The sequence below is a fragment of the Thermococcus alcaliphilus genome, from assembly GCF_024054535.1.
GTDB lineage: Archaea > Methanobacteriota_B > Thermococci > Thermococcales > Thermococcaceae > Thermococcus_A > Thermococcus_A alcaliphilus.
This window is the reverse complement of sequence record NZ_JAMXLV010000014.1, coordinates 1-88,721: the sequence shown is the minus strand read 5'-3', so window position 1 is coordinate 88,721 and position 88,721 is coordinate 1. Positions and strand designations below refer to the sequence as shown.

Here is an 88,721-nt window from a genome sequence, read left to right as displayed (position 1 = left end):
CAAAGGCTCATCCATCAAAAACACCTGCGGCTTCCTAACAATCGCCCTACCCAACGCAACACGCTGCCTCTGCCCGCCCGAAAGCTCCCTCGGCTTCCTATTCAAAAGCTCAGTCAAACCGAGTAATTCAGCAACCTCCCTAACACGCTGGTCAATTTCTTGCTTCGGAACCTTCCTGAGCTTTAACGGAAAAGCAATATTATCATAAACAGTCATATGCGGGTACAACGCATAACTCTGAAAAACCATCGCAATATCCCTATCCTTCGGCGGCACGAAAATTCCCTTTTCCGGGTCTGCGACAAGCTTATCGCCAATATAAATCTGCCCCCTACTCGGCTCCTCCAGCCCAGCAATCATCCTGAGCGTTGTTGTTTTCCCACAACCACTCGGGCCCAAAAGAATCATAAACTCCCCATCCTTAACCTCCAAACTCATCTCCCTAACAGCAGTAACCTCCCCAAACACCTTCCAAACATCCACAAGCCTAACACCAGCCATAAAAATCACCCCCATGATTTCAATTTTTATTATCTTTTAAATGATGAAGAGATTATAAAGAGAAAAAGGAAAGCTCACCTCCTCTTTCTTCTTAGGAGTAGTGGGATTAGTGCTAGTCCTACGAGTGCTGCTGGTCCGCAGATTCCTCCGGTTGCCGTTGGGCTCGGAGAGCTTGTTGGGCTTGGTGAAGAAGTCGGACTTGGAGAGCTTGTTGAACTTGGAGATACAGTTGAAGAAGTCTCGCTTGGTGTTGGACTTTCAGTCTCAGTGGGGGTCTCGGTTTCACTTGGCTTTTCTTCAACTCCGAACAGAGGTATCATCTTTACTATTGCTCTCTTTCCGTTCTCTGCATCATAACTGCTTAATTGCTCTTCTTGTGTTGGCTTAAAGCCCTCTGGGACTAAAAGATCATAGACCCTTGGCGCTACACCGGCTATAACAGCGTCAGCTGGAGCTCCTCCACCCTTCCATTCTTCTGCATCAACTGCAACAGGCCTCCACTTATCAGGCCCATAACCATCTTGGGAGCCCACTAATATCGCTCCATATAGCCCATAGTCTTTGCTAATCTCAAGATACTTCTTTGGAACCTCTACTACAATTGCATTCTTAACAGGATCCGCTGAGATTTTCATTTCACCTTGATAGCTCGTCCCGTCTGGGAGAACAATGATGTTTCCATAGTCCCAACCTGCTATTCTAAGGGCTACATCCCATGGATGTTCTGGATCAAGATCTACATTGCTTCCAGGACCATCTGGGAACATTTTAATCGCTGAACTGTTGCCCCCTTCCTTGAAGTCAAAATAGGCTTCAATTATCTGCAAGCTGAAGCCATTAGGACCGTTCCAAGGATTATCCCCAAGATCTGCAAAGTAGAATTCCAGAGTGTAAGTCTCTCCGCTGTCGAGCATCCTGAACTTAAGTAAGTCTAGGTGTCCGGGAACAAAGACCTTGTTGGTGGCATAGGTATAAGTTCCAGGACCATGATCATCTCCTTGTATGTCGTTAACCTCCACTATTACGTTAGTGGCCGTTGTTACTGGTACCATCTTTACTATTGCCCTTTTTCCGTTCTCTGCATCATAACTGCTTAATTGCTCTTCTTGAGTGGGTTTAAAGCCCTCTGGAACTAGGAGATCATAAACTCTCGGTGCAACTCCAGCAATAACTGCATTAACGTCAGCTCCGCCACCCTTCCACTCTTCTGCATCAACTGCAACAGGCCTCCACTTATCAGGCCCATAACCATCCTGAGAACCAACAAGTACAGCCATGTATTCCGGTACTTTTGGAAGGTATTTCTTCGGAACTTCTACTACAATGGCGTTTCTAGCTGGGTCAGCTGAGATCTTCATTTCTCCCTGATAACTTGTTCCATCAGGGAGAACAATGATGTTTCCATAGTCCCATCCGGCAACTCTAATTGCCAAATCCCACGGGTGTTCCGGATCAAGGTCTACGTTGCTTCCAGGCCCATCAGGGAACATTTTGATTGCTGATGTATTTCCTCCCTCTTTGAAATCAAAGTATGCCTCAATTATCTGCAAACTGAACCCATTTGGCCCATTCCATGGGTTATCCCCAAGATCCTTGAAGTAGTACTCAAAGACGTATGAACTTGGCTTTTCGAGGATTCTCACCTTAAGCAAGTCTAGGTGTCCAGGAACGAAAACCTTGTTAGTGGCATAGGTGTAAGTTCCAGGACCATGATCATCCCCTTCAACGTCCTTGATCTCTGCAACTACAATCCCCTCAACCTGCTTTGGAAGTTTTACTTCTATCGGGGTCGTTATTATTTCAAGCTCTCCTTGATCATTGACCGTAGAGACAGCGAAGTAGAAGTCAGAGGGACTGTCCAGGTAGTCAAACGGAACGATAACCTCAACTCCTCCGTCGGTTTCTTTTACATCTACTTCTCCAGCTTTTTCGCTGTTTTCATAGTCTGTTGCCTTGTAAACCTCTGTTTTGCCTCCTTTCACAACTATATGTTTGGTTATCATAAGACCAACACTATCTTTGCTGAATGGGAAGATATCGTATCTTAGTTCACTTGGTTTGGTCTGAAGAAGAGTAAATGTGTTACCCATGACCTTTCCGGGCTCAAAGATGCTTATTTCGAACTCTTTTGTAGTTTTAACAACAAAATGTAATCCCTGCTCATCAAAGTAGAGCTCTACTCCATCAGCAAGAGGTGATAAGCTCGACCAGCTCTTTTTCTCCCCTTCTGGTAATCCTGTGAGCTCTCTTATTGCATATGGCTCTCCGTTGGGGAAATAATTTCCGAAGAGATAGCTCGGAATTTCCAGTCCAGCGAACCTATACATCTCATAGAGGTACGTCTTAAGATAGCGATCAAATGTATAGTCCTGCCCGCTGTCTTGATCACTTCCGTACCACCAGAACCAATCACTTGCCTCTGCTCTCAAGAGGTATTCGTATGCAGTGTCCCAGTCGGCAACTTTATCCTTATTCTCAAATAATGCTTTTCTTCCCAAGTAGAGCCAGTACCATCCCAAGTTCTCTTGGGGCTCACCAATCCATGTCGAAAGTGTTCCATCAACCCAACTGGATTCTGGCCATTGCATATTCTCTTCAACACCAGCCATGTCATAAAGCTCGCCGAGGCTTTGAGCTTTTAATAGGGCATTAACTCTCTCTTCTGTTGTGAAATCAAGCCTCTTCATAAGCTTTGGAGTGAGTTTGTTTGCCTTGTCTCCATACATCTGGATGTATTCACTCGGGGTTACCGTCCTTATTAAGCCCTGCTTTTGAAGTTCAGTAAGCTTCTTGTACAGCTCCTCAAGGAATATCTTGCCATCAAACGGGTAGTGTTCCCATGGGTTCTCCCCATCAAGGGTTACAACATAAACAAGGCTTCCATCGTAGTTCTCTTTTTGTACCTTGAGAAGCTCATTAACGAAGTCTTCAACCGCCTGGTACTGGTTCATTCCCGAATACCTAAACCCTACCCTATCGCTTAAGTCATGGTTTCTTGGGAAGAGATAGATTTTCTTGCCGTTAAATTCAGCTACCCAAGGCTTGTAATAATTCTCAACCGTGTTGGGGATTCCAAGAATGTCAAGAACCATCTGATCAGTCATTACCCACTTCCATCCATTGTTAGCTAATATCTCAAGGGTCTTGTCATTTAATGCACTTTCTGCAGCCCATCCTCCTTGAGGTTCAACCCTATTATCTCCAAGATACTTCTTATAGAGCTCGTGGGCTTTCTTTACATGGGCATCAAAATCCTCGTACCATCCAAAGTCGTTGAGCAGTGGACCAATTGGATGAGCATATGGCACTACAGTAACTTCAACATTTCCGTTTCCAAGGAGGTAGTTTATCTTCTCATGTTCTTCAAACGTGTGATTGAGAAGCCACATCTGGTGTTTTAGGACAGTTGCTACATCTTCCCTGGTGTACCCGCCTACATCAACTTTGTCGTAAAGTGCCTTAAGCTCTGGAGTGTTGATTATGTAGTTATAGTCAATCCAAGCCAAGTTGAACAAGACAGCTAAATCAATGTAATCCTGCTCTGTGAATTCAGCCGTTATTTTCACCTTCTGCTCATTTAAAGGTAAGTTTGCATACTTTTTAAACGCATTATTTCTTTTGTCCTTGAGCTCTGTATATCTCTCCCATTGTTTCCTGTAAGGGTTGCCGTTTTCATCCGCAACAGGTTCTCCATTCCAAGGTATAGTATGATCAAAAAAGCCTCCCGGAGCTTGAAGCATGAACCATTTGTCTTCAAGTGTTAGTGGTTCCCCATTTGCTATTTTCTCCGTGACTATCTGATAGGTATCTTTTTTACCGTTCATGTAGTCGGCAAGCTGGGCAATTAAAGAACCTGACAAATCTATAGCAACATGCACATCTGGGTATTTGCTGAGATAGTTTGCCATCTTCCAGTAATTATTGGCTGCATGCAGCCTAACCCAAGGTCTGGTATAGATATCTTGGACTGGATCGTAGTAGTACGGTTGGTGCTGATGCCACACAATAATAACGTTCAATGGCTTTGGCTCCTCTGCCTTCACTCCTACTTCAGCAATGCTCAAGGCAACTAAAAATATGAAAAACATTGCCAAACCTTTTTTCATTTCTATCACCTCATTCCTTTAATCCTCCAAGAGTAAGCCCACTTCTCACATAGTTTTGGGCCAAGAGGAACATTATAAACACGGGTAACGCAAATATCAACGCAGCCGCGGCAAATTGGTTCCATGAGATAGACCTCAAATTCGCTAGCATTGTGTATAACCATACAGTTAGAGGATAGTTCTCTTGGTTAAGGAGCAAGTTAGCGAGTATAAGCTCTGTCCAACCTCCAATGAATGCGAATATCGCCACTGTTGCCAATCCGGGGAGAGCCATTGGAATAAGCACGTGTCTTATAATCTGCAGGTATCCCGCACCATCAACCAATGCTGCTTCGTCAAAATCCGGAGGAATTGAATCCAAGTAGGACTTTAAGAGCCATGTGTTAAACGGCACTCCACCAGCGGCGTAGATTACTGGCAAAACAAAGATGTTATTGGTCAAGTGGAGCTTCACTAACATACCGTACAGTGCAACCAATCCTGCTATCCCTAGTCCTCCTGCGACCTGAGTGAACATCAAGTAAAAATATAGGACGTGCTCTCTCCCAAAGAACTTAAGTCTTGAAAATGCATATGCAGAGGGTATCACAAATAAGAGCGTCAAGATAACGGTGAGACTGGCTATTAGTAGACTTCTCTTCATGTAATCTGGGACTTCTCCACCTACTTTTGCTAAGCGAATAAATGCAAAGTTAGTCGCGGTGAATGTTGCCTCCTCAGCTGTTATTATTCCCCCGTCTTTTATCTCCATTTCCACGTTCTGGGCTTCATAGGTGTTTTCATCAATTTTGGTGAACTTTGAGAGATCTAAAGGCACTTCATTGGGAGAACTGACAGTTATTATCACCTTTTGTGCAGATACTTTAAGGTTTTTAACACCGCCGGTACTTTCAATCTGATTGGCATTTAGTTTTATCGATTCACCTCTGACAATAATTTGAGTCCCATCGGGTTCTTGTCTCTCCTCTCCACCTTTTCTTTCGAGTATTTCTGTATCTATCAAGGTGAACCTACTCGAATAACTTCCTACAATCCTAGCTTCATGAAGTTCTATCTCATATCTGTTTAGGGAATCCTTTATAGTTCCTTTTTTAGCATTTATTTCAAAGTTTGTTGTTTTTATCAGCCCTTCTGTATGACCAAAAAGTAGATCGCGGTAATTGGAGAAAGTCACTTTATCTGGAATTAGATCAATTTCAGTAGTAGCAAGGGCTCCTGAGGGTTTAACAGAGAGCATTGCCATGTAGTACACTGGGAAGAGCAGAATTGCCAAAACAAAAAGAGCCAATAGAGTAAGCGCAAATGACTTTAATAACTCATCTTTTCGCTTGGGCAGTTCAATTTTAAGTTTCATCCCTTAACTCCCTCCTGCAGTCTTGTTATTCTCATGTTGACGAACATGTAAACTGCGAGGACTATTGTTGCTATGAGCAAAATAGCCGCTGCCCTTCCGTAGTGAGGAACCGAACTGCCGAAAGCTTTTCTATATCCATAAAGGAGCAGAAATCTGTCTTCAAAAAGACCTGCGTTGTAAATGAAGGGGACAAGGAAGTACTGAAAGCTTGCCGCGGAAGTTAGAATTGTGGCAAAAGCAATTGGCTTACTGACAATTGGAATAATCACCTTTGTCAATCTCTGCCAATAGCTTGCTCCATCAATAATCGCTGCTTCAATGAGTGTGTCCGGAACACTTTGGAGAGCTGAAGTTATTACCGTCATCATAAAAGGATAGGCAAGCCACACTTCAATTATGTTTAAAGCAACAAAACCCCAAGTTACACTCGTCATCCAGTCTGGCGGGTTTGATATTCCTAGATTCCTTAATATTATATTAATCGGACCAACAACAGGATCAAACATAAAGCGCCATACCATCACGGAAAAAAGCAGAGGCAGTGCCCACGGAATTATCAAAAGGGCTCTATAGAAAAACTTGCCCTTTACGTATTTGTTATTATACAGAACACTCAAAAGAATCCCAATAACGACTTTTAAAGTCACACTAGTTGCCACAAAAACCCAAGTCCACACAAAAGCAGATCTAAACTTTGGATCACTTAACGCCCATCTAAAGTTTTCCAACCCGACAAACCTTAACGGTTCGGCAGTAGGAGCCTGTATTGGGAAATTACCTAGTTTGGCATTTGTGAACGCAATATAAATAGAGTACAAGATTGGATAGATGTTAAAAAACAAGAACGCTATCATGCCGGGCAATATTAAAGCGAGAGCGGCAATTGTTTTTTTGTCCATTTACTAACACCTCCGAGAATTAGAGAGTATAGAAAGAAAAAGAAAAAACACTAACCACCACTAAGGGCATCGAGTATTTCTTTCTGTGCGTCTTGAAGTGCTTGCTCGATTGTTTTCTTCCCAGCGATTATGTCCGTGATTGCAGTTCCAACCGGACCCCAAACGGCACCCATCTCTGGGCTCTTTGGCATTGGAATTGCGTATTGGACTGCTTGACCAAAGCCGTAAAGAACTGGGTCATTTTGAATCTCTGGGTCGTTAAGGACTTCGGTAAGTACTGGGATGTAACCGTTTTGGAGGGAGAGAGTCTTTATAACGTCTGGGTTTGTTGTGAACCACTTGAGGAACGTCCATATGGCATCTTTCTTGCTTGGGTCGCTGAGCTTTGCAACGTAAATAAGCCTAACACCACCGTATGGGTGAGGCCTGTGCTTATCATCAATAGGTGGAAGTGGAACTATGCCAAAGTTGATTCCAGCGTTTCTAACGTCTGGAATGCTCCATGGACCGTTAATCATCATTGGAGCCTTTCCATCGTGGAAGAGGCTAACCTGGGCGTTGTAGTCTTGGGTCTTGGCAACATAGGGGAATATTTGCTCAAAGAAGAACTTGAAGCCTTGAAGTGTTTCAGGCTTATCAAGGCCAGGCGTCTTTGTCTTGTCGTCAAAGTAGTAGCCACCGAAGGCATGAACCCACCCTGAAAGGAAGTATGGGTCCATTGGAGTTGCGAGACCGTAAGTACCTTCAGCTTCATTGTAGTACTTTTCCATAATTGCCTTCATTTCGTCAAAGGTCTTTGGTGGGTTTGGAACCATGTCCTTGTTGTAAATTAAAGCTACAGTCTCAGCAGCATAAGGCATCGCATAATAATGCCCACCGTACTCAATAGCATTTTGAGCCATTGGACTGAACTTGTTTAGAATTTCGGGGGTTATGTACTCGTCAATCGGCTCAAGAAGACCTGCCTCAGCAAACTTTCCAATCCAATCATGAGCCCACATGAAAAGGTCGGGCCCTTGTCCAGCGGGAATTGCAGCCTTGAGGGAAGTCTCCAAATCAGCCTTTTGTTCAAGTTGAATATCGATGTTTGGATACTCAATCTCAAACTCGGCAATCAAATCTTCAAAGGCCTTGAGCTCATTCGGACCAATTGCATGCCATATAACGATTGTTACTTTCTTCTCTTCTGTTGTTGTGGTTGTTGTCTGAGTAGGAGAGCTTGTGGTTGTTTGGGTTGGGGAACTTGTGGTTGTGGTTTGTGTTGTTTGTGTGGGGCTTGAAGTAGTCCCCCCACCACCAATACACCCACTTGCAACAACCCCGATTGCCAGCACTCCAATCAACAATAAAGCAAATAGTGCCTTCTTCATGCATATTCACCTCAGTTGAATATTTCAAATTTAGTATCATCCTCAGTGATATATATACCTTACGCTTTGATGCCCATACAATGACAGGTGTTCTGAATGAGACACCAATGAAAAAATTTGGAATTCTCAAGAGAGACGACCAACAAAAAATGAAAATGGTTTTAGGACAGAGTCCTCTAAGTCTCCCAATAACAGTTCATCAGGCGGTTTTTTAATAGGAACAGTGTTTTCTGAATAGTTTATTCCGATTAAAAGCCTCTCTTCTCCATGTATTCGTTCATAAAGTAACAGCCCTTCCCGAAATTCTATAGGTTTAAATGCCCCAACCTGTAGTGCCTTACTGCCCTTTCTCAACTGTATAAGCTTTTTCATGAGGGATAATACTTCCCAGTCCCATTTTTCCTTGTTCCATTCCATAGGTACCCTTGAACGCTCCATAAAGGGGGCCTCTATATTTCTCATCCCAATTTCATCACCATAGTAAATAGACGGAACCCCCTTGTACGTGAAAAGAAAAACCAAGGCGCAGAGATATTTTCTCTTGTCTCCGAGCAGGCTAAGCATTCTATCCACATCATGGTTATCTAAGAAATTGTACATCACGTACTCGGCAGGGCCGTAGTAAAAGCTTAAAAGCTCAAGCCAGTTCAAGAACTGCTCTGCGTTTATTTCCCTTGTCACAAAAAATCTCAAAATTGCCTCATACAATGGATAGTTCATGGTTCCATGGAACTTGTTGAATATCCACAACCTAGCATCGTCCATCACTTCTCCAACTAGATACACATTATTGGGCAACTTTTCTTTAATTTCTTCCCATACTTCAGGTGGAACTCCATGAGCAACATCCAACCTCCAGCCATCGGCGCCTTTCTTGATCCAGTACTCCACTATATTCCTAATGAATTCTCTTACTCCTTTGCTGTCGTGGTTTAAACGAGGCATTAGCCATACAGAATAAAAGCTCTCGTAGTTCCATTTAAGGGATTTAAGCCGCCTATATTTTTCATCCCATGGGAGTTTCGAGTTTAAAATCTCGAAAAACTCCTCTGGAACAACTGGAAAACTGATTATACGATAAAAATCTTTGTACTTACTGTTTTTCCCATTTTTCACTACATCTTGAAAGTAGGGATGAAAAAAGCTAGTATGATGAAAAACTCCATCTAAAATAAGCTTTATATCCCGTTTCTTCAGCTTTTGCACTAATTTTTCAAAAGCTTCATCTCCCCCGAATTTCCGAGCAACATGATAGTAGTCCACTATGTCATACCCGTGATATGTCATTGACTCGAAGATCGGGGTTAGGTAAAGTGCATTAACACCGAGTTCCTCAATGTAGTTAAGTTTCTCTATAATGCCCTCAAGATCACCGCCGTGGTGAGTGGTAGTTTTAAACTCTATACAATTATGCGAGTCATTCTCTGGATTCCCATTAGCAAAGCGATCGGGCATTATTTGATAAAAGACTCTCTCAAAGATCCATGCAGGTGGCTTAAACCTTTCCTTCTGCTCGTTAAAATCTACCTTAAAGTCTCCATAATCAATAATTTCATCTGCTTCATGAATCTCAAAATAATACTCAAGTCCTTCTTTTCTGGGTAGAACTGCTTCAAAATACTCAAAGAGTTCATCTTGTGCTTTTTTTCTCATTTCATATTTTTGGTCTGAAATTAAAAACACTCTTTTAGCCACTCCCTTCATGGCTCTAAAGCGAATGTATGTTGAGTCTCCCAAAGAATAAGCATAGACCAAAGAGGGATAATGGTAAAATTTCTCTCCCGAGAAGATTTTAGCAACATTAACAGTTTTTTCAAATTTATATGAAAGCCTTCTATACACAGTTTTTTCATTATTTTCAAAATCTAATGTTAAATTCCCATCAACCGAAAATGCATAATACCAAACTCCCTCAGGAAGCTCTACCTTTATATACCATCTATCTCCCTTTTCTTTCATTCTAAAGCTTCCTTCATTAAATGCATTGAAATTTCCTAAAAGGTAAGCATAGGATCCGCGTTTGGGTATGGAGAACTCTGTGATTCCAACCTTTCCAAGGTAGTCATTGTCTTTAAATCCGAAAATTTTATACATGTTAAACACCTCTAATGATTATGTATCACCTTTGATGTTTAAATTGTCGAAAGTGAATATTAAAAATCTTTAGGAGGAGAAAAAATGAGAGAAGAGGAGATAATTAAAATGCTTCAAAAGCTCGGTTTAACAAAATACGAAAGCTTGGCATATATAACTCTTCTAAAACTTGGAACCAGCAAAGCTACAGACCTTACAAAGGAAAGCGGAATCCCTCACACGAGGATATACGACGTGTTGAGCTCTCTTCATAGAAAGGGATTCGTGGACATCATGCACGGAACCCCGAGGATGTACAAGCCCGTGAATCCGGAAATAGTTTTCGAAAGACTCAAAGAAGAGCTTCTAAGCGATATAGAAGCCGTAAAAAATGCCCTCCTTGAACTCTATAAATCCGTACATGGAGAGGACATACCAGAGATATGGACAATCCATGGGTTCGAAAACACTTTGGAGAGGGCGGAGTACATAATAAGAAGCGCAAGAAGGGAAGTATTGATAAACACCCCTTTTGAGTTTTTACGATTGCTCAAAGATGAAATTAAAAAGAGAAAGGATGTCATATTTGTAATTGTAAGCAACTTTGAAGAAATTCCTGAGTGGCTTAACAAGGAGAACGTGATTTTAGCTAAAAGTGGGGGGGCTCCGTGGCTAATGGCAACCTGGATTATAGGAGATGTAGACTACGCGCTCTTTTTTGGAGCCCTCCCAAAGGATAGGAGAAGAGAAAAATTCTATTCCTTCTGGGGCAAATCTCCAAAGTTAATCCAGAACTATATGCACTGGTTCTACACAATGTACTTTGACAACAGTGAAGTCATAAAGCCTGTTGAATATGAAAAACTCAAGAAGCCCTTTGAAATTGCTAATATAAGAACACTCATAACGATTCTCAAACAAGCAGGGCTACCAAGAAAGATAGAAGTCATAGGACATTTTGTTGATACCAGAGAGGAAGCAACGATAAAAGGGCAGGTTGTTGAATATGAGTACACATCTCTCACGGCCAATATAACTATCAGAGATGAAAAAGGAAAAGAGTGGAAAGTTGGAGGACTAGGAAGCTACTTTGAAGACGTTGAAGGAGAGAAGTTCATTTTGTTAGAATAAAAGGAATGGGGGAATCAATGTGAAAATACTAATGCTTGGATTTGAGTACTTGCCAGTAAAAGTTGGGGGGCTTGCGGAAGCTATCACGAGCATTGCAGAAACTTTAGCAAAGCTTAACAACGAAGTCTGGGTCTTTACGCCTTCTCACGGTCATATCGAGGGGAAAAAACTCCTCGAATTTGATATCAATGTCTATGGTGGCAAAGAAAAGGTAACCATATACGAAAGGGTTCAAAACGGCGTTAGAGTATTCGCTCTAAGCAGCAACTTGCTTGACAACAAAGACGTCTATGGACCCGGATGGGAGGGAATGCTTGGCAAAGCCGTGCAGTTTGGAAAGGCAAGTGTTGGTTTGCTGAACTATTTGATAGAGAATGAAGGAAAACCAGATGTATTGCATTTCCATGACTGGCATACAGTCTTTGCTGGAGCTTTAATTAAAAAGTACTTCCAGATTCCAGCAGTCTTTACAATTCACAGGCTCAACAAATCCAAGGTTCCGGCTCATTACTTCCACGAAGCCCATCTCGGTGAGTTAGCCCCTTACCCCGATATAGACCCAGAGTACGTGGGTGCTTATATAGCCGATGTAGTGACGACCGTAAGCAAAAGCTATCTCTGGGAAGAGTGGGGCTTTTACAAGAACTTTGAAGGAAAGGCCACTTATGTATACAATGGGATAGCATGCGACTTCTGGAACGAGGAATTACTGGAAAACAAAGAGCTGCCGAGAGAAGAGAGGAGAAGAAAGATCCTTGAGGGCTTAGGACTGAGCGATGGAATTGCCTTCATGTTCATTGGTAGATTCGACAGAGGACAGAAGGGTGTTGACACACTTTTAAGAGCCATTGAACTTATTGCTCAAAGTTATCCTTCTGAGTTTTCGAAAATGCGCTTCCTAATCATTGGGAAAGGAGATCCCGAGCTTGAAAGCTGGGCTCATTCATTAGGAGCAAAATATCCAGAAAACGTTAAAGTACTTACTCAAATGCTGAAAAGAGAGTTCACAAGGGAGCTCTACGGCAGTGTTGATTTTGTTATAGTGCCTTCCTACTTTGAGCCCTTTGGCTTAGTTCAGATGGAGGCCATGTGCCTAGGAGCAATTCCCATTGGATCAGCTGTTGGTGGAATAAAGGACACTATAATAAGCTTGGATGAAGACGAAGAAAACGCTACCGGATTACTTGTTCCTCCAAGAGATCCAAATGCCCTTGCCCAGGCAATTCTCAGGATGGCTAAGCTCAGAGAAGAGAGTCCCCAGATAATTGAAAAAATGCGCCAGAATGGAAAGAAAAGAACCAATGTCTTTACATGGGAAAATGCCTGCAGAAGGTACATGAGGGCATATAAGAATGACATAGACAAAGCAGTCGAGTTCCTGAAGTAGGGCATCAGCACCGAGATTTGTCCTCATCTCTCGGAAGCGGCCAAGCTCATCATCTGCCACAAATTTTTAATTCTTTTTTCCTTATAACGTTGAGGTGAAAATATGGACTGTCCATTCTGCAAGCCACCTGAAGAAGTTTTGCTCTATGAAAACGAGAATATAAGGATTCTCATAGACTCTTTTCCCGCAAATAAGGGACATCTCCTTATAGTTCCAAAAAGGCATATTGAAGACTGGCGGGAACTTAAAGAAGAAGAGAAGCAAGCCATAATGAAAGGAGTGGAGCTGGCAATTGAAAAGCTAAGTGAAGCTCTAAAGCCGGACGGCTTCAACGTTGGGATAAACCTTGGAGAAGCAGCAGGTCAAACGGTGGCTCACATTCATGTCCATGTGATACCGAGGTATAAAGGAGATACCAATTTTCCACGGGGAGGCATAAGAAAGGCAGTTTTGGACGTTGAAGATGAAAATTTAAGCCTAAAGGAAAAATGGGTCAAAAACAGGCTCACGTTTGAAGAAAAAGAAATCCTGAAGAGGTTATTCACTCACATCTAAAACTTCAGCCTTTTGAAATTCCACGATTTTCTTTGGATTCAACTTGCTTAACCTGTCTATTCTTCCTCCTCCGCCGATTACAAATTCCTTCTCAATAACTCTCCTATCCACCACAGTCTTTATAGGGACTCCCACTGGAGGAACTTCACCGATTTTATAGCCAGTTATCTTTTCTACTTCCTTTGGACTTGCCATTCTGACGTTTCCAAAAATCTTTCTCAGCTTCTCCAAGCTTACCTTCGATTTTCCATCGACTATGACCAAAATGGGTTCGCTTTCATTTACAATGAAAACGAGAGACTTGATAATGTTCTCTGGATCTATACCCAAGAGTTTGACAACCTGTTCCACGGTTTTTACTTCTCCTTTCGGCTCTATAATCTCTCCTCCAAGCTCTTTAACAATCTCTTCTACCCTTATTACTTTTGCAGGGTATTTCTCTTCGTTCTTTTTTAGTTTTCTTTCAACCGCTTTATCCAAGTCAATATTGAGCTCATGTGCGAGAAGAGTGAGGTATATTATTATATCGGCAATCTCATCAGCGATTTTCTCTTTCTTCTTTGGGTCTTTAGTGCTTTGAAGTATCTCTTCGTCGGTTTCCCATTGGAAGTGCTCTAAGAGCTCTCCAACTTCAACAACTAGAGAAATTGCAAGATTTTTCGGAGTATGATACTTTTTCCAAAGGCGTTCATCCCTAAATCTCACAGCTTTTTCCTCAATTTCTTTAAAATTCATGAGTCCTCATCTCCCTTAAAAGTGTCAAGTATTCCAACAACTCTTCCAGTTCTTCCTTTGAAAATTTCTTCTCAGCATCTTCATCCGGTTCAAATGAGGATAAGTAATCCTTTATTTTGTTTAATCTATCCAGCTCATCCTCCAGCTCAAGAGACCTCTTGGTGAACTCCCAAGAAGTGTGGGGGCTCTCAAAAATCCTCTGCTTGTTGCTGACTATAGCTATCTTTACATTCGCTATCGCCTCATCGACTAACTCCAACAGTTCTTTTATCTTCATCTTTCACACCGTTGATAATAATCAAGTAAATTATTTAAAGTTGAGTGTTAAGATTAAAATGGGGAAACCCCATGGACTTCGAATTATTCATGGAAAAATATGGATACAAGATCCTTCTCGGAATAATGTTTGGAGTTGCTTTCTTAGTAGCTGGAGCAGTGTTAATTGTACCCGCATTGCCGGATTTATTAAAAGGAAGATTCTCCGAGGCTGCCCAGATACTGCTATTCATAATATTCCTAGGAATATCCATTGGAGGAATTGTGTATAAGACCCGGCCAACTGTAAGTGGAGTTTTTGGCAGATATTGGTACCGGTGGAAGAGGTGAGATAAATGGATTTTGACCTCTTTATGGAAAGATATGGATACAAAATCCTTCTTGGAATAATGGCAGTAGTTATTATCGGCCTTTTTGCAATACCTGCCCTTGGAATTGCAAGATTAATAAAAACGTATGGACTCGAAGTTGGGCTTATGTTCATCATAGTGGCAGCAGCTTATGGCTTTATAGTGTGGAGAAAATCCTCTGAGGCATATGCAAAAGCCCATGGAAAATACTTCTACGATGATAAATGGTATAAAAAAAGGTAGAATCACCTCTTGCTTGGATAAACTATCGCATCGAAGGGACAGAGCTGCTCGCAAAGCCCACAACCAGTGCAGATGAGGGGGTCAATTTTCATCTTTCCTGTTTCACTATCAAATACGAGTGCTGGACAACCAGTTAATAAAGCACACGCTTTACATCCTGTGCACTGTTCCTCAATGGTCACCGGTATTTCTCCAATCTCTCCCCTTCTAAGTACTGGAATGATGCATTCTCTCCTTGCTATTATCACTGCTGGTCCTTTAACTTGCATTGCCTCTTTTATGGCTTCCTTAGTGGCTTTTAAGTCGTATGGGTCAACAGTTCTTACGTATTTTACTCCAAGCGCTTTTACAAGACCTTCAATATCAATCTCGTTGAACTTTCTTCCCGTCTCACTTCCCCCAGTTCCTGGATGCGGTTGATGTCCGGTCATTGCAGTTGTTCTGTTATCAAGTATCATCACCAACACATCTAAGTCTTTGTAAACTGCATCTACAAGAGGTTGCAGTCCATTGTGGAAAAACGTAGAATCTCCTATAGTGGCTATTATTTTCTTACCCATAGCTATGCTCTGACCATTTGCGAGGCTTATGCTAGCACCCATAACGTATTCAGTCCATATGGCCTCCAATGGCGGAAGTAAAGATAAGGCATAACATCCTATATCCCCGTGGATTGGAAGTTCATCTTTTTTGAACTTTAATTCCCTAAGAGCATCAAGTAACGCCCTATAGGATCCCCTATGTGGACAACCGGGGCACATTGTAGGGGGCCTTGATGGAGCCAAGTTTTCAGCTTCCTCAACTTCTATAGGCTTTATGTATTCTTCTCCTTCCTTACCAAGAAGTTTCAAGAGAGCATTTCTAACTAATCTGGGGGTTAGTTCACCCTCTAAAGGTAGGTGACCAGTGCGTTTGCCATATATAGGGACTCTTACCCCCTCTTCGTAGGCTACTATCTTTACCTCCTCCTCCAAAAACGGTGCCCCATCTTCCACAACTATTGCTTTTTTGACCCCTTTCAAGAACTCAACAACAAGTTTTCTCGGCAGGGGATGGGGAGTTGATATCTTAAGAACCTTAAATTTCTCTCCAAGCTTTGAAACAACTTCCTTCACGTAATTATAGGGCGCTCCCTCAGCTATAATTCCAATTTCACCCTCCCCTTCGATCCAGTTAAATCTCAAGTCCTCAAATTCAGCTTCAATTTCCTTTAGCGTTTTGTTCAGCCATTTATGTCTCTCAAGATTGCCCTTCATAGAAGCTCTTACGTATCTTTGAATGTCTTTCTTAAACTTCGGTTCTCTGTTTAGCTTAATGAACTCTCCTACCTCTACATCGGCGGTTGTGTGGTTCACTCTAGTGGTTGTTCTAAAAATAACTGGCACTTTGTACTTCTCACTCAATTCATATGCATACTTTATCAAATCATGAGCCTCTTGAACATCTGCAGGCTCCAAAACGGGTAGTAAGGCAAATTTTCCATAATATCTATCATCCTGTTCCGTTTGAGAGGTATGCGGCCCAGGGTCATCGGCAACTAAAATAACGAGCCCTCCTTCCACCCCGGAATAGGCGAGACTCATTAGAGGGTCAGCGGCAACGTTAAGCCCAACACACTTCATCGTTACAAGTGCTCTAAGACCCGTATAAGCAACTCCCGCGGCTTCTTCAAGTGCTACTTTCTCATTTGGTGCCCATTCAGCGAAGACCTCAGGGTTTAATCTCGCTATTGTTTCAATAACCTCAGTAGACGGCGTTCCAGGATAGCCGGTTGCAAAAGAGATGCCGCTTTCAAGTGCTCCATATGCGATTGCTTCGTTTCCCATAAGGAGTTTCCTATTTGGTGATCTCGGAACAATTGAGGAGCTTGATTTAGCAATTTCCATGCTCACCACCACAATCTCTTCGTTTTAAGCCTATAAAACTTATAGTTCGAAGAAAAACTGAGAAAATCGAAAATCTTTAGATTTTAACCTCAAAAACCATAAATGTTCTCGCTATAGGGTTCGGATAAACTTGCCATTCGAAATCTTCATTTTCTATAGGTATCTCTCCGTAGAGGCCTCCCTCTCTAGGATCAAGGCTCTTTCCCAATATTCTAATTCCGTCTATCTCGACACTCATGTATCTTGGAAGCCCAATCCTCACAAAGCCTTCCCTCATTGCATACTCAATCCCCCACTTCACGGAATAAATCCCGGCATAAAGCTCTGCTATTCTGACAGCAACACTTTCTTTCCCTATAGCTAAGATTTCAACTCCAGTTTCTTCCCAAAATCTCTTTGCTAATGGTTGTAAATCTTTGCTGAGTTCGTGCCATATAGCTTTTCCTCTATCAGAGATCCTCAATGCATCTATAGTTGGATCGTCGAGTTTTCTGACCTCTATTCCCCCGAGGCTGGAGTCTAAATGAATAACATCCGGCTTTACTTCTCTTGCAAGCTTTAATGTCAGAAAAGCCTCATCCCTCAGCGCTTTCCTTCCACTCAAGTCATAGTCAAAGGGATTAGAGTACTTTACGATGCTCAGTGTTGCTGTTCTGTATGGTTTCTCCACCAAAACAGCTGCAGTTGCGATTAGACCAATTGGATTGTAGTTTTCATCCAATACTGCCCCTCCGGTATCTGCAGAGACTATTCTCATCTCTCTCACCTTTTCGGTTCTAAATGAGCTCTCTTGACTATCAACACCCCTGAACCCGTATAAGCATCCCATATTTTTTCAGTTTCATCAAAAACTATTTTTGCTTTGAAAAATGGTGCGTCTCTAACAAAAGTTTCAAATTCTCCTCCCTCACCGGCAATATGGACTTTATACTTTTCGTTAAGAACCTTTAGCTCTTCAAGGGCTTTTTCGTCTATTTTTCTTCCCAGCCACTTCTCATCCAAACCGTAGGCTGAAACCCCTACTATAACTATGTCAAAGTCCTCCAGAATTAAAGTTCTCATGTATTCTTCGGGATCAGCTTTCCAGAAGGGTGCAAAAAGCTTTATTCCAAGCTCCTCAGCTATTCGTTCAACCCTTTCCTTTTGATATTGGCTCGCTAATGCCCCGGCAACGATTCCATCTATTTTTAACCCCTCAAGAACCCTCTTCAAATCTTCAACTTCTCTCTCCTTCTCACCCTTTGTAAAACCCTTGACGATAGGAATTCCAATAGCTCTTGCTTGGAGTTCTGTGAGATGAACATTTGGAACATGGTACATGTAGCTCTCTTCGCTCTCGGAATGCATTGTGACTAGATACCTAACTTCAAGACCTTTCTTTAATGCCCAGTAAAGGGCATATGTAGAGTCCTTTCCTCCAGAAAAAAGTACTGCAACCCTCATTTTTGACCCTCTTTATGTTTTGAAAATAGTTAAACAGAGCTTTTAAAAAATTTTGGAAATCAAAGATATTCCAGAGCTTTTTCTGTTTTTTTGTCAAAGAGAATTATCCTGTCCTCATTTGGCACTATTGTAACCTTCTCCCCAAATCTAAAGTGCTCTCCTTCTGGAGCAAAAACTTTAACAAAAACGTCACTATCCACTGCTACCGTTACTATCTGCTCCCTTCCCAATGGCTCAAAAGAGTAAACCTCTCCTCTAATGCCTTCTCTTTCGCCCCTCACGATCTCAGCATCATGGGGCCTAAAGCCAAAAAGCACTTCTGTTATGTTAAGTTTCTTGATAATCTCTCTATACTGCTTTGGCACAGGGATTCTGCTCTGGTATATCCTAAGCATCTCTCCCTCCACTTCCGCTTCAACAAAGTTCATAGGGGGACTTCCTAAAAATCCTGCCACAAATTTATACATCGGTTTATAATATACCTCATCCGGTTCTCCAACCTGCAAGATCTTTCCTTCTCGTATAATCGCTATTCTATCAGCCATTGCAAGAGCCTCTGCTTGATCATGGGTAACATAAACGGCAGTAATTCCCAATTCCTTCTGCAACCTCTTAAGTTCTGCTCTAACTTCTAACCTTAAGAGAGCATCCAAATTACTCAAAGGCTCATCAAGTAACAAAACATCGGGTTCTTTAACAAGTGCCCTAGCTATGGCAACCCTCTGCTGCTGACCACCACTGAGCTGCCAGGGGTATCTGTCTAGAAGATGATCTATGTGAAGCATTTTCGCAACTTCCCGGACTTTCTTTTCTATCTCTTCTTTAGGAACCTTTTTGAGCTCAAGGGGAAATGCAATATTTTTGAAAACCTTCATATGTGGATAGAGCGCCCAGTTCTGGAAAACCAAGCCAACATTTCTGTCCTTTGGTGGAACTTCGGTAACATCTCTTCCGTCAAAGTATATCCTTCCAGCTGTAGGTTTGTATATTCCCGCTATTGTATAAAGCAGAGTTGACTTGCCACTTCCAGAGGGGCCAAGCAGAGCCATAAATTCTTTGTCTTCTATTTCCAAGGTTATGTTGTCAAGTGCCGTGAAGTTGCCGAACTTTTTGATTATTCTATCCAGGGTTATCTTAACCATCTCTCCTCACCCCTTTATCCCTCCTGAATAACCTTGGAGAAGCAACTGCTGGGCCGTTAGGAAAAACATGATGGTGGGTAAGAGATACAAAGTCCCAGCAGCAGCTATCAACGGCATGTGCGAGTACTCAGCTTCAATATTCGCCTCTATAAATGTTGCAAGTGTCTGATCAATCAGGAAGGTTCTAACGTAGATTAAATCTTGCCAGCCTGCTAAAAACCCAAACAATGCAACTGCAAGTATTCCAGGTTTTATTAAGGGCAACATTATCTGTCGCCATACTTTTATCCTCGACGCACCATCTATTATCCCCGACCATTCGAACTCCCATGGAATCGTATCAAAGAATCCCTTCATAAGCCAAACAGACATCGGTATCTCAAGCGCTGCCCTAGCAAGAACTACATAAAAGAAGGAGTATAGTCTCACAAAGGAAGGCTCTTGGGGAAAGGTCAACCTGTACAGCAAATAAACACCCACAATCAAAGCAACTCCTGGAAAAGCATGGAGCATGAGGAGGAGAAGCATCATTAATTTTCTTCCCCTGAATTTCATTCTAGAAAGAGAGTACCCGGCAAGCGTGCTGATTAGGGTCACTATCCCAGAAACTCCAAGGGCAACTACAAGGGTATTCAGGGTTATTTTTAAGATATTCTGCCTTATTCCTCCAGTTATTGCCAATCTTCCCTGAAAAACGTTTATCCAGTTTTCAATTGTTGGTCTAAAAGAGCTAAGGCTTAAATTGGTGACCATATCCTTGCTAAAGCTTGAAATAATCAGAAGTGCAAATCCCAGTATGAGCGGGAGACTTGCAAAGAGTATTGTAAGGACTATTATCCACTCACCCCTCTTTGGCCTTGTTTCAACATCTCTCATTCTATATCACCCCTGGGCTCGTGAATCATTTTCTCAAACTGGAGCACTTTTAAGGTAACGAATCCCCCGAGAATGCCAATTATGGAAAGCAACACCGCCGCTGCAGCTGCCAAACCTTGATCCTGCTCTCCTCTTCCAAATGCGGTATTATAAACATAGAGAGCAAGTGTTGTACCGTAGTCCCTGCTCACCAGATCCCACTGAACAAGAAGGAACAAGTGGGGATAGGTTGTTAATAAGCTCAAGAACTGCCAAGTTAATACATACAAAAAGTGCCATTTCATCATTGGAACCAAGATCTTTCTGGAAATCTGCCATGCCGACGCTCCATCAACCCTTGCCGCTATAACGAGTTCCTTTGGTATCTGATTTAAAGCAGAGGTGAATACTATCATACCAAAGCTAACCCCCACAAGACCATTAACAAAGATGATTATGCTCCAAGCTCCCCACGGAACGATTTGACCCCACGGAACGGGTTGAGAGATCACACCAAACTTCATAAGGATGGAATTTAAAGTACCAATATTACTCCCATGAAAGAAGTAGTACCATACCAAGCTGTAAACGGCTATGGGAGACATTCTGGGCAACAACCATAGAAGTCTAATGGCTGAAGCTGAGCTTTCATTTATGAAAAATGTTCCTAAAGCCAAAAGAAGACCTCCAAAGACATTTATAATAAGGGTTATCCCAACAAAAACGATAGTAGTTAAGAGCACAGTTCTCATTAACGGATCATGTTGGAACATATGGAAGAGCCTCTGATAATTGTAAAACCCCACAATCTCGGTCAAGTACCTCTCAATATTCCAGTTTCTCATCTTGGTAAAGCTTATGTAGATCGTGAATATTAAGGGAATCAAATAGAATAACCCAACCATTATAATCATGGGAGAAAGAAAAAAGGAAAGGTTTCGAAGCTTTTCTCCCTTCATAGTTCCCACCTCATGGGAATTTCCAGTCCCTTGGAATTTCTCCCACTACTTCCACGTTTTGGGCTAATTCTGGATCTGCATTGATTTTTTGGATAATGTAGTTAACACCTTCTTCCGGTGTCATTTCTCCTCTCAATACCTTATCCACTGCCTCTTTGAAGATATCAGCCAATGCTGGATACTTTGGATGTGCTGGGGCTAGTTTTGTGTACTCGAGCATATAGCTCACATCGGCGAGGAACTTGGCGTTTATTGGGTGCACTGTGGTGGCAACTATATCCTTTATATTATCCTTGACTTGAGGATCGAGATCAAGGTTGAGGTTCTTGAGATCATTGAGCCATTTCTCATCACTGATCAACTTTGCAGCTTCTTTCCTAACTGGTAGATGGGCACTTATCACACTGTGGATTGCGTTTATGTCGGGATCACTTGCCTTTATTATCATTAAGAATGCTAACTTGTGGTAAAGATCTTTGAGCTCATCGTACTTTGGATTTTGCTGGCCAGCTTTGGAGTTTATCATCCAAACAAACGGCTGGCTTAGAGTTACAGGCTTTAGACCCTTCTCTCCGGCTGGGAACAAAGTATAAGCAAACCAAGCTTGAACTTCCTCTGGTTTCAGCGGTCTTGGAGTGCCTTCTTTTCCATAGTATTCCTTGGTCTGCCATTCTGTCCAATACCATGTACCGCCTATGTCGAAGAGAGTTCTTCCTTCAACTATTGCAGGATGAATCTGCTTTGCCCAGTCCCAGCTCATTATGTCTTTGGGGAGCAATCCATCTTGGGCAAACTTCCACTCTACGTAAAGCCACTTGTAAACCGCTGGAACATCAACCACAAGCTTTCCAGAGTCTTCATTGTACAACTTGCCACCAAAGGCAAAGATGAATTGAATTAGGTCCGGATGTGCGGATCCTTTTCTGTGTATCAATCCCCACTCTACTCCGCTTTCCTTTGCTTTTTTAGCCCAGTAGTAAACATCGCTCCATGTGAATTCTCCGTTCTTAACTTTTTCTTCAATTCCCTCCAAGTTAAAGCCGATTTTTGCCGCAACATCTTTTCTTATGTATAGGGGCCTAGCTTCCGTGTCTTGTGGCAAGCCGTAAAGCTTCCCGTTGAATTTTGATGCCTCAATAAGTGAGGGATAGAAGTCCTCTATCACATTTTTGTATGCGTTTGCATATTCGGTTATATCAAGAATGTAACCCTCGTCTGCAAGGGTCGGTAAGAATGCGTAAGAGTTCACAAAGAAATCCCCAGCTTGTCCTAGGGGCTGTTTGCTGAGATATTCTTGATAGGCATCTTGGAAAGAGGCAACATAGTGTGTATCCGTTATTGTTATCCTCACGTTAACCCCATTTTCTTCCCAAACTTTGTTTATCCTTCTCGCTGCCTCTACAATCCCATAAACTCTCATCACGCTGTTGGGGTCTCCAGACCCCCACGCAGAGAATTTTACTTCACTTACTCCGTTGCTTTCAAGTGCCTTCCCTATTGCTAAAACATCCTTTACAAAGTCTCCAGTTAGCTCAACGCTTGTCGTTTTGGTCTCTGAGGTCTCCTGTGAACCAATGCATCCACTGGCGATCACTCCAAAAAGCACCACCATTGCCAGCAATATCCCCACTTTTCCCTTCACAGCCACCACCTCGAAAAAGCTCTGGGATTCAAGATGCCAAAAGTGGCATAAGCTTATTATAATTGAAGATATGGTAGCAAAGCTACCGGTGATATTTTGGGAGTCAAATTTTATAAACTTTATGTAACTTTAGTCGAGTTTTAGCATGTGCATCACCGAAAGTGTTATATATGGTCATAAAAGATTATAAACCAAAAAATATTTAATACGTGTAAAATAACAATACTGGAGGTGAGAGCATGGTTCGTGTTGTAATACTAGGCCAAGGATACGTAGGGAGCATTTTTGCTCTTGGAGTTGAAAGGATAAAAACAGGAGAGCTTGGCTACTATGGAATTCCACTTCAGAACGAACTCCCAATAAAAGTCGAAGACATAGAAATCGTTGGAAGCTATGATGTTGACAAAAACAAAATTGGCAAGTCTCTATATGAGGTTGTGAAGAACTACTGGGACGACAAAATCCCAGAAGCCCTCAAGAACATAATCGTAAGAAAGGGAATTCATCTCAGAAGCTTAAGAAACCTCCCCATAGAGGCTGAGGGCCTTGAGGATGAAACGAGCCTTAAGGAAGCTGTTGAAAAGCTTGTTGAAGAATGGAAAGAACTTGATGTTGATGTAATTGTCAACGTTTGTACTACAGAAGCCTTTGTTCCGTTCGGAAACAAGGAAGAACTTATAAAAGCCATTGAAAACGACGAGAGAGAAAGATTAACTGCAACTCAAGTTTATGCTTATGCTGCCGCTCTGTACGCAAAGGAAAGAGGGGGGGCTGCTTTCGTAAACGCTATTCCCACACTCATAGCAAACGACCCCGCTTTTGTGGAGCTTGCCAAAGAGAGCAACTTAGTTATTTTTGGTGATGATGGAGCCACAGGAGCAACACCGCTAACAGCTGATATCTTGGCTCACCTAGCTCAGAGAAATAGATACGTTAGAGACATAGCCCAATTCAACATCGGTGGTAACACTGATTTTTTGGCTCTGACAGACAAGGAGAGAAATAAAAGCAAAGAATTCACAAAATCAAGTGTAGTTAAAGACCTCCTCGGCTATGAGGCTCCCCATTACATCAAGCCAACCGGGTTCCTCGAGCCGTTAGGAGACAAAAAATTCATTGCCATGCACATCGAATACGTCAGCTTCAACGGAGCAGTTGATGAGCTTGTGATAACCGGAAGAATCAACGATAGTCCAGCCTTGGCAGGGTTGCTGGTTGATTTAGTAAGATTGGGCAAAATGGCAGTAGAAAGGAAAGAATTTGGAACTGTCTATGAGGTTAACGCCTTCTACATGAAGAACCCGGGGCCAAGAGAAAAAGGCAACATCCCAAGGATAATAGCCCACGAAAAGATGAGAATGTGGGCAGGGCTAAAGCCAAAGTGGCTCTAGCTCTTAAGCTTTTCTTTTAATATCCTCCTTGCAACTTCAAGTACTTCCTCGGGAGTTTTCTTAAAGCCCCCACCCTTTGCTAGAATCTCACTTCCACCGCCACCGCCGCCGACTTCTTTGAGAACTTCTCTGAGGAGTTCATTCATGCGAATGCCTCTCGTGTTTTTGTTCTTTGCAAAGATCACGTAATTTTTTCCAACTGCCAAAACTACTGTGTTAGGGTTCTTATCTACAAGATACACAATAAATGCCTGTGCGTCTTTCATGTCCATTGACTCAATGTAGGAGATTACTTTTATTCCGTCACTCTCATCGGCATTGGAAAGCAATGCCTTGCCTTTCCATTCCCAAAGCTCTCTCCTCAGTTCAACTTTTTCTTTTTCGATGTTTTCGAGCTCTTGTTTTAGTTCTTCAACCCTTTCAATCAGGGGCCTATTCTTGTTGGGCATCTTATCTAGGCTTTCCCAGTAATCTTCCAAGAGCTTGTTTAAGTATATGAGAGCCCTATATCCACAGGCAAACTCTATACGCCAGATGTTCTTGGTTTTTCTGTAGAAATTGAGGACTTTTATGAAGCCAACTTCTCCGGTATTTTTTACGTGAGTTCCTCCACAGGGAATTAGATCAACGTCTCCTATTTTCACCACTCGGATTTTTCCTGATATATCCTTAGGTAGGGATTTTCTAAGAGCGGAACTTACCTCTTCGGGAAGCTCCTCATATTCTTTAACCTCTACGGGAATGTTGGCCCAAACGATTTCATTGGCTTCAAGCTCTGCAGCGAGAATGTGTTGCCACGTTAATTCCTCATCAAAATTGATCTCAATCTTGTTGTATTCCGAGAATATCTGAAATCCAGTGGTATCGCTGTTGTACATCCTTTTCAAGATTGCAGAAAGTATGTGCTGGCCAGTGTGTTGCCTCATGTTTTCGTATCTCCATTCCCAGTCAAGCTCAAGCTTCACTTCCTCCCCTTCCTTTGGAATCCTCCCTTTGAGCTTTCCTTCATGCCAGATTTCATCTTTTCCCTCAACTTTTTCAACTTCAATCCTAAAGCCATCCCCCTTTATTACCCCTCTGTCGCTGGGTTGTCCGCCGCCTTCGGGATAAAATATTGTCTTATCAAGCAATACCCTAATTCTATTCCCTCTAACTTCAACATCCTCAATCTTTGCAGAAGCCTCTCTTAGGTAGGGGTCGATATAGAACAACTTGAACGTCATATGTCTCACCAGAAGAGAATCTCAATAAAAAGATAAAAAGCTAACTAAGCCTGAGCTTTAGCTTCGAGAAGAGCCTTAACTCTCTTCAATCTGAAGAAGTTTTCCCTCTCCATCTCATCCAGATGCTGACTTATGTACTTCACAGTTTCTTTCATTCTTGGAATGATGATATATTCTAGGGCATTAACCCTTCTTTTTGTTTTTTCAATCTCTTTAGCAAGCCTCTTTAGTGTTTCCTCCACTTCTGCTAGCCTTATAGCCAGCTCAAGAACTTCTTCAAATTTTTCCGATGCAATATCCACCTTGGAAGAACTTGAAACAAAAGCATAGCCTCTCTCGCTGGGGTCTCTCTTAAATCCCTCCGCCTCAATTAAAGGCACCGGTACTCCCATGATGTTCCTTCTTTTAATATCTATCTCTTTATTTGGCCTTACACTAAGGGCTATCTCGCTAAGCCTGACAATTCCCGTGTCTATCTCAGCTAATCTAAGCTGTTCAAATGCTTCCGCTATTTTCTGATTGAGTTCCCTTCTCAGTGCCAGAGCCTCATCGTATATTGTGAAGAACTCCATAATAAGGGCATCTTGCTTTTCCTTGAGAATTTTGTGCCCCTTTTCAGCCAGCTTTATCCTTCTCTTTAGTCTCAAAAGCTCCATTCTGGTTGGCTTGACTTTCAGTATTTTCGTCATTTAGCTCACCTCAAAATAAAAGAAGTCAAGAGGAGTGTCTGTATTTTGGATGGTACTTCTCTATGTACTTCCTCTCTACTCTCTTGAGCTCTGACTCCGGCAGTATTGATAGGAGATCCCATCCGAGGTCTAGGGTCTCAAAGATTCCCCTGTCTTCATCGTATCCCTGGGCGACAAACTCTCTCTCGAATCTGTCTGCGAATTCAAGGTACTTTCTATCAGTCTCACTTAGGGCTTCTTCACCTACAACCGCCACAAGGTCTCTAAGACTCCTACCTTCCGCATAAGCCGCATAGAGCTGCTGGCTTAGCTGGGAGTGATCTTCTCTTGTTCTTCCTTTTCCTATACCGTCCTTCATCAATCTGCTAAGGCTTGGGAGCACATCAATTGGTGGGTAAATACCTTTTCTATGAAGGTCTCTGCTCAAAACTATCTGCCCCTCGGTGATATATCCTGTAAGATCCGGAATTGGGTGGGTAATGTCATCGTCGGGCATTGTGAGTATTGGCATCTGAGTTATGCTTCCCTTCCTTCCCCTGACTCTACCAGCTCTCTCATAGATAGTTGCAAGGTCAGTGTACATGTAACCTGGATAACCTCTTCTTCCTGGAACTTCTTCTCTTGCTGCTGAAATTTCACGCAAAGCCTCTGCATAGTTGGTCATATCCGTTAAGATAACCAGAACCTGCATGTCATAGTCAAAAGCTAGATATTCAGCAACGGTAAGAGCCATTCTCGGGGTGATGATACGCTCAATTGCTGGATCGTCTGCAAGGTTAAGGAATAGCACTGCCCTCTCAATTGCTCCGGTCTCTTCAAAGCTCTTCTTGAAGAAGTTTGCCTCTTCATATGTGATACCCATTGCGGCAAATACAACAGCGAACTGCTCCTCTTCACCCAAGACCTTTGCTTGTCTCGCAATCTGAGCGGCGAGCATATTGTGAGGTAAACCACTACCGCTGAATATTGGGAGCTTTTGACCCCTAACAAGGGTGTTCATCCCATCTATTGCTGAGATACCGGTTTGAATGAAGTCTCTTGGATATGCTCTTGCCACAGGGTTCAAAGGAGCTCCGTGAACGTCTCTCCTGTCTTCAGGTATTATTTCAGGCCCACCGTCTATTGGTTCACCAATACCGTTGAATACCCTTCCAAGCATGTCCATTGACACCGGAACTTTGAGCGTTTCTCCTGTGAATCTAACCCTCGTCGTTTTGACGTCGAGGTCTCTTGTCCCCTCAAAAACTTGGACGATAGCTAGGTCTTCTCTCGCCTCTAGCACCTGCCCCTTTCTTTTCTCTCCACCTTCGACTTCTATTTCCACAACTTCCCCGTAGGCTACCCCTTTAACGCCTTGAACTATCATCAAAGGACCGTAAATCTTGCTTATTGTGGAGTATTCCATTCCGGGCATCTTTATCACTCCCCGTATTTCTTAAAGAGCTCCTCAAACTGCTCTTCTGTTTTCTTCATTAGTGAAGCTATTTCCTCAACGTTTGGATTGTACTTCATTCTTCCTATCTCCTCTCTAACAGGAAGCTTTGCAATTTCCTCTACCGGAACTCCCATATCTATTGCCCTCATTGTATAGTGGTAGAAGTTGAGTATAACTTTCATCATTGTTATCTGCTTCTTTGGAGGACAGTACGTGTCAACCTCATGGAAGGCGTCTTGCTGGAGGTAATCCTCTCTGATCATCCTTGCTACTAGAAGGATAGCTCTTTCTCTCTCTGGTAATGCATCTGGGCCCACTATTCTAACTATCTCCTCAAGCTCAGATTCCTTCTGCAGGAGTGCCATTGCCTCATCTCTCATCGCCTTCCATTCTGGGTCAACATTTTTGTGCCACCAGTCTTTTATAGAGTCCACATAGAGAGAATAGCTCGTAAGCCAGTTAATTGCCGGGAAATGCCTCCTCCTTGCCAGATCAGCGTCCAAAGCCCAGAAGACCTTAACGACTCTTAGAGTGTTCTGTACGACAGGATCGCTCAAATCACCACCTGGCGGAGAAACAGCTCCAATAACGCTTACGCTTCCAATTCTACCGTCACTTCCTAACGTTCTAACCCTTCCGGCCCTTTCATAGAATTCGGCTATCTTTGAAGCTAGATAAGCTGGGTAACCTTCTTCACCAGGCATTTCCTCAAGTCTTCCTGAGATTTCTCTCAAAGCTTCGGCCCATCTTGAAGTTGAATCTGCCATTAAAGCTACGTTATAACCCATATCTCTGAAATACTCTGCTATTGTAATTCCCGTATAAATAGAGGCTTCTCTAGCAGCAACGGGCATGTTTGAGGTGTTTGCTATGAGAACGGTTCTCTCCATCAATGGCTTGCCTGTTCTCGGGTCTTTCAGCTTGGGGAACTCTTCAAGAACATCCGTCATCTCGTTTCCTCTCTCGCCACAACCAATGTATACTACAACTTCAGCATCACTCCACTTGGCTAATTGGTGCTGTGTTACCGTCTTTCCACTTCCAAATGGTCCCGGAATTGCAGCGGTTCCTCCTTTTGCCTGAGGGAAGAAAGTATCGATGGTTCTCTGACCAGTAATTAGCGGAACCTCTGGAGGGAGCTTCTCTTTGTATGGTCTTTTAACTCTAACAGGCCATCTTTGGTACATCTTAAGCTCCTTTATCTCCCCGTCTGGGGTTTTAACCTTTGCAATGACTTCTTCTATCGTGTAATCTCCCTCTTCAGCAATCTCTACTATCTCGCCTTCAATCCCGGGCGGTACCATTATTTTGTGCTCTATGATGCTCGTTTCGGGAACAACACCAATTATGTCTCCGCCAACGATCTTATCACCAACTTTCACCTTTGGTGTGAAGTGCCACTTCTTGTCCCTAGGCAACGCTGGAGCGGTAAGTCCTCTTCCTATGAAATCTCCGCTTTTCTCTCTCAAGATTTCTAGAGGTCTCTGTATTCCATCGTAGATTGAGGTTAACAACCCTGGACCAAGCTCAACACTCAAAGAGGCTCCCGTCCCGACAACGGGTTCACCGGGCCTAACACCTGCGGTTTCTTCATAAACTTGGATAACAGCTTTGTCTCCTTCCAGTCTAATTATCTCTCCAATAAGCCCAAGTTCTCCAACTCTAACGACCTCATACATTCTCGAGCCTCTCATCTCATCAGCCACAACTAACGGTCCGGTAACTCTAATTATCCTTCCCATGTTTTTCACCTCTTTATCTCTACACCTATGGCTTTTCTAACGATTTCCCTCAATTGTTCCTCACCATAGAGTGATCCATACTTATCAGGAATTTGAAGGATTATCGGGAAAGTCACGTCAGGAATTTCAACTTTTTGTGCCAGTCGTTCTGTTATCAGAATTACACCAACATCTTCCCTTTCTATAAGCTCTTTTAGCTTATTTTTTGCTCTTTCTAACTCATGCATAGTTTCTCCAAATGAGTACGCTTCGTGAACTCCTGCAAGTCTAAAACCGAGTGTAGTGTCCTTATCTCCAAGAACCACTATTTTCATGGCAGTTCACCTATTACTTTCTTTATGGTTTCTGGCTTTACACCGTCCTCTATTAGCTTTGCTACTGCCTTGAGCTTCCGTATTTCACTTTCTTTTTGGAGAATATAGCTTAAGGGCACTGCAATACTCAATGGATAGAATCTCGTCAGCTCCGCCATTCTTTGAAGTATGTACCTATCAAATGCTCTCTCAAATGCTGAAATGTCCTCCAGTATCTCTTCTCTGTGCTCCCTTATTATCCCCGAGTACTCTGTGGAGTCTAACTCTGCCAGAACCATCTCGACATCTTCCATGTTTGCAAGAGCCTCAAGGGTCTTCCTCTTGATCTTGCCTCCAGGTATCAGAGAATTTTTAAGTTTATCAGCCCCTAGCCCATGTGCCTTTCCTCTAAGTATCGTGCTTAGGTTTATCTTGTCGATTTTTAGGCTCACGAACTCCTGCAGAATTGTCTTTTCCTCATCTTTTCTTGTCGCTGCATATTTGGAGAGCTTCAGATAGTGGTTTTTGTAAAGTTCTGTTTCAAACTCCTCTGGTGTTATCTCCTTTAGTAAGAACTTTTGATAAGCCCCCTCATATTCTGTCCCTTCCAGTATAACGAGTATTTCCTCAAAGCTCTTTGCATCAGCAATGGCCTTCACTTTTTCAACCATTGTGCCAATTTCGTTTATGTAATCCCTAGCAACTTCTCCCCTTAGCTTTGCTTTAACAGAAGAAGTTATGTTCCTAACGTCCCATTCTTCAAGGAGAAGTTTGAAGAACTCTCTTGTCCTCTTGGGGAGGATTTTAAAGAAAAGTCCATATGTGTCTGTCAAAGCTTTGTCAAGGGCTCTATCTATACTTTCGGAGTTCAAAGCCGGGAGAGATGTTAAATACGGCTTGTAATCTGTGTCCTCTAGGTTCATGATAAAGTTATTCGGGGTCTTTGATTCCGCTAACTCGTTGAACTTCTGCTCTGTGAAAAGCCTCGCCTCCATTGCCCTGATTCTAGCGTTTGGGTATGAATATGGGGTGTACTTCCACAAAATTTGTCCGGTTTTGTAGGCTACCCATGTAAATATGACCGCCAAACTTGTGTCAAGAATTGCTGTTATGGTGCTAACTTCCACATTCCTCACCTAAACAGGGTTTTTGCTATTATAGAACGAAGATCACTTTGAAATCTCTCCATTCTTGCCTCAAATGTGTTGTCTATTCTTATGCTCCTATCGGAGTTGTATATTACAACTCCCCCGATGGTCTCTATTGGTGTTCCTATGTCTATTTCAACGTCCTTTCCGAGTCTCTCTTTTGCCTCCTTCTTAATGTCTTCCAAGTGTTTTTCCAATAGAGCGAGAGTCTCTTTATTTGAAGCTACTATCACCTTCCCTTCTCCCAGTTCTTCGATTCCCTGAATAATTAACTCTTTGAGGACTTCAAGGTATTCTTCTTCCGATATTGAGGTTAGCCTTTCCTTTAATGCTTTCAAAACCTCATTAATTAACTCCTCTTGAAGTGCAAGCTTCTTCCTTCTAACTTCAAGCTTTGCATTAGCGATTATTCTCTGCTTCTCAAGTTCTGCCTGTGTTTGGGCCTTTCTAATTATCCACTCAGCTTTTGCTTTTGCTCTTTTTTCAGCCTCCTTTCTAAGTTCTTCTGCCTTTTTTTCTGCCTCTTCTAGGATGTACTTTATTTTCAGCTCTGCCTCCCTGTTGATCTCTTCGATAATTAGCTTTGCTCCTTCCATTGAGGATTCCTCCTGGTAATAATAGGGAGAAGGCTCAGAAGCCAACTCCCGTAATTATGAGGATCAAAGCCCCAACGAGACCAAAGATTGCCATTGTCTCGGCCATAGCGGCAAATATAATCGCTTGGGTGAATGTCTTGGGGTTCTTTGAAACTGCTCCAATTCCAGCTGAAGCTATTATACCCTGGGGAATTGCTGAGAGACCGGTTAGTCCAACGGTTAAACCTGCTCCCAAAAGAATGGCTGCTTTAATGAGGTTTTCTGTGGTAGTTTCGGCGAACTTAAATCCTCCTCCAAGTATACCTGACACGAGAGCAATTAGGAACAGGGTTATTAACCCATAAATACTCTGAGTCATTGGGAGACCTTGTAATACCAGTGCATTTCTAAAGTTCTTCTCATCCTCTGCAACTGCTCCTGCTGCCGCAGCTCCAGCAATTCCAACACCAAATGAAGAGGCTGCTCCAGCTATACCTGCCGCAAGTGCGGCACCCAATGCAACGTAAACTATTGGCTCCATTTTCCTTACACCTCCTAAATCTCTAATTCAAGCTCAGATACTTCTCTTTTAGCTTTAAAGGGCTCAAATCTCTTACCTTCACCTGAGTAAAACGTTCCAAAAAATTCAACATAATGCAAACGTAAAGCGTGAACAAATGCTCCGAGAGCGTTTATTGCCGTTGAAAAGATATGTCCTCCAATAAATACCACTAAACCAACTGCTATGCCCAGAGGCACTGGGCCTATTTTAATACCCCAGATCATTGCCACGATTATGTTTACTACCATCGCTATTCCTGCTGTTGCCAATGCTAATGCCATTAACCTAGCGTAGCTCAGCCAGTTGCCAATGAAGCCGAAGAAGTCTGAGATTGTCATCAATAGTCTCATCAGTATTGGCAAGTCACTTCTGATCTCAGCGATTACAAAGAGGACAATGCCTGGCAGTAAAAAGGCCTCTCCTAGTACAATACTCGTGAATCCTGCCATTGAGAATGCAAGGAAAATTACTCCCAAAATTATGAGCATCCACGGAAGTTGTTCTAATACTGCATTGGCCGTTTCTTTGTTCTTTATCTTAACTATGAACCCCAGTGTATAGCCAATAAAGAGATGAAGCAATCCAATTGCCAACGCTAGTCCCAAGACCACTAAAGCTCCCCTCATTGGGTCTAAAAGTGCCGGTACATTGATACCTGCTCTCTGAAAAGCATCTCCAAAATAACTGCCAAAGAGGATTCCCATTACAATGGTGAAAAATGCACTCCACAAGAGGATGTTTGAGAACTTATAAACACCGTCATTGAGCTTTTTGTGTCCCATTGTAAGCAATGTAGCCACTACTGCTATTATCAGCCCGTACATAAAGTCCGTCAACATGAAACCAAAGAAAAACGAATACGTGAACGCCAATATGGGAGTAGGATCCAGTTCGTTGTATTTTGGAACACCAAACATTTCAGTCAGCATTTCAAAAGGTTCAATGAATTTGGGATTCTTTAGCTTTACAGGTATTTCATCGAGTTCCTCCGGTGTTGGTGATCTTACATTTACATAGATTTTGCCGCGGGATATCTTGTTAAGTCCCTCTAGGATTTTGGGAACCTCTTTTCTCGGTAGCCATCCAGTAAGGGCAAAAGTCATGTTCGTTCTCACCAAATTGCTGAGCATGTTCGCTTTTTCCCTTTCATTCTCCATGAGTTCTTGATAGAAGACCAGCTCATCGTGATACTTTTCGGCGAGAACTCTTGCCTCTTTTTCTGCTACTTCTAGTTCCTTGTTGAGACTTGCTATTTCTTTTTGAAGAGCTTTTATAGCATCTCTTGGCTTTCCTTTCACTTCAGGGACTTCAATTCTTTCAAAGGAATATTTTGCAAGAATGGGATTAGCTTTGTCGTAGTCCTTTTTCAACAGGGCAATGACAACAAGAACCTTTCCCTTCAAATCCCTCGAAACATACGCTAATCTATCATTGAGGGCTTTTTTTAGTTCTTCAATCAGGGGCAAAAACTTGTCTTTTTCAACAAAACCCACAACTATTTCCACACTTTTTGTAGGTTTGAGGTATTCCACCTCAATGTCCAATGCTGAAAGTAGTTCCAAGATTTCTATTTCAGTTTTTAATCTTTCTATTTCAGTATTCAAAGAAGTTATCTTGCCTTCAACGCTTTTTATTTCTGGCTCAGCATTTTCAAGAAAGCTTTCGATTTCTTTTATTAGGTTCTCAATTCCCCTGTATTTGTATTTTTTCTTTGGTTTTAATTCTGGAAAAATGAATCCTTTAATGCCACCTGTTTCCTGTTCTTTGTAGGATTTCAAGAAATCTATAAGACGAGAAAGGCTAATGCTGTAAGATGCAGCCTTTCTATAGAACTCATTCGGGGCGTCTTTCTGGGCAAGATCCACATCAATTTCTCGAATCTCTAGAACTCCCTGCTCGTGGAGATAAGTCAAGATATAATCCTTATATCTGTTTAGGCTCAACACCTCTATTTTGGCCATCTCTTCCGGTTTGAACATCTCTCATCTACCTCTAATGAGCTTTATTGCCTCTTCAATTGCTTGTTCAAAGTTTTGTGTGGCCTTAATCCTTATCTCCTCAAGTTCTTTTTCACCCTCTTCAGAAATCTTTTTTGCTTCCTGCTCTCCTTCTGATCTTTTTGCTTCTATAAGGGAGTTCGCCTTTTCTTGGGCTTCTTTTAGAATTTCCTCTTCAATTTTTTTAGCATCTTCTTTTGCACGGTTTATTATTACCTTTGCCTCTTCTTTTGCCTTTTCAATTCTTTCTTCGGCTTTTTTCTCGGCATCCACAATTTCTTTAATGATTGTCTCCATGAGAAGCCCTCCGATGAATTTAATGAAAGTAACCCGTACAAAGGAGTGTTAAGTAAACGCTTTAAATAATTTATGCTCAAAAGTGCACAAAGGAGGACAGAAAAGATGAAAATTTTTGCATAAATGATAAAACAATAAAAGAGATTCAAGGATTAATTTGGATATAATTCAAGTCTGTTCTCCATCGCTTTTCTTCTGTTCAAAAATTTTTTTGATTTCGTTTAGAACTGAATTTTTGGCAAAAACAACCACTTCGCCCTTTTTAGGAAGTTTCGTATCCCCTGAGGGGATTGTTAAGTTCCCCTTTTCATCATATATTGCCACTATAAGGGAGTCCCTTGGCAAGTTGAGGTCTTTTACTGACTTTTCTGAAATTTCACTCTCATCATCCAAACGGAACTTAACGATTTCTGCTCCTTCCCTAGGGAACAAAACCCTATCAAACCCTGGAGTTGTCAAACTCCTGAAGATGTAGTTAGCTGCTATTTCCTCCGGGCTTATAACTACATCAAAGTATTTTTTTAGATCCTCAACCCTTTCAAAGACTTCCTTATTTTTCGGTTTACTTATCCTGAGAACGGTCTTTATCTCAGGATTTAGGTGCTTTGCGAGAATGCACGCTAATATGTTTGCGTCATCTCTCCCAGTTAATGCTGCAAAAGCATCTGCCTGCTTCACATTAGCCTCTTCTAAGGTCTTATGGTCCGTAGCATCTCCCTCAATCACAAGACCATTAATAAGGAAGGAGAGCTCTTTGGCTCTCTCCTTGTCTATGTCAATTATTGTAACATCATGCCCCTCATTTTCCAGCATCTTAGCTACAAGGTATCCAACCCTTCCGGCCCCCATTATCACAATAAACATCTACTCTCACCTCTCTTCACTGAGGAGCACTTTTGCTATTTCAGCATATGCTGGCCTTGTTATCAATATTCCAATGAGCACTCCAAGTATTGTGGTGAAGGCAAAGCCCCTCAAACCTCCTACGAAGAACTTGAATAGAAAGCTCATTGCAACTATTGTGGTGGTTGCTGATGCCCAGATAACGAAGAACGCCCTTCCCATTCTCTTCAGCACTCCACTTCTCTTTGTGATTTTTTCTTTCTTTCTTCCGCCCAAAAGCTCGTCTGTTATGACTATTTGCTGATCAACTCCAGTACCTATAGCCGCTATTATACCAGCTATACTTGGCAAATCGAGATTCCATCTTATCAGTGCAGCAACTCCCAAAATTGCAATAACCTCACTTAAACTTGTAAGCACTACTGGAATAGCTATTCTTGCCTTTCTGTAGTGGAGATAGACTATTAATCCAACCACTAGCAAAGCCACTATCCCAGCTTGTACTACTTGTTTTCTAAACTGCTCTCCCAAGGTTGGGGGGATGTAGTTAACTCCTTCTACAAAAACTTTTACTGGAAGTGATCCACTCCTTAACACCACTGAAACGACCTGAGCCTGTCTCATTGCTGCAATGTCCTCTTTGGACCCCCCAATTGAAATTGCCAATTCAGTGTGGGGTTCTCCAGTAGTGAGTCCTTCTTGAAGTCTATATGGCCCATAAAGACCTAATATTCTCCTAATAAATTCATCTGCCGCCTCTCCAGCCCTTGGTTCTCTCTTTTCAACTTTTATTCCCAAGTTCTTCAAGGTTGATTCTAGCTCTCCATTAACGCCCACGAGGATAACCTTTTCTTTCCCTTGGGCAAGCTTGGCTATTTCCTCAACGCTTTGATTTGTGTAAGGGACTACATCAATGTTGAACGCCTCTTTAAGCCTTTGTGGTAAAGGTTTGGCATCAGGCACAAACTGAAATTCATTTGAGTTCATTAGTGTGTATATCTCTTGTGAAACTATCAAAGTTGAATTTACCGGCGGGTCGAGAAAGATGTCTACGGGATAGCCCACTTTTCCCAGTGCTAACTGTGCAAACTTTTCCGCGGCTTCTTTAGATATTGAAAACGGAACAATCCAAGCTCCCTCTCTGGGCTCGTAGCTTACCTGATCAACCCTCTTTATGTCAGCCCCAGTTGCAAATATGACACCATTGAATTCAGCGTAGAAAACACCCTGACGATTTATGGTGTCTATAATGCTGTTTGCTTCCTCTTCCGTGACATTAGCAACTCTTATTTTTATTATTTGATCTCCCCATGGCTCTAACGTGATATCTTTAACTCCAAGAGTGTTCAATCTATTCTCAAGGGAAATTCTAACCTCTTCCATAGTTGACTGGTCAACAGGTTTTTCAAGCTGTACAGTTATTTCAACACCTCCACTTATGTCCAAACCATAGGTTATCCCCTGAGCAATTATTGTTAAGATCGAGCCCACGATAACAAGTATGAGCAAAAGAACCCTGCCGTTCAAGAGGAGCTTCTTTAGATTCATTTTTTCTCACCCCTTTGTATGTACCATCTTAGCACTCCAGCATTGAGTATCCATGTGTTCATGAAATCAGCCAACAATCCAAAAATCAGTACAGCGGCTATCATATCTATGACTTCTGCTTGGGAGATTGCCCATAGTGAAGCTAAAGCTCCCAACGTGGTTGTGCTCATAGTAAAGCCCGTAGAGACAGCTGAAAAATAAGCCTCCTCAACGGTGTCTTCCTTCCTCCTCAAAAGCTTGGTAGTGAGGAGTATGTTGCTGTCAACGGAATAACCTATAAGCATTAATAGAGCAGCGATTGTTGCTTGAGTTAGCTCCAAACCAAAGATGCTCATTAAGGCAAGGGCTATTGTCATGTCTGAAAGGGCCGAGAATATGACAGTCAACGATGGGACTGGAACCCTAAAGAACAAAAACACAACAACAGCCATCCCTAGAAAGGCTAGAGAAACTGCTTTCAAACTTTGTTCTTGAGCCGTTCTTGATAAACTAGGTCCAAATTGGGTTTGTGAGATTGCTGCATCGGGATATTTTGACTTTATGAGTTCGATTATTCTTTGTACGTTAACATCGGTAGATGCCCTCACTTCCACTCTTGTATCCCCAGTAATACTCTTAATTTCTCTAACCGTTACTTCAAAATTTTCCGCTTTTAATAGGCTTTCAACATCTTTTGCGTCTGCATTTCCTCCATGAATAGTTATAACCACTCCTCCCTTAAGATCTGTTCCAAGGGTTGGAAAATGGATCACCAATATTAAAAGTGCTACGAGAAAAACGATTAATGGGTAAGTTATCATTTTTTTAGGATCTGCAGTTGCGAGTTTTTTGAGGGTATTTTCGAGCATTGTGTTCACCTCTATGGATTTTTAATGTACTGCATTGTCTTTTTAGATACTCCACCGTAGCATTTAAAAATCTATTCAATAGCCACTATAAAGAACAAGTTTTAAAACCTAAGGTGAATAACTGAAGTAGGTGATGCTCATGGACACCATTGGATATCACTACGTGGTTGAAGCCTCAGGATGCGATCCAGAGGTTCTAAAAGATCCAAACAAGATAAGAGAGATTTTCCTAGAGGCAGCAAAAGTAGGAAACATGGAAGTTAAGGCGAGCTACTTTTTTAGGTTCTCACCGACTGGAGTTAGCGGAGTTGTTATTGTTGCCGAGAGCCATATTTCTGTTCATACATGGCCAGAGGAAGGATATGCGGCATTAGATGTTTACACATGCGGCGAGAAGGCAGATCCAGAGAAGGCCGTTGATTACATCCTTGAGAAGTTCAAAGCTCAGTACGCTCACGTCTCAGAAGTCAAAAGAGGTATCAAAGAGGAAGAGGGCACATTCACCCACATGATCCTAACATGGGAAGAAAAATTAGACAGAAGAAACGAGAGATAATCACTCTAGGAGTTTTTCGAGCTCTATCTTTATTTTCTCTATCTTATCTCTGAGGTTCTCAAACCTGATCTTGTACGTCTCAAGCTCCTCAATTCTCTGTTTGAGCTCATTGTTCTCTTTTAAAAGCTCATTGACTTTTCTCTCAAGCTCTTCTTTTTCTTTTCTCCACTCATCGGCAAGCCCCTCAAACTCCTCGACTTTCTTTTCAAGCTCCATCTTTTCACGTGTTATCTCATCGACCAATCTTTCCAGCCTTTTGATTTCCTCTTCCTTTGCCTTAAGCTTTTCTTCAAGCTCTTTAATTTTCGCCTCCTCACTCTTTTTGCTTTGTAGCTCCATAATTTTTACTTTAGCCTCTGCGAGCTCTTTTTCAAGCTCTTTCTTTTCCTTCCTGATTTTTTCGAGTTCTGCTTTCGTTGTTTCGAGTTCTTTCTTGAGTCTCTCTATCTCCTCTCTTGCCTTTTCCAAACTTTCAAGGTCTACAGTTTGCTTCATCTTTTCAAGTTCTTCTCTGACCTTTTCGTATTCAATCTTGAGCTTTTCATACTCCTGCATAAGCTTTTCATATTCTTCTTTAGCAATAACCTCCTTTAAGCCACCCTTTTCAATCATTTCAATAGTTTTGATTAGCTCATCGAGCTTTCCTTGCTTTATCAGCTCGTAGGTTTCTCTAACAAGTTGCCCCGCTTTGCTTTCTCCCTTGAGGTGTTTTCTTATTGTCTGCTCAGTTCTACCAAGTTCCCTCGCAATCTCGCTTGTTGTCATTCCTGCTTTTTCTCTCGCAATTGCTCCCGCTGCAACCGCTAAACTGTCAACCCATGTTAACCTTTCTGCCGGGTCTTTGATTAGCTCAATAACCTCCGGCCTAAAGAGAGTTGCAAAGAGGAGAATGCTTTCTAATTGGTGAATCTCCTGCCTCCCAACAGGGTTCAGTGGAATCTCAACTGTCATTATCCTCACCTCCTCAAATTTCTACAATCCCACCTCTCTTCAGAACTTTATTCGCATAGACTGTTATTCCCTTGTCGGTTATCTCAAATGGATGCCTTCTCATTGAATGACTTGTACCACGCATCTTCCACACTATGAGAGAGCGTTTAAGCTCGCCATCGATCTCGTCAAGATCGAGTCTTATAATACCGTCAACACCGTGCTCTACTCCAGGCCCTCCAAATCCCCTTTCTCCAACGCTGATCTGGCTCACAAATATACTTGTACATCCAGTGCCAGCTAAGACCCTCTTGAGCTGAAGGATTATGCTTCTAGCCATAGCGGGCTTGTTTATATAGAGCGTCGTAACAGAATCGACAACAACCCTTTTGGCATTGATGTCTTTTATAGCTTGCCTCAATACATCTATGAACTCCCTAATATCGGTTAAATCATGGACTATATACTTCTCATACTCTTTAGACTTCCCGATTCCAGCTGTGAAGGCATCCACCATGGCAAACATTCCTTGCTCTTCATATGGCTTGACATCCCATCCAAACTGAGCCATATTTTGCCTAACTTGAACTGGATGCTCTTCAAGAGCTACATAAATCCCGGGTTCACCCATTTGTAGGCCATTCCATAAGAACTGCTGGCTGAATATTGTCTTTCCTGTTCCCGGGCCTCCGCTGAGCAAAACTACGTTTCTCTCCGGAATTCCTCCATGAAGTATCTCATCCATCCCCGGAATACCAGTTTTTACTCTCTTAATCACTTTCTCACCCCCTGTAATGGATCTTTATCTGATTCAAGCGGGTTAGAGAGAATAGTGATTTTAGTTACCAATTGGAATTATATATTGAGGATATTTAAAGTTTACGGTTAAAAACTACAAAAACGCTACTTGTGCCGCCTTATGAACTCCCCAATGTCCGTAATGTTTTTAATGAACTTCTTTTCGCTCTTTGGGTTTATAATGCCGAGTCCGAGGATTAGACCTTCTTCATTTAGGATAACAAGCTTTTTGCTCCCCTGCCAGTTGTACTCCTTGACCCCTTTTTTCGGCACGTCTTTGCCAGTTGTGAAAAGAAATGCAGTTTTTGGCTTTAGAACTACATAGTTCTTCTTAATATCCACAAAATAAAAGAACTCAATGTTTGGATAGAATTTCTCAACAAGGTTTTTGTCAACCTTTATTGTACCCACAAAGGTTCCAAATGCGTAGGGCTTTACCTTTAGGTTTTCTATTTCTCTCCAAACTTCCTCGTTTACCGCATAGACATCCCTAAACTTTCCCTCAACTATTCCAAAGAACTCATGTTTTAACTCCCCAAACTTTTCAGCTTCCTTCATTATCAAATCAAACTCCCAGGAGGAAGCCCTCCTGTATCTAAGTTCCATTGTTTTCACCGTTCAAAAGAGTGTTTAAGCCTTCCAAATCAGTTTTTTCAAATTCTTTATGAAACCTCACACCGAGTTCTGCTACTTCCTCCCTTGTTATAACCTCTTTCCCTTCGCCAATCCCTGGACAGCTCTCATCATAGTAGAGCCACAGCTTTTCTCCATTATATTCAAAGGGCTCCTCACCTTTAATGCCAAGCGGCTTGTGGGACACCATAAACGGATAGATCTGACAAATTAAAGGATTGTAGTCGTGGATTTTACATTTCCCAGTCTCTGGATCGTGGAAAACACACCCAAGATCCCATTCCCTATAGGCCAAAACAAAGCGTATTTTCCCTTCTTCTGCAGTTAAAAGGATAAAATCCTGTGGATCATGCCCCCTTCTCATTATGTTCTTTATGTCATGCAAAGTTAGGTAAATGAACCTCCCTCTACAACAGTCTAAGCAGAATTTGCACTCAAACTTCACATCGCTTTTCAATGGTTTTGGCTTGAATCTCACTTTTTAACCCCTCATAAAAAGCTCTTCCCGAAACTTTTAAATCTCTCGGAATAGAAAACAAATGTATGAAAGCGCGTTCTATCATAGTGATAATCTTGGCAGTTCTCATGGTCATGTGTATTAGCCCTTCTAAGGTAAAACTCAAGGGATTCCAGTTCTCAGAAGTCCCGAATGTTAAACGTCTTTTTGAAAAGTATGAGGAAACTATTGGAAATGAAACTATAACCCTTGAGATAGCTTTTGACGGCTGGAATGCTACAACCAAAGGAGTTCAGGAGATTGAACTTTCTCTAAGCTCTCCGACTACAATACCCCTCCTCTTTGAGAACTCATCAATCTTAAAATTCGAGGTTGAGGAAATTGAAGTTCGCGGCGCAAAGGCCAATATAACAGCATTTTACGACGGAAGATATGGTCTTTTGCTACTGGATATAGAGCCTATTGAGAATACCCAGCAGATTAAAATTTTTTATACCTCAAAATATCAGCCTCTTTTTGATGTTAACATGAGGGATATAATCGATTGGCACATTAAATCAACCAAAAGCTCCTTCTACCTTCCACCCGAGGCTTATATGGGGCTTTCGAAGGTGAAGGGAAATTTAATGGTTAAAGTTTCTTCCCACACATCTAACTACACTCTCGCAGGTCTTTTAAAGCTTCCAAACGATAAATACAAGCCGCTTCTTCCAGAGGGAGATACCTTCCATACAGATAGTGGGAGATTTTACATTCTTTTGGGAAAGTGGAATACATATGAAAAGTCCATTAAAATATATGGCAGAAGTGTAAGGGTTATCGCACTAACAGATGAGGGAGAGTGGGTTGTTGACGAGCTTGCAAAAATTCTGAAAGTGTATTCCTTCTATCTGATCCCATATCCGTACGATGAATTCATTTACATCAGAATCAAAGGGCATAGAAGTGAAATTGAAGGATTCGGGCTCTATGGAGGGGCAGTAGGAACCCAATTTGAAAACCTTATTCCCCATGAAGTTGCCCACAACTGGTTTGGAATATATGCTGAGCTTGGAGTTTTAGATGAGTCTCTCGCAACATACACGTCATTTCTCTACAAACCGACGCTTGAACAAGCGGACTACTGGGAAGGAATATGCCTCAGCTCGAGGGATAGAACACCGATAGTTGATATTAACACCGTCACAAGGAGGCACCAAACCAACCTATACCAACGGGGTGGCTTTATTTTCCGCTCTCTACAGTTTGTTGTTGGAAACGAAACCTTCTTCCAAGGGCTTAGGGAGCTCCTTGAGATTTGCCACGTTAAAGACTGCAGGGAAACTGAGAAAACATTAGATCTGATTAAGGAAATCTATGAAAATCTAACCAAGCAAGATTTAGACTGGTTCTTCAGAGAGTGGTTTTATAGGGCGGACTACCCGAACTTCACGGTTTCAAGCTTAAAAGTCTTTCAAAAGGATTCAAACTACATTTTAAGGCTCAATATAAGTGAAGAGAACGGCTTTGCAATGCCCCTTGAAGTAAAAGTTGTTACGCCAGTGGAGAACATAACGAAGAGGATCTTCGTGAACGGCTCATCTGTTTTAGAAGTTGAGACCAAAGGAAGACCTACAATGATAATTCTCGATCCAGATGACTGGGTACCCAATGTTAACGGCTCCTCCTATAGGATTAACTGGGAAAAGCTCACATTTGAGAGAATCGAGAGAGAAGAGAAGGAAATAGAAGGAGTTAAGATAATTGTGAACTGAAAGCTTTTTCTGCCAAAATTAATGGAAGAACACAAACAAAATTTTGCTATCCGGGCTTCTCAAATGTATGAGCCAGTGTACTAAGGTGTCTATCTTCTCCAGATCATTTCAATATATATACCAATTAGGCCAAGTTCAAATGCCACTAGAAGTAACGTCGATGCGCTGAGGCCTTTGATGCTTTCAACTGCAAAATAAGCCAAGGGGATGCTCAAAAGAATTCCAGCCGTGCTTATGGGCAGGTTTTTCTTAAAATCGCAGGCAATAACACTAAAACGAGCATAAAGTACAATATTACGAAGGGATACCTAGCATAGTCCAGTTAATAATGCCACTCCACCCAAAAGAACTCCAAAAATGGAAACAAGGAATAAGGAACTGTCTGTTTTCATTTTGCACACCTAATGGTCCGATTATTGTACACGTTTCCTCACTAATTTTTCAAAAGTTATAAATGCCAACACTCCAACAATAGCGTTCGACATCTTTAGAATAACAGTTCTAACAACTTGCTCGGATAACGAGCCTGCAAGGAAGTTCACTAGTAGCATCATAATGCCCCATACTACACTCGCTAAAATAATGCCAGGAAATTCCCTCCAGGTTATAAGGAAATACCCCATCACCATGGGGAATGCTATTGTGCCAAAGGCTATAAAAGGCGGTGTATTGTCCAATACCGCCAACCACGTAAAAATTAAAGATAATGCAAGAACCAAATAAAACCTCTTGTTACTTAACTCTCTCATTTTGCACACCTCATGGTCCCGGTGCTAAGTAGTCACAGTAAGTCCCCTCTTCGCCACAGCATCCAGTAGCACACAAAGGACATGAAACTATAACACAATAGAGACATTCTCCACATGCCCATACATTTCCTTTAGCACATGCTCCGCATGGAAATGCACAGTCGCCACAACAACCTACCATACATCCCCAGTTATAGTCACAACAGTACGAGACACAGTCTGCGAAGTAGCCACAGTCTGCGTCACTTGTGCATTCGTGCTTGCAACTGCTTAGTGGTGTCACTTCGCCATTCGTGGTCATTGCTTTTGTTGTTAAGCGTTTTTCAGTATTCGAAACAGAGAACTCCAACAGATACGCCCTCGTTTTAACTCCTTGTACTGGTTTTGAGAATTCATAATAGCCTATTACGTGCTTGCCATCCTTTAATGGAAAAGCCATAGCAAGCATTTCAATCCTCTCGCCGTTATAGTCTACAACGTGCTTTACTATCTTGACATTCTTATAATCAACTTCCCAAGGCTTTGCCAAACTCCTAAGGTCCTTGCTAACGAGGATTTTGGTAAAAACACGCACTGAAGACCAGTTCTCTGGAGCTTTTTCCACAGGCTTGACTTCTCTAAATGGATTCACGCAACCTTTAACTTCTGGGGGCTTGGGCTGGCTTACTGCGTAAGCTGCGTACGCTCCAACCAACAACAAAACCACAAGCAAGCTTAACTTCTTCCTCATTCCCCCCCAAGCGTGAGGAAATTTTCACAAATAGTAAGCACTCAAACTATATAAAATTTACTATTGGAAAAAACGAAAAGATAAAAGTAAAAACAACAAACAACAAAAGAAAGTAAAAATACACAACGTCTAGCTCAGGTGTTCAAATGCGCATCAAACTCTTTGCTTTTCACAAAGTTTGCATAGCCCTTGTCAAGCCTCTTGCTCACATATGGGCCATCCTTTCTGTAGCCGAATTTTCTGTAGTATTCCCTAACGCCGACACCGCTTATAATGAGCATCTTCTTTACGTCGAATTCTTCTCTCGCTATTCTTTCCGCTTCAGCTAAAAGCTCCCTTCCGTAACCCCTGTGCTGCCACTCGTACTTCGGCTTTCCTCCTATTGGAACCAAAGGTCCATAAACGTGAAGCTCCCTAACTATTGCTGATGGACAGCAGTTTATTTCCTTCCTGTGGGCTTTTTCACTTGGGATTCTAAGCCTGATGAAGCCGATTAGAATGTCGTTCTTCACGTCCTCAAAGCTCAGGAATACCTCATGTCCCTCGCTTGCTTTATAATCCTCCCTTAGCAATTTGATGTGCTCAACCTCTGGCTGAACCCCAAACTTCTGCATCTGATGTCCGACTTCTCTGAACCTTATCTCCCTCGGCCTTATGCCCCTCTTTATGAGCTCATTGAACACCAGCTGTCCCAAATTGGAGTGCTTTACTCCAGCTTCAACAAGCTGAACCGGGATGTCTCTCTGAATCCTCATAACTCTAACCCATTTTGGAAGGAGTTTGTACACTTCAACAAGCAGCTCGACAGCTTCTTCAGTCGTGTAAGGCTTATATTTCCCTTCCTTATACCATCTGTAGAGGAGCGTGTCCTTTGTGACCAGAGTGGGGTAAATTTTGAGCATATCAGGCCTGAAGCGCTCATCTTCAAAGATTATTTGGAAGGCCTTTAAGTCCCTCTCAAAGTTGCTTCCCGGCAAACCCGGCATCATGTGGTAGTTTATCTTAAGACCAGCATCTTTGAGGAGCTGTGTAGCTCTCACGGTGTCTTCAACGGTGTGCCCCCTCTTTACCCTCTCATAGATGAAATTGAAGACCGTCTGAACTCCAAGCTCTACTCTCGTTGTGCCGAGCTTGAGCATTCTGTCGATTTGTCTTTCCATAGCCCAATCTGGCCTTGTTTCAATAGTTAATCCCACCATTCTGACCTTTGCCTTCTCGTTCTTTCTCTGCTCTTCCTCAAGATAATAGTACGGCTTCTTGTGAGTCCTTTCCCATGCTTTTTTGAAGAGAGGGTCTTCGTCAATCTCTCCAAAAAGAACTGCCTTTCTAATTTTCTCTTCAAGGTTCTCAATGTCCTTAAAGTAGGGAAAATCGTTCATGGCTTTGAATGCCTCTTTTATGAACCACTCTTGGTAATCCAAATCAACAGCAGGGAAAGTCCCACCCTGTATAATGACCTCAACTTTATCTATATCGTGGCCGATATCATAGAGCTGCTTCAAGCGGTTCATCATTATGAGATAGGGATGATAAGCATTCTGAAGAGCCCTTAAAGCTGATGGCTCCTTTCCAGTGTAGCTTTGGGGAGAACCCTCGCTTGGACCGCCGGGACAATAGATACACCTACCATGCGGGCATGGAAATGGCTTCGTCATCATTGCAACAACGGCAACCCCGCTGATTGTCCTGGTAGGCTTCTTTTTGAGGAAGTCCTTGAACTTCTCCCTATCTTCCCTGCTCATTACTCTAAGCACGTCTGAATTAGTAGGGATCCTTGAGAGATGATATTTAGCAGCGATTTTAACCTTAAACCTATTGAGCTCTCTCCTATCCTTAATCTCGCCCGAAATTACGGCCCTTGCAATCTCCTCACAGGCTTTTCTATATTTTTCTTCCATTCTTATCACGTTCATAAGATAGTATGGGCATTTAAAAGTCTTCACCTGAAAGTGTTTTAAGCATCAAAGAGTAATGACTTTGGTGAACAAAAATGGTGGAAGGGGAGGAAATTATCGCGTTCCTTGATGAGTATTTAAGCATAAACTCTTTTCCCGATAAATCCCGAAACGGACTACAAGTTGAGGGAAGAGAAGAGGTGGAAAAGATCGCTTTTGCAGTTGATGCCTGTATGGACACCTTTGTTAAGGCCAGAGCTTTAGGAGCAGATATGTTAATAGTCCATCACGGCTTAATATGGGGCGGAATAGAGTATGTCAGAGGGCTTGTGCAGAAGAGGCTTAAGTTTCTTCTCGAAAATGAGATGAACCTCTACGCTGCTCATTTGCCTCTTGACGTTCATCCCGAGGTAGGAAACAATGCCCAGCTTTTGAAGCTCTTAGGTTTGGAGCCAAAGGAACCCTTCGGAGAGTACAACGGAATAAGCATTGGATACATTTCGGAATTTGAGGAACCAAAACCTTTACCCTTGGTGGCACAAATACTTGTAGAGAAGCTGAAGACTGAGTATGTAAAAGCCTATGAATTTGGAGTCGAGGAAATAAAAAGCGTTGCAGTAGTCAGCGGCAGGGGAGGATTTGCAATCCCAGAGGCAATAGAAAAAGGTGTTGATCTCTTCATAACGGGAGAGTTTTTACACGACGATTATCACACAGCTAAGGAAGGAAAGTTAACCGTTATAGCGGCAGGACATTATGCCACAGAAACCCTTGGAGTTAAAGCTTTAATGCCCATCCTAAGAGAGAAATTTGGGGTCAAGACTGTGTTTGTTGATAACCCAACGGGATTATAAGGATTCTAAAAATTTCCTAACCCTTTCTTCAATCTCCTCTGGAGAAACTATTTCGAGATTCATTCCGAGCTCTTTGAGATAATTACTAACCCAGCCGTTTCTTAAAGGCTCGTTTCTAAAGGGATAAACCACCCAGAGGTGTTTAAAGCCAGCACGGTGGGCCTTTATTCCATTGTAAAGAATTCTCTGCTTTATCCATTTATAGGAGTTCTCAAACTCAATTGCCAAAATTTTCTCATCCCCTCTCAGAATAGCCAAGTCTATTCTTGCATTATCCTTCGTGGAGAACTCCTTAAGGGCTTTAAAACCTATTTCCTCCGCAGTTTTACTTAATTCTCCAGTGAGTGCTTTTATTTTAATCTCAAACCCTCCAAAAATTTGAAAAAATTAGAGAGCCTTTTTGAGCTCCTCTAGAGCTTCCTTAGCCTTCAGGACGTTCTTTATCTTTCCTTGGGCAAGGTCTTTCTTACCTCCACCGCCTCCGCCTGCAACCTTCGTGATTATCCTTATCAAATCACCGGCTTTGTGTGGTATTTCATCACCAACGCTGACTACAACGGCTTTGCTGTCTTCACTTATCAAAGCAACAACCCTCTTTGGTTTCTTAAGCTTCAGAGCTGCTTCTCTTAAGTGATCTATCTCTCCCTCCACTATAGCTCCAATGAACTCAATCTCTCCTATTTTCTCAACTTTGCTCTCGAGCTCATAGACTAAAAGCTTCGCAAGTTCTTTGTTGAGCTTCTCCACTTCTTTCCTTGCTTGCTTCCATTCTTCAAAGAACCTCTCTGCAGTCTCTGGCAGTTTCTCTGGAGGAACTCTAAATACCTCACTCGTTCTGCTTAATATCTCCCTTTCCTTCTGCCATTCCTTGATAGTTGCCTCGCCACATGTGAATATTATCCTCTCAACTCCATCCTGTATTCTTTCTGTCCTAAGTATCTTTATTGGACCTATTAAGCCCGTTCTAGGTAAGTGGGTACCACCGCATGCCTGCACATCCCAGTCTTTAATGTTCAAAATTCTAATTATCCTACCCGGCACTACTCCTCCCTGATAAAGCCTAAAGCCGTACTTTTGCTCCGCCTCGGTTCTTGGCAGCCATTCCCATTTTACTTCCCTGTCTTCCATTACTACCCTGTTAGCTAAGAGCTCTATCTCCTTGAGCTCCTCTTCGCTGATGCGCTTGTAGTGAGCTATATCTAATCTAGCCCAATCGGTGCTCAATTGAGAACCGGCCTGCCAAACGTGTTTTCCAAGAACCCTAACAAGGGCTCCCATGAGAACGTGAGTACCGGTGTGGTGCCTCATGTGCTGTATTCTCCTCTGCCAGTCAATTTTTCCGCGAACGGTGCCTCCTTCTTTGAAAACCTCAGGCTTCTCCACCTTGTGGAGGATTACTTTGCCAATTTTCTGGACATCGAGTACTTTAATTCCGTTGAGCTCACCCAAATCACACGGCTGACCTCCGCCCTCGGGGTAAAACGCAGTCTGATCCAAAACCACCCAGTCGTCTATTACCCTAAGCACCTTTGCATCAAACTCCTTCATAAACGGATCTTCATAGTAGAGAGTTCTCGTATCTGGCAAGTCTTGAACGAGCTCAAAGTCCACTATTCTCTTCTCCTCTTCTTTTTTGGCAGTTTTTTCAGCCTCTTTGGCAACTAGGCTGTAGAAGTTGTCCGGAACCTTGACTTTCATGCCTTCTTTCTCCGCAATCTCCTTGACGATTTCGGGAGTCAAGCCGTGGCTCTCATAGAAGAGAATAAGCTTCTCAAGGGGGAGTTCGTTAATGCCTTGTTTTTTAAGCTTTTCGATTTCTCTCTTGACTAATCCACTTCCCCTCTTTAGGGTCTCTGCGTATTTCTTTTCTTCAACGTTGACCATATCAAGAACAACATCTTCCATTTCCTTGAACTCTGGGAAAGTCTTGTGTAAAGCCTTTATGTGCATTGCAACTATTTCGCTGAGGGGAATTTCCAAACCGAGCTCCCTGAGGTGTCTTATGCTCTTTCTTATGAGGAGTCTGGCAAGGTAACCAGCTTTAACATTAGAGGGAACAACACCATCGGAAAGCATAAAGGTGAGAGCTTTTGTATGGTCGGCTATTGCGTATATCAGTTCATACGGTCTAACGAGTCTCGTAAGTTCATCTGGATCAATTCCAACCCTCTTTGCAACTGTCTCCCTCAATACTCTCAAATCACCCATGTCTTCAATATCAAACATTCCCGCTAATTTTGAGTTCTCCATGAGGATTCTGTCGTCTATTTTTTCAATTCCAGCCATCTTTTTGAGGGGCTCAATGACATAGTCCAAGACTGCATCATATGCCGTTGGAGTGCCTTGGCTCATCCAGACAAGCCTTTCAAGCCCATAACCAGTATCAACGACCCTCGTATCCATCGGGACATACTTATCTCCCTTAATCTCAACAACCTGAGAGGGATCAGCGTCTGGAGGGGCTAACTTATACTGCATGAACACTAAAGTGGCAACTTCTAAACCGCGGTAGAGAACCTCAAAAGCCGGACCAGCGTTTCCTCCACCAGCCCACGGGTTCTCCTTAAAGGTTATATCTTCTCCTTTCATCCCCAAATCCTTGGTGAAAAACTCGTAGGCATATTCAACGGTCTCATCCATCCAATAAATTGGCTTTCCTGGATAGTTGAAAGCATGGTGTGCCATCATTTCAAATATCGTGAAGTGCCTACCAGTTATTCCAACGTTGTCTATGTCGGTAAACCTTATTGATGGCTGGCTTATCGTGAGTGGATTTGCGGGGGGATCGGCTTCACCACTTATAACCCACGGTTGGAAGTCCATTATGCTCGCTCCAACGAGGAGCACATCGTCTCTCCATCTGGGTAAAACGGGGTAGCGTTTTACTCTTCCGTGTCCCTTTCTCTCAAAAAAGCTCAGGAACTTCTCACGCATCTCGTCGAGAGTGTACTTCTTTGGGATGCCCGGGTTTCCTATGAATTCGTACTCATCACATGGTGGATCCCCACAGGTTTCTCTATCTGGGTCAAGCGTCCAAAAAGGTTTTCCACAGACCTTACAGGTTTTTCTTATCCACCCTTCTTCCTTAAACATCCTTGTACTCATGTCCATGATCATCACCATCCTTGAGTCTAACCTAAAAGTTGCTTTTCATATTAAAAAGTCTTTGTCTGAAGGAGCGTTCACAAATTGTTTTAAAATTATTTGTCGACTTCAACGTCTTCAAACTCATCCTCATTTACGACAACAAAAGGAATTTTCATCTTTTTAAGCATCTCAATGAGCTGTTTATGACTTTTTTCCAGCATTTCTATTTTGTGTCTCAGGCTTTGGTTCTCGATATAGAGACTCGTTGCTTCTTCAGTTTTCATGCTGAGCTGGGTCTTTAACTCAATTATCTGTTCCTCAAGCTCCACAACAGAGCGCTCAAGCCGTTCTATTTCTTCATAGAGGTCTTTGCATAGTATTCTTTTTATCATTGCGGTCAGCCCCGCGAAACTTCCTCACCAATCAGGGGGCTCCAGACTCATCATTCCGTTTTTATGTTTGGACATTTCCTCTTTTAACTTTTTATTTATTTTTTCCTTAAGCAGGTTTACCCCTTCTTGAAGCTCTCCTGGTTTCTCGATTTTCAAATTCTCTAAAACTTCGTTTATCTTCTCCAAAACATCTTTTTCTTCCCTGGGAATAACATCGACAAGGTTGTTGAGCATACCTAATACCTCAATAGAAGTATTTTTATCCATAAGCAGTTCTTTCAACTTTTCCCAGACAATGGCCCATGCCTCTTTATCCCACTTGTAAGAAAAGTAGTATTTGAAAAACCTCATGGCCTTGATTTTTTCTCTTCCTTCCAAAACGAGAAAGTTCAATATGAGGGATAAGTAACTCCTAGAGGAGGAGTATGCTAAAATCTTTGCCAGTATCATGCTCACTTTATCCACTACCCATTCATTGCGGGAAGATGAGAATATCCTAATCAACTCTGGTACAAAGATAAGAAACCCTTCTACATTTTCGGGCGTTATGTTCTTTGAGAGTTCATACAATTCCCATATTCCATCTATAACTTCTGTAGGGTCAGTACTTCTTAATTTCTCCAGAATCTTTGCTCCACCCGGAATTTTTGAGCTCTCATTGACTTTGTCACTTCTCTCAGAAAATCCAATTTCTTTTTCTTCATTTTCTCCACTTATTTTTCTTCTTCTTATTGTGAGTGAGCCTAAACTTGGTATGTACAGTGTCTTCTCTTGCAGATTAAGGGGAAGAGTGGCATATTTTGGCCCTCTTACGATTCTCGGAAGCTCATCAATTACTTCCCTTTTCTTTGAAAGGTTTATCTTTTGAGAGATCCACCTGAGTATGTCATCATTCCCTATTAATCCAGCTATGAAAAGTGCATCCTCGTATTTCTCTTGCTCTACAAGCTCTTCAAGCAATTTTAAGGCCTCGTTTATTCTCTTACTGTAGTAATCTCTCACAACCTCCGATAAATACTGAATTGCATTTTCAAGTTCACTTCTTATCAGCCAGCTTCCCGATTTTTTGAGCTCTTTCATTTCTTTTATCCAAGGGATAACCCTCCGTATAATATTCCCTGAATCCCTGTATTTTGCAACAATTTCCTTAACAAGCTGGAGCGTGACTTCTACCACGGTTTCATCAAGGCTCTCCATCAGAGAAGGTATCTTTGATATTATTTTTTCCAAAATTTCAGCAGCTTGAACCCCCATAACGACGGAATTAAGAAGCCTCCACAATCCCCATACTCCCAGAACCCTTATTCTTTCGTCCTTAGAGAGAGTCATCTCATTAAGGGTGGTTAGTACTGAGGGATGGTATTTGATGAATTTCAGCCGTTTAAAAATTTCCACAAATCCAAGAAACACAAAGTCGTCTTCAAGCAACCGAGGAATGCTTACTGCTTTTAAAATTTCCAATGCCTCTTCAGGAAATAGAGAGACTTCCGTTATTAAAGCCGATAAAACCCTCAAACTCAATTCTTGAACCCTTCTATTTTCATCAAAGAGGTTTTCAAGAAGGGATGATAAGAGAATATCAAGAATCGATCGGCGTTTCTCTGCAGGCAATTTGGGTATAATTTCACTTAGCACTTGTAGTGCCCTTACCTTAACCGAGTACTCTGAAGAGTTCACTAACTTAGTTAACTCCTCCAGAGCCTTTGCATCTTCCAGTGCTCTCTGAATGAGTTCACCGCTATCTATCGACAGGAGCTTGTCTATCATTTCTCCACGCATCACTCTTTTTATAAACCCCAACAAAAATTAAAGTTTTGAAATTACAGAGCATAGTATTCCGGTCTTCTATCCTTGAAGATGTCATTGAACTCGTTAAGCTTTTTGTTCCTCGCCTCTTCGATGTTTATATCAACAACCCCCACTTCCTCCTTATCTTCACTTGCCCTGAGCAGGATTTCAGCCTTTGGTGAGTTTATCTGGCTCATGCCTATGAACCTTAATCCCCTCTCCTCTCCGATTCTGTTTGCTGTTATGCTGAATACCCTGTTTTCAAGGCTCCTTATTGGCATTGCCTTTGGAGCATAGGGAAGAACCAGATTAGCCGGATGTGCAACGATATCAGCTCCCTTAAGGGCGAGTGTTCTCATCGACTCTGGGAAGAACCAGTCAAAGCATATCATAATTCCAACTTTTGCAATACCTATGTTGAAGACGTGAAAGCCAAGGTTTCCAGGCTCAAAGAAAAGCTTCTCCCTGTAGAAAAGGTGAACCTTGCGGTATTTTCCAATGTAGCCCCATCCTATTGGTCCCACAATGACAGCGGAGTTGTAAAGTTTCCCCCTCTCATCTTTCTCAGCGGTTCCAGCCACTATGAACGCTTCATGCTTCCTTGCCTGCTCAACAAGAAATTGAGTGGTCTCCCCATCTGGAATCTGCTGGGCTATCTCCTCCACTTCTTCTTTTGTCTCAAAATTGTAGCCCGTGTCAAAAAGCTCTGGAAGAACAATGAGCTTTGCACCTTGTCTTGCAGCCTCTCCAATTAATTTCTCAGCTTTGCTTAAGTTGGCATTAAGATCCAAAAGCTTTGGCTCCATCTGAACAAATCCAACTTTCATTTCAATCCCTCCTTAATGCTTTAGGGTTTTGACGGTTAATAACTTAACGAACACATTTTTGTCCAAGCCAAGAGCTATAGAAAGAAAAAATTAAAATTACATAATTTTTGAGAGTTTTAAAAAGCCCAAAATCACTGGAATTGCTCTAGAGCCAGAAATTTCCTATTTAAATATCACAATCGCACTAAGAGGCTTTTTATTATCCACTAACGTGATATAGAGGGATTATAACTATTTATAAGACTTCGACAAGAGACAAAGCTCTGCTTGACCAGATTTTCCTTTAATCTCCTTTATTTTGTTCTTTTTGTCTTTGCTATTTTCTGATCCCTTTTGATGGAAAAGCTTAAAAACCAAGCAAGGTGAGCTTAGTCTGGAACGATTATCGGGGTGATGATCATGAAGAGGAGACCAAGGAAATGGAAAAAGAAGGGAAGAATGAGGTGGAAGTGGATTAAAAAGAGGATTAGGAGACTAAAGAGGCAGAGAAAGAAGGAGAGAGGAATAATCTGATTTTTCTTCAATCTTTATATCTCTTTTACGTGATTATCATGGAAAACTTCCCTTACGAGGAGCTTTCCCTTGAACTAAAAACATCTTCTGAAAGAACCCTTGTTCTTGCAGATCCTCACATAGCTTTTGAACTTTCGAGGGGGTTAAGGGTAAGAACAAAATTCGAAAAAAGCCTTGCAGAGTTTATAAAAGATAAAGATCCAGATTTGGTGATTATCCTAGGTGACATAAAAGAACCCCTCGGAATGAGTAGATTTGTCAAAAAGCTCCTTATGGAATTCTTTTCTGAGATTGCAGAATACAGGATTGTCATAACAAAAGGAAACCACGATGGGAAAATAGAAGAAGTCGCAAAGGAATTCAAAAATGTAAATGTAGTCAGTCATTTTCTCCTTGATGATATGCTTTTCCTCCATGGACACCAGAACCTTCCGGAAGTTGAGTTTGAGAAAGCTTTTCTAGGACACATTCACCCTGCAATCAGCTTGAGGATTGGAAGGAACATTAGAAAAGTCAAGTGCTTCTTTAAAGTTGGAGATTTTCTGATTTTGCCCACGGTAAATCCCTACATAGAAGGATTCGACGTGAGAGAGGGTATAAAAATGATCCCATTTTTGAAAGATTCTTCATCAGGAGAGGCTTTTCTTGGAGACGGAACCTATATTGGCAAAGTTGAGCTAAACCGTAAGGCTTAAAATGTATGAAGCTAAATATTCATAGGTGTGAGAGAAAGATGGGGGACGTGTACGATAAGCTTGAGGGACTCTTGAGAACATTGGGATTCAAGAAAAACGAACTTAGAATATACCGCCTGCTCTTGGAAAAGAAAGCCCCTATGAGGATAACTGAAATAAAAGAGGAGCTTGGAATAAGCGAGAGAAGTGTTAGGGAACACGTCCTCAACTTGTACAAAAGGGGAGTTCTCAAGAGAGAGCTCATTCAAAGAGGCTGGCTTGGCTATGTTTATTCCGCAGTCTCACCTTCTGAGCTTCTGGCAAAACTTAAGGAAAATGTTGTCAAAAAGATAAATGAAATTGAGAAAGAACTAAAAAACGATGATATCTAAAGATCTTAATATCTCAACCGCTTTCTCAAGCTTTTCTTTCTCAAACTTCCCGTACTCCTCTTCCAGAGCTTTGAATGCCTCTTCTTTTGGCATTATCTCCCCCAGCATTAATAGCTCATGGAGCAAGACACCCATTTTCCTATCTTCCAATATTTTTCCAAGCTCCTCCCCCTTCTTCTCGTCAATCTGCTTTATAGATCTTGGATAAATAATGCCCTTTTTCTTCCACTTTAGCCAAGGTTCAAAAGTAAACTCGTGTCCCATGTTTAGCCCTAGGAACTTAGAATCCCTCGACAGCCCAAGCATAACCAACTTTTCTGCCACTTCGAGATCCCTTTCAATGCTGAGCTCTCCAAGGTACTTCATTGTAAAACCTCTGGCGAATCTCTCAAGCTCCTCTTTCTTTCCTTTTGCAAGGGCTAATGCAGTTGCCAATACTGCTCTCCCTATTATTTCAAGGCTTTCTTTGCTTATCTTCTCAACACTGTCCTCGCTTGAGTGATAAAACCTGTCAGGCCAGGTTATGGGCATTACGCTTGGAATTCCAAAGAAGTTGAATACATCATGATCGCTTCCAAGCTCATAAGGATAGCTTTTAGCCTTCATTTTTGGCAGAGAACTTCCCCCAAAGCTCTCTCCTTCGGAATTCGCGAGGCCAATGAAATACTCGAGAATTCCGGAAACAATTGAAAATCTTGATAATGGCGTTCTAATTATCATTATCGTTGAGTTAGCTCTGTCTTCACTTCCCCCAACCATGTCAAGGTTTATTGCCACGTAGTAATCATCGAGCTTTGCATATTTCTCTATAAAAGCCTGCGTTCCATAATGCTCTGGAATCCAGAGAAAAGCAAAGCCAAACCGAAATGAATCATCGTAAAGAGTATTAAGTGCTTTAGCCAGCTCAATCAGCGTTGCTGCTCCGCTTGCATTGTCGTTTGCGCCTGGCTTTGGATGGCATATGTGAGCTGTGAACAGAACATACGGTGGCTTTCCCACCTTTGCGTAAACAATTGGAAGAACTTGACTCTCAGAGATTAAAGTGTCAACCTTGATTTTTGCCGTTACCTTTTCACCCTTCTTCAATTTCTGAATAATAGTGTTTGCAATCTCTTCGCTTAAAGCAACTGCGGGAATTTTTGCCCATTTTAAGTCCCTCTTGGTCAAAAATAGTCCGATGTAAGGGAAGGCCTTGCCCATTCCCTTTCTGTAAGCTATAAACGCAAGGGCTCCTTTTTCATTCGCTTTTCTGTAGTTTTCATGCCATTTCTCACTCACAATAACTATCTTGCCCTTTGCATTCTCCCAGTCTTCCTCCCTCTCTATTGCTATGGCTTCCCCCTCGGCTTCTCCCGGTGGCGAGTGCGCCATCACAAGAAGGGGAGTTTTAGAGGTCGTTATTCTCCTTCCAGCGATCTCAACTTCCCCGTAAATTAGATCCCATGCTATTGGAGAGGAAAGGGTTAAGTGCCATTTCTCCCCGTCATAAGAATCCTCAAGCAGTTCTGCTTTTATGCCATTTATTCTTAATTCCTCGGTTATGTATCTGGCAGCTTCAACCAGCTCCTTGGACCCTTGGATTCTATGAAACTTGCTTATCTCGGAGATATATCCCAAAACATTCTCCGGGTTAAAAACTTCGGCTTCTTTCAAGAGCTCTTTCATCGATAACACCAGTAAGAATAGAACAAAATTGCCGATAAAGTTTACTCCTCTTTACCTAGCATCTTAGGAAGAGTTAGCATCTTAGGCTCCTCGAGTGCCTTTATGAGTTCGAGTATTTCTGGGGGCTCCACAATCTTGGGGGTTTTTGAAAATCGGGAAAATTCAATTTCAATTTCTTCCTTCTCCTCAACATTTTCAACCTTTGGCTTTTCTGGCAGGATTTCATCTTCAAGTTTTTCAAGCCCCTGGGCTACTTCCTTCATCCGCCTCTCTTTTCCATCTTGAAGACCTTTCTCATAAGCAATTTTGACTTCTTTATATATCCCCAACTCCTCAGCCTGTCTGTAGATTTCTCTTTTCTTTCCAGCTATCCACGACACCCATTCCGTGTGCCCCTTATAGCCAACAAAATACCCAAAGCGGTATGCCTCTTTTATTAAGTCCTCCTTCTTCACTGCAATCACCATGGGGCTTCATTATACACCTCTATCCCATTTTCGGTGAACTTTATCTTTTTCAAGTTGTTGTCATGTGCGGTTCCCCTCATCTTCAGTATCTGAATCGCCCTGATCATCTGGAACTGCCTCATAAAGTGGTGCATCACTATAACTCCGCTTGCAACGTAATAATCATCCGTGTACTTATCGGACTCCATCATTTCGGTTATTATAAGTGCGGTTATTTCCATAGCAGAAAGGAGTTTTATCAACCTAACTATCTCCCTTCTTTTGTTTTCTGGATCTCGTACCATAAGCTCCAATGGGGTAAAAGAATCTATGACAACTCTTTTTGCATTTTCATGGAGAATGATCCTCTTTATTTCCTCGAGGATTTCTCCCCAACTGGGCTTTGTATTGCCCTTTGTGATGGTAGAACTCAGGTCGTATATCACTATCTTCTTGCTTCTGAGAAAAGAAAGCAGATTAAATTTGTAGTGGAGCATGTCTTGGATTATTGTCTTTGAATCATCAACGAGAGATATGTACACTCCCTTTTCCCCGTTTTTTGCACCTTCCACAAGAAACTGGATCCCCAAAGTTGTTTTACCACTTCCCGGCGGGCCTGTAACAACGTAGACTCTTCCAGGGATTAACCCACCTCCAATAAGGTCGTCGAGCCCTTTCACTCCTGTAGAAATTCGTCTGTAGAATCCGCTTGAAGCGTTTTCCATACAATTCCCCCTATGATTTTACAATGGTGGAATATTTAAACTTTACATTTTTCTCTCTGAAAACCTGCCCTTTAGGGGGGATGCAGTAATTGAAGGGCAACCTTTAAAGAACCGAAACTCTTTTAAACTTTGCAGAGTAATAAGAGCTTGAAAAGGCCAAACTTAGAACCCGATGAGACGAGGAGTTTAAGTGCCCCCTTCAGCTTGAAGGGGAGTGGACGCCGTAAGGCGTCCTTCAAAAAATTGTCCTCTCGGGCAGTCAAAAACTGAAGAAGGTTGTCAAAACGATAACCCCAATCCGCTTTGCGGTAGGGGTAACGGGCACAAGACCGTGCCCTCGGGCCGAACCGAAACCGGCAACGGGAGTAGGGAATGAGTTGCCCGTAAACCTTCCCGCCTTTGGTGAGGATTCGGCTTAACCTCTCGCTAAAGGCAGGAAGGAGGTCATGCCCATGTGATGTTCCGATTGAAGAGAAACCTAACAATGAAAGAGGCTCCTATGCCAAAGAGATTGGCTATTAGGTAATGAACACCCAGATACAAAAGAATTAGATAGAAGCTCCACTGAACTAAAGCTCCTGTAAGTGCGGCAAGATGAAAGTTTAGTAAGCGTATGTGAATCGGCTTTCTCTTTAGATCCCTAAACGTCCAGAGGTCATTCCATATAAAATTGTTCAGTATGGAAAGCTCAGTCGCTGGGATTACCGCTATCCTCTTGTCCCACCCTAAAAATTCCACAAAGCCAAGAAGAGAGCCTTCATTTACAACAATGCCGCTTAAACCAACTATGGAGAATTTAACAAGCCTGTCTATCTCCCCCTCCCATTTCATGAGCCTGTAAAGATGGCGTAGATAGTTCAGTATTTGCTTGTTGCTTAACTTACTTTCTCCCGAACTTCTTAACCCGAATGTAAAGGGAATCTCCACGACTTTTGAATATCTGCCCTTTATAAGTATCTCAAGAAGGATTTTGAAGCCCACTGGATTGAGTTCAACTCCCTCAACAACTTCTCTCTTAAGGGCAAAAAACCCGCTCACAGGATCTCTAATCCCCCTTATCTTTGGCAGAGCAACTCTGCCTATCATTATTGCTCCTTTTGAGATGAGTTTTCTCCACCAGTACCAATTTTCAACTTTTCCTCCTCTCACATATCTGCTCGCTATAGCTATATCGGCCCCACTCTCAATAGCTTTAATCAACTCAGGGATAACTTCTGGGGGGTGTTGCAGGTCAGCATCCATAACCACAAAGATCTCTCCCCTCGCCTCTTCGAAACCCCGAATAACAGCAGAAGAAAGCCCTCTCTCGTCTGTTCTCCTTATAACCTTTACGGGATATTTTTTTGCAAGCTCTTTCGCCTTTTCCCAAGTTCTGTCCGGAGAATCGTCATCCACAATTATTATTTCAAACTCCTTTCCTTCTAAAGCTTTCGCTATCCGTTCAAACAGCTCCTCCAAGTTTTCCCGCTCATTGTATGTAGGGACTATTATTGATATCATTGGCATCCTTCACCACTATGCCGTTTAGAATTTATATCTTTTGCTGGGAGAGTTGGGAAAGATTTATAACCAGATGCTTGAAAGTTAGCGCTGAGGGGCCGTGGGGTAGCTTGGTCTATCCTTCCGGCTTCGGGAGCCGGAGACCCGGGTTCAAATCCCGGCGGCCCCACCATCAAGTTTCTGGGTGAGAAAAATGGTGTATTTAATAATAGAACATCTTGAAAAGCTTGGAGAGTGGGTTCTGCTTGAGTATAAACACGCAAGCGAGTGGTGGGGGGATAAGCTCATCTTCACAAACGTTTTGCCGGAGGAGAGAGAAGAGCTCGCCAAACTCGGCGGAGTTATTTCACAAAGCGTCACCGAGTTTCCGTTTGATCGCTCAAAAATAATAATCCTTGATCCCTTTGCTGAAGAGGAGCTCAAACCAGAGGACATAGAGGAAGACACGATCATAGTTGTGGGAGGAATCCTCGGGGACTTTGAGTTCACAGGAAAGACGAAGAAGTTCATAACCTCAAAGATCGAAGGGGCTAAGGCAAGAAACATTGGAAAAGTCCAGTTCTCGATAGACGGTTCGGCGATAGTTGCAAAACTCATAGCGGAAGGAAAAAGACTGGAGGAAATAGAATATGAAGAGCATCCAACTATAAAGCTTGATGACTTCAGCGAGATAACCCTCCACTACGCGGTGCCAAAGCTGGAAGGAAAGCTTTTGCTTACCCCAGGCTTAATAGAGCTTCAGAAAAAGGAGCTCGGATATGAAGAAGACATAAGCGACGAGGAGCTTATTGAATTCTTCGAGGGGAAAAGGGAGCTCTGAATAGCTGAACAGCAAAAACCCCTTAAACCTTCAACCCTTTCTCCACTTCTCTGCGAGCTCTTCTATCTTCTTCCAGACGAATTCCCTCTGCTTTTTATCTACAACGAGAAAAACCTCCTGCACAGAACCGTCGCTCTTTGCGACGAGCTTTAATCCTGCGTGAGTTTCTCTTGTCACCTTTATCTCAAAGCCTCTTGAGTCGCTGGCATATATTCTCCCCGGAATTACTTTCTTAACCTCTGGAATACTGGCTATCTCCTCAAGCGGCTTCTCAATTCCCTTGAGGAAATGGTGCTCCCTCTTTACTCCTCGCTTGAAATACTTGGGCATAGAACCATCGAGAGTTATGCCTTCTTCCTAACCTTCACCGCAATGCCCCTCTTTGCCTTCACCATTTCCTCTCCACTCAGAATAGCCTTTCCAACGCCAACTACTTTTTCATCCCTTACAACGCCAACAATGTCATCCGGGCGTATTTTGTAATCTGCTTCATTAACCCCCACGGCAAAAACGTCTCCCCTGAGATCGAAGTCAATCTTCACGTAATAGCTCTTCGTTGCATTGTAGATGCGCTGCATGCCGAATGGCGTCACACTTATCACGCCGTCTTGGTAAGTTCCGGTTTGCTCATTGCCTATGAGAATGCGGAGCATCTTGGAACCTATGATTCTCGCATCCTCGGGGAGAACCGCCTCTCCAGCACCCAAGCCAAAGTAGAAGTCAAACACTTTCCTAATGTTCTCGTAGAAGCGGTAAGTTCTATCTTCTTTTCCAGCAGTTAAATCCAAGCCTAGTTCTTTTATCGTCTTCTTTAAGCCCTCCAAGCTTTCCTTACTCGTTGTGCCGTTTTTAACTGGAGTAAAGATTATCTCTCTCCCACTAATCTCGCTGGCTCTTTTAGCAACATCTACATAAGCTTCATCCAAATGAGCTATTATCGGAATCCTCTTGGGGTATTTCTCTAGAACCTTAGCTAAGAGCTCAGCCGCAGAGCTTATCTCTTCTTCACTCCAATGGCCGGTGACTACAATGTCGTATTTGGCTAACCACTCCCACTCTCTCGGCACCACTCCAAAAGGAGAAGTTAAAATGAGCTCGTGTATCCTGTATATCCCACTTCCAAGGGCTTCCTTGAGGGCTTTTCTGTAAAGGGTGTGAGAGCGCGAGTGAGAATAGGGCTTTTTAGCTGAGCATGGGAAGAGAAAGAGCACTTCAGCGTTTTCAGGGGGCTTAAATCTCTCAACTACCCTTTGCCTCCACCTCACTACTTCCGGCCTGTTCTGGGAGGCATCGCTTATGAAGTAAACGGTATCCCTTTGTATTGGGGTGTATTTTTCAAGATAGTCCCAATTTTCTTTATCAGCTATCCTCAATATTCCGGCGTGAGCTTGAGTGTAGAAAAAGTTCTCAACCAGATAGCGGAGCTTCCCTTCCTCAAGAGCCTTTTTAACAAGTTTTATAACCTCCTTAGCAAATTCAAGAGAATTCTCTTTCTCATCCCACAGTATCGGAGAAAATTGGGTAAAGCCCCTCTTGTGGAAATCGTAGAGCTTCAAGGAACGGGTATCGAAGGCGTCAATACCGAGATAAACAGCCAGGGGATAGAAGAAAGGCTCAAGGTCAGTAATGAGGAGTAAATTTGGATCTTTCTCCCGGATAAGCCTAATGGCTTGAACAAACCTCCGGTAGTCCTTTACAAAGATTTTCGCGTTTCCTATATAGAGGGCATCAAATGAGTGCTGAGAAAGGACATTTTCTAGAAACTCATCAATGTATTCGAGGTTCCTCACGACCGGGACATAAAGGGCGTTGAATTTTGAGTAATCAACGTCATACAGCCTGCTCAAAGCTTTTTCTACTATCTCCCTTGGGGTATAAAAGCTGAGGGGGATTGAAGGGGCAAGGTTGAAATCATATTCCCCAAAATCTTTGGGGTAGAAGTAAGAATTGAACGGCGAAAGGGTAAAATCTACTCCAGACAAAGCGGGCGTCTTAAAGGTCTTTTCCTTAATTTTGACTAACCCAAGCCTCCCTGGACCCTCGTGTTTTATAATTTCCATGCTTCACACCAGATTGTATCTCTGGAGCAGCAGGAGCTCATCCAAAGTAAGCTTTTCACCGCGCTTGAACTTTTCAAGAGCTTCAACTGCCTTTTCGAATGTAGCATCTTTCTTTGCCCTCATTCTTGCAACCATCTTATACGCTATAAGCTCTTTGTGCTTCTGATCAAACTCGAATATCTTCTTCTCTACCTCTCTGAGATCCATCCTAACTTCCCTAATCTTTTCCCTGAGCTCAACTACCTTCTGGTGATACTCATCTGCTTCTTTTTTAATCTCATCTGCCTGCTGGTAAGCTTTTAGCATCTGTTCATGGAACTGCTGACTCTGATTTGCGAGCTTCTGTATTTCCATCCCTATTGCCCTTCTTGCTTTCTTCAAACTTTCAATCTTCTTCCTCGTTTCTTGGAGTTTCTTATGGAATCTCTCAGCTTGCTGGAGAATCTCAAGCTCTGTAGCCAAAACCTGTATTTGATCAACTATTTGTTTTTCTCTTTCGGGGGTTATGTTTGGATTGGTCTGCAGTTCCCATTCAAGCTTTTCAATTCTTTCCTCTATCTTTTCTTTTGGCATCTTTAATCTTCTTAGCTGTCTGTATTCATCCCTCTTCGCCCTGTACTCCATGGCTTCCTGATAAAGAAGATCAAGCTTAGCGTTTATTTCTTCTCTGTTCTTTTTGAGCTCTTTAATCTGCTGGTTGATTTCATCCCTTTTTATTTTATATTCTCTTGCTTTCTCCCTTAACTGCCTTACTTCTTTATTCTTCTCATCTCTTTTTTGTATCCAAATATTCAGCTCCTTTTGGAGCTGTTCCAATCTCTCCTGTATCTCTTTTTTCTCTCTTTCTAAAGCCTCTATTTCGGCTTTTATCCTCTTAATTTCCTCTGGGTCTACTTTCACTTGCATGGTCTCTTCCCCTTCCTCCATTTTAGAATAGTTGATCATAATCTCACCCTGATTTAAGCCTAACTAAAGGGATGTAAAAACCAAATAAAAACTTTTTGGCTGAGATGCGAAATTATTCACCAGAACTGGGAACTAGTGTTTAGATTTTCAAAAAGTGATGTAAATAAACAAAAAATTTGCTTAGCTAGTCCTTCCCTTGTTGCTTTACCGGATAAGGCATGAATTCTACAGTTCCTCTTTGCTTTACAGGTTGTTTATAGAGCTCCATTAAGGCATAGACCTCTTCTGGAACGTCTGTTTCAACATGAAGACCGAGTTCCTTTGCGTGCTCAACAGTTATTGGGTAGTCGTGAGTCCATCTTCCCTCGGTTAGTATTTGAGCCAGTTCTCTGGCTTTCTCTTCACCGTATTTGTCCTTCAAGAGATTGTACACAAACTCCTGAACTTGATTTATTGCCTTCTTTGCTACATCAGCAAGTATGAGAGTTTGGTCATCAACTTTCTCTGCACCTTTTTGTTCAACTGCCCTTATTATGCTCGGAGCTGGATACTGGCCGAGCTGAGGATCAACCGGTCCCAAAACCGCATGAGGATCCATTATAATCTTGTCAGCAGCTAATGCTATTAAAGTCCCACCACTCATTGCGTAGTGCGGCACTATCACCCTTGTTTCTGCGGGATGATCCTTCAAAGCCTTTGCTATTTGCGTTGCCGCCAAAACCAATCCTCCCGGCGTGTGGATGATCAGATCAATTGGTTTATCCTTTGGAGCCATCCTTATAGCTCTTAATATCTCTTCGCTATCCTCAATGCTTATGAACTTGTACACGGGAATCCCAAAGAAACCTATACTTTCTTGCCTGTGGATCATTGTTATTACTGTGGAGTTTCTCTTTCTTGCCAATCTTTCCAGCAATTTTGCCCTAGCAATCTGCAATTGGCGATATTGAATCTGAGGCCCCATGAGTAGGTAGAAGAACAGTATCCACCATATCAATGAGCCTATGAATCCACTCAGCGGATCCATGAGTTCACCCCCTGAATATCCCTACAGAATTATTGTAACTTAATATTTTTAAAACTTTTGGTAAATAAAATTGAGATCCCATGCATTGCAAATGTATCGTGAAAGAATAGAGGAAAAAGTCACTTAACAACTTGAGTACCAGTTTTTCCTTCTAAGGCTTCAACGGCCTTATCTAAAGCGGCAATTACTGCTCTCTCTCCACCCCATTCGATGAACCTTATGGCAGCAAGAACCTTTGGCCCCATGCTGCCCTTCTTGAAGTGCCCTTCCTCGTAGTACTTCTTGAGCTCATCAACAGTAACTTTCTCAAGCCACTGCTCGTTCGGCTTGCCGTAGTTAATGGCAGCGCCATTGACGTCGGTAAGTATCATAAAGATGTCGGCATTAACCTCTTCAGCAAGTTTCTCTCCAGCCAAATCTTTGTCAATAACTGCCTCAACGCCCTTAAATTCACCGTTTTCCTCAATAACCGGAATTCCTCCCCCACCGGAGGCTATTACTATGAAGCCCTTCTCAACGAGGTCTTGGATTATTGGAGCTTCAACATGCCCAATCGGATCCGGTGAAGGAACGACTCTCCTCCATCCCCTCCCAGAGTCCTCTATGACAACCCAGCCCTTCTCTCTGGCAAGCTTTTTGGCAGTCTCTTCGTCATAAAACGGTCCCACGGGCTTTGAGGGATTCTGAAATGCCGGGTCGTTCTTGTCAACAATCGTTTGGGTAACTATCGTTGCCACCGGCTTGTTTATGCCCCTCTTCCTAAGCTCGTTAATTACCGCCTGCTGTATCATGTAACCAATCTGTCCCTGACTCATTGCACCGCAAACGTCCATGGGCTGAGCGGGGATGCCATACATATGCTCTCCAGCATCCTGTTGGAGGAGAATAGCTCCAACTTGAGGACCATTGCCATGGGTTATCACGACTTCATAATCGTTATCAAGAATAATATCAACGATTTGCTTTGCAGTTTTTCTCACATTCTCCATTTGCTCTTCATAAGTCCCCTTTTGTCCTCTCTGCAGAATAGCATTCCCGCCTAAAGCTATGACAACCCTCTTCCTCATATTACTCCCTCCAGCACTGGTGTATAAAGTTAGACCTTAGCGAATTAAAAGGGTTTCTTAGTCATAAAATAGTTCTTTTAGAAAAAACTTCGAAAAATAATTGAAAGAGCTTGCAAATTTAAAGATTTCTAAGAACTCTCTTTGCTGTTTTGATTAGAGGTACCACTCGCTAAACCTTCCAATGCCAAGGTTTTCAAGGGTTTTCATAACGCCGAGGGCTATCCCCTCTACCTCTATGCCTCCCTCTCCCTTGTTTGCATCCCCAACTATGTAGACGTTTTCGAGTGGGAAGTCAAGATGGGTTCCAGAGGCTACTCTGTTAACGGGATTTCTGTCTAGGTAAGTTTGAACCATTAGAACCTCACCCTCTTTGTCAAGCTCCGGGAAGAGATAATAAAGATCCTCAATGCCAAGTTTTTGCTCTTTCTTTACATCTTTGCTCCTTAGGGCTTGATGCGTCATTATGAGGGTATAGCCTTCTCTTGCAAGCTCTGGAGTCAAGGCAGAAGGCTCGTTGTAGCCGTTTATCCTTTGAGTATCTAGGGTAAAGACAACGGTGTTGCCTATTCTAGGCTCTCCTTTCAAAGCGACGTTGATTTTAATTCCTTCAGCAGGCTTTAGGGCATCAACTTTTTTCAGGTACTCCCTGTCAAATTTGTCCCTTCCAAAAAGCTCCACCGTTTCCTTTATTCCAATATTTGAGATGAGCACATCGTAGGGGTATTCTTCACCATCTGCCGTTATTACCTTGTTTTCATCGATTTCAACAGCCTTCTTTCTGGTTATTATCTTTCCTCCATTCTCTCTTACAATTCTCGCAAGCTCTTCTGTTACAGCTTTACATCCGCCCTTTATTAGGCCCGGACCTCCCCACTTCAAAGTTGCCTTTATTTCCCTAGCCAACTCTATCGCCGGAACTTCTTCTGGAGCCAAGCTAACCGCCCAGCCAAGAAAGCTCTTTATGAAAAGGTAAACGAACTCATTATCCCCAATCTTCTCCTGAAGCCACTCCCAAGAGCTCATGTTTGCATCTTCGCCACTTGGAAGTCTATTGGCTTTTATCTCTGCAAGGAGCTTCATCGCTTTGGCCTTCTCTTTGAGGGAAAGATACTTCCATCCCTCTCTGTAGTGGTAAAGGCTTCCCTCCAGAAAGAACTTGCCCTTTGGGTTTGAGTTTACTATTTCCACGTTGGCATTCAAAAGCTTTAATAGATGGGCTAAGGGCCCATTTTCTCCGTGAGGAACCATGTGAAGGGCACCAGTAGACAATTGAAAGCCTTTGTAGTTTAAGTTTGTGAACCTACCCCCAACAAAAGGAGCTTTTTCCAGAATTGTTACTTCATGACCTGCCTTGGCTAAAAAAGCACTTGTCAAAAGTCCTCCAAGTCCAGCCCCAATTGTGACCACTCTCATTTTATCACCTCTTTGGGTTCCCGAAAGGATCTATCAAACCAGCCCTTATTAAGGAAGAGCTTATTTTATCTCCAAGCTTGCTTTTGATTAGCTTTATGGTAACAATGTCAAGAGGTTTTAGACCTTTTTCTTTTCTCGCTCTGTTCACCAGGAGGGCACCTTTATATGTTTCCTCACTAACAACTATTGCATCTAAACTCTTTATTCTGTCTGCAAAGCCTATTGCAGTGTGTATTTTTATTATTCGGTAGTTTTTGTATCCATTTATCTCAAAAAACTTTAGCAAATCCCTCAGCCTAATTTCATACGGAAGGATTCTCTCAGCGTAGGGTTTAGTTTTTATCATTTCATCGGAAGTTAAACCAATGTAGACGTACTTGCCCACTTCAAAAGCCTTTCTAAGCAAGGCTTTGTGACCTAAATGAAGCCTATCAAAGGTTCCACCAACCACAACCTTTCTGTACTTCCTCATCATTATCCCTCTTTATCAATGAACCAATAAATTTTTGTATTGCTATTTGAAAAAGTTTTGGAGGTGATAGAAATGAAGAGAGGTGCGTGGATTCTAATTACGGTTATGCTGTTAGCATCGTTTTCTCAGGTTTACGCTTATGAAAATCAACACCTCTTCAACATTGACATCTACATGACCATCTACCCCAGCGGAACGGCTTTGGTTAAGATCAACGCTCAGCTCAAAGATCCATTCTATCTAAACTACTTCGAAAATCTTTCCCAGACGAACCCAGGGAAGGCAGAAAAAGAATTTCACGACTTTGTTTACTCATTAATATACGGCAATTTTAAGAGGGAAGTGGAAAAGCAAACCCAAGAAGCATTGGTAGTGGTGCCTGAGGAAGGCCCCGTAAAACTTGGGAAGAACTGGACTGCCGTTGTAACTTTTAAAATATACAACTACCTTGTGGAGAAAAACCAAACACTGCAGAGCTCAGTTTATGGACCTATGCAATTTTGGTTTAAAAATAGAGTTTTTGAATACAGCTGGAGAAAACTTACAATTGTTCTTCCAAAAGAGGCTTATCTCATAACCCTCGCCCCAAAACCAAAGGAGCTAGTAGAGAATGTTGCATCATGGGAAAACGGCTACTACCTTCCAATAGTCGTGATAACCTTTGATTCCTCCGTCTATGAAGCTATCATGAACAAAACATCAGAAAATACCACCAAGTTCATTCCTTTTGATGAATTTCTGGCAAAGACTATGAAGAGCATCCAACTCTATTATGACCCCCTAAGCGGACTTGTGCAGTTTAATGCAACCTTCGAGGGAGTTAACGCTACTAGCTACCACGAAACAAAAATTAGGGAAGAGTTCAACAAAACCATGGACATTCAAGAGATAAACTCCAAAATTGAAGGCAATAAAGTGATTGTATGGGGTAAAGCGAAGCCAAAGGTAGATTACAAAGAAAGCCTCACCAAGAAAACCTGGAGCGCAAATATAACCTTGCCCTTTAGGTTTGATAAAGTAAGTGTCAAAGCCCCAGCCAGATTAGGAATTAAGGACCAGAAAACAGATGGTAAAAGCGTTATTATCGTTGTAGAGCAGAAAAAAGGTATCTGCGGCCCAGGGTTTGTTTTGTTAATACTCTTACTCCCCCTGTTAGCAAAACGGAGGTGACCTAATGGACTTTTTCTTTTATCCTTCATCGGTAGCGGTATTTGGCTCTTTCAAGAAGAGTGCAATAGCTTACGAAATACTGAAGAATATAGTAGAGGGGGGCTTTAAGGGCGAGATTATTCCCGTGAATCCCAAAGGAGGAGAAGTCGAAATAGCTGGGAGAAAACTCAAGATATCAAAAAAGCTTGAAAAAGATGTTGACGTTGCTATAATAGCGATTCCCGCAAAGCTCGTCCCTTCTCTAATTGAGGAAATTGGGGAAAAGGTTAAGGGAGCAGTGGTTATAAGTGCTGGATTTAGTGAGATAGGCAACGCTGAGCTTGAGAGAGAACTCGTTGAAAAGGCTCGAGAGAAGGGAGTAAGAATCATTGGGCCCAACTGTGCCGGAATTTTTGGAGTTCATGCAGAGTTCTTTGGTTCCTTTGAGGTCAGGGTCAAGAAGGGAGGCTTAGCCCTAATCTCCCAAAGCGGAGCCTTCGGCGGTGCAGCCTTGGCTATGGGAAATGAGGAAGGCATAGGATTCTCTGCCTTTGTTTCTTATGGCAATGCAGCCGATTTAACGGAAAGCGACTTCTTGAGGTACTTTGCCGACGATGAGAACACTAAAGTGATAGCCCTCTACATTGAAGGAGTGAAGGATGGGAAGAAGTTTGTTGAAGCTTTAAAATACGCCACTTCCAAAAAGCCCGTGATAATTCTCAAGGCTGGAAAAAGTAAAAGCGGCAGCAAAGCAGCCCAAAGCCATACCGGAAGCTTAGCAGGAAGTTACGAAATTTACAAAGGTGTTTTTATGCAGTTTGGGGCAATAGAAGTTGAAGAGATGGAGGAGCTCTTTGATGCGGCAAAAATCTTTGAGATGTACGAGAGTGGAGGGAAGAGGATAGGCATAATAACAAATTCCGGAGGTCCAGGGGTTTTAGCTACTGACAAAGCCGAGAAGCTGGGGTTAGAGATTGCAAAGCTTGAAGAAGAGACCATAGAGGAGCTTAAAAAATTCTTGCCTCCCCAGTGCTCAACAAAAAATCCAGTTGACCTAATAGCAGATGCAGACTACGAGAGGTACAAAAAAGCGATAGAGGTGGTTTGTAAAGATAAGAACGTTGACAGCTTACTAGTTATCTGCGTTCCGCCGATATTTATGCCAAGTGAGGAGATAGCAAAAGCCATCATAGATGCCAAGTGTGACAAACCGATTGTGGTTAACTTTATGGCCGGAGAGCTCGTAAAAGAGGGCGTGAAGCTTCTAAATGCCCACGGATTCAAAAACTTTTCAACGCCAGAAAGGGCAGCCAAAGCTCTTTACTGGCTCAGCTTAAGAAGGGCTTTTAAAGAACAAAGGGAATAGAGATAGGGGTGAGAGGGGATGTACCACTTAATTTACCCGATGAGAACCTATTTGATAGTTTCGGGACAGGGGGAGGAAACAAACATCATGGCAGCCGACTGGGTGACCGTTCTTTCTCACAGGCCTACCTTAGTGGGAGTAGCAGTTTCTCCAAAAAGATACACCCACAGGCTGATCTCTAAATACAAGGAGTTTGTCATCAGTGTTCCGAGTTTGGAAATGCTTCGAGATGTCTGGATTGCAGGAACAAAAAGTGGACCCTCTAAGCTTAAAGAGATGAACATAACCCTTATCAACTCTACAAAGATCGGCACACCAAGCATAAAGGAGGCGTTAGCGAACATAGAATGCAAGGTAGTAGATGCTAGGGATTATGGAGATCACACGTGGTTCGTTGGCGAAATTGTAGGCTACACCTACAAAGAAGGAGCATTCAAAAATGGAAAGCCAGATGTTATGGGGGCAAACTTTCTGGCACATGCAGCATGGACAGACTTCGTTACTTTCGAGAAGAAAATCTATAAGACAGAATAATCTTCGAATATCTTTCTATCACGATGTAAACGGATATTTTTAAATTTTTCAACTTTTTCTGTTCGCATTTTGATGTTAAGGCTTCAAGAGGGTTCTGGAAGTCTTTAGTAACTAAAAGTTACTATCAGACGAAGGGTTACAAAATTTTGAGAATTTTGTAACCAAATTTTTTCGGAATTTTGAACTGAGGCTTCTCAGGAATCCTTTGATATTCTCTCCTCGTGAAAATTTAACCTTTTTGGATTTAATGCTTTTTTGTGGTTTTATTTTTGTTTTAGGTTTCTGTTCTCCCTATGGAAGTTTCGTGAACAAGATTGGACATGGAGAAATTTGAAGATTTTCGTTTGCAAAATAAGCCCAAACTCCTAGTTGATCATTGGAATTAAAGGCTTCAAAATGCTGTTTTATTGACCCTTTGTGGAAAGGCTTATAAATTTCAAGCTCTCTAATTACTTTATAGGGTGTTTAGAGGAAAATTCGCCCCTGTTCCAATAAGACTTTAGAAGAATTGAAAGAGAGGTCGTAAGGAAGCCCTTGATTGGATAGAGCACGTTCCAATAAGACTTTAGAAGAATTGAAAGCAAGGCTACCAAGAACTAGCGGAAAGATGTAAGGGGTGTTCCAATAAGACTTTAGAAGAATTGAAAGCTTTGTGAAGGAGTACGAGAGGTGGGAGAATGAGGAAGGTTCCAATAAGACTTTAGAAGAATTGAAAGGCGGTGGGCTTTTATGGTGGTTTGATTAACACGGCTGGTTCCAATAAGACTTTAGAAGAATTGAAAGCATACATCTCAAAGCTGTCGAGGTTGTTGAAGAACTCAAGTTCCAATAAGACTTTAGAAGAATTGAAAGTCTTGTCAATGTCTCCCTCCTCCTCATACTTCTTGAGTTCCAATAAGACTTTAGAAGAATTGAAAGAATGACATCCTTGGGCACATAACTCCTGACGACATAGGGTTCCAATAAGACTTTAGAAGAATTGAAAGCCCCAAGAGTCCGTAAACTGGGTGAGTGAGAATTCTAGTTCCAATAAGACTTTAGAAGAATTGAAAGCGCTGCTGAAGGAATTTTGCACATCTTAAAGAAATTGTTCCAATAAGACTTTAGAAGAATTGAAAGCCTAAATAATGCCTCCCTTTGACGTTGTGAGCTTGCCGCCCGTTCCAATAAGACTTTAGAAGAATTGAAAGAGGATTTGGACATAATTTGAATAAGTATTCTGGATATGTTCCAATAAGACTTTAGAAGAATTGAAAGTTGTGGAAATTGGAGGATTTGGGGGAACTGCAACGAATACCGGTTCCAATAAGACTTTAGAAGAATTGAAAGTAAACGGCTTCTTGAGGCAACTCATGAACTTGAACAAACTACTTGGTTCCAATAAATCCTTATCTCTCTTTAATGAACAACACTTTTAAATCCTCATCGAATACTCCTTTTGATGATAGCGTTAGGGATTGAGGGAACAGCACACACACTTGGTATAGGGATTGTGACGGAAGATAAAGTTCTTGCCAACGTATTTGACACTCTCACAACCGAAAAAGGTGGCATACACCCAAAGGAAGCCGCTGAACACCACGCAAGGCTCTTAAAGCCCCTTTTGAAAAAAGCCCTTAAAGAGGCCAAAATTAGCATAGAAGATGTGGATGTAATTGCTTTCTCCCAAGGGCCTGGATTGGGGCCGGCTTTGAGAGTTGTAGCAACTGCCGCAAGGGCTTTAGCTATAAGATACAACAAACCCATTGTTGGAGTTAATCACTGCATCGCCCACGTGGAAATTACAAAGATGTTCGGAGTAAAAGATCCGGTTGGTCTTTACGTAAGCGGAGGCAACACTCAAGTGCTGGCTTTGGAGGGGGGTAGATACAGGGTTTTTGGAGAAACACTCGATATAGGTATAGGCAACGCCATAGATACGTTTGCCAGAGAGCTCGGTTTAGGATTCCCGGGCGGGCCAAAGATAGAAAAGCTCGCTCAGAAAGGGGAAAAATATATTGAACTCCCCTATGCGGTTAAGGGCATGGATCTAAGCTTCTCCGGAATTTTAACGGAGGCAATTAGAAAATACAAGACTGGGAAGTATAGGGTTGAAGATTTGGCGTATTCTTTCCAAGAAACGGCCTTTGCAGCTTTGGTTGAGGTTACCGAAAGGGCTGTAGCACATACAGGAAAAGAGGAAGTAGTTCTTGTAGGGGGGGTAGCTGCCAACAACCGCTTGAGGGAAATGCTTAGGATAATGTGCGAAGATAGAGGTGTGAAATTCTTCGTGCCACCTTATGACCTATGCAGGGACAACGGGGCGATGATAGCCTACACCGGCCTGAGGATGTTTAAAGCCGGCATAAAGTTTAACCTTGAAGAAACAGTAGTCAAGCAAAAGTTTAGAACCGACGAAGTAGAGGTAACCTGGTAGCTTAAAACTTCTTTTTTATCTTTAGCGTGTATTTTGGATAGATCCTCTTCGAGAACCTTACGAACTTTGTTTTTCTGGGAGACTTCTCAATTCTTATTCTCAAATGGGGTGGAAGTTGGGTATAGAACTGTCCATCAACGGTGAGAATAATTTCCCTTTCCGTCAATACCTCTATCTCAATTGAGGAAGAGTCCGGGACAACAAGGGGTCTTGCGGTAAGGGCAACTGGGGCTAAGGGAACTAGAAGAATAGCATGCAAGCGGGGGTCAACTAAAGGGCCTCCAGCCGAAAGGGCGTAAGCCGTTGAACCTGTAGGAGTTGATATTATCAAGCCATCAGCCCTTATCTCCTCAGCAAGCTCCCCATCGATGTAGTATTTGAGATGGGTTATCTTACCCGGAATTCCGGTTAAAACTACAACGTCATTAAGTGCATCGGGTATGTTGTTAAAGCCTTCAACAAAAGTCCTGATTTTCATCCTCTCATCTATAAAATAGTCTCCCTCAAGAACTCTGGAAATAGCGAAAAAAGTTTCTGCAGGTTCAACCTCTGCCAAAAAGCCCAAAGTACCCATATTTATTGCCAGAATGGGAATATCTCTAGTGGTTTTATGCTCAACTCTCAGAACAGTCCCATCTCCTCCAATGACTATCATCATGTCAACATCCATTCTCTCAAGAGGGATTACATCGTCAGGAGAAAAATGTGGAAAATTCTCATGGGCTTCTTCATCAACGTAAACCTCGTAACCACTTACCTTGAGAAAGTCGTATACCCTATATGCAAGCTTTAAAGCCTCCTCACGGTCTCTTCGAGCGGCGATTCCAAACTTCATGATCTCACGCTCTACCCTTGCTTAGCTTTGCACCAAGATAAACGCTCAATCCTCCCCCAATAATTGTTGGGAGCCAGAAGGATATAAACCTATCTAAGACCGTCGCGGTAACGGCTAAACTCTTATCAATTCTCAAGCTAAGATAGAGGGCAGAGTTAACTGCCTCCGTTATTCCAACCCCACCGGGAAGGATGCTTATCATTCCCAGAGCAATGCCGGCCATTTGAACCATTAGAATCTTTTGAATCTCAAGATGGTACCCAATGCTTTCAAAGACAAAGTAAGTCCTAAGGAGCATGAACACCCAGAGGGCTAGAGAATAGAACAAGGTCTTACCCAGCACAACCGGGTCTTTGGAAAGCTCCAGAAAAGTCTTTCTAAAGTCCATTATGGATTTTTTGAGCTTTTCTTCGAGTGTCTCTTCTATTCCTGCAAACTTTTCTGGAAATACACGCTTTATAAGCCCCGCTATCTTATTAAGCACCTTAAAGGCCAAGCTCTCATTCAAAGAAATCAAGAGGCTTACAACCACTATCAAAAGAAGCACTACCGTTGATATGGAAAGGACGGATAACAGGAGCTTTACCTTTAATGAGAGAGCGTACTTAAACGCAAGAAGGGTAAAAATGAGGACTGGAATAACATCCAAAATCCTATCGGCCATTATAGTTGCAAAAACTTGGCCATAACCGCTATTGGACTTTTTGGTTATCACGTACATTCTAGCTGGCTCTCCTCCCGCCCTAGCTCCTGGGGTTAGGTTGTTCGCAAATATCCCAACCATAGTGGCAATGATAATATCCCTCACCCGAACCCTCACTTCGGCTCTTTTTAGAAATATTCTCCACCTAAAAGCCCATGCAAGGGTTGCAAGAATTTGCATAAGCAATGCCAAGAGAAAATATTCAAGCTTAGCCTCCATCACAAGCTTCAACGTCTCCTCTACCCCTGCCCACCATATAAGTGCTATTATAACTCCAATTCCAACAAAGACCATGAGGGAGTTCCTTTTTTTCATCAGCTCACCTTCCTTAGCTTTGCAATGAAGAAGCCTTGAGTGAGGTGCTTATGAGGGTAAAAGCGTTGTACCTCCTTTATCCCCAATCCAGGTGAGCCTATAAAAATTTTCTGCTCCTCAAGCCTTAGCCCCTTCTTTAGCATATACTGCACATTCCCCTCATTTTCCTCGTAGCTTAAGGTGCATGTAGAATAAACAAGTATCCCCCCTTTTCTAAGGCTCTTTATTGCAGCGTTTATGAAATGTCTCTGGTATCTTGCCGTCGCTTCAATGTCCTTCGGTGTTCTCGTCTCCCAGAGCTTTGGTCTTACTCCTAAAGCCGTGCACGGAGCATCCAAGAGGATTTTATCGGCCTTAATCCCAAGATCTGGCAGATTCCTTGAGTCCATTTGAACAAGCTTAACGTTTTTCACCCCAAGTCTCTTAAGCTCTTTCTCCATTTTGGCAAGTCTGTTTTTAGATTTATCTATTGCTATTATCTCCCCCCTGTTTTCAAGGAGCTGTGCTATGTGAGAAGTTTTTCCCCCCGGAGCAGCTGCCATATCAATTATAAGGTCTTCTTCCTGTGGTTCCAGAATATGGGCAACAACCATAGAAGGGAGACTTTGGGCATAAAAGTAGCCTTTTTCATAGGCTTTTAATTCATTCAGACTCGGTAGTTTGAATTTGGGGAGAGTTACTTCAACAGCTATTCCCCTCGTGGCAACAACCATTTCCTTGGCGCTCATCCTTGCAATGCCTATGCCCACGAGAAGTCCTTTAGGATCCATTATCTGAACTTCATCTCCCTCCTTTATCCCTTTATCGGCCTTTAATACGCCTGGAGCATAGAGTTGAGCACCTTGGTAAACACTCTCTGCTGCAAATTTATTTGCAACGACCTTCGGCAACTTAGGTTCATAATCGTCAGAAAAATTCGGCCCTTCCCTTTCAAAATAGATGCCCTCTTCGAGATAGGGACTTCTTTTTGGTTTTAACCCTTCCTTTCTAAGCTCTTCCATGAGCTTCTGCCTGCTTATCTTAAGTGTGTTGACCCTTATGTAGTACTTCTCTACCGGCTCCCTCAGCTTTTTCATTATCTCCTCCGCTTCACTTCCAAAAAGGTTGTAATAGTACATTTGGAGCTCTTCTGGAAAAGCTTCCCTGTACATGAGATCACCTAAATCTCAAGGACTTTATACTTCTTTGCCAGTTCTATAAATTCGAAGAGCTTGTTTTCAATATCTTGGCTATCTTCAGCCTCAACTTCAAACTGAAAAACCTGTTCTTGACTTCTTTCTATATCCGTGTAAACTTCATCAGGGTTTCTGGGGGAGTGGTGATTGTAAATATCTTCCAAAAAGTTCTCCGTTCCGTAAATATAGCTTTTTGGGAATTTTTTGAGAAACTCGACGACAAATTCTTTGGTTATTTTTTCCTTAGGAATCGCAAACACGAAGTAAAAGCTTTGAATTGTTGCTCCTACCTCCCCCTGAGGCTTTATCTCAAAAGCAGGGTGAGGATAGAGCATCTCTCTCCATTCGCCCTCAAGGAAAATATACGCATTGAAAACTTCCTCCACCGGTTCGACTTTAAAGCCAAAGGGCTTAAGCTTTTCTCTCAGCACCTCGTTTAACTCAAAAATCTCACCCCAGATTTTGTTTAGATGATTGTGAATTTCAATCATTTTCATAATTCTCACCTCCAATGAAAAATAGAAGGGAAAATTTAAAGGTTTAGGTCAGCTAAAAGCCAGATTCAATTGTTCGATTACGTTTGTCTCAACTCTCTTCTTGATTTCTGGAAGCGGCATCTCTATTTCTTGATTGAGCACCTTCACAGTTAGAGTGAGCTTTAAGGTTACTTCGCTCCTCTCTCCTCTCTTTATGTGCTCTGCAATTACCTTTGGAAGGATGTTTGTATCAACTACTGTTCTTATTTTTGCCGTGCCTCTGCCGTTTGCTGGGATTATGACTTTCTCAAGGAGCTCTCCCTGTGCTACTTGGTACCCATTGGCATCTATGTAGTATTTGACCCCAAAAAGTGGCAGAGGGAAGGGATTGGGATTGTAAAGCTTTACATCGCTTAAAATCTCAATTCCATTTTCATCAATTTTTCCCCATTTAGAAGGCATTCCCTCGACTGCGGGAGTCTTGATTAAGTCCCCAGAGCTCTCTATCGTTATGTTGCTGACATAAGCCAACAAGTCAGTCTTGAGTGGCTGTGAAAAACTTCCCCTTATAATTGGGATGCCAAATAATGAGCCACTCACCCTTATCTCGATATCACTCTGCTCCCCGTTTCTTATGTGCTCCTTTAGGGCTTCAACGATCTCTCTGTTTTTGAGTACAAGCACCCCTCTTGCACTGTCCTTTAAGAATCCAATTTTTAGGTCTTTCAGCGTGCCCACCTTTATTCCTGCCCAGTACAAATCTGCTTCCTTAATATTTGCCGAAATTGGGAGAGATTTCCCAAAATATACTGTTACGTCAAGTTCGATAGTGTTCTCGTCAACGTATCCCCACTCGGCTCTTATTTGGGGGGTTAGAGTAATTAGCGTATAACCTAAGTAAGCTACCCAAAGAAACACGATGAGTCCTATCACTCCAAGTATCTTGCCTATGCCCATAGCTCTCACCTAAAAATTGAAAGAATTGAAAGCTTAAAAGGGTTTGCCACCTTTTTTCCCTCTCCAATACGTCCATAAGATTACTACTAAAGCTAGAATCCCAACAAACACCCCAACGGTTCTCAGGTTCCTTCTTGTCTTTGTATTTTCTTTAACGGGAATCGTAATTGATTCCTCAAAGACGTACACGTTGTCATCTCCGCTCTCCTTATCACCAACCGCCCTGATCCTTACCTGAATCGTGTAGTCCTTGGGAATGGCATTGTTTGCTATGCTCAATTCCAAAACGCCTTCCCCTTCTTTACCTGGGTCAAGAGTTCCAATGTAATCAGACCTTTTTGATAGCGTAAAGGGCTGATCAGCTTTTACAACGCCTTCTATTATCACATTTTCAGCCTGTTCTCCGCCGATGTTCTTGACCCTTATGTACACAAGCACCTCTTCACCCTGCATGGGTGTTTTGTCAAAGCTGACCTTCTCAACAGTTATTTTTGGTTTTTCATTCACTATTACTGGTATCTTGATTATATCCTCCCTAGCATTGCCTGATGAGTCTTTGTATTCTATCTTTACTGGAATCTCGTACGTTCCTCCTTTTGCTTCCCCTTTAACGTTTACTTTGAAGCTAGCTTTTGCTGAGTCTCCTTGTCTTAGAGTACCTATATTTATTATCTGCTCGCTCGTCTCACTTAACTCAAATGGATCCTCGGGCATTGGTTTTAGAATTACATAACGAGCACTTCCACTGCCTATGTTTTCCACTTCAAAGTTTATCTCTACGTTGTTCGTTCCAGCCAAAACCCTGCTAGGAGACGTTGAGACCTTTGAAATTATTATGTGCTCCCTGCCGAGAATTGGTATGCCAATTAACCTGTCATCCGTTAGCTTTTCATCATTTGGTGTGCTAAGATATTCCAGCGAAACCTTTAGGGGATAAATACCGTTTTCGAGCCTTTCATTTGCTTTTAAGTGAAACTCCAGAATCTTCTCTTCTCCCGGAGCTAACTCGGGCAAGTATTTTATGTTATCCTCTCCAATGGGCAGGAAAGCATTTATGTTCTCCCTAGCGAGCTGCTCCATTATTTGGTTTATGGCAACTTGAAGGTTTTCGCTCATGCTCTGGCTTCCCTGTATTGGGAGGTTCTGAAGGGAAGAGAGATCGACTTTCGTAACCTCTCCAGGCACACTCACTTCACTCGGCTCTATTCTGAAGGAAAAGGCCCTTGCCCTCTCTTCACCTACGTTTTTCACCTTTACCTTAAGCACAAACTCATCCCCAGGCTCTATTGCTTTTGGATCCATTTCAACACTCTCAATCTCAATAAAGGCCTGATTTCTTCTCACAACCTGGATTGAAAAGTCAAAGGTCTGCTCTCTTTGATCTTTTGAATCACCGCTGTAGTATGAAACCTTCAGCCTCATCGGATAGCTTCCAGTAGAGGCGTCTTCACTTACGTGCAGTCTGAACTTATACTCCATGACCTTGTTGGTATTTATTACGTAGGTAAAGTGCTGTTTTGTTGTGTTATCGATTAATATCGCTCCATTCTGGAATTCTAATGAAGGAGAGAGATCAACAAGCACTTCTTTTGCCGGCTCGAAACCAAGGTTTCTAAGACCAATGGTTACCTCAAAATCCTCCCCCGGGTGAACTACTTCAGGTTTTTCAATGTTCTCTATCTCAAAAGTTGCTTCCCCCTCCCGAATTACAGTTATGGAGAAATAATCAAAGCCTTGCAGCATTTGCAAATTCTCTCCTCTCTGCACGTGATATGCAAGTGAAATGTAGAGGGGATAAATACCTGGATCAATGTTTTCATTTACCTTGAACTTGAATTCAACGACTTTCTCCTCTTTTCCGTCCAGATATTCTATGTACTTCACTGCGCTATCTACCGGCAAAAGAACACTCTGCACAACTCCGCTCTGGGATGCAACTTGAGCTATTACCTCACCCGTCCCTCCACCGGAAGGAGCAAATGAAACAGGGGTTGGGGACACAACTACCGTAATAAACCTTGCTTTTAAAGCTCCCTCGTTCTTTATATGAACTTTGACAGTAATTTCATCGCCCGGCCTAACTTTCTTCGGAGTTTCAGCCCATGCCGTAAGGTATGCTGGTATCATTGAAGCTTTCCATTCAGAAGGGCCGCTTATGCTTATTCTTGCACCATTTGGATAAATCTGAAGGGCTGTAATAGCTACTTTCTCTCCATCAACCTCAACTTCTATGGTCTCGTTTTCGCCTATGAGGCTTATATTGGGATAAGTGACAGTCATGAGAAGGTCTTCTTTTGAGATACCCAGTTCGGGATGCTCTTCAATGGTTTTGAACACCGCATCCACAATCTCCTCTTGGGATGCACTGTTAAGCCACAGATAGAATTGGGCGAGCTCTACGGGATTTGTTGTGTTGTAGCCGAGAGTTTCTGCCATTGCGTAGAGGAATGTGGTGTTTGTGAGAAGCTCCTGTATTTTTTCTGGATTGGGAACTTTAAGCGAGGTATAGTTCATGTTAAGTACCTTGTTGTCCTTTATGATGAGTATCATGGCCTTGTACTCGTTCTCTACGTAATCCTTCTGGACATCCTGGAGAACAACTACAAGTGGACCCACAAGTATTGAGTCGCCTTTGTTGAGATAACCCTCAAAGAGAAGCTCTTCCTCAGCCATAACAAGATTAAAACCACCCATGATAATCAGCACTCCCAGTATAAGTCCGAGGTATTTTCTCATTTTTCCTCACCTCTTATCCTTTTTCCATAAAACAGCTGGAGCAAAGCAGGTGTTACCGTGAAAGCGGCAAACATTGAAGCGAAGATTCCAACCGCTAGGGTTTTTCCAAAGTCGTGTATTGCGGTGAGTTCTCCACTAAGCAAAGCTAAAAATCCTCCAGCCGTAGTTAAAGCCCCAACCAAGATCCCGGGACCAACTCCTTCAACTGCAGAGATTATGGGATACGGATTGCCCTCCCTAAGTTCTTCCAAAAACCTGTGGGTAAGGTGCATTCCGTAGTCAACTCCAAGACCAACTATCATCGAGATAACACCAGCTAAAGTTTGAGTGAAAGGTATGCCCGCGAGCCCCATGTAGCCAACGGTCCAAAGGGCACCAAGGAACATGGGTAGTATCATTGCAATCGAAACTAGCGGCCTTCTGAAGAGCAGTATAACTACCAGCACAACAAGAATGCTACCATAGGTGGATATCTTGCCGAGCTCTTGATTTGTAAGACCATCTAAAACGTAGTTTAGATACAAATCTCCAGCGGGTCTTATCTCAACTCCCGGAGGAAAGTCTGCACTTTTTGCCTGCTCTTCAAAATAGTGCATAATAGCCCTAAAGTCATCTGGCCTAACCCCGCCGAAGTTACCTCTTACCTGGATTAGAGTCATCGAGTAGTCTTCATTTATGGGAGCTCCTCCCTCTTTTATAGCTTCTTTTATTTTTTCCTTGTCTTCGGGAATGTAGCCGTATTTTCTGACAACTACATTCGCTATGCTGTTGGTCTCAAAGACATTGTTGTAATGAGAGTCGGCAAGTATCTCCTGCTCAAAGCGGTATATGTCCCTCACTATTGTTGGATCCCTTACGTCCTCTGCCTTCACTATTAAATCCAGCTCGTCTTGACCACCGAATTCATATCTAACATCTTTCATAGCCTCAATTTCTGGTATGCCTTCGGGAATCATTTTCTCAAGTCTAACCTCCGTTGTTACCTGAGTTAAACCATAAAGAAACACAAGGGTCATCAGAGACACAATAAGCAGAGTTGTTTTTGGATGTCCCTTAATGATCCTGCCAAGGGTGTTAAAGGACTTAGCAATAAAACCTGAATGAGCTCTTATCTCAGGAACTTCGTGTTTTCCTTTGATTTTCCTCATAATATCCTCGTAGAGGATTATAAGTGAAGGGGTTATTACAACAGCGTTTATCGCTGCTAAGCTGAGTCCCATTATCAAGACAAAACTCAATCTGCGGAGAGAAGGCAAAACGGAAAGACTCAATGCAGAAAATCCAGCTATGGTTGTCAGAGCTGCCCCCAACAAGGCCTTTCCAGTCTCTGCCACAGCTTCTTCTGCAGCCTCTTCAATACCTCTGCCCTTTTTCCTTTCCTCAAAATAACGATTTGTTACGTGAACACCGTAGTCAATACCCATTCCAACTATCATTGCCCCAACTACGGTAGTTACCATGTCTATTGGAATCCCAAGCAGCCCCATAAAACCGAGAGTCATCGTTACGCCAAATACCAGAGGTATAAGGGGAAGCATTGCCCTAAAAACGGATTTGTAAAAGTAGATCAACAGAAACGCCACGAAGAGGAAGGCAATGGCCATTGTTCTATTTAGATCACCTTGAAGCATTGCCAGAATCCTATATGTGATTCCAATTGTTCCGGTTTGAATAACCTCCACATTTTTTGGGAAGCGTACCTCGTTTATATCTCTCTCAATGTCCTCATAAACTCTCTGCACCGCTTGGGAGCCAGAGCCTGCCGTAAGAGTAGCTACTATAATGGTCGTTCTATAATCGGAGCTTATCAACCCCTGCAGGGCTTCTGGGGGGAGAGTATTCAAAACAAATCTAACTTCTTCTTCGTTTTCAGGCAATCTGCCAAGAATTTGAATAAAAATATCAGCAATGCTTGTTGTGTCTGTTACATATTCATGCTCCCTTAAACGCTCCTCGAGTTCGTAGATTGACTTTATCACCTCGGGGTCTCTAATGTCATAGACACCGCCCTCTTCAATAGAGGCCACCTTGACAATTATAAGAGCAGAATCTCCACTTTGAAATTCATTTTGGAGTATCAAATAATCCCTCACTGCCGGCAAATCTTGGGGAAGCTGTTTAGTAAGGTCGCTTTCGAATTCCAACAGCTGTACTCCGTATACAGAGAGAATTAGCAAGAATAGGGCTATCAATGAAAATGCCACCCTGTATTTTACTATTACCCTCGCGAGCTTCTTGAGCATTCTCTCACCTCTGAACTTTCGGAACTTTCCGAAAGATTTATAGCCTTCAAATCTTAAAAACCTTGTGGAGATAGGAGGTGTAGGTATGGGGGTTGAGGAAGCTAAAAGGATCATGATGGAGCACTTCGCAAATACCGCAAGAAGATTTGGGTTAAGTGAGCTCTATGGATACATATACGGAGTTCTCTTCTTTGAAGACGAACCGTTAAGCCTAGGAGAAATTGCTGAGAGGACTGGATACTCACTTTCTCACGTGAGCACCGCACTGAAGCTCCTAGAAAATATTGGACTTGTAAAAAGGATCAAAAAGCCAGGAGATAAAAAGGCATATTACACAGCAATAAAGAATATTCGAGAGTGGAGAAAAGAGGCATACTATAAAAAAATAGAGGAAGACGTCAAGCAAACCAGAGAAAACCTTTTGAAGGCTTTGAAGGAAGTGGAAAACGATAAAAGCGAAGAAGCAGAGAAAATAAGGCAGAGAATAGAATTTGCTCTTCAGAGAAATGCCATTGCAGAAAAGATCATAAACATCTTCCTGAAAAATGAGGATGAGCAAGTTCTGAAAGCCCTTTTAGAGTGTCTCGAAGAAAAGCTAAATAGTGAAAACCCTTAAAAACAAGCCCAAGTTAATTAGGGCGGTGGTTAAATGAATGAACTGCTCGAAGCTTTGTGGTACATTCTCCCAGCGTATTTTGCAAATGCCTCCCCAGTGATCTTCAAAGGCAAAACACCAATGGACTTTGGAAAGAGTTTTGTCGATGGAAAGAGAATTCTTGGTGATGGGAAAACCTGGAGGGGCTTTTTCGGAGGACTTTTTACGGGAGTTTTAATAGGGATTATTCAATATCAAATCAAGCCCGATTTTTATGGCTCGTTTTCGATTGCCTTAAAACTTGCTTTTGCGCTCTCCTTTGGAGCTCTTCTCGGAGACCTGATCGGGAGCTTTGTTAAGAGAAGAATAGGTATGGAAAGAGGTTATCCGGCAGTTGGTCTCGACCAATGGGGCTTTTTAGTTTCTGCACTAGTTTTAGCTTATCCAATAAAGACTCTCACGACTGGACAGGTATTATTTCTTCTCCTTGTAACTCCGTTCATCCATTGGGGAGCCAATGTTTTGGCGTATAAGCTAAAGTGGAAAAGCGTTCCTTGGTAATCACTTTTATTTTATGACAAACCTTTTATAAAACACACCCAGTAATTTTAGATGGTGAGAAGATGAAGGTGAAAGTGAGGTATTTTGCCCGCTTTAGGGAGCTAGCTGGAACAGGAGAGGAGGAAATTGATCTTCCAGAGGGAAGTAAGATAAGAGACCTTGTTGAGAAGATAAAAGAACTCCATCCTGAGTTTAAGGAGGAAATTTTTGGTGAAGACTACGATGATAGCGCAGATGTGAACATCTCAAGGAACGGCAGATACGCTTCTTTCGATGAGGAATTAAAAGATGGTGACATTGTAGCTTTATTCCCGCCCACGAGTGGTGGATGATATGCTGACGGAGAAGGAGCTGGAAAGATACGACAGACAGATTAGGATTTTCGGGGTTGAAGGGCAAGAGAAGCTCAAGAAAAGCAAAGTGGCCGTTGTAGGTGTAGGAGGACTTGGAAGCCCCGTCGCTTATTATTTGGCAGCTGCGGGAGTAAACCTCTTGCTCATAGATGAACAACTCCCAGAACTGAGCAATTTAAACAGGCAGATTCTTCACTGGGAAGAGGACTTGGAAAAGAACCCGAAGCCAATATCAGCTAAATGGAAGCTTGAGCGCTTTAACTCGGATATAAAGATAGAAACCTTTGTTGGAAAGCTAACGAGGGAGAACATAGAAGAGGTTCTTAGAGACGTTGATGTTATTGTTGATTGCCTAGACAACTTCGAGACGAGGTACCTTCTGGATGAGTTTGCCCATAAAAGGGAAATTCCCCTTGTTCACGGAGCCGTTGAGAGCCTTTACGGGCAGGTAACCACTATCATTCCCGGAAAGACAAAGAGTCTTAAAGAAATCTTCCCAGTGCCACCAAAGAAGAAAGAAAAGTTCCCGATTTTGGGGGCAACAGCGGGAGTTATAGGAACCATACAAGCGGCAGAGGTTATAAAGCTGTTGACTGGCAAAGGAGAAGTCTTGGCAAACAAACTACTCATTGTTGATCTAATGCACAATTCCTTTGAGGTGATCGAGCTTGAAGATTAGACTCTTTAAAAAACCCGAGGATTTTGACATTGCCGAAGCCGTTGGGCTTGTTTCGTCTCCAAAAAGTGGAGGAATCGCGATATTTCTCGGAAAAGTTAGAAACGAGAGCCACGGCAGGAGAGTTAAAAAGCTCATTTATGAGGCCTATGAAGAAATGGCGATAGAAGAGATGAAGAGAATTCGAGAGGAGGCCCTGAAAAAATTCCCAATATTAGATATGGTTATATGGCACCGTTATGGCGAGCTTGAAGTGGGAGAGAACACAATTCTCATAGTAGCTGCTGGGAAGCACAGAAAAGAAGCTTTTGAGGCCTGTATTTGGGCTGTAGATGAAGTAAAAAAGAGGGTTCCAATATGGAAGAAAGAAGTGACCGATGAAGGTGTGTTTTGGATTGAAGGAGAAAAAGCAATACCCGACAAAAAGGTACATTAAAGCTCCTTTTTAACTATTATTAATCATAATTTAAAAACAACAATAAATAGTAAAATTAATAAAGCTTCTCATTGTGTAGTTAGCGGTGATTAAATGGAGATAAGTGGTAACGATGTTTTGAGCCTTAGTAAAAGCTCCATCGTTACCTTAGCAAAACCACCATGGGTGGAAAGAGAACACAATGGAAAGCTCGAAAGACTTATACTGCAACTCGGCTCAGGAAAAGGGGAGTTTTCGGAAGTGGAAGGAATACCACGATCAATAGGATGCATTGGCAACAATAAGTTCATTCTTCGAGATGCTCCCCTAGAGCTTGAGCGGATAAAAGAGGTAATAAGGGAGTTCTCAACGATTTCTGGCAAAGACCTTTACCTGACAAATTATGACGACTTATCTCTTCTGGAAGAGCTTTCTCGCTTTTCTGCAACGCTTCCAATTGAGAATGTCTATCCCGTTGTTAGACTTGAAGACTTCGAGAAGATATCCTTCCCAACAAATGTTAAGCCTATTGTAGAAGCTAGATATTCTCACAAAAATATAAAAAGGCTTCAAAGCATAGAGGGAGCGTATGCTGTACTTCTCATGATTAAAGGAGACGAAATTGGAAATATTGCAGATTTTTCGTTTCCTGGTGAGGTATACCTTGATGTACTTTTTCCGGGCTCACTGAGAAAAGTTGATTTCGATTTAATGGATGCTAAGAGGACATTCAAAGCTCATAATGAATTCCATCCGTGTTTGAGCGGCACTCTGGCTATAACCGCGGAAGGATTCGCTCTTCCCTGCCCTCTTTTGCGGAATTTTGTAGTAGGGAGCGTAAAAGAACTAAGCCTAAAGCAGATACTCAGGAAACGCAGATTGAAAAGATTCTGGAAACTGAGAAAGGAAGACATAGAAAGCTGCAAACTCTGTCCATTTAGCTCCACATGCCATGATTGCAGAGCACTGGAATACTATGCCTCCGGAGATATAACGGGGTTGGAATACTGCCCACTGGACTACCCCCTAGGATATAATGTCCAAAAAAGTTTTATGTATGAAAAATTAAGTAGTAGATGGTGATGGAAATGGTCAAAATAGAGGTTGTAGAGGTAGAAAAACCAGAGGGGGTAGAATGCATCATCGGTCAGGGGAACTTCTCAATCTTCACCGTTGACGACTTAGCTAGGGCTCTTCTCACAGCGGTTCCCGGAATAAAGTTTGGGGTTGCTATGAACGAGGCGAAGCCACAACTAACAAGGTACACCGGGAACGATAGAGAACTCGAAGAATTGGCCGCAAAAAATGCTTTAAAGATTGGAGCAGGTCATGTTTTTGTAATCCTTATGAAAAACGCCTTCCCAATAAACGTGCTTAACACCATAAAAAACCACCCGGCAGTGGCTATGGTCTACGGTGCGAGTGAAAACCCCATGCAGGTTATAGTGGCCGAAACAGAACTTGGACGCTCTGTTCTCGGAATAGTAGATGGAAAAGCCGCAACTAGAATTGAGACCAACGAACAGAAGAAAGAGAGAAGGGAACTTGTCGAAAAAATTGGCTATACTATAGATTAGCTTTTTAATACTTCACCTCTTTTTTCTTTAGGTGAAAACAATGCGACTAGTGTTTGTAACATCCAATAAGGGAAAAGTCGAAGAGGTTAGAAAATACCTTTCCCCTCTGGGTGTAGAGGTTGTGCAGAAGAGTATAAAATATCCTGAGATACAGGCAAACACCCTAGAAGATGTTGTCGCTTTTGGAGTAGAGTGGTTAAAAGAACACATAACCGAACCGTTCTTCATAGATGACTCCGGTCTTTTTATTGAGAGTTTAAAGGGATTTCCAGGAGTTTACTCAGCTTACGTTTACAAAACCCTGGGAAACGAAGGAATTCTCAAGCTCATGGAGGGAATTAAAGACAGAAGAGCATACTTCAAAAGCGTGATAGGGTATTACGATGGGGAGCTTCACATATTTACGGGAGTTGTGCACGGAAAAATAATTAACGAGAAACGCGGCAGTAAGGGATTTGGGTTCGACCCAATATTCATGCCGGAAGGCTATGACAAGACGTTTGCCGAGATGGAAATAGAAGAAAAAAACAAAATCTCTCACAGAGGACTAGCCCTAAGGGAGTTTACACGATGGCTAAAAGAAAATCTTAAAAAGGATTGAATGACAATAAAAACTGACATTTTATTGAAAATTTGACAATTATGGGGGATTTGTATGGGTGAAGTACTAGATACAATTGATTTAAAACTGTTAAAAGAGCTTAAGGAGAATTCGAGGGAGAACATAGCTAGCTTAAGCAAAAAGCTGGGCATCCCAAGGACAACTGTTCACTACAGGATAAAAAAGCTCGTAAGCGAGGGCATCATAGAGAAGTTCACTATCAAACCCAATTACAAGAAGCTCAATCTAGGAACTACAGCATTCATCCTTGCCAGGTATGAACCCGATTCAGGACTAACGCAAAGGGAAGTTGCCAAAAGGATCGCCCAAATTGAAGAAGTTTATGAAGTTCACATAATCGCTGGAGAATGGGATCTCCTGATAAAGGTTAGGGCCCCTTCGGCTGAAGACATTGGAAAAGTTGTGATTGATAAGCTTAGAGAAATAAAGGGCGTTGGACAAACCGTAACTATGGTCTCCTTCGTTACCGTGAAAGAAGAACCCTAAAGCAGGCGATGATTGCCGTTCTCCTTTCTGATTTTTATGATGAAGTAGCAAGAAATGAGCCTGCAAAATCGTTTTTTATTTTTAAACGCTAATTCTACCAGAACAAATTGGTGGGGGCGCGGGGATTTGAACCCCGGTCCGCGGGTTTCTCCGGGTCAGAGCTCCAAAGGCTCATCCCCAAATCAGCAAACCCGCTCGTCTTCACACCTCTGGAGCCCGCGATGATGGACCAGGCTACACCACGCCCCCGTCAATAACACTAAATCCTTCCCTAATTTATAAAGTTTGCGATGCTACCAAAAGAAGCCTGAGAGCCCAACTAGGAGAAAAATAAGAAGAAATACCAGAAAACTCACGCTCAAAGTGCCGAAATGTGGAAAAGGCTTTCCATTAACCTTCCAAAAAGGTAGCTCAGGAAAGCTGCCCCCAATCCAGTGGAGACCATTTCAAATACTTTCTTCCTTATTGAAATTCCCGAAAGTATGGAGATTACGCTGGCAACCATGGCCAAAGCAGTTCCAGCCAAGAGGATTGAGAAAGGTAGAGCCAATAACGAGGAAGAGGCAACAAAATACGGTAATACTGGAAAAGCCACCCCAGTTAAGTAAGCCAGACCAGTATAGAGGGCCGAACGGAGTTCATTTTCATTGCTTTCTTGCACAAGAAGATTTATCATTGCGTTTTCATTGGAAGAGAGCTTTTCCGCAACTTCTTTAGCAACCTCCTCTGGCATACCGCTCTCCAAAAGCCTCTCTATAAGCTCTTCCTTTGCTCTCTTCGGAGAAACTTTGAAAAGCACTTCCATTCTCTGTTTTACACTCTCATTCACCTGCCTCTGAGACCTGACGGATATAAACGCCCCTATCCCCATTGAAAGTGCTCCCGCGACTCCAACTATCAAGCCGCTAATCCCTACTATTTTCGGATTGTGGATGTAAACTGCCGAAAGTCCCGTAACTGCCCCCAAAAGCTCTACGAGACCATCGTTCATTCCAAGGACAAAATCCCTTATGTTTTCTACATGAAAGCGCTTCTTGCTCTCATAGAAAAAGCGCTCATGCTCAAGTTCATCTAAGATTATTTTAGAAATTGCCTCCCTCTCTTCATCGCTAAGCTTGTATTTTGTCAGAAAGCTGAAATACTTTTGAATAGCCGAGTTTTCTCCCATCTCAAGCAGGGAAACAACAGTTCCAGGACCTAAAAGCTTTCTAAGCAGTTTTACAGAAAAGAAACTGAGCCTGCCTATTTTTATTTTCTCAGGTTTTTTGCCCCTTTTGGCCAAAAAGTCGTGCCAGAATTTTGCGTGATTTGATTCCATGTGAGATAACCTTAAAAATTCTTCTTTCAGCTTTGGATCTTTTTCCCCTCTACTCAAAGAAGCATAGAGAACTGAATCTTTGTATTCGTCCTCGTAAAATTGACTCGCCAGCTTGAGCATTTCCTCCATTTTCACCCACCAAAAATGTAAAAGTTTTAGGGGTTAATAAAATAAGCGGAAATCACTCAGCAGGAGCGTAGTAACATCTCTTCGGAGAAATTATCTTCCCTTCCTTTTTGAGCTTTTTAATGACTTTATCTACTTCTTTCTTGTCAATTCCGGCTAATTCTGCTATTTCAGCGCTCTTTAAAGGTCTTCCTGCTTCTTTTAAAACTTTGAAAACTAACTCCTCACTCATGGCTATCACCTCAAGTTCGGTATTGAATACTAATGAGTTCGAATCTTATAAAGTTAATGTAATATCATTATCATTACAATCTCTAAGATACTGTCAGGATAAGCAGTGAGGCGTCAGGTTTAAATCCCAGACACTACCACAGAAAAAGAAAGGGGGGAAACATGCAAGCTGAAACCATTATTCACTGGATGGTTTCAGCCTTAAAACCTTTTCGCCGAAACAAAATC

The 88,721-nt window shown here is 42.3% G+C and carries 85 protein-coding genes, 2 tRNA genes and 1 CRISPR repeat array; of the genes, 26 read left to right on the top strand and 61 right to left on the bottom strand.

All coding sequences use genetic code 11. From position 1 onward, the window contains the following. The 6 genes from NF859_RS01615 to NF859_RS01590 form a co-directional block, all read right to left on the bottom strand. A partial coding sequence (locus tag NF859_RS01615; RefSeq protein ID WP_252742705.1) for an ABC transporter ATP-binding protein occupies window positions 1-501 on the bottom strand: 501 nt, incomplete at its 3' end. 74 nt (window positions 502-575) lie between these two features. Next, window positions 576-4,607, bottom strand: coding sequence for a glucodextranase DOMON-like domain-containing protein (locus tag NF859_RS01610; protein WP_252742704.1), 4,032 nt, complete (start codon window positions 4,605-4,607; stop codon window positions 576-578). A gap of 10 nt (window positions 4,608-4,617) precedes the next feature. Further along, window positions 4,618-5,961, bottom strand: coding sequence for an ABC transporter permease subunit (locus NF859_RS01605; RefSeq protein ID WP_252742703.1), 1,344 nt, complete (start codon window positions 5,959-5,961; stop codon window positions 4,618-4,620). After that, the gene (locus NF859_RS01600) at window positions 5,958-6,860 is read right to left on the bottom strand and encodes a carbohydrate ABC transporter permease (protein ID WP_252742702.1); all 903 of its coding nucleotides are present in this window, start codon (window positions 6,858-6,860) and stop codon (window positions 5,958-5,960) included. Before NF859_RS01600 ends, NF859_RS01605 begins: the two co-directional genes overlap by 4 nt. A 50-nt stretch (window positions 6,861-6,910) precedes the next feature. Then, a complete protein-coding gene (locus NF859_RS01595) occupies window positions 6,911-8,230 on the bottom strand; it encodes an extracellular solute-binding protein (RefSeq protein WP_252742701.1) in 1,320 nt (439 codons plus the stop codon). A 126-nt stretch (window positions 8,231-8,356) separates the two neighbouring features. Next, window positions 8,357-10,324 (bottom strand): alpha amylase N-terminal ig-like domain-containing protein, encoded by a 1,968-nt coding sequence (locus NF859_RS01590; RefSeq protein WP_252742700.1) that lies wholly within the window; start codon window positions 10,322-10,324, stop codon window positions 8,357-8,359. An 84-nt stretch (window positions 10,325-10,408) separates the two neighbouring features. Here NF859_RS01590 and trmBL1 point away from each other — a divergent pair, with 84 nt between their 5' ends. The 3 genes from trmBL1 to NF859_RS01575 all read left to right on the top strand — a co-directional run bounded on the left by trmBL1 (window position 10,409) and on the right by NF859_RS01575 (window position 13,376). Further along, window positions 10,409-11,434, top strand: coding sequence for an HTH-type sugar sensing transcriptional regulator TrmBL1 (gene trmBL1, locus NF859_RS01585; RefSeq protein WP_252742699.1), 1,026 nt, complete (start codon window positions 10,409-10,411; stop codon window positions 11,432-11,434). 19 nt (window positions 11,435-11,453) lie between these two features. Next, window positions 11,454-12,821, top strand: coding sequence for a glycogen/starch synthase (locus NF859_RS01580; RefSeq protein ID WP_252742698.1), 1,368 nt, complete (start codon window positions 11,454-11,456; stop codon window positions 12,819-12,821). A gap of 102 nt (window positions 12,822-12,923) precedes the next feature. Continuing rightward, window positions 12,924-13,376 (top strand): HIT family protein, encoded by a 453-nt coding sequence (locus NF859_RS01575; RefSeq protein ID WP_252742697.1) that lies wholly within the window; start codon window positions 12,924-12,926, stop codon window positions 13,374-13,376. Here NF859_RS01575 and NF859_RS01570 read toward each other — a convergent pair. Together NF859_RS01570 and NF859_RS01565 are read right to left on the bottom strand one after the other, a co-directional pair. After that, window positions 13,359-14,111, bottom strand: coding sequence for a YbaK/EbsC family protein (locus NF859_RS01570; protein ID WP_252742696.1), 753 nt, complete (start codon window positions 14,109-14,111; stop codon window positions 13,359-13,361). The genes NF859_RS01575 and NF859_RS01570 overlap by 18 nt on opposite strands. Further along, window positions 14,101-14,388: a hypothetical protein gene (locus tag NF859_RS01565; RefSeq protein WP_252742695.1), complete on the bottom strand. Its 288-nt coding sequence runs from the start codon at window positions 14,386-14,388 to the stop codon at window positions 14,101-14,103. Before NF859_RS01565 ends, NF859_RS01570 begins: the two co-directional genes overlap by 11 nt. Window positions 14,389-14,459: 71 nt before the next feature. On the opposite strand from NF859_RS01565, the gene NF859_RS01560 reads away from it, so the two are divergent. Together NF859_RS01560 and NF859_RS01555 are read left to right on the top strand one after the other, a co-directional pair. Then, window positions 14,460-14,717 carry a hypothetical protein gene (locus tag NF859_RS01560; protein ID WP_252742694.1) on the top strand — a complete coding sequence of 86 codons (258 nt, stop codon included), beginning with the start codon at window positions 14,460-14,462 and terminating at the stop codon, window positions 14,715-14,717. Between the two features lie 5 nt (window positions 14,718-14,722). Next, on the top strand, window positions 14,723-14,980 hold the full coding sequence (locus NF859_RS01555) for a hypothetical protein (RefSeq protein ID WP_252742693.1): 258 nt from the start codon (window positions 14,723-14,725) through the stop codon (window positions 14,978-14,980). 2 nt (window positions 14,981-14,982) lie between these two features. Here NF859_RS01555 and iorA read toward each other — a convergent pair whose 3' ends face one another. The 7 genes from iorA to NF859_RS01520 all read right to left on the bottom strand — a co-directional run bounded on the left by iorA (window position 14,983) and on the right by NF859_RS01520 (window position 22,907). Continuing rightward, window positions 14,983-16,866: an indolepyruvate ferredoxin oxidoreductase subunit alpha gene (iorA, locus tag NF859_RS01550; protein ID WP_252742692.1), complete on the bottom strand. Its 1,884-nt coding sequence runs from the start codon at window positions 16,864-16,866 to the stop codon at window positions 14,983-14,985. 76 nt (window positions 16,867-16,942) lie between these two features. Beyond that, on the bottom strand, window positions 16,943-17,623 hold the full coding sequence (locus tag NF859_RS01545) for a DUF4152 family protein (RefSeq protein ID WP_252742691.1): 681 nt from the start codon (window positions 17,621-17,623) through the stop codon (window positions 16,943-16,945). Between the two features lie 5 nt (window positions 17,624-17,628). After that, on the bottom strand, window positions 17,629-18,309 hold the full coding sequence (locus tag NF859_RS01540; RefSeq protein ID WP_252742690.1) for a diphthine--ammonia ligase: 681 nt from the start codon (window positions 18,307-18,309) through the stop codon (window positions 17,629-17,631). A 59-nt stretch (window positions 18,310-18,368) separates the two neighbouring features. Then, the gene (locus NF859_RS01535) at window positions 18,369-19,451 is read right to left on the bottom strand and encodes an ABC transporter ATP-binding protein (protein ID WP_252742689.1); all 1,083 of its coding nucleotides are present in this window, start codon (window positions 19,449-19,451) and stop codon (window positions 18,369-18,371) included. A gap of 6 nt (window positions 19,452-19,457) precedes the next feature. Further along, a complete protein-coding gene (locus NF859_RS01530; RefSeq protein WP_252742688.1) occupies window positions 19,458-20,327 on the bottom strand; it encodes a carbohydrate ABC transporter permease in 870 nt (289 codons plus the stop codon). Beyond that, window positions 20,324-21,265 carry a carbohydrate ABC transporter permease gene (locus NF859_RS01525; RefSeq protein WP_252742687.1) on the bottom strand — a complete coding sequence of 314 codons (942 nt, stop codon included), beginning with the start codon at window positions 21,263-21,265 and terminating at the stop codon, window positions 20,324-20,326. The genes NF859_RS01530 and NF859_RS01525 overlap by 4 nt, the downstream gene beginning before the upstream one ends. Before the next feature lie 10 nt (window positions 21,266-21,275). Further along, window positions 21,276-22,907 carry an ABC transporter substrate-binding protein gene (locus NF859_RS01520; RefSeq protein WP_252742686.1) on the bottom strand — a complete coding sequence of 544 codons (1,632 nt, stop codon included), beginning with the start codon at window positions 22,905-22,907 and terminating at the stop codon, window positions 21,276-21,278. A gap of 239 nt (window positions 22,908-23,146) precedes the next feature. On the opposite strand from NF859_RS01520, the gene NF859_RS01515 reads away from it, so the two are divergent. After that, complete coding sequence (locus NF859_RS01515; protein WP_252742685.1) at window positions 23,147-24,298, top strand: inositol-3-phosphate synthase; 1,152 nt, start codon at window positions 23,147-23,149, stop codon at window positions 24,296-24,298. Here NF859_RS01515 and NF859_RS01510 read toward each other — a convergent pair. The 13 genes from NF859_RS01510 to NF859_RS01450 form a co-directional block, all read right to left on the bottom strand. Continuing rightward, the gene (locus NF859_RS01510; protein ID WP_252742684.1) at window positions 24,295-25,521 is read right to left on the bottom strand and encodes an alanyl-tRNA editing protein; all 1,227 of its coding nucleotides are present in this window, start codon (window positions 25,519-25,521) and stop codon (window positions 24,295-24,297) included. The two genes, NF859_RS01515 and NF859_RS01510, sit on opposite strands and share 4 nt — an antisense overlap. Window positions 25,522-25,565: 44 nt before the next feature. Beyond that, the gene (locus NF859_RS01505) at window positions 25,566-26,210 is read right to left on the bottom strand and encodes a V-type ATP synthase subunit D (RefSeq protein ID WP_004066683.1); all 645 of its coding nucleotides are present in this window, start codon (window positions 26,208-26,210) and stop codon (window positions 25,566-25,568) included. Window positions 26,211-26,235: 25 nt separating this feature from the next. Continuing rightward, on the bottom strand, window positions 26,236-27,624 hold the full coding sequence (locus NF859_RS01500) for an ATP synthase subunit B (RefSeq protein ID WP_004066681.1): 1,389 nt from the start codon (window positions 27,622-27,624) through the stop codon (window positions 26,236-26,238). 5 nt (window positions 27,625-27,629) lie between these two features. Beyond that, window positions 27,630-29,387 (bottom strand): ATP synthase subunit A, encoded by a 1,758-nt coding sequence (locus NF859_RS01495; protein WP_252742683.1) that lies wholly within the window; start codon window positions 29,385-29,387, stop codon window positions 27,630-27,632. A 5-nt stretch (window positions 29,388-29,392) separates the two neighbouring features. After that, window positions 29,393-29,701: a V-type ATP synthase subunit F gene (locus NF859_RS01490; protein WP_252742682.1), complete on the bottom strand. Its 309-nt coding sequence runs from the start codon at window positions 29,699-29,701 to the stop codon at window positions 29,393-29,395. Next, complete coding sequence (locus tag NF859_RS01485) at window positions 29,698-30,807, bottom strand: V-type ATP synthase subunit C (RefSeq protein ID WP_252742681.1); 1,110 nt, start codon at window positions 30,805-30,807, stop codon at window positions 29,698-29,700. Before NF859_RS01485 ends, NF859_RS01490 begins: the two co-directional genes overlap by 4 nt. 5 nt (window positions 30,808-30,812) lie before the next feature. Next, window positions 30,813-31,424, bottom strand: coding sequence for a V-type ATP synthase subunit E (locus NF859_RS01480; RefSeq protein WP_252742680.1), 612 nt, complete (start codon window positions 31,422-31,424; stop codon window positions 30,813-30,815). Window positions 31,425-31,458: 34 nt separating this feature from the next. Beyond that, complete coding sequence (locus NF859_RS01475) at window positions 31,459-31,944, bottom strand: V-type ATP synthase subunit K (protein WP_252742679.1); 486 nt, start codon at window positions 31,942-31,944, stop codon at window positions 31,459-31,461. A gap of 14 nt (window positions 31,945-31,958) precedes the next feature. Continuing rightward, entirely contained in the window at window positions 31,959-33,944 is a 1,986-nt protein-coding gene (locus NF859_RS01470) for a V-type ATP synthase subunit I (RefSeq protein WP_252742678.1), read from the bottom strand. 3 nt (window positions 33,945-33,947) lie between these two features. After that, complete coding sequence (locus tag NF859_RS01465; RefSeq protein ID WP_252742677.1) at window positions 33,948-34,259, bottom strand: V-type ATP synthase subunit H; 312 nt, start codon at window positions 34,257-34,259, stop codon at window positions 33,948-33,950. Between the two features lie 168 nt (window positions 34,260-34,427). Beyond that, a complete protein-coding gene (locus tag NF859_RS01460) occupies window positions 34,428-35,123 on the bottom strand; it encodes a potassium channel family protein (RefSeq protein WP_252742676.1) in 696 nt (231 codons plus the stop codon). A gap of 6 nt (window positions 35,124-35,129) precedes the next feature. Next, window positions 35,130-36,650, bottom strand: a complete 1,521-nt coding sequence (locus NF859_RS01455) for a preprotein translocase subunit SecD (RefSeq protein ID WP_252742675.1) — start codon at window positions 36,648-36,650, stop codon at window positions 35,130-35,132. Then, complete coding sequence (locus NF859_RS01450; RefSeq protein ID WP_252742674.1) at window positions 36,647-37,498, bottom strand: protein translocase subunit SecF; 852 nt, start codon at window positions 37,496-37,498, stop codon at window positions 36,647-36,649. The genes NF859_RS01455 and NF859_RS01450 overlap by 4 nt, the downstream gene beginning before the upstream one ends. Before the next feature lie 139 nt (window positions 37,499-37,637). Between NF859_RS01450 and speD the strand changes: the two genes are divergently transcribed. Then, window positions 37,638-38,054 carry an adenosylmethionine decarboxylase gene (gene speD / locus NF859_RS01445; RefSeq protein ID WP_252742715.1) on the top strand — a complete coding sequence of 139 codons (417 nt, stop codon included), beginning with the start codon at window positions 37,638-37,640 and terminating at the stop codon, window positions 38,052-38,054. Here the strand turns inward: speD and NF859_RS01440 are convergent, their stop codons facing one another. The 4 genes from NF859_RS01440 to NF859_RS01425 form a co-directional block, all read right to left on the bottom strand. Beyond that, window positions 38,055-39,005, bottom strand: a complete 951-nt coding sequence (locus tag NF859_RS01440; protein ID WP_252742673.1) for a transcriptional regulator — start codon at window positions 39,003-39,005, stop codon at window positions 38,055-38,057. It lies immediately after the preceding gene. 13 nt (window positions 39,006-39,018) lie between these two features. After that, window positions 39,019-39,762 carry a KaiC domain-containing protein gene (locus NF859_RS01435; RefSeq protein ID WP_004066651.1) on the bottom strand — a complete coding sequence of 248 codons (744 nt, stop codon included), beginning with the start codon at window positions 39,760-39,762 and terminating at the stop codon, window positions 39,019-39,021. A 125-nt stretch (window positions 39,763-39,887) separates the two neighbouring features. After that, window positions 39,888-40,388 (bottom strand): PUA domain-containing protein, encoded by a 501-nt coding sequence (locus tag NF859_RS01430; RefSeq protein ID WP_252742672.1) that lies wholly within the window; start codon window positions 40,386-40,388, stop codon window positions 39,888-39,890. Further along, the gene (locus NF859_RS01425; RefSeq protein WP_252742671.1) at window positions 40,378-40,893 is read right to left on the bottom strand and encodes a YkgJ family cysteine cluster protein; all 516 of its coding nucleotides are present in this window, start codon (window positions 40,891-40,893) and stop codon (window positions 40,378-40,380) included. The genes NF859_RS01430 and NF859_RS01425 overlap by 11 nt, the downstream gene beginning before the upstream one ends. A gap of 65 nt (window positions 40,894-40,958) precedes the next feature. On the opposite strand from NF859_RS01425, the gene NF859_RS01420 reads away from it, so the two are divergent. Continuing rightward, window positions 40,959-42,626, top strand: coding sequence for a M1 family aminopeptidase (locus NF859_RS01420; protein WP_252742670.1), 1,668 nt, complete (start codon window positions 40,959-40,961; stop codon window positions 42,624-42,626). A 413-nt stretch (window positions 42,627-43,039) separates the two neighbouring features. Here the strand turns inward: NF859_RS01420 and NF859_RS01415 are convergent, their stop codons facing one another. The 3 genes from NF859_RS01415 to NF859_RS01405 form a co-directional block, all read right to left on the bottom strand. Then, window positions 43,040-43,375, bottom strand: coding sequence for a hypothetical protein (locus tag NF859_RS01415; protein WP_252742669.1), 336 nt, complete (start codon window positions 43,373-43,375; stop codon window positions 43,040-43,042). 10 nt (window positions 43,376-43,385) lie between these two features. Next, window positions 43,386-44,105, bottom strand: a complete 720-nt coding sequence (locus tag NF859_RS01410) for a hypothetical protein (protein ID WP_252742668.1) — start codon at window positions 44,103-44,105, stop codon at window positions 43,386-43,388. Window positions 44,106-44,239: 134 nt separating this feature from the next. After that, window positions 44,240-46,003 (bottom strand): tRNA uridine(34) 5-carboxymethylaminomethyl modification radical SAM/GNAT enzyme Elp3, encoded by a 1,764-nt coding sequence (locus NF859_RS01405; protein WP_252742714.1) that lies wholly within the window; start codon window positions 46,001-46,003, stop codon window positions 44,240-44,242. Between the two features lie 92 nt (window positions 46,004-46,095). Here NF859_RS01405 and NF859_RS01400 point away from each other — a divergent pair, with 92 nt between their 5' ends. Continuing rightward, window positions 46,096-46,854, top strand: coding sequence for a Nif3-like dinuclear metal center hexameric protein (locus NF859_RS01400; RefSeq protein WP_252742667.1), 759 nt, complete (start codon window positions 46,096-46,098; stop codon window positions 46,852-46,854). On the opposite strand, the gene NF859_RS01395 is transcribed toward NF859_RS01400, so the two are convergent. The 5 genes from NF859_RS01395 to NF859_RS01375 form a co-directional block, all read right to left on the bottom strand. After that, window positions 46,849-47,082, bottom strand: a complete 234-nt coding sequence (locus NF859_RS01395) for a DUF3131 domain-containing protein (protein ID WP_252742666.1) — start codon at window positions 47,080-47,082, stop codon at window positions 46,849-46,851. The two genes, NF859_RS01400 and NF859_RS01395, sit on opposite strands and share 6 nt — an antisense overlap. Before the next feature lie 159 nt (window positions 47,083-47,241). Continuing rightward, window positions 47,242-49,971, bottom strand: coding sequence for an alanine--tRNA ligase (alaS, locus tag NF859_RS01390; protein WP_252742665.1), 2,730 nt, complete (start codon window positions 49,969-49,971; stop codon window positions 47,242-47,244). A gap of 83 nt (window positions 49,972-50,054) precedes the next feature. Beyond that, window positions 50,055-50,333 (bottom strand): initiation control protein YabA, encoded by a 279-nt coding sequence (locus tag NF859_RS01385; RefSeq protein ID WP_252742664.1) that lies wholly within the window; start codon window positions 50,331-50,333, stop codon window positions 50,055-50,057. Between the two features lie 24 nt (window positions 50,334-50,357). Continuing rightward, complete coding sequence (locus NF859_RS01380) at window positions 50,358-52,115, bottom strand: hypothetical protein (RefSeq protein WP_252742663.1); 1,758 nt, start codon at window positions 52,113-52,115, stop codon at window positions 50,358-50,360. 38 nt (window positions 52,116-52,153) lie between these two features. Further along, on the bottom strand, window positions 52,154-52,948 hold the full coding sequence (locus NF859_RS01375) for a nitrilase (protein ID WP_252742662.1): 795 nt from the start codon (window positions 52,946-52,948) through the stop codon (window positions 52,154-52,156). Between the two features lie 551 nt (window positions 52,949-53,499). Between NF859_RS01375 and NF859_RS01370 the strand changes: the two genes are divergently transcribed. After that, entirely contained in the window at window positions 53,500-54,156 is a 657-nt protein-coding gene (locus NF859_RS01370) for a metallophosphoesterase (RefSeq protein ID WP_252742713.1), read from the top strand. 38 nt (window positions 54,157-54,194) lie between these two features. Then, window positions 54,195-54,527 (top strand): transcriptional regulator, encoded by a 333-nt coding sequence (locus NF859_RS01365; RefSeq protein WP_252742712.1) that lies wholly within the window; start codon window positions 54,195-54,197, stop codon window positions 54,525-54,527. Here the strand turns inward: NF859_RS01365 and NF859_RS01360 are convergent. From NF859_RS01360 to NF859_RS01345, 4 genes are all read right to left on the bottom strand, one after another. Continuing rightward, window positions 54,507-56,192 (bottom strand): DUF4910 domain-containing protein, encoded by a 1,686-nt coding sequence (locus NF859_RS01360; protein WP_252742661.1) that lies wholly within the window; start codon window positions 56,190-56,192, stop codon window positions 54,507-54,509. The genes NF859_RS01365 and NF859_RS01360 overlap by 21 nt on opposite strands. A 41-nt stretch (window positions 56,193-56,233) precedes the next feature. Continuing rightward, entirely contained in the window at window positions 56,234-56,659 is a 426-nt protein-coding gene (locus NF859_RS01355) for a hypothetical protein (protein ID WP_252742660.1), read from the bottom strand. Continuing rightward, the gene (locus tag NF859_RS01350) at window positions 56,653-57,363 is read right to left on the bottom strand and encodes an RAD55 family ATPase (RefSeq protein WP_252742659.1); all 711 of its coding nucleotides are present in this window, start codon (window positions 57,361-57,363) and stop codon (window positions 56,653-56,655) included. The genes NF859_RS01355 and NF859_RS01350 overlap by 7 nt, the downstream gene beginning before the upstream one ends. Before the next feature lie 444 nt (window positions 57,364-57,807). After that, window positions 57,808-58,863 (bottom strand): glycosyltransferase, encoded by a 1,056-nt coding sequence (locus NF859_RS01345; protein ID WP_252742711.1) that lies wholly within the window; start codon window positions 58,861-58,863, stop codon window positions 57,808-57,810. A gap of 94 nt (window positions 58,864-58,957) precedes the next feature. Here NF859_RS01345 and NF859_RS01340 point away from each other — a divergent pair. Then, window positions 58,958-59,035: transfer RNA gene (locus NF859_RS01340), tRNA-Pro, on the top strand. Window positions 59,036-59,056: 21 nt separating this feature from the next. After that, entirely contained in the window at window positions 59,057-59,683 is a 627-nt protein-coding gene (locus tag NF859_RS01335; protein ID WP_252742658.1) for a hypothetical protein, read from the top strand. Between the two features lie 30 nt (window positions 59,684-59,713). Here NF859_RS01335 and NF859_RS01330 read toward each other — a convergent pair whose 3' ends face one another. The 7 genes from NF859_RS01330 to coaD form a co-directional block, all read right to left on the bottom strand. Next, window positions 59,714-60,013 (bottom strand): DUF2103 domain-containing protein, encoded by a 300-nt coding sequence (locus tag NF859_RS01330; RefSeq protein ID WP_252742657.1) that lies wholly within the window; start codon window positions 60,011-60,013, stop codon window positions 59,714-59,716. Between the two features lie 14 nt (window positions 60,014-60,027). Then, a complete protein-coding gene (gene arcS, locus NF859_RS01325) occupies window positions 60,028-61,743 on the bottom strand; it encodes an archaeosine synthase subunit alpha (RefSeq protein ID WP_252742656.1) in 1,716 nt (571 codons plus the stop codon). Between the two features lie 3 nt (window positions 61,744-61,746). After that, the gene (locus NF859_RS01320; RefSeq protein ID WP_252742710.1) at window positions 61,747-62,649 is read right to left on the bottom strand and encodes a coiled-coil protein; all 903 of its coding nucleotides are present in this window, start codon (window positions 62,647-62,649) and stop codon (window positions 61,747-61,749) included. Between the two features lie 184 nt (window positions 62,650-62,833). After that, window positions 62,834-63,676, bottom strand: a complete 843-nt coding sequence (locus tag NF859_RS01315) for an SDH family Clp fold serine proteinase (protein ID WP_004067904.1) — start codon at window positions 63,674-63,676, stop codon at window positions 62,834-62,836. Between the two features lie 119 nt (window positions 63,677-63,795). Further along, entirely contained in the window at window positions 63,796-64,743 is a 948-nt protein-coding gene (gene arcC / locus NF859_RS01310) for a carbamate kinase (RefSeq protein ID WP_252742655.1), read from the bottom strand. Between the two features lie 153 nt (window positions 64,744-64,896). Next, on the bottom strand, window positions 64,897-66,156 hold the full coding sequence (locus tag NF859_RS01305; RefSeq protein ID WP_252742654.1) for a phytoene desaturase family protein: 1,260 nt from the start codon (window positions 66,154-66,156) through the stop codon (window positions 64,897-64,899). A 4-nt stretch (window positions 66,157-66,160) separates the two neighbouring features. Beyond that, a complete protein-coding gene (gene coaD, locus NF859_RS01300) occupies window positions 66,161-66,631 on the bottom strand; it encodes a phosphopantetheine adenylyltransferase (protein WP_252742653.1) in 471 nt (156 codons plus the stop codon). A 69-nt stretch (window positions 66,632-66,700) separates the two neighbouring features. On the opposite strand from coaD, the gene NF859_RS01295 reads away from it, so the two are divergent. The 4 genes from NF859_RS01295 to NF859_RS01280 all read left to right on the top strand — a co-directional run bounded on the left by NF859_RS01295 (window position 66,701) and on the right by NF859_RS01280 (window position 72,093). After that, window positions 66,701-67,798 (top strand): CGP-CTERM sorting domain-containing protein, encoded by a 1,098-nt coding sequence (locus NF859_RS01295; RefSeq protein ID WP_252742652.1) that lies wholly within the window; start codon window positions 66,701-66,703, stop codon window positions 67,796-67,798. 4 nt (window positions 67,799-67,802) lie between these two features. Beyond that, complete coding sequence (locus NF859_RS01290; RefSeq protein WP_252742651.1) at window positions 67,803-69,143, top strand: acetate--CoA ligase family protein; 1,341 nt, start codon at window positions 67,803-67,805, stop codon at window positions 69,141-69,143. An 18-nt stretch (window positions 69,144-69,161) separates the two neighbouring features. Continuing rightward, window positions 69,162-69,677, top strand: a complete 516-nt coding sequence (locus tag NF859_RS01285; protein ID WP_087036906.1) for a flavin reductase family protein — start codon at window positions 69,162-69,164, stop codon at window positions 69,675-69,677. A 485-nt stretch (window positions 69,678-70,162) separates the two neighbouring features. Further along, window positions 70,163-71,006: a CRISPR direct-repeat array (repeat unit 30 nt; unit sequence GTTCCAATAAGACTTTAGAAGAATTGAAAG). Between the two features lie 112 nt (window positions 71,007-71,118). Further along, a complete protein-coding gene (locus NF859_RS01280; protein ID WP_252742650.1) occupies window positions 71,119-72,093 on the top strand; it encodes a bifunctional N(6)-L-threonylcarbamoyladenine synthase/serine/threonine protein kinase in 975 nt (324 codons plus the stop codon). Window position 72,094: 1 nt separating this feature from the next. Here NF859_RS01280 and NF859_RS01275 read toward each other — a convergent pair whose 3' ends face one another. From NF859_RS01275 to NF859_RS01245, 7 genes are read right to left on the bottom strand one after another with little or no spacing between them, the layout of a single operon-like run. Then, entirely contained in the window at window positions 72,095-72,928 is an 834-nt protein-coding gene (locus tag NF859_RS01275) for an NAD(+) kinase (protein ID WP_004066172.1), read from the bottom strand. A 4-nt stretch (window positions 72,929-72,932) separates the two neighbouring features. After that, window positions 72,933-73,946: a flippase-like domain-containing protein gene (locus tag NF859_RS01270; protein ID WP_252742649.1), complete on the bottom strand. Its 1,014-nt coding sequence runs from the start codon at window positions 73,944-73,946 to the stop codon at window positions 72,933-72,935. Continuing rightward, entirely contained in the window at window positions 73,946-75,097 is a 1,152-nt protein-coding gene (locus NF859_RS01265; protein WP_252742648.1) for an RsmB/NOP family class I SAM-dependent RNA methyltransferase, read from the bottom strand. Before NF859_RS01265 ends, NF859_RS01270 begins: the two co-directional genes overlap by 1 nt. 8 nt (window positions 75,098-75,105) lie before the next feature. After that, window positions 75,106-75,618, bottom strand: coding sequence for a DUF3201 domain-containing protein (locus tag NF859_RS01260; RefSeq protein ID WP_252742647.1), 513 nt, complete (start codon window positions 75,616-75,618; stop codon window positions 75,106-75,108). 48 nt (window positions 75,619-75,666) lie between these two features. Continuing rightward, window positions 75,667-76,554 carry an LEA/WHy family protein gene (locus NF859_RS01255; protein WP_252742709.1) on the bottom strand — a complete coding sequence of 296 codons (888 nt, stop codon included), beginning with the start codon at window positions 76,552-76,554 and terminating at the stop codon, window positions 75,667-75,669. Window positions 76,555-76,587: 33 nt separating this feature from the next. After that, complete coding sequence (locus NF859_RS01250) at window positions 76,588-79,290, bottom strand: COG1361 S-layer family protein (protein ID WP_252742646.1); 2,703 nt, start codon at window positions 79,288-79,290, stop codon at window positions 76,588-76,590. Then, entirely contained in the window at window positions 79,287-81,533 is a 2,247-nt protein-coding gene (locus tag NF859_RS01245; protein ID WP_252742645.1) for a hydrophobe/amphiphile efflux-3 (HAE3) family transporter, read from the bottom strand. The genes NF859_RS01250 and NF859_RS01245 overlap by 4 nt, the downstream gene beginning before the upstream one ends. Window positions 81,534-81,618: 85 nt before the next feature. Here NF859_RS01245 and NF859_RS01240 point away from each other — a divergent pair, with 85 nt between their 5' ends. The 9 genes from NF859_RS01240 to NF859_RS01200 all read left to right on the top strand — a co-directional run bounded on the left by NF859_RS01240 (window position 81,619) and on the right by NF859_RS01200 (window position 86,818). Next, a complete protein-coding gene (locus tag NF859_RS01240) occupies window positions 81,619-82,149 on the top strand; it encodes a GbsR/MarR family transcriptional regulator (protein WP_252742708.1) in 531 nt (176 codons plus the stop codon). A gap of 33 nt (window positions 82,150-82,182) precedes the next feature. Then, window positions 82,183-82,689 carry a CDP-2,3-bis-(O-geranylgeranyl)-sn-glycerol synthase gene (locus NF859_RS01235; protein ID WP_252742644.1) on the top strand — a complete coding sequence of 169 codons (507 nt, stop codon included), beginning with the start codon at window positions 82,183-82,185 and terminating at the stop codon, window positions 82,687-82,689. A gap of 62 nt (window positions 82,690-82,751) precedes the next feature. Beyond that, window positions 82,752-83,021: a ubiquitin-like small modifier protein 1 gene (locus tag NF859_RS01230; RefSeq protein WP_252742643.1), complete on the top strand. Its 270-nt coding sequence runs from the start codon at window positions 82,752-82,754 to the stop codon at window positions 83,019-83,021. A 1-nt stretch (window position 83,022) separates the two neighbouring features. After that, the gene (locus NF859_RS01225; protein WP_252742642.1) at window positions 83,023-83,721 is read left to right on the top strand and encodes a ThiF family adenylyltransferase; all 699 of its coding nucleotides are present in this window, start codon (window positions 83,023-83,025) and stop codon (window positions 83,719-83,721) included. Then, the gene (locus NF859_RS01220; RefSeq protein WP_252742641.1) at window positions 83,711-84,154 is read left to right on the top strand and encodes a molybdenum cofactor biosynthesis protein MoaE; all 444 of its coding nucleotides are present in this window, start codon (window positions 83,711-83,713) and stop codon (window positions 84,152-84,154) included. Before NF859_RS01225 ends, NF859_RS01220 begins: the two co-directional genes overlap by 11 nt. 93 nt (window positions 84,155-84,247) lie before the next feature. Beyond that, window positions 84,248-85,216 carry an SPASM domain-containing protein gene (locus tag NF859_RS01215; protein WP_252742640.1) on the top strand — a complete coding sequence of 323 codons (969 nt, stop codon included), beginning with the start codon at window positions 84,248-84,250 and terminating at the stop codon, window positions 85,214-85,216. Between the two features lie 5 nt (window positions 85,217-85,221). Then, entirely contained in the window at window positions 85,222-85,710 is a 489-nt protein-coding gene (locus tag NF859_RS01210) for an adenosine-specific kinase (RefSeq protein WP_252742707.1), read from the top strand. A gap of 40 nt (window positions 85,711-85,750) precedes the next feature. After that, the gene (locus NF859_RS01205; RefSeq protein WP_252742706.1) at window positions 85,751-86,311 is read left to right on the top strand and encodes an XTP/dITP diphosphatase; all 561 of its coding nucleotides are present in this window, start codon (window positions 85,751-85,753) and stop codon (window positions 86,309-86,311) included. A 54-nt stretch (window positions 86,312-86,365) separates the two neighbouring features. After that, window positions 86,366-86,818 carry an Lrp/AsnC family transcriptional regulator gene (locus NF859_RS01200; RefSeq protein ID WP_252742639.1) on the top strand — a complete coding sequence of 151 codons (453 nt, stop codon included), beginning with the start codon at window positions 86,366-86,368 and terminating at the stop codon, window positions 86,816-86,818. A gap of 108 nt (window positions 86,819-86,926) precedes the next feature. On the opposite strand, the gene NF859_RS01195 is transcribed toward NF859_RS01200, so the two are convergent. The 3 genes from NF859_RS01195 to NF859_RS01185 form a co-directional block, all read right to left on the bottom strand. Continuing rightward, window positions 86,927-87,067 (bottom strand) — tRNA-Trp (locus NF859_RS01195). 109 nt (window positions 87,068-87,176) lie between these two features. After that, a complete protein-coding gene (locus NF859_RS01190) occupies window positions 87,177-88,265 on the bottom strand; it encodes a VIT1/CCC1 transporter family protein (RefSeq protein ID WP_252742638.1) in 1,089 nt (362 codons plus the stop codon). 52 nt (window positions 88,266-88,317) lie between these two features. After that, entirely contained in the window at window positions 88,318-88,494 is a 177-nt protein-coding gene (locus NF859_RS01185; protein WP_058947340.1) for an HTH domain-containing protein, read from the bottom strand. Window positions 88,495-88,721 lie beyond the last annotated feature (227 nt).

Bases quoted from the DNA above. Each gene is read 5' to 3' on its own strand.
- NF859_RS01595 (WP_252742701.1), bottom strand. From the start codon at position 8,230: ATGAAGAAGGCACTATTTGCTTTATTGTTGATTGGAGTGCTGGCAATC.
- NF859_RS01215 (WP_252742640.1), top strand. From the start codon at position 84,248: ATGGAGATAAGTGGTAACGATGTTTTGAGCCTTAGTAAAAGCTCCATC.
- NF859_RS01410 (WP_252742668.1), bottom strand. From the start codon at position 44,105: ATGAGGAAGAAGTTAAGCTTGCTTGTGGTTTTGTTGTTGGTTGGAGCG.
- NF859_RS01490 (WP_252742682.1), bottom strand. From the start codon at position 29,701: ATGAAAATAGTGGTTCTTGGAGATAAGGACACTACACTCGGTTTTAGA.
- NF859_RS01245 (WP_252742645.1), bottom strand. From the start codon at position 81,533: ATGCTCAAGAAGCTCGCGAGGGTAATAGTAAAATACAGGGTGGCATTT.
- NF859_RS01480 (WP_252742680.1), bottom strand. From the start codon at position 31,424: ATGGAAGGAGCAAAGCTAATTATCGAAGAGATCAACAGGGAGGCAGAG.
- NF859_RS01610 (WP_252742704.1), bottom strand. From the start codon at position 4,607: ATGAAAAAAGGTTTGGCAATGTTTTTCATATTTTTAGTTGCCTTGAGC.
- NF859_RS01495 (WP_252742683.1), bottom strand. From the start codon at position 29,387: ATGGGAAGGATAATTAGAGTTACCGGACCGTTAGTTGTGGCTGATGAG.
- speD (WP_252742715.1), top strand. From the start codon at position 37,638: ATGGACACCATTGGATATCACTACGTGGTTGAAGCCTCAGGATGCGAT.
- NF859_RS01360 (WP_252742661.1), bottom strand. From the start codon at position 56,192: ATGAAAGAGCTCTTGAAAGAAGCCGAAGTTTTTAACCCGGAGAATGTT.
- NF859_RS01280 (WP_252742650.1), top strand. From the start codon at position 71,119: ATGATAGCGTTAGGGATTGAGGGAACAGCACACACACTTGGTATAGGG.
- NF859_RS01465 (WP_252742677.1), bottom strand. From the start codon at position 34,259: ATGGAGACAATCATTAAAGAAATTGTGGATGCCGAGAAAAAAGCCGAA.
- NF859_RS01345 (WP_252742711.1), bottom strand. From the start codon at position 58,863: ATGATATCAATAATAGTCCCTACATACAATGAGCGGGAAAACTTGGAG.
- NF859_RS01230 (WP_252742643.1), top strand. From the start codon at position 82,752: ATGAAGGTGAAAGTGAGGTATTTTGCCCGCTTTAGGGAGCTAGCTGGA.
- alaS (WP_252742665.1), bottom strand. From the start codon at position 49,971: ATGATCATGGACATGAGTACAAGGATGTTTAAGGAAGAAGGGTGGATA.
- NF859_RS01460 (WP_252742676.1), bottom strand. From the start codon at position 35,123: ATGTTTATTGTGATAATGGGGGCCGGAAGGGTTGGATACCTTGTAGCT.
- NF859_RS01405 (WP_252742714.1), bottom strand. From the start codon at position 46,003: ATGGAAGAAAAATATAGAAAAGCCTGTGAGGAGATTGCAAGGGCCGTA.
- NF859_RS01450 (WP_252742674.1), bottom strand. From the start codon at position 37,498: ATGCTCGAAAATACCCTCAAAAAACTCGCAACTGCAGATCCTAAAAAA.
- arcC (WP_252742655.1), bottom strand. From the start codon at position 64,743: ATGAGGAAGAGGGTTGTCATAGCTTTAGGCGGGAATGCTATTCTGCAG.
- NF859_RS01570 (WP_252742696.1), bottom strand. From the start codon at position 14,111: ATGAATTTTAAAGAAATTGAGGAAAAAGCTGTGAGATTTAGGGATGAA.
- NF859_RS01225 (WP_252742642.1), top strand. From the start codon at position 83,023: ATGCTGACGGAGAAGGAGCTGGAAAGATACGACAGACAGATTAGGATT.
- trmBL1 (WP_252742699.1), top strand. From the start codon at position 10,409: ATGAGAGAAGAGGAGATAATTAAAATGCTTCAAAAGCTCGGTTTAACA.
- NF859_RS01440 (WP_252742673.1), bottom strand. From the start codon at position 39,005: ATGACAGTTGAGATTCCACTGAACCCTGTTGGGAGGCAGGAGATTCAC.
- NF859_RS01255 (WP_252742709.1), bottom strand. From the start codon at position 76,554: ATGGGCATAGGCAAGATACTTGGAGTGATAGGACTCATCGTGTTTCTT.
- NF859_RS01540 (WP_252742690.1), bottom strand. From the start codon at position 18,309: ATGAGGGTTGCAGTACTTTTTTCTGGAGGAAAGGACTCTACATATGCC.
- NF859_RS01330 (WP_252742657.1), bottom strand. From the start codon at position 60,013: ATGCCCAAGTATTTCAAGCGAGGAGTAAAGAGGGAGCACCATTTCCTC.
- NF859_RS01575 (WP_252742697.1), top strand. From the start codon at position 12,924: ATGGACTGTCCATTCTGCAAGCCACCTGAAGAAGTTTTGCTCTATGAA.
- NF859_RS01355 (WP_252742660.1), bottom strand. From the start codon at position 56,659: ATGGTGATTGCAGTGAAGAAGGAGGACTTAATAAAAGAGGCATACCGC.
- arcS (WP_252742656.1), bottom strand. From the start codon at position 61,743: ATGGAAATTATAAAACACGAGGGTCCAGGGAGGCTTGGGTTAGTCAAA.
- NF859_RS01560 (WP_252742694.1), top strand. From the start codon at position 14,460: ATGGACTTCGAATTATTCATGGAAAAATATGGATACAAGATCCTTCTC.
- NF859_RS01250 (WP_252742646.1), bottom strand. From the start codon at position 79,290: ATGAGAAAATACCTCGGACTTATACTGGGAGTGCTGATTATCATGGGT.
- NF859_RS01370 (WP_252742713.1), top strand. From the start codon at position 53,500: ATGGAAAACTTCCCTTACGAGGAGCTTTCCCTTGAACTAAAAACATCT.
- NF859_RS01235 (WP_252742644.1), top strand. From the start codon at position 82,183: ATGAATGAACTGCTCGAAGCTTTGTGGTACATTCTCCCAGCGTATTTT.
- NF859_RS01240 (WP_252742708.1), top strand. From the start codon at position 81,619: ATGGGGGTTGAGGAAGCTAAAAGGATCATGATGGAGCACTTCGCAAAT.
- NF859_RS01270 (WP_252742649.1), bottom strand. From the start codon at position 73,946: ATGAAAAAAAGGAACTCCCTCATGGTCTTTGTTGGAATTGGAGTTATA.
- NF859_RS01295 (WP_252742652.1), top strand. From the start codon at position 66,701: ATGAAGAGAGGTGCGTGGATTCTAATTACGGTTATGCTGTTAGCATCG.
- NF859_RS01500 (WP_004066681.1), bottom strand. From the start codon at position 27,624: ATGCCCGGAATGGAATACTCCACAATAAGCAAGATTTACGGTCCTTTG.
- NF859_RS01455 (WP_252742675.1), bottom strand. From the start codon at position 36,650: ATGAATCTAAAGAAGCTCCTCTTGAACGGCAGGGTTCTTTTGCTCATA.
- NF859_RS01210 (WP_252742707.1), top strand. From the start codon at position 85,222: ATGGTCAAAATAGAGGTTGTAGAGGTAGAAAAACCAGAGGGGGTAGAA.
- NF859_RS01415 (WP_252742669.1), bottom strand. From the start codon at position 43,375: ATGAGAGAGTTAAGTAACAAGAGGTTTTATTTGGTTCTTGCATTATCT.
- NF859_RS01265 (WP_252742648.1), bottom strand. From the start codon at position 75,097: ATGTACAGGGAAGCTTTTCCAGAAGAGCTCCAAATGTACTATTACAAC.
- iorA (WP_252742692.1), bottom strand. From the start codon at position 16,866: ATGGAAATTGCTAAATCAAGCTCCTCAATTGTTCCGAGATCACCAAAT.
- NF859_RS01290 (WP_252742651.1), top strand. From the start codon at position 67,803: ATGGACTTTTTCTTTTATCCTTCATCGGTAGCGGTATTTGGCTCTTTC.
- NF859_RS01420 (WP_252742670.1), top strand. From the start codon at position 40,959: ATGAAAGCGCGTTCTATCATAGTGATAATCTTGGCAGTTCTCATGGTC.
- NF859_RS01590 (WP_252742700.1), bottom strand. From the start codon at position 10,324: ATGTATAAAATTTTCGGATTTAAAGACAATGACTACCTTGGAAAGGTT.
- NF859_RS01400 (WP_252742667.1), top strand. From the start codon at position 46,096: ATGGTGGAAGGGGAGGAAATTATCGCGTTCCTTGATGAGTATTTAAGC.
- NF859_RS01305 (WP_252742654.1), bottom strand. From the start codon at position 66,156: ATGAGAGTGGTCACAATTGGGGCTGGACTTGGAGGACTTTTGACAAGT.
- NF859_RS01430 (WP_252742672.1), bottom strand. From the start codon at position 40,388: ATGGAACTTAGATACAGGAGGGCTTCCTCCTGGGAGTTTGATTTGATA.
- NF859_RS01320 (WP_252742710.1), bottom strand. From the start codon at position 62,649: ATGCAAGTGAAAGTAGACCCAGAGGAAATTAAGAGGATAAAAGCCGAA.
- NF859_RS01275 (WP_004066172.1), bottom strand. From the start codon at position 72,928: ATGAAGTTTGGAATCGCCGCTCGAAGAGACCGTGAGGAGGCTTTAAAG.
- NF859_RS01600 (WP_252742702.1), bottom strand. From the start codon at position 6,860: ATGGACAAAAAAACAATTGCCGCTCTCGCTTTAATATTGCCCGGCATG.
- NF859_RS01385 (WP_252742664.1), bottom strand. From the start codon at position 50,333: ATGATAAAAAGAATACTATGCAAAGACCTCTATGAAGAAATAGAACGG.
- NF859_RS01205 (WP_252742706.1), top strand. From the start codon at position 85,751: ATGCGACTAGTGTTTGTAACATCCAATAAGGGAAAAGTCGAAGAGGTT.
- NF859_RS01315 (WP_004067904.1), bottom strand. From the start codon at position 63,676: ATGGATCCGCTGAGTGGATTCATAGGCTCATTGATATGGTGGATACTG.
- NF859_RS01530 (WP_252742688.1), bottom strand. From the start codon at position 20,327: ATGAGAGATGTTGAAACAAGGCCAAAGAGGGGTGAGTGGATAATAGTC.
- NF859_RS01200 (WP_252742639.1), top strand. From the start codon at position 86,366: ATGGGTGAAGTACTAGATACAATTGATTTAAAACTGTTAAAAGAGCTT.
- NF859_RS01185 (WP_058947340.1), bottom strand. From the start codon at position 88,494: ATGAGTGAGGAGTTAGTTTTCAAAGTTTTAAAAGAAGCAGGAAGACCT.
- NF859_RS01335 (WP_252742658.1), top strand. From the start codon at position 59,057: ATGGTGTATTTAATAATAGAACATCTTGAAAAGCTTGGAGAGTGGGTT.
- NF859_RS01565 (WP_252742695.1), bottom strand. From the start codon at position 14,388: ATGAAGATAAAAGAACTGTTGGAGTTAGTCGATGAGGCGATAGCGAAT.
- NF859_RS01190 (WP_252742638.1), bottom strand. From the start codon at position 88,265: ATGGAGGAAATGCTCAAGCTGGCGAGTCAATTTTACGAGGACGAATAC.
- coaD (WP_252742653.1), bottom strand. From the start codon at position 66,631: ATGATGAGGAAGTACAGAAAGGTTGTGGTTGGTGGAACCTTTGATAGG.
- NF859_RS01475 (WP_252742679.1), bottom strand. From the start codon at position 31,944: ATGGAGCCAATAGTTTACGTTGCATTGGGTGCCGCACTTGCGGCAGGT.
- NF859_RS01605 (WP_252742703.1), bottom strand. From the start codon at position 5,961: ATGAAACTTAAAATTGAACTGCCCAAGCGAAAAGATGAGTTATTAAAG.
- NF859_RS01535 (WP_252742689.1), bottom strand. From the start codon at position 19,451: ATGGTTAAGATAACCCTGGATAGAATAATCAAAAAGTTCGGCAACTTC.
- NF859_RS01510 (WP_252742684.1), bottom strand. From the start codon at position 25,521: ATGACGTTCAAGTTGTTCTATATCGACCCCTACCTAAGAGAGGCTTCT.
- NF859_RS01470 (WP_252742678.1), bottom strand. From the start codon at position 33,944: ATGTTCAAACCGGAAGAGATGGCCAAAATAGAGGTGTTGAGCCTAAAC.
- NF859_RS01365 (WP_252742712.1), top strand. From the start codon at position 54,195: ATGGGGGACGTGTACGATAAGCTTGAGGGACTCTTGAGAACATTGGGA.
- NF859_RS01505 (WP_004066683.1), bottom strand. From the start codon at position 26,210: ATGACGAAAATACTGAAAGTCAAGCCAACCAGAATGGAGCTTTTGAGA.
- NF859_RS01260 (WP_252742647.1), bottom strand. From the start codon at position 75,618: ATGAAAATGATTGAAATTCACAATCATCTAAACAAAATCTGGGGTGAG.
- NF859_RS01375 (WP_252742662.1), bottom strand. From the start codon at position 52,948: ATGAAAGTTGGATTTGTTCAGATGGAGCCAAAGCTTTTGGATCTTAAT.
- NF859_RS01515 (WP_252742685.1), top strand. From the start codon at position 23,147: ATGGTTCGTGTTGTAATACTAGGCCAAGGATACGTAGGGAGCATTTTT.
- NF859_RS01555 (WP_252742693.1), top strand. From the start codon at position 14,723: ATGGATTTTGACCTCTTTATGGAAAGATATGGATACAAAATCCTTCTT.
- NF859_RS01545 (WP_252742691.1), bottom strand. From the start codon at position 17,623: ATGAGAATAGTCTCTGCAGATACCGGAGGGGCAGTATTGGATGAAAAC.
- NF859_RS01525 (WP_252742687.1), bottom strand. From the start codon at position 21,265: ATGAAGGGAGAAAAGCTTCGAAACCTTTCCTTTTTTCTTTCTCCCATG.
- NF859_RS01350 (WP_252742659.1), bottom strand. From the start codon at position 57,363: ATGGAAAACGCTTCAAGCGGATTCTACAGACGAATTTCTACAGGAGTG.
- NF859_RS01285 (WP_087036906.1), top strand. From the start codon at position 69,162: ATGTACCACTTAATTTACCCGATGAGAACCTATTTGATAGTTTCGGGA.